The sequence below is a fragment of the Kineococcus gynurae genome (assembly GCF_042433995.1).
GTDB classification, from domain to species: Bacteria; Actinomycetota; Actinomycetes; order Actinomycetales; family Kineococcaceae; genus Kineococcus; species Kineococcus gynurae.
Genome location: NZ_JBHLUI010000003.1, coordinates 565195 through 678376 on the forward strand (window position 1 = coordinate 565195; position 113182 = coordinate 678376).

Genomic DNA, 113182 nt, shown 5'->3' on the forward strand with positions numbered 1-113182 from the left:
CGCCGCCCTGCAGTGGGACATGGCCGCGATCGGCGCCACCCCGGAAGGGTCCTACGCGACCCAGCGCGGGTCGAAGCAGGTGACGGTCGGCATCATCGACACCGGCGTCGACGGGACCCACCCCGACATCGCGCCGAACTTCGACGCCGAGAACAGCCGGAACTTCGTCACCGACGACCCGGTGGTCGACGGGGAGTGCGAGGCGGAGGACTGCGTCGACCCGGTCGACGCCGACGACAACGGTCACGGCACCCACGTGGCCAGCACCATCGGGTCCCCGGCCAACGACCTCGGGATCGCCGGCGTGGCCCCCGACGTGAACCTGGTGAACCTGCGGGCCGGGGCGGATTCCGGGTACTTCTTCCTGCAGCCCACCCTCGACGCGATCACCTACGCGGCCGACTCCGGCGTGGACGTGATCAACATGAGTTTCTACGTCGACCCGTGGATGTTCAACTGCGCCGCGAACCCGGCCGACAGTCCCGCCGAGCAGCAGCAGCAACGCCTCACCGTGGCCGCCGTGCAGCGCGCGATCGACTACGCCCGCAGCAAGGGCGTGCTCCCCGTGGCCGCGGCCGGGAACTCTGCCCTCGACCTCGCCGTCCCCGGGGTCGACACCGGCAGCCCGAACTTCCCGGTCGACGAGGAGGGGAACCCGACCGGGGCCCGCGAACGGACCCTGGACAACGCCACCTGCCTGACCATGCCGGCCGAGGCCGACGGGGTCGTGACGGTGACCTCGACCGGCCCGTCCGGTCGCAAGTCCTACTTCTCGAACTACGGCACCGAGCAGGCCGACGTCGCGGCTCCCGGGGGCGACACCTACGACACCCCGAACCAGCGGCTGAACCCCACGGGCGGCATCCTCGCGGCCTACCCCGAGGCCCTGGTCCGGGCCGAGGGCAGCCTCGACGAGGACGACGAGATCATCGACCCCTACGTCGTCCGCGACTGCGGTGACTCGGGTTCGACCGAGGACTGCGCCTACTTCCGCTACCTGCAGGGCACCTCGATGGCCGCCCCGCACGCCGCGGGGGTGGCGGCCCTGATCGTCGCCGAGCACGGCGTCGAGGACCCGTTGCGCCCGGGGACCCTGACCCTGGACCCGGCCGTCACCGAGTCGATCCTGCTGCGCGAGGCCACGGACACCCCGTGCCCGGTGCCGGCCGAGTTCACCTACCGGCGCTGGTCGGCCACGGCCGGGGAACTCCTCTCCACCGCCACCTGCACCGGTCCGGCGGACCGCAACGGGTTCTACGGCGACGGGCTGGTGGACGCGGCCGCGGTCGGGTCCTGACCGGAACGGTTCGAGCGGGGTTCCCGTGGGCGGGTCAGCCGATGGCTGACCGTCTCCAACGGGCCCCGCTCGAACCGGCGCACCCAGAGGGAAGCGCCGAGGAGCAGGACCACCCAGATGCCCAGCAGCAGGGCGAGGGTGAAAGGTGCCCGCTGGTCGACGGGGACCCGGGCGGCGAGGCCGAGACCCCAGCCGTAGCAGACCGCCCCGGCCAGCAGGTTCTGCACCAGGTAGCAGCTGAGGGCGGTCCGCCCGACGGCCGCGAGCCCGCGGCCCACGCGGCCCGGGGTGCGGATCCGGGCGCAGAACTCCACGATCGCCGCGAGCAGGCCGAGGGCGACGAACGGTGCGGTCCCGTAGCGGGCCAGGACGAGTCCGCCGGACCCGCCGAACAGGCCCAGCGTCAGGTCCAGCACGAGGGCCGGCCCGCCGAGCACCAGCAGACGGCGGCGCAGTCGGCGACCGCGGGCGTCGTCCGGGTCCAGCAGCCCGGCCCGCGCAAGCCGGGCTCCGATGAGGAACAGGGCGATGCCCAGGGCCAGGATGAAGACGGGTTCACCGCGGAAGATCACCGCGTTCTCCAGCCGGAACCGGGCCAGGTCCCAGAAACTGCCGTCCGCGTAGGGATTCGGGTCCAGCGGGGGGCCGGTGAGCTCGTCGGCCGGGAGCAGGGCGAGGACGAGGGCCATCACGCTCAGCAGGAACAGGTGCACGGTGACCGCGACGCCGATCCAGACCCGTTGCGCGCGGTCGGAGGTCGCGAGGATCGCCGCGACGATCACCGCGGTGACTGCGTACCCCATGAGCACGTCGAACTCGGCGACCAGGACGTAGTTGACGAGGCCGTCGACGAACAGGACCAGGGCGCGCACCCAGTACCGTCCGGGCCAGCGACGCCCGTGCCGGGCGGCGGAACGGCGTTGCAGTTCCAGACCGATCCCGAAGAGCAGGGTGAGGAGGGCGAGGAACTTGCCCTGCGCCAGCTGCTGGGCCAGGGCCTGCACCTTGGCCCACCCCCCGTCGTGGACGCCCGCGCTCCCGGCCACGTAACCGAGCAACCCCTCGGGGTCGGTGAAGATCCAGACGTTGGTCGCGAGCGTGCCCAGGATCGCGACACCCCGGGCGAGGTCCAGGGCGCGGAGACGGTCGGTCGGGGCCATGGACCGAATGAACCATACGACTGTATGGTTTGTCCATGACGACGACGGGACGGCCCCGGACCGTGCGCGAGACGGTCCTCGACGCCGTGGTCGAGCTGTTGCTGCGGGTGGGGTTCGACGGCATCTCGGTGCGGCAGGTGGCGGCGGCGGCCGGGGTGTCGGTGGGAGCCGTCCAGCACCATTTCCCGACCAAGGACGCGATGCTGGGCGCGGCCATGGAACGGACCGCCGAGGCCGTGACCGCGGACCTGCGGGCGGCCGTCGCGGTCCCGGAGCCCTCCGTTCGCCTGCACGCCGCGGCCCGCGCGCTGCTCGGGGCGCGTCCGGACCAGCGACCGGCCACCGTCCTGTGGATCGCCCGGTTGGCCCGGGCCGAGGTGCACCCCCCGACGGCCGCCGACCACGCCGAGCAGTGGGGGAGCGTCGAGGAACTGCTGAGACGTCTCCTGACCGAGGCGGCTCCCGGGTTCACGCCTGCCGAGGCCAGTGCCGAGGCCGGCGTCCTGCTGGCGCTGCTCGACGGCCTGGCCGTCGCGATCGCCCGGGAGCCGGAGCGGATGCCGCCCGAGCGCGGCGAGGCCCTCCTGGCGCAGCACCTCGACCGGCTGCTCAGCCCCGGTCGCGCAGGTCCAACCCCACGATGACCGGGTCGTGGTCGCTGGAACGGAAGGGGTCCGGCGCGTAGAGGGCCGGGTCGCCGTCGTACTGGTAGGCGGAGCTCTCCACCGCGTTGATGTTCCAGTGGGTGACCCCCGAGACCTTGCGGGTCAGTTCCCGGGTCGCGAGCGCGTGGTCCAGGGATCCCGAACGGGCCTGGAACACGTAGCTGTACCGCCCCTCGTCGAACCGGCTGCCGAGATCGACCAACCCGGCGGAGCGCAGGACCTCGACCGGGTCCTCGCGGGTGTAGGCATTGAGGTCGCCGAGGGCGATCACGTCGGCGTCACCGGTGGCGGTGCGCAGGTCGGTCACGAACCGGGCCAACGAGGCGGCCTGGCGGGTGCGGGCCGCGTTGTAGGCACCCTGCCCGTCACCCTGGTCCTCGTCGGCCCCCGTCGCCCCGGTCGCACTCTTGGACTTGAAGTGGTTGGCCACGACCGTGAACCGGTCGCCGGCGCGCTCGAACGTCTGGGCCTGGGGCTCGCGGGCGTTGGACCAGACGGTCTCGTCGACCAGACCCACCGGGGCCCCGACGGCCCGGACACGGTCGGTGCGGTAGACGATCGCGTTGCGGATGGCGTCGCGCTCGACCGCGTAGAGCTCGGCGGGCAGCGGGACGAAATCCCACACCTCGCGTCCCTCGGCCGCGTTCAGGCGACCGACGAGCTCGGCCAGGGCGGTGTCGGCGTTCCCCGGCGAGAATCCCGTGGCGTCGGTGTCCTCGATCTCCATGAGGGTCACCACGTCGGCCCGCAGCCCGCGGACGGCCGGCACGATCTTGTCGGCCTGGGCGTCGAGCTGCTCGGGGGTCTCGGCCCCGCGGCCCTCCCCGCCCAGGGTGACGAAGTAGTTCAGGACGTTGAACGCGGCGACCGTGGTGTTCCCGCCGGTCCGCTCCGGTCGGGCGGGACGGGTGTCGCGCGGGCGCAGCAGGCCCTCGGCGGTTCCGTCGGCCGGCTGCAACCGCCACGCGGAGAAACCGAAACCGAGCACGACGGGTTCGGCCAGCCGGGCCCGGTCCCCGACCCGGACCGGGTTCTGAGGGGCGAGGTAGGGCCGGTCGGTGAGCGAGGTGCGGGCGCTGCGGGCGTCGTCGAGGACGATCGCGCGGTCGCGGTTGCGGGCCTCGAGCCGTTCGGCCCGGGCGCCGGGGCGGGCGAGTTCGGTGCGCTGCACCAGCACCCCGTCGGCGGAGAGGGTGAGCTCCCCGAAACGGGTCAGCTCGAACACCTCGCTGACCGTCAGGTCCGCCGGGCGGACCAGCATGCCCTCCAGCGCCTCGCGCGCGGTGTCGTCGGCGGGCAGGTCCAGCCGGGCCGGGCGGGGCAGGTCGCCCGCGTCACCGTCGGCGCACACCTCGACCCCGGTCCGGGCGGAGATCTGGGTCTGGCCGCCGAACTCACCCGCGGTCCCGGTGACGCTCACGGTGTCGCCGAGGTCCACCGCCGCGGGGCTGAAGACGAACACGCCGTCGGAGGTCGCGGCCCGGCGGTCCCCGCCGTCCTGCAGGTAGAAACCCGACAGGCCGGGGGTGTCCCCGACGACGGTCCCGCGCACGGTGACCGTCGCCCCGTCGAGCGGCGTCGTGGCCCCGCCGCCCTGGACGTCCCCCACGCGGTGGGTGACCGCGCCCGCGCAGCCGGCGGCGGCCGCGGGGGTGGCGAGAACGGGGAGGCCGGCGACGGCGAGGGTCAGGGCGGCGGCCAGCGGTGCGGTCCGGATCACGGTGTCCTCCTCGGCAGGCGTGCATCGGTGATCGGAGCCTATGCCTGACCGGTGACCTCCCTGTGACCCGTCGATGAACGGCGGAGCCGCTTGCGGGCGTACATCTGGGTGTCGGCCCGGTCGAGGAGCACGTCGGGCGGGACCGGTCGCAGGGTGACCGCGGTGCCGACGCTGGCACCCACCTGCACCGTCGTCCCGTCCGGCAGGCGCACGGGCGACTCGACCGCCGCACCCACCCGCGAAGCGAACTCCTCGCACCGACGGGCGTGGGCGAGGCCCGGCAGGACCGCGACGAACTCGTCCCCGCCGATCCTCGCCACCTGCCCGTGGTGGCGGACGACCTGGCGCAACCGGTCGGCGACCTCGCGCAGGAGGGCGTCCCCGGCTGCGTGACCGTGCCGGTCGTTGACCGCCTTGAACCCGTCGAGGTCGAGGTAGACCAGACCCGTGGGATTCTCCGGGCGGGCCGTCGCCATGGCCTCCGACAGCGTCTCGGCCAGCCCGTTGCGGCACAGCAACCCGGTCAACGGGTCCCGCCGGACGGCCCGTTCCAGGGCGAGGATGTGCGCCTGGCGCTCCCGTTCCAGCGTCTCCGCGGCGCGGCGGACGTCGCGGGCGTTCCCCGCCGAGGTCAGCACGAGGGGCCCGGCGGTGAGCAGGAGCCCGAGCATGAGCAGGGCGGCCGCCCCGGGTGGGAGCAGACCGTCCACGAGGCCCGCGGCCTGGGCGGCCCAGGCGCCGGTGCCGACGAGGAGGGTCACGGCCAGGGACGTGACCGTCTGTCGGCGGGTCGGGAGCAGCTGCACCGCGTGGACGGCGTTGCCGACCGCGGTCACGGGGGCGAGCAGGTTGAGCCCGAGGCCGGTCACCACGACCCCGGCCAGGACCGTACCGAGGGCCAACCCGACCGTCCCGCGCCCGGCCGCCCGGCGACGTTCCAGGGGGCGCCGGACCGGTGGCGAGGCGAGGACTCCCAGCAGGACGGTGGCGACGAACGTGGGGACCGGTGCCACCTCGACCCCGACGGCGTCGGCCACGAGGGCGAGGACGGTGACGGCGAGGACCGCGCCGAGGGTCGTCGCGGCGACCAGGAGAGCGCTGCGCAGCTGAGCGCGAGCGGGAGTCATCCGTGGGCCACCTCACCGTGGGTCCGGTAGACCGCTGATCGTGGGGCAGGTCGTGGCGGGACGCCAGTCGTCAGCCCCGCGACCGGGGCCCGGTCACGGGCCGGAGGCCGCACCCGGCGCCGTCGGTCCCGCCCGCCCCGCGCCGACCGGCTCGACCCGGGCCGCCTCGCGCCTCCGGAACGCCTCCGCCGTGGCGAGCAGCGCGCCCGCGACGAGCAGCCACGGGGAGAGGTCGAGGCCGGGCGGGGGCAGGAACAGCCCCGTGAGTCCCAGGCGGTCGAGGACCATCCCGGCCGCCAGGGAACCGGGCAACGCGTGCAGCGTCGCGGCCAGGGCGACGACCCCGGCGAGGAGGGCGAGCCGGCGGGAACGACGGTGCGCGAACGCTTCGCCGCGGGCGACGGAGTCGAGGACGGGGAGCAGGAGCAGGGCGCCGACCCCGACGGCCAGGCCGACCAGGGCGGCGGACCCGCGGGCCAGGGCGTTCTCGACCCCCGTCGCGTCCCAGGCTCGCAGGTCCACCCGGACCGCCCCGTCCTCGGCTCCGGAGTTCCGCAATCGCGCGTCGGCCGCCGCGGGCAGGTCGACCGGGAGCCGGACGTCGGTCGTCCCCGGAGGGGCGAGGACCCCGACCGCGACGCCGGCGGGCGCCTGGGTCGCCCCGTTGACCGCGTACCCGACCCCACCCACGGCGGCCCCGAGCCCACCGAGGACCAGGGCCACCCGCGCCAGCTCGAACCACCCGGCCCCGAGGTACCGACGTCCCGTCACGGGGTCATCGGACCACGTCGGTGATCGGGGCGTCTACGGCCGGGGAGTCGTCAGCGGGCCGGCGCTCCAGAGGACCACCTCGCGCGGGGTGCGCAGCCGGACGACGGCCAGGTGGGGGTGCTCCGCGGCCGCCCGCTCGACCTTCCCGGCCAACCGGGGCTGGGTCCGCCAGGACCAGCGCACGATGTGGTCGCGGTCGGTGAGGAACGTCAGCAGCGACGGTTCCTGGTTGCCGTTCCACAGTTCCTGCCGGTCCAGGCGGCGGGCCAGGGTCCGCCGGACGACCCGCCGCACGACGAGCGCGCGCGGCAGGTCCAACCAGACCAGCAGGTCGGCCCGCTGCAGCAGCAGTTCCCGGACCACGGGGTACTGCCATTCGGTCACCCAGCGGGGTTCGGCCGTGAACCGGTCGACGTCCGCCGTGAAACTCGGGCGGGGGACCCATCCGGGGCCGTGGTACAGCCCGTCGAGCTCGGTGTGCGGGAGGTTCCGTGCGGCCCCGATCCGCCGCGCCAGGGTGGTCTTCCCCGCCCCGGGGGCGCCCGCCACCAGGACACGACGGACGTCGGCGGGCAGGGGGTCTCCCGGTCCCAGGAAACTCCCCGCCGCCGACCGGCGGGACGGCTCAGAGCACATGGCGCAGGTACCGCTCGGGGGCGTCCAGGAAGAACCGGTGGTCGTGGACGATGCGCAGGTCCTCCCAGCCGACCGGGGTCAGACCCTCGTCGTCCAGCTGCAGGATGGTGGCCCCCGGCAGTGCGGTCAGCACGGGGGAGTGGGTGGCGCACACGACCTGCTTGCCCTCCCGGGCCATGACGTGCAGCGCCCCCACCAGCGTGAGGCAGTTCGCGAACGACAGGGCCGCCTCGGGTTCGTCCAGGAGCAGGACGCCGGCCCGCCGCACCCACGGGCCGCTGAGCATCTCGACGAACGACTCGCCGTGGCTGATCCGGTGCAGCGCATGGGGTCCCACCTCTTCTGCAGCGGGGTCGGCGACGGTGCGCGCCAGGTAGGACACGAACGCGTGCATGGTCTCGGCCCGCAGGAAGAACACCTCCCGCGACCGTCCGCCCGGCCCGCGGACCACCCGGAGGCGGCGGGCCAGGTCGGAGACGTCGCCCGCGCGCTCCCGTTCCGCCCCCGCCCGGTGCGCGCCGGTCCCGCCGCCCTCGGGGGCGCCGAGGAGCTGTGCCAGGGCCTCGACGATCGTCGACTTCCCCGAACCGTTCTCCCCGACCAGGAACGTCACCCCGGCCGCGACGTCCCAGCCGTGGCGCAGCAGGTGGGCGACCGCGGGGATCGAGGCGGGCCAGTCGTCCCCGCCGTCGGACCCCACGTCGAGCCCACCGTCGTCGCGCGCCTCGACGCGCCGCAACGGGCGGGCGGGGCCGGTTCTCACGACCGGCTCACGCGGTCAGCGACCGCAACGCCTCGGTGTCGTCGCGCTTGAGGTCGGCGAACATCTGCAGGGCCTTCTCGGTGTCCCACTTCACGGCCAACCCGGCCCGGGTGCGGTAGTTCGGGTCACTGACCGGGACCGTCATGGAGATCCCGCCCTCGCCGGTCGCACTGCGCATCCCGCGGGCGAACGTCCAGAGTTCACCGGGGTCGGCCTGGTCGTCGAGGGTCACCGACCGCCCGCCGGCCCCGGCCAGCGGGTAGGCCCGGAACGGGTTCAGCAGCGTGGTCGGGCTCGTCGCCTTCGCCATGATGGCGCTCAGCAGCTGCCGCTGCCGGTTGGCCCGGCCGAGGTCGCCCAACGGGTCGGAGTACCGGTAGCGCGCGTAGCCGAGGGCGGTGAGCCCGTCCATGTCCTGGCAGCCGGCCTGGATGTCCAGCCCGGCGCGGACGTCCTGCACGGCGACGTCGGGGCACATCTCCACCCCGCCCAGGGCGTCCACGATGCCGGCGAAACCGGCGAAACCCGTCTCGACGTAGTGGTCCACGTGCAACCCGGAGACGTTCTCGACGGTCTCCACCAGCAACGGCGCGCCGCCGATCGAGAACGCGGCGTTGATCTTGTTGCTGCCGTGGCCGGGGATGGGGACGTAGGAGTCGCGGGGGACGCTGATCAGGGCGGCGGGACCGCCCCCGGAGGGCACGTGCAGCAGCATGATCGTGTCGGTCCGCTGACCGTGGATGTCGTCGCCGCCCGCGGAGTACTCCTGCTTCTCGGCCTCGGTCATCCCGTCGCGGGAGTCGCTGCCGACGATCAGGAAGGTGGTCCCGGGGGTGTCGGCCGGCGAGGCGGCGGCCGGGGTGGCGGAGACCTCGCTGACCTGCGACCAGGCCCGGGCGGCGAGGGTCGCGGGGTAGCCGACGACCAGGGCGAGGACCACCGCGGAGGCCAGCACGACGCGACGTCGGCGCCGGACCCGGCGGCTGCCGGACGCCGTGGGACCCCCGGGTCTCGCCGGACGGGGGGTCGGGTCGGCGGGAGGGTGCGCGCGCGCGCCCGAGCGGTCCCGACCCGGTCGGGGCGGACTCAGCGGGGCCAGCGGGGCCTCCTGGCCCGCGGCGCGCTCCCGGGCCGGACGGGCCCGACCGTAGGTCGTGGAGGAGTAGCCGGGGGGCGGGGGACCCGGTCGGCGGACCGCGGTGGGTCGTCCCGAGCCCGGTCGTCCCTCGCGGGGGTTCTCGTCTCGCGACGGCTTGTCCTCGGGCACCCCGCCACCTTAGGCCGCGCACCCCGCCCGGTATCCCTACTGCCGAGGACGGGTGCGACGTCTTCGCATCCGCTGCACAACCGCCCCCCGGCGGGGCCGGGGGGCGGTGACGGACGCGGGGTCGCGCGGGGGATCCTGCGCGGGATCCTGCCGTGCGGCTCAGGCGCGGGGGCGGCCCAGGGCGCGGTAGGTCCAGCCGGCGTTGCGCCAGCGGGCGGGGTCGAGGGCGTTGCGGCCGTCGAGGATGCGCTTCTCCCGGACGAGGCCGGAGAGGGTGGTGGGGTCGAGGTCGCGGTACTCGCGCCATTCGGTGAGGAGCAGGACGACGTGGGCGCCCTTGACGGCTTCCTCGACGGTGTCGGCGTAGGAGATGTCGGGGACGGCCCGGCGGGCGTTGTCCACGGCGGCGGGGTCGGTGAGGACGACGTCACCGCCCTGCAGGCGGATCTGGGCGGCGACGTTGAGGGCGGGGCTGTCGCGGATGTCGTCGGAGTCGGGCTTGAAGGCCGCGCCGAGGACGGCGACGCGCTTGCCGATGAGGGAACCGTCGCAGACCTCGCGGGCGAGGTCGACCATGCGGATGCGGCGGCGCATGTTGATGGAGTCGACCTCGCGCAGGAAGGTCAGGGTCTGGTCGGCGCCGAGCTCGCCGGCGCGGGCCATGAAGGCGCGGATGTCCTTGGGCAGGCAGCCGCCGCCGAAGCCGAGACCGGCGTTGAGGAACTTGCGCCCGATGCGGTCGTCGTGGCCGATGGCGTCGGCGAGCTGGGTGATGTCGGCGTTGACCTTCTCGCAGAGCTCGGCCATCGCGTTGATGAAGGAGATCTTGGTGGCGAGGAAGGAGTTGGCGGCGACCTTGACCAGTTCGGCGGTCTGGTAGTCGGTGACGATGAGGGGGGTGTTGCGCTGCAGCGGGGTGGCGTAGACCTCGTCGAGGAGGTTCTTGGCGCGCTGGCCCTCGGGGGTCTCGGGTCCGCCGGGGACGCCGTAGACGAGGCGGTCGGGGCGCAGGGTGTCCTCGACGGCGTGGCCCTCGCGGAGGAACTCGGGGTTCCAGGCCAGGCCCAGGGCGTCGGGGGCGGCCTGGGCGACGAGGGCGGCGAGGCGGGCCGCGGTGCCGACGGGGACGGTGGACTTGCCGACGACGAGTTCACCGGGCCCGACGTGGGGGAGCAGGGCTTCGGTGGCGGCGTCGACGAAGCGCATGTCGGCGGCGAACTCACCGCGCTTCTGGGGGGTGCCGACGCAGACGAAGTGGACCTGGGAGCCCTCGGCCTCGGCCATGTCGGTGGTGAACCGCAGCCGGCCGGTGGCCATGGTGCGTTCGAGGAGTTCGGGGAGTCCGGGTTCGAAGAAGGGGGCTTTCGCGGCCTGCAGGGCGGCGATCTTGTCCTGGTCGACGTCGATTCCGACGACCTCGTGGCCCAGCTCGGCCATGCAGGCGGCGTGCACCGCGCCGAGGTAGCCACATCCGATCACTGTCATCCGCATGTTGCGCACAGTAGTAGCTCGTGCCGACCACGTGTGCGCCTCGACCTGATCGGAGGCTCGGAGTGGCCCATGACACACCCGGTCGCCGGCCGGTCCCCACCCGGGCGCCCCGACCGTGACGGAAAGTTGCCACGGGATCGTCAAGAGTGGGCCGAACGTGTCGATGAGCAGGGCTGAACCGGGGATCTGCCCCCGTCGTCCGCTCGCGACGCTCCATGGAAGGCCTCCCATGACCGCCCGCCCCCGCCCCCGCCGCCGCGCCCGCCTGGCGCTGCTCGCCGCCGTGGTGGGCGGATGCACCCTCGGTGTGGCCGTCCCCGCCCAGGCCGCCGACCTGTTCCGGGTGGAGGGCGCCAACCGCGTCGCCACCGCGGTGGCCGCCGCCCAGTCCTTCGCCCACGGCGGGGCCGCCGCCGTCGTGCTGGCCCGCTCCGACAGCTACGCCGACTCCCTCGCCGCCGCCCCGCTGGCCTCCGACCGCGGGGGCCCGCTCCTGCTGAACCGCCCGGACGTGCTGGAGCCGCAGGTCCGCGACGCGATCCTCGACGTGCTCGCCCCCGGGGGGACCGTCTACCTGCTGGGCGGCGACAACGCCCTCTCGCCCGCCGTCGCCGACGCGGTGCGCTCGTTGCCGGGGGTCGGTGGGGTGGAACGGATCGCGGGGTCCAACCGCTACGCGACCGCGGTCGCGGTGGCCAGCAAGCTGCCCGCCTCGCGCAACGTCGCCCTGGTCACCGGGCTGAACTTCCCCGACGGCCTCGCCGCGGGTGCCCTGATGGGAGTCGTGGACTCCGAGACCCAGCACAGCCTGGGTGTCGTCCTTCTGACCCAGGGGCCGACCATGCCCGCGGAGACCCGCGACCTGCTGCGCAGCCGGTCCTGGAACATCGCGCTGGCCGTCGGCGGTCCCGCCGCCCAGGCCGCGCAGGGCACGATCAGCGCCCGCACGGTCAGCGGCAGCGGCCGGTTCGAGACCGGGGCCGCGGTCGCCGGGCTGTTCGCCTCGGACAAGTTCTTCAAGGACGGCACCACGCGGGTCGGGATCGCGACCGGGGAGAACTGGCCCGACGCGCTGTCCGGGTCGGCGCTGATGGCCTACGGCGGGGGGCCGCTCATCCTCACCGCCCGCGACACGCTGCCCTCGGCGAGTCGGCAGGCGCTCGTCGACCTGCAGAAGGACTCCCGCTCGGCCGGGTCCTCGATCGTGGAGGCCCACATGTTCGGCGGGACCACCGCGATCAGCCCGACCGTGGAGGCCCAGGTCGGCGACGCGCTGCGCTGAGCGCGCTCAGGGACGGGGCGGCCCGGCCTCGTCGAGGGCGAGTCGGCGGGTGAGCTCGGCGATGCGGGACTCGAGCTCCCGGCTGCGGCGGTAGGAGTTCACGATGAAGCCGAGGAAGGCCACGACCGTCCCGTAGAGCAGCAGGTCGGTGCCCCGGCCGACCCCGACCAGCTCGGCGAGCCAGGTCAGCCCGGTCGGCCACAGCACCGAGACGACGGCCAGGACGCCCAGCAGCCCGATCAGCAACCGGCGCACCGCCTGGTGACGGGCGTCCGCGGTGCTGCGGACGAGGGCGACGGTGATCGTCGCCAGGGCGGCGAGGAGGACGATCTGGATCAGGACCACCGGTTCACCCCAGGATCGTCTCGACGAGGATGTTGACGCTGTTCAGCAGCGACTGGCCCTTGGCCTTGGAGTAGTCGGTGTAGCGGATCTGCACGGGTTGCTCGACCCACGAGAGCCGGCGACCCCCGACCTGGGCCACGATCTCGCTGGCGTGCGCCATCCGGTGGTGGGTGATCCGGATCTCGCCCAGAGCCTTGCGGGACAACGCCCGCAACCCGTTGTGGGCGTCGGTGAGCTTCACCCCGGTGGTCGCGTTCGTGTACGACACCGCCGCGCGCAGCACCGCCCGACGGACCCGGGGCATCGCCGTGCGTTCGTCCAGGAACCGGGACCCGAACACGACATCGGCCTCCCCGTCGCGCAGCCGCTGGCGCATCGCGAGGGCGTCGGCGACGTCGTGCTGCCCGTCGGCGTCGAAGGTGACGACGAACCGCATCTCCGGGTCCGAGAGGGCGAAGTCGAACCCGGTCTGCAGCGCCGCCCCCTGGCCGAGGTTCACGCAGTGCCGCACGACCCGGGCGCCGGCCGCGGCCGCCACGGCGGCGGAGTCGTCCTGGCTGCCGTCGTCGACGCAGACCACCTGGGGGAAGTGCGGCAGCAGACCGGCGACGACCTCACCGACGACGGTGGCCTCCTGGAACAGCGGGACGACGACCCACGTGTCGTCGGCGTCGCAGCCCCCGCCCATGGCCCCGCCCATCCTCCCGGTCGTGCGCTCGTCCGCCCTGGCCGCGACCCCGCGTCGCGCCGGTCCATCATGAGCCCTGGCCGCGTCCATAGACTCCCCGACATGCCCGCCAACCCCGCCCCCGCCCCGGCCGAGCCCCGGGTGGAGGCCAGTGCCGACGTGGCCGCCGACGTCCGGATGGGCCCCGGCAGCCGGGTCTGGCACCTGGCGCAGGTGCGCGAGGGAGCCGTCCTCGGCGAGGGCTGCGTGGTGGGCCGGGGGGCCTACGTGGGCATCGGGGTGCAGGTCGGGGCCCGTTGCAAGATCCAGAACTACGCCCTCGTCTACGAGCCGGCGCGCCTGGCCGACGGGGTCTTCGTGGGGCCCGCCGCGGTCCTCACCAACGACCACCGGCCCCGGGCGGTGGCCCCGGACCTGAGCGCCAAGTCGGCGGCCGACTGGGAGCCGGTCGGGGTCGACCTGCGCGAGGGGGCCTCGGTCGGGGCCAACGCGACGTGCGTGGCCCCGGTCGTCGTCGGCCGCTGGGCGATGGTGGCCGCGGGTTCCGTCGTCACCCGCGACGTGCCGGACTTCGCCCTCGTCGCCGGCAACCCGGCCCGCCGGCTCGGCTGGGTGGGGCGTTCGGGGTCGCGACTGGTGGCGGCCGAGGACGGTTGGACGTGCCCGGACACCGGGGAGCGGTTCCACGAGGTCGACGGCGTCCTGGTCGAGGGGGTGCGCGCATGATCCCCGTGGCCGCACCCCAGCTGGGGGCCGAGGAGCAGGCGGCCGTCGCGGCCGTGCTCGCCGGGGGCAACCTCGTGCAGGGGCCGGAGGTCGCCGCGTTCGAGGCGGAGTTCTGCGCCGAGGTGGTCCCGGGGACCCGCGGGATCGCGGTGAACTCGGGGACCTCGGCCCTGCACGTTGCCCTGCTGGCGGCCGGGATCGGCACCGGTGACGAGGTGGTCGTCCCCTCGTTCACGTTCGCCGCCACGGCCAACGCCGTCCGGCTCTGCGGAGCCGTCCCGGTGTTCGCCGACATCGACCCGGTGAGTTTCTGCCTCGACCCCCGGGCCGCGGCCGAGGCCGTCACGGCGCGCACGCGGGCGGTCGTGCCCGTCCACCTGTTCGGCCACCCGGCCGACCTCGACGCGTTCGAGGCGCTGGCCGCCGAGCACGACCTGCGGATCGTCGAGGACGCCGCACAGGCCCACGGCGCCCACTGGCGGGGCCGGGCCGTCGGGGCGGTCGGGGACGCGTCCGCGTTCTCGTTCTACCCGACCAAGAACATGACCTCGGGCGAGGGTGGCATGGTCACCACCGCATCACCCGTGATCGAACGGACCTGCCGGTTGCTGCGCAACCAGGGCATGGAACAGCGCTACCGCAACGAGATCGTCGGCCTGAACTACCGGATGACCGACCTGCACGCCGCGATCGGCCGGGTCCAGCTGCGCCGGCTCGCGGGGTTCACCGCGGCCCGGCGCCGGACCGCGGAACGGCTGGGGGCGGCCATCACCGCGCGGGCCACCCCGGGCGTCGTCGTCCCCACCGCGGCGGCGGGGGCGGAACCGGTCTGGCACCAGTACACGGTCCGGTTGTCCGACGCGGGGGCGGAGGTCCGCGACGCGGTGCTCGAGGGGTTGGGTCGGCGCGGCGTGGGGGCCGGGGTCTACTACCCGGTCCCGGTCCACCGGTTGCCGGCCCACGCCGACCTGCCCGCCTCGGCCCTGCGGTCGGACTCGTTGCCGCACACCGATCTCGCGGCATCGCAGGTGCTCGCGCTGCCCGTCCATCCGGCGGTCACCGAGGCCGACGTCGAGGTGATCGCCGACGCGCTCGACGCGGCCGTCCGCGAGGTCGGGGGTTCGGCGTGACCGGGACCCCCGAGACCTCGGGGGGTGACGCCCTGCGCGTCGGGCTGGTCGGGCTCGGGGTCATGGGTCGCCACCACGCCCGGGTCCTCGCCTCCCTGCCCGGGGTGCGGTTCGTCGGGGTGGCCGACGCAGTCGCGCCGCCCCCCGGGGTGCTGGCACCGGGCGTCCCGGTGTTCTCCACGGTCGACGACCTCGCCGCCGAGGGGGTCGAGGCGTTCGTCCTCGCCGTCCCCACCGCCGAGCACGCCCCGGTCGCCGTGCCGCTGCTGCAGGCCGGCCGCCACGTGCTGGTGGAGAAACCCCTGGCCGAGTCCACGGCCTCAGCCCGCCGCATCCGGGCCGCCGCCGCCGAGGCCGGGGTGGTCGCCGCGGTCGGGCACATCGAACGGTGCAACCCCGCCCTGCGCGAACTGCGCCGCCGGGTCGCGGCGGGGGAACTCGGTCGGGTCCACCAGGTCCAGACCCGCCGGCAGGGACCGTTCCCGGCCCGGATCGGCGACGTGGGCGTGGTCAAGGATCTCGGCACCCACGACTTCGACGCCACGGCCTGGGTCACGGGTTCACCGTTCGTCTCGGTCTCGGCCCGCACCGCGCACCGCACCGGCCGCCCGCACGAGGACCTGGTCAGCGTGGTCGGAACCCTCGCCGACCAGACGATCACCAACCACGTCGTGAACTGGCTGTCGCCGGTCAAGGAACGGGTCACCATCGTGACGGGAGAGAACGGAACCCTGGTCGCCGACACCCTGACCGCCGATCTCACGTTGCACGCCAACGGATCCGTCGACGTCTCCTGGGACGCCATCGCGGGTTTCCGCGGGGTCAGCGAGGGCGACGTCACCCGGTTCGCCCTGGCCAAACCCGAACCCCTGCGCACCGAGCTCGAAGGGTTCCGTGACGCCGTCCTCGCCGTGCGCGCGGGCCGCCGGGCCGAGGAGGTGACCGAGGGCGTCGTGACCGCCGCCGAGGGGTTGCGCGTCGTGGAGGTGGCCGAGGCGGTCCTGGAGTCCGCGGCCACCGGTCGCACGGTCGACCTGTGACCGCCCGGACGGTCCGGGCATGATCGCCGAACCCCGGGTCCTGCACGTCAACGACTGCGCCTCGACGACCACGCACCTGCTCGCCGAGGCCCACCGCCAGGGGCTGCCCTGGCGCTACCTCCCGCTCGCCGACCGGTCCCGGGGTGGGACCGTGCTCGCCGGGGCCCGCTGGGCCGCGGAACTCGGGGTCGGGGCCGCCCGCAGCGACCTGCTCCACGTGCACTACGCGAGCGTGCCCCGGCACACCCGCTGGACCCGGAGACCCTGGGTCCTGCACGCGCACGGCACCGACGTCCGCTCCCAGCAGTACGAACCCCGCTGGACCGCCCCGATCCGCGACGCCCTGCGCGCCGCCGACCACGTCTACTACTCCACGCCCGACCTCGCCGAGCACGTCCTGCCGCACCGCCCCGACGCCGGGTACCTCCCGAACCCCCTCGACGTCGACGCCCTGCCCGTGCACGACCCGGCGACCGCCGCCGGGGTGTTCTTCGCCTCGCGGTGGGAACCGGTGAAGGGTCTCGCCGCCCAGCTCGACCTGGCCCGCGCCCTGCGGGCGGCCCTGCCCGCCGACGTGGAACTCCTCGGCCTCGACTGGGGCCCGGCGGCGGACGAGGCCCGGGCCGCGGGGGTCCGCCTCGTCCCCCGCAGCGCACGGGAGGAGTTCCTGCGCCGGCTCGCCGCGGCCCGCGTCGTCGTCGGGCAGCGCTCGGGGATGCTCGCCGCCAGCGAGCTCGAGGCGATCGGCACCGGGGTCCCGGTCGTCGCCGCGGTGAACCCCGCCTGGTACCCCGACGACGCCGTCGACGCCCACCCGCCCGTCCTCGGCGGTGCGGGGGCCGGGACCGACGACCTGGTCGAGGCGGTCCGGTCCGCCCTGACCGAGTCCGCGGCCCCGTCCGGCCGGGAATGGTTGCGGCGCACGCACGACGTGGGGGACAGCGTCCGGCGGCTGCGGACCGACTACCGCCGGGTGCTCGGGTCGTGAGAGGGCCCCGCGCGCTGCCGGTCCTCGCCGTCGCCGCGGCCTGGAGCGTGGTCGGGGTCGCGTTGTCGGGGCTGACCCGCACGCTCTACACGTTCCTCGTCGCCCGGGTCGAGGGCGAGGTCGTCACCGGTGTCGTCGGGGCCCAGCTCGCCCTCGCCGCGTTCGCGACGATGCTGTGGCCGGCCGCCACCGGCCAGGCGGCCTCGAAGTTCGTCGCCCGCGCCCAGGGGTTGCGCGACGAGGGCCTCGCGGCCTCGGTCACCCGGCACCTGCGCGGGCGGACCCTGCTCACCGGGTCGATCGCCGCGGTGCTCGCCGTCGCCGCCGCCGTCCTCGTCCTGCACGAACCGGTGTCGTCGGCGCTCGCGGTCGCCCCGCTCGTCCTCGGGTACGCGGCCTACCTGCTGACCCGGGGGGTCCTGCTCGGGTCCGGCCGGGTCGCCGAGGCGACCAGGCGGGAACTCGTCGCGCTCGTGCTGTCCCTCGGGGTGCTCGCGGTCCTGCTCGCGGTGGGGGCGACCCCGTGGCTGGTGCTGCCGCTGGCCCTCGGCTACGTCGTCTACGCGGTCCTCGGGGCCCGCCGCCGGCCGGGGACGCCACGCCCGGCACCCGTGGAACCCGCGCTGCGCAGGGAGATGGACGCCTTCGTCGCCTGGGGCGTGCTCGGCAACGTGGCCAGTGCCGGGCTCCTGCAGCTCAGCCTGGTCGTGGCCGGGGCCACCCAGCGCGACGCCGACGTCGGCCAGCTCACCGCCGCCGTCGCCCTCGCCACCCCGGCCTCGATGATCGCCCGCTCGCTGGTCCAGGTGCTGTTCCCGGCCATGGCCCGCAGCCTCGCCGCGGGCGACCGCGAGACCGTCCGGCGGCAGACCGACCTGGTCACCCGGGGCATCGTCGCCGCGTTCGTCCCCCTCTTCGGGGTGCTCGTGCTGGGGTCCGGCCTGCTCATCCGGGTCTACGGCGAGGACTTCCGCGACCCGACCGCGCTGCGCATCCTGCTCGTCGCGGTGCTGCTCACCACGCTGCCGGTCGCCGCGGTCGCGAGCATGACCAGCGGCGGGGCCGACGGGATCCGCCGCTCGGCCCTGATGAGCCTCGCCGGGTTCGTCCTGGGGCTGGTCGGCATGGCCGCGCTGACCTCCGGCGCCGGGATCGTCGGCATCGCCGTCGCCTACCTGGCCGGCGCGTTCCTCACCTCGCTGCTGCCCTGGGTGTGGGTGTGGCGAACCCAGGAGCAGCGGTGGGGCGGGCTGAGCCTGCGGGTCCTGCTCGCCGTCGCCGTCCTGGTGACCGTGCTCGTCGTCCAGGACGACCTGCCGGGTGGGCCGGTCCTCGCCCCGGTGCTGCTCGGCGTCGTGCTGCTGGGGGTCTGGGGCGCGGCCTCGGCCCGCGACCTGCGCGCGGTCCTGCGGAACCGGTCGGCCCCGGGCGACGTCCGAGCTCCGTGATCGCGCGTCGGAGCCGGAACGGGGTGCCGACGGTCGTCGTGCCGGCCGCCGCCGACCCGACGGCCCACCCGTCCGGGTCCGCTTCACCACCGCCGTCCCCGTCCCGGTAGCCGACTGAGAGGACCGCCGTGCGCACCCGTCGTCCGTTGCCCCTGACCGCAGCCGGGCTGCTGCTCGCCGGCTGCGCCGCCCCCGCCGGGCCTGCGACCCCGGCCGTCTCGCCCGCTCCCGACCCGGCGCTCGCCGCCGCCGTGGCCGAGGTCAGGGCCGATGCGGGCGGCTGCCCGCCTCCGACGGTCGCCACCTCGCCGGCTCCCGCAGAGATGGACGAGGGCTTCCTGGAGGCGATGGGGCTCTCGGCGGAGCAGGCGGCGCAGGAGACGTACGAGGAGAACCAGGCCCAGCTCGTCGGTTCCTGGGTCCGGTGCACCTACCCCGAGGCGTACGCCCAGTACCGGATCGAACGCACCCCGAGGATCGGGGTGGTGGTGACCCTGACCGCGGCCGCCGGGGACGACCCGCTGGCCGGCGCCCCGCTCGGGGTCCTCGACGGACGGACGACGCTGGAGACCGCCGAGTTCTCGCTGGCCCAGCTTCGGGTCCTCGGGGAGCGGGCGAGCGCCGTCCTGCAGGCCTGCGACGCCCCGCCCGCCTCCTCCAGCATCGAGGTCGACCGGATCCTGGTGACCGCGGCCGACGGTGACGCGGTCACCGCCTGCCTCGACGCCGCGGCCGACCGCCTCGGCCCGGCGCCGGGGCGGGCGCAGATCGTGGTCGAGAACACCGGCTCGGACGAGTCCGCGGTCGACGGACCGGTCATCGCCACGACCGGTGGTGAGGACAGCACCGCCGAAGGGTTGGTGGGCCAACTCCAGCTGGTGGACGGCTGCCTGCGGCTGGCCGACGGAGTGGCGGTCTGGCCCCGCGGGACCCGGTGGGACGCGTCGCGGACCGAGGTGGTGCTGCCCGACGGCACCCGGGTCGCCCCGGGCGCTCAGGTGCTCGCCGGGGCCGACCCGGTGAACGACCTGCGGCGCATCCTCGGCCCTGAGGGCGCGGCGGCCGCCGCGGCCTGCGGCGGGGTCGACCAGGCGGCGGTCGCGACGGGAGGGGCGCCGGTCTACCGGGTCGAAGGTCGGGGCTGACGCTCACTCCCGTCGCGGGCCGGGCCGGTCACCCCGGGGGACCTGCAGCGGGGTGAGGGGTTTGGTCGTGCCGAAGGCGAAGGTGGTGTCCATCGAGGTCAGGGCGGGGATGCGGCGCAGCCGGGTCTTCAGCAGCCGCTCGTACGCCTGGAACGACTCGACCGTGATCTTCAGCAGGTAGTCGTGGTCGCCGGCGAGGATGAAGGCCTCCGTCACCTCGGGGATCTCGCGGATCGCGGCCTCGGCGGACTCGATCGCGGTCTCGTTGTGCCGGTCCAGCCGGATCTGCACGAACGCGGTGATCGAGAGGCCCACCGCGGTCGGGTCGACCAGGGCCGTGTACCCGGTGATGACGCCCTCGGCCTCGAGCCGACGGACCCGTCGCAGGCAGGGCGAGGGGGAGAGCCCCACGGCGTCGGCCAGGTCCTGGTTGCTGAGCCGCCCGTCGCGCTGCAGTTCCCCGAGGATGGCCAGGTCGATGCTGTCGAGATCGCGCACGAGCAGATCCTGCCAAAGATCATGCCCTCAGGGGCAAACTACGCAATCGGCTGCCAACGCATCGGTCGTACATTGCCCTGGTGGACAACGACGCCCGCAGCCTGCACCTGTTCCTCCCCCCGGACTTCTCCCTTCCCACCCGCTCCCGGATCCTCGGCCTGGTCGAGCACGAGCAGCCGGGTGACGTGGTCGTGATCGCCTCCGACGTCACCGCCCGTTCCCGGGTACGGAGGGTCACGTCGGTGCTCACCTCCGCCGACCAGGCCCCACCGGGTTTCCCCGACCCGCACGACGTCGGCGACGGCGGTCCGGCCGCGACCTTCCGCCGGGTCCTCGACGGCTGCGTCCGGCACCTGCGGGAGGGCGGCGCGCACCTCGACCGGATCCGGGTGCGGGAGGCCTGCCCCTGGCCCGGCCCGTGCGCGACGACGGTGGTGCTGCCCCAGCTGCACCCGCTGCTCCAGGTGCGGGCCGACGGCACCGTGCGGGCCTCGGTGACGACCGTCCCCGACGGGTCCGCGGGCCTCGGCGGCGACGCCCGCGCCGATGCCGAGCGCACGATCCTCGTCGACACCCAGCGCAGCGTGCTGGCGCAGGTGTGCGCCTCCGTCCGCACCGAGCGCGAGGTGGGGTCCCGGGGCGAGGACCGGTCGACCACGGCGGGGATCGCCGTGGGACCGACCTCCCCGACGGCACTCTTCACGCGACTCGCGCCGCTGCTGGGGGGCGGTCTCCCGCTGCTGCTCCTGCGCGGTCCGGCCGGTGGGTACGAGGCGTTCGTCGCCCCCACCTGCCTGCGCGGGAGCGGCGGGACCTGGACCCGCGAGTCGTTCCTCACCGTCCTGGCCGACGACTCCGCCGAGGACCGCTGGCGCGCGCGGGGGGCGGCGGTCCCCGCGGCGTGGCTGGAGGGGGCGCGGTGAAGGCGCTGCTGATCGACGGCGGTGACCCTTTCGTCCACACCATCCGGGCCGAGGTCACGGCCCTGGGCATCTCCTCGGTGGTCTGCCCGCCGGCGGCGGCGGCCGAGCGCGTGCCGGCCGAGGTGCCCGACGCCGTCGTGCTCGGCCCGGGGCCGGGCCGACCGCGCGACGCCGCCCACCTGCGGGTGCTCGCGGCGCTGACCGGGTCCGTCCCGATCCTCGGGGTGTGCCTGGGGCACCAGGCCATCGGACTCGCCTTCGGTGCCCGGATCGCGCGGGCCCTGCGTCCCCTGCAGGGACGGTCCAGTCGGATCGAGCACGACGGCCGGGGCGTGTTCGTCCGGGCGCCCGCCGACCAGCTCGTCGCCCGCTACCACGCCTTCGTGGTGGACGAGGAGGGTCTGCCCCCCGAGCTGGAGGTCTCGGCCCGTTCGGTCGACGACGGGCACGTCATGGCCATGCGCCACCGCCGCCTCCCCATCGAGTCGGTGCAGTTCCATCCCGAGAGCATCGCCACGCAGGGCGGGACGTCGCTGCTGGCGTCCTTCTTCGACACGTACTGCTGAGCGGGCCCGGTGGGCGATCATCGGTAACACCCGTGTGGGAACCTCCCGGTCAGCAGGTCCGCGCAACCAGGAAGAGAGTGACTCCATGTCAGGTGAAAATCCGGGGGGCGGATCGGCTCCGCTCGCCCAGCGCGACTTCTCCCACGAGGACGGCGGGCTCCACAAGGGGCTGAAGAACCGTCAGCTCCAGATGATCGCCATCGGCGGGGCGATCGGTACCGGCCTCTTCCTCGGGGCGGGCGGCCGGTTGGCCAACGCCGGTCCCGGTCTGTTCATCGTCTACGGCATCTGCGGCTTCTTCGTCTTCCTGATCCTGCGCGCCCTGGGGGAACTCGTCCTCCACCGCCCCTCGTCCGGTTCTTTCGTCTCCTACGCCCGGGAGTTCTACGGGGAGAAGTTCGCCTTCGTCGCCGGGTGGATGTACTGGTTCAACTGGGCCATGACGGCCATCGTCGACATCACGGCGATCGCGCTCTACCTGCACTACTGGAGCGCGTTCAGCTCGGCCCCGCAGTGGCTGCTCGCGCTGATCGCCCTGGTCGTGGTGCTGGGTCTGAACCTCGTCTCGGTCAAGATCTTCGGCGAGATGGAGTTCTGGTTCGCGCTCATCAAGGTCGTCGCGCTCACCGCCTTCCTGGTCATCGGCATCGTGTTCCTCGCCGGGCGCTTCCCGGTCGACGGGCAGACGACGGGGCTGAGCGTCATCAGCAACAACGGCGGCTGGTTCCCGACCGGGGCCGTCCCGCTCGTGGTGGTCATCTCCGGGGTCGTCTTCGCCTACGCCGCCGTGGAACTCGTCGGTACCGCGGCGGGGGAGACCGAGAACCCCGAGAAGATCATGCCGCGCGCCATCAACACGGTGATCATCCGCATCGTCGTGTTCTACTGCGGCTCGCTGATCCTCCTCGCGCTGCTGCTGCCCTACACCGCCTACAGCAAGGACGAGAGCCCCTTCGTCACCTTCTTCAGCAAGCTCGGGGTCCCCGGGGCGGGTGACGTCATGAACTTCGTCGTCCTCACCTCGGCGCTGTCCAGCCTCAACGCCGGTCTGTACTCGACCGGCCGCATCGTCCGGTCGATGGCCATGAACGGGTCCGCCCCGAAGTTCACGGCCAAGCTGAACAAGGGCGGGGTCCCCTTCGGCGGCATCGCCATCACGGGGGTGGTCGCGGTCCTCGGGGTCGTGCTGAACTACGTCGCCCCGGGCCGCGCCTTCGAGATCGTGCTGAACGCGTCCGCGCTCGGCATCATCGCGAGCTGGGGCACGATCGTGCTCTGCCAGATGCGGCTGTACAAGTGGTCGAAGAAGGGGATCGTCGAGCGGCCGCACTACCGCTTGTTCGGCGCCCCGTTCACCGGTTACCTCGTCCTGGCCTTCCTCGCCGCGGTCCTCGTGATCATGGCCTACGACCCGGACAGCCGCCCGACCGTCATCGCCCTGGTCGTGATCATCCCGCTGCTCGTGCTCGGCTGGTTCTCGGTGCGCAAGCGGGTCATGGCCGCGGCCGAGGAACGGCAGGGCTACACCGGGGAGTTCCCGGTGAAGTACCAGACCCGTCCCCGTCAGGACTGAGCGTCACCCCCGCCCCCGGACCGTCACGGTCAGGGGGTGCGCGGGTGACGTCTCCTCAGGAACGCGAGGCTTGCACCCGCACCCGGACGTCCACCATCCCGGAGAAGTCCTCGAGGGTCGACCCAGGCTCCCGCCAGGTCACCGGGGCCGCGAACCATGCCTCGCCGGCGTCGGGGGACTCCAGGGTGAAGTACCACCCCTGCCAGCCCCCGCAGGACGCATTCTCCGGGCAGGGCAACAGGAAGGGGTCGTTCGGGTAGATGCGGCCGCGCCCGATCTGCAGGCGCTGTTCCTGAACCTCGACCGACGAGGGGACGAGCCTTGCTCCCGAGACGGTTCCGAGGTCCACGGCGACGCTCAGGGTGCCGCACGCGGACAGGACCGCGTCCAGCCGGGGACCCGGCGGACCGGGGTCGGGCGGGTCCAGGAACGGCCTCAGCAGTTCGATCCCCGGCAGCGGCCCCGCACCGGTCCCACCGGCCCACGTGGCGGTGACGGACACGTCCCAGGATCCACCGGCGTCGCAGTCCCCGAGCTCCACCCCCCGGGGCAGCGGCTCCCCCCAGGGGGCCCATACCACGACCACCACGACCAGGGCCAGTACGAGGCCCACCGGGGCGAGGCTGCGCCGGAGTCGGTCCTTCGTCCGAGAGTTCACGACCGACCTCCGCCTCTCGTCGGGTCCGCTGAGCGGTGCGTTCCTCCGGTGATGGGACGCGCCTCGGTGCCGCCCCGTTCCGCGCCTCGGCCTACAAGTGCCGAGGAGCGCCAGCAGGGGGAAACGTCACCAGCGCTGCGTTCATCTTTCGACACGCCTCAGGAAGGGTCTCCTCGGACGGCGTGTCGCAAGATGACGGCAGCACCCCTGACGTCGAGCCCGAGGAACGCGGGCGCACGACCCTGGCGCCCCGGCATTCCGGACGAGGTGTCGGGGTGTTCACTCGGCCTGTGACCATGCAGACGCGCGCGGCCGGGGCGGGCCTCGTCCTGCTCTCCCTCCTCCTGCCGGGGTGCGCCGCGGACGACCCGCCGCCGCCCCAGACGACCGTCGCCGTGTGCCTGGGGACCGCGCTCGGTGACCTGGGTGAGCGTGACGTCGTCTTCAGCTTCGAGCAGGACGGCGAGCAGGTCACCCGGGTCACCGGACCGGCGACCATGAGCTTCTCGGTCGGTGTCCCGGCGGGGAAGGTCACGACGGTCCGGGCCGACGGCGACGTGTTCGGTCAGGTCGGGGTGGACACCCCTGAGGGGCGTGACCTGGCCGAGGACGACGTCGGTCTGCCGGCGGACGGGTACGCCCTGTCGGGTCCGGGCTGTCCCGATCCGATCGGAGCGGCGGGCGAGGGCTGAGGAGGCGGTTCCGCCTCGGCCCGGCGCGGGGGAGAGGGCTCTCGGAGGCCGCGTGGAACACTGGCCCGCGGTCCAGGAGCAGGGGGAGTCGTGAAGCTTGTCGTCATCGGGCTCGGCTACGTCGGGTTGCCGCTCGCGCTGGAGGCGACCCGGGCGGGCCTGACGGTCACCGGGTTGGACACCTCCGAGGCGCGGGTGGCGGCGCTGGCCGCCGGTTCCTCGCACGTCGACGACATCTCCGACGCCGAGCTGGCCGCCGCCGTCGCCGACGGGTTCGCCGCGACGACCGACCCGACGGTCCTGGCCGGGGCCGACGTCGCCGTGATCTGCGTGCCCACCCCGTTGCGGGACGGGCAGCCCGACCTCTCGGCGGTCGAGGCGGCGACCGCGGCCGTGGCCGCGCACCTGCACGCCGGGATGCTCGTCGTGCTGGAGTCGACCACCTACCCGGGCACCACCGAGGACGTCGTGCGGCCGGCCCTGGAGGCCGGGGGGCTGCGGGCCGGGACCGACTTCTCGCTCGCCTTCTCCCCGGAGCGCATCGACCCGGGCAACGCCCACTTCACGCTGCGGAACACCCCGAAGGTCGTCGGGGGCGTCACCCCGGACTGCACCGAGAGGGCGGCCGCGTTCTACGGGCAGGTCGTCGACATCGTCGTGCGGGTCAAGTCCTCCCGCGAGGCGGAGATGGCCAAGCTCCTCGAGAACACCTACCGGCACATCAACATCGCCCTGGTCAACGAGATGGCGGTGTTCTGCCACGAACTGGGCGTGGACCTGTGGGAGTCCATCGACGCGGCCCGGACCAAACCCTTCGGTTTCCAGGCGTTCTCCCCGGGCCCGGGGGTGGGCGGGCACTGCATCCCCATCGACCCGAGCTACCTCTCCTACGCGGTGCGCAACACCGGGCGGGAGTTCCGGTTCGTGGAGCTGGCGCAGTCCATCAACGACGGGATGCCCCAGCACGTGGTGGACCGGACCGCGGAACTCCTCACCCGCCACGGGAAGGAGCTCGCCGGGGCGCGGGTCCTGCTGCTCGGGGTGACCTACAAGGCGGGGGTCGCCGACATGCGCGAGACGCCCGCGACCGACGTCGAGCGCCGCTTCACCCGGCAGGGGGCCCGGGTCTCCTACCACGACCCCCTGGTGCCGGCGTGGTCCGTGGACGGTGTCGCCGTCCCGCGGGTCGAGGACCTCGCCGAGGCGCTGGCCGGGTGCGACGTCGCGGTCCTGCTCACCGCGCACGCCGAGTACGACCCCGAGACGGTGGTCTCGCGGGCGCCGTTGCTGTTCGACTCCCGCGGGCACACCCGGGCGCTGGTCCGGGAGACCGTCGAACAACTCTGACGGGTCGACCCCGGGGGACGGGCCCCCGGTTCAGCGCGACGGTTCAGCGCGACGGGACGGCCCGGGCCCCCCGGGCCCACGACTCCAGCGCGTCCACGAACTCCGCGCCCTGCCGGTTCCAGTCGTGCCGGGCCAGGGCCGCGGTGTGGCCGGCGACCCGCATCGCCTGCCGGCGGTCGGGATCGTCGCGCAACTGCAGCAACGTGTCCAGGATCCCGTCGACGTCCCCGAAATCCACGACCACGCCGCACCCGGTCCCGCGCACGAGGTCGACCGAGGCGGGGTTGGGTGTGCTGACGACCGGGACCCCGTGGGCCATGTACTCCAACGCCTTGCTGGCCTGGGAGTGCTTGTAGTTGTCGTGGTCGTGCAGCAGGACCAGCCCGGCCAGCGACCCGTGCAGGCGGCTCAGGGCCTCGGCGTTGGGGACGAAACCGCGGTAGTCGAGGCGGGGGTCGGTGATGGCCCGCAGCTCGGCGTCCAGGTCGGGACGGGCGTTGCCGATGAGTTCCAGCACCATGCCGTCGGGCCCCTGGGGCAACCGGTCCACCAGGGCGACCATCTCGTCGAAGCCCCGGGCCCGGGTGATGGCACCGACGTAGATCACCCGCCACGGCTCCCCCGGGAGACGGGGTTCCTCGGGCGGCAGGTCGGCCGGGACGCGGGGGGAGTTCGGGACGACCGGGTGCCGGCGGCGGAACCGGTCGGCGTAGGCGTACTCGGCCAGGGTCAGGTGCAACCTCTTCTCGGTGAGGTGCTCGATCGCCGTCGCGACCCGCGCCGCGGGGACCTTCACCGGGCCGGGGACCCAGTCGACCATCTCGAACTGGGCCGGCACGTCCTCGTGCACGTCCCACACCACGGCGGGGGCGTTCCTCCCCGTCGCGATCGCGTGCAGCAGCGGCAGCAGTTCGGGGTCGTGGCCGATGACGACGTCGTGCTGCGGGGCGAGCCGGCGCACGATCCGGGCGGCCGCGGCGAGCGGGCCGACCCGGTGCCGGCCGACCGAGCGGGGGACGTCGACGGCGTGCACGTCGGCCGGGACCTGCGCGCCGAACGTCGACCAGGGCGCGACGTAGGTGACCTCGTGGCCGGCGTGCAGGATCGCCCGGATCTGCCGGTTGTGGATCCGCGCGTCGAGCGGGGGGTGGGCGACCGTCACGACCAGGACCTTCACACCGGCCACGGTAGAGGGCGGTAGCGTCGCGCCGTGCCTCCCGCCCGCCCTGCGCGTGTTGTCGTCGCGTCCCGGATCTTCGCCCCGGAACCGGCGGCCGCGGCCTACCGCCTCCGGGCGCTGGCCGACGGGCTGAGCCGGGTCGGGGCCCGGGTCCGCGTCCTGACCTCGCGGGTCCCGGGAGACCGCGCGACCACGGCCGGGGTGTCCCGCTGGCCCGTGCTGCGCGACGCCTCGGGCGCGGTGCGCGGGTACCTTCCGTACGCGAGTTTCGACCTGCCGCTGATCGGGCGGCTGCTGACCGGGCCCCGGCCCGACGTCGTCGTGGTCGAACCTCCCCCGACCACGGGCGTCGCGGTCGCCCTCGCCTGCGCCCTGCGCCGCCTGCCCTACGTCTACTACGCCGCCGACCTGCTCTCGGCCGCGGCCGAGGGTTCCGGGGTGAACCCGGCGGTGGTGCGCGCCCTGACGACCGTGGAGGGCGCGGTCCTGCGGCGGGCCGAGCACGTCCTCACCGTCTCGGCCGGTGTCGCCGACCGCATCCACGCGTTCGGGGTCGAGCCGGACCGGGTGACCGTGGTCGGCTCCGGGGTCGACACCGGCAGCTTCTCCCCGGGTCCGGCGCCGCAGGGCTCCGACCTGGTCTACGCCGGGACGATGAGCGAGGTCCACGGGGCCGGGGTCTTCGTGGAGGCCTTCGCCCGCATCGCGGCCGAGCACCCCGAGGCCCGGCTGGTCATGTTCGGGGGTGGGGTCGATCGAGAGCGGATGATCGCCCGCGCCGCCGAGCTCGTGCCGGGTCGTGTCGACTTCCCCGGGGTCGTGCCCGCCGCCCGGGTGGCCGAGGCGTTCCGTACCGCGCGGGCCGGACTGGCCTCGCTGCGGCCCGGGGGTGGCTACGAGTTCGCGTTCGTGACCAAGGTCTTCGCGGCCACCGCGTGCGGGGCGCCCGTCGTCTACGCCGGCCCCGGACCGTGCGCGGACCTGGTGCGCGACAACGACCTCGGCTGGGCCGTGCCCCACGACGTCGACGTGGTCGCGCAGGCCATGGGTGCGGCGCTCGGGGCCCGCGACACCGACGAGGACCGGGCCCGGCGGGCCGCGTGGACGCGCCGCGAGGCCTCCTTGGACGCGGTGGCCGCCCGGGCCACGGCTACCGTTCTGGACGTGGTGGAGAGCGCAGGCCGGTCGTGACCGTCGTCCCCGTGAACGTCGTCGTCGTCGGGCTCGGCAAGATCGGGCTGCCCCTGGCCGTCGAGTACGCCCGCAACGGCGCGAGCGTCGTGGGCGCCGACATCGACCCCCGGCTCGTCGCGACGATCAACGCCGGTCGCGCGCCGTGGGACGAGGAGGCGCACCTCGCGGAGCACCTGGCCGCGACCGTCGCCGACGGTCGGCTGCGGGCGTCCACCGACACGACCGCCGCGGTGGCCGGGGCCGACGTGGTGGTCGTCGTCGTCCCGTTGATCGTCGACGAGCAGGCCCGGCCCGAGTTCTCCGCGATCGACGCCGCCGCCCGCGCGGTCGCCGCGGGTCTGCGGCCCGGCACCTGCGTGATCTTCGAGACCACCCTGCCGATCGGGACGACCCGGGAACGGTTGCTGCCGCTGCTGACCGAGGGCAGCGGGCTCGCGCCGGGGGAGTTCGGGCTTGCGTTCAGCCCCGAGCGCGTCCTCACCGGTCGGGTGTTCGCCGACCTTCGGCGCTACCCGAAACTCGTCGGCGGGGTGGACGAGGCCAGCGCCGCCGCGGCCACGACGTTCTACGAGACCGTGCTCCGCTTCGACCCGCGCCCGGACCTGCCCCGGGAGAACGGGGTCTGGGACCTCGGTTCGGCCGACGCGGCCGAGTTCGCCAAGCTCGCCGAGACCACCTACCGCGACGTCAACATCGCGCTGGCCAACCAGTTCGCGCTGTTCGCCGACCGGCGCGGGATCGACTTCTCCGCCGTCGCCCAGGCCTGCAACTCCCAGCCCTACAGCCACCTGCACCGGCCCGGGGTCGCGGTCGGGGGGCACTGCATCCCGGTCTACCCGCAGCTGTACCTGCACTCCGACCCCGACGCCGACGTGGTCCGGACCGCCCGGGCGGCGAACCAGCGGATGCCCGCGGCCACGGTCGACCTGCTGGCCGCCGCGTTCGCCACCGCCGGGCGGGAGCTCTCCGGCGCGCGGGTGGTCGTGCTCGGTGCCGCCTACCGGGGCGGGGTGAAGGAGACCGCGTTCTCCGGGGTGTTCCCGCTGGTCCGGGACCTGGCCGCGCGCGGGGCCGTGCCCCTCGTGCACGACCCCCTCTACTCCGACGCCGAGCTCGCCGAGCGCGGGCTGGACCCGTTCCACCTCGGTGAACCCGCCGACGGGGCGATCGTCCAGGCCGACCACGCCGGCTACGCCGAGCTCGGGCCCGACGACCTGCCCGGTGCGCTGGCCGTCGTCGACGGTCGCGGGACCACCTCGGCGGAGCAGTTCCCCGGACTGCGTCACGTCGTCCTGGGCCGAGGGCGCCCGACCCCGTGACCTGGCCCGAGCTGCTCCCGCTGCTCGTCGCGACGACCGCACTCGTCACGGCGCCGGGACTGCTCGTCGGGTTCGCCCTGCGCCTGCGGGGGATCTGGCTGCTCGGATTCGCCCCGTTGCTCAGCGTCGCCGTCGTGGGGGGCGCCTCGGTGCTCGCCCCGCTCGCCGGGCTCCGCTGGGGGTGGACCACGCTGGCGCTGGCGACCGCCGTGGCCGCGCTGGTGGCGTTCGTGCCCGGTTGGCTGGTCGAGCTCGTCACCCGGCGCCGGGAACGCCGCACCCGGCCCGTCCTCGACCACGGCGGGGTCGCAGCGCTGCTGGCCGGGACGGGGATCGCGGCCGTCCTGGCGTTCGTGACCGTCCGGCTGGCCCTGGGCCGACCGGACATGGTCCCGCAGGGTTTCGACACGATCTTCCACCTGAACGCGGTGCGCTTCGTGCTCGACACCGGCGACGCCTCGCCCACCGCCGTCGCCCGGCTGAACTCCCCGGGCGGGACCAACTTCTACCCGGCCGCCTGGCACGCGCTGGCGGCGCTGCTGGCGGAGGTGCCGCTCCCGGTCGGACCGGCGAGCTCCCCGCTGCTGGCCGGCAACGCGCTGCTCGTGGTCGTCCCCGCGGTCGTCTGGTCGCTGTCGGCGGCGGTGCTGGTCCGGGCCGTGGTCGGGGCCCGTCCCCTCGCCGTCTTCGCGGCCGCCGTGCTGGGGCAGGGGTTCGTCGCCTTCCCCTGGTACGTGGACCGGGGCGGGCTCTGGCCGTTCGTCCTCGGCACCGCACTGATCCCGGCGACGGTGGCGGCGGTCGTCGTGACCACCGCCCGGGGCGTGGGGGTCGCCGACCGGGTCCGGGCCGGTCTGGTCGCGGTCGCCGGGGCGGGGGCGACCGCGACCGCCCACCCGAGCGCGTTCGTCGTCACCGTGCTGCTCGTCGTCCTGCTGCTCGTGGTGACCGTTCTGCCGCGGGCGCTGCTGCCGTGGCGCGGGGTCCGCGACCAGTGGGTGGTGCTCGGCCTCGCCGTCCTCGGCTCGGGCCTCGCGGTCGGGGTCGGGGTCGTCCTGTGGCCGAGCCTGGCCGGGGTGCGGGCCGGGCAGTGGCCGGTCGACCGCAGCGTCCCCGTCGCCGTGGGGGAGGCGTTGCTGGGCGCCCCCGCCGGAGCCGGGGCGAGCTGGGTCGTCGCGGGGCTCGTCCTGGTCGGTCTCGTCCGCGCGGCGCTGGTACCCGCCTGGCGCTGGGTGGCGGCAGGGCACCTCGTCCTGTGCACCCTCGACGTCCTCGCCGCCAGCGTCGACGCCCCGTGGAAACCGCTGGTCACGGGCGTCTGGTACAACGACCGCGGTCGGCTGGCGGCCAGCGAACCGGTCACCGGGGTGGTGCTCGCCGTCCTCGCGGTGCTCTGGATCGCGGCCGCGCTGCACCGCCGCCGGAGCGTTCGCGCCACCGCCGGGATCGTCGCGGTGGGCCTCGTCCTCACGACCGTCCCGCAGGTGCGCGGCAACGCCGAGCAGGTGGCCAAGACGTCGGTCGAGGCCGCCGAGGCGCCCGGGTACTCGCTGGTGAGCGAGGCCGAGCAGCGTTTCCTCACCGACCTCGACCGGTACGTGCCCGAGGGGGAGGTCGTCGCCGGCACGCCGTGGGACGGGTCGTCGCTGGCCTACGCCCTGAGCGGGGTCGAGGTGCTGTTCCCGCACCTGCGCGGGAACTGGACCCCCGACGCCGTCCTCCTCGCCGACCGCCTGCAGGACGCCGCGGCCGACCCCGAGGTGTGCGCGGCGCTGGAGCGCGAGCGGGTCCGCTACGTCATCGACGACGGCGAGCTGTGGGACCCGCCCGGCCTCGTGCCGGCCGGCTACACCGCGTTCCGGCTCTTCCAGGGGCGACCCGGGTTCACCGAGGTCGCCTCCGGGGGCGGGGTCACGTTGTACCGGATCACGGCCTGCTCGCTGGGCTAGGCTCGGCGACGCCATGACGCCCACCACCGCGCCCCTGCTGCCGCCGCAGAAGCCCTTCGACCCGCGGACCGCGACGATCGCGATCGTCACGTTCAACCGTTCGGGTCTGCTGTCGAAGCTGCTCGACAGCGTCCTGGAGATGGAGCCGCGCCCGGGGCACGTCCTGGTGGTCGACAACGCCTCCACCGACGACACCACCGAGGTCGTCGAGGGGTACCGCGAGCGGTTCGGCGACGAGCTGGTCTACCGCCGGATGGAGACCAACACGGGCGGGGCCGGCGGGTTCTCCGAGGGGATGCGCCTGGCCTACGAGCTGGGGTCGGAGTGGATCTGGCTCATGGACGACGACGTCGAGGTGATCCCCGACGGCCTGGCCCGGATGGGTCGCTGGGGCGAGCGGTTCGCCAGCGTCCAGGGCCGTCGCTACGACTTCGACGGTTCGGAGTTCTACTGGCAGTACCGGCTCTCGATCCCGCTGGGCATCCCGATCCCCTTCGCGCCCGCGGGTTTCGACGACTCCGGCTACCGCGAGATGAACTCGGGCTGCTTCGAGGGGATGTTCATCCACCGCAGCGTGGTCGAACGCATCGGGCTGCCCGACCCGCGGTTCTTCATCTACTGGGACGACTCCGTCTACGGCTGGCTGGCCTCGCGGCTGACCCGCTCGGTGATCGTGAACGAGTTCGTGCTCAAGCGGACCCGGGAGATCAAGCAGTGGGACATGGGCACCCGGCACCTCAACGCCAGTTCCGACCGGTACCGCTACTACATCATGCGCAACCGCGGGATCATGCAGCAGTACTTCCGGGCGCACGGCGCGTACCGGCCGGCCTTGTTCGCCGTCGGGACCGCGGCCACGTTCGCCAAGGAGATCATCCGGCTGACCGCCGTCGAGCGGACCGTGCGCGGCACCTCGCACCTGTTCCGGGGGTGGCGCGACGGGCTGAAGATCGCCCGCGACCGGTCCTTCCAGACGATGCCCCCCCTCGTCTGATGGCCATCCCGATCGGCATCAGCCACGGCGACAGCAGCCCGCTCGGGCACAGCTACGCCGCCGTGCTGGTCCGCGTCGAGGACGGCGCGCCCGACCGCGGCCCGGTCCTCGACCGGCTGCGGGCGCTGAGGTTCACCGGCTGGGTCACCGGACCGCACGAGGGGTGGCTCGTCGTCGTCTGCGGGAGCCCGGGCACCGTCGCGACCGGTCGGCGGGGGGTGCTCGGGGTCGGCGAGGCGCTCGCGGCCGGCACCGGGTCCTCGGCGCTGGCCCTGCTGGTCCGCAACGACCGTCAGCTCCTGCTCGTCGGGTGGGACCACGGCCGGGAGGTCGGCCGCTACCTCAGCGATCCTTCCTTCGGGCTCGGGCGGGACACCGACGTGCTCAGCGACTCGATCGGGGTCGAGCACGCCGAGGAGTTCGCCGCGCTGGCCGGCCGCCCCGGGGCCGCCGACGACCTCGCCGAGCTGCTGGCCGAGGAGATCGACGCGGACGAGACCATCGAGTCCGAACGCCTCGACGGCATCGCCGGGCTGCTCGGTCTGCCCCGGTGGTTGCCCTCGGTCTCGGCGTTGCCCCGGGAACTGCCGGTCGGCCCCGCCCGCGGGGAGTTCGTGCGCCTCGGCGGCGGCCGCACCGGACCGTTGGCCGGGCCGTGGGGAACGCTCCTCGACGTCGTCCGGAAGCGGCGGCACCCGCCCGCGGCCGTGACCGACCCGCCGCGCGGGTCGGGGCCGGGCGAGTTCGAGGCCTGGATGCTCTGATGGGGCTCCCGCGGCTGGTCAACACCGTTCTCGACGGCACCGACATCCGTCGGCTCGCCGAGTTCTACCGGGAACTCCTGGGGTTGACCTACCGCCCCGGGGACGAACCCCCGACGGACGGCGACGAACGACCCGAGTGGCTGGTCCTGTGCACCGGCGAGGGGGAGCGGTTGCTGGCCTTCCAACGGGTCGACGAACTGCCCCGGACCACCTGGCCCTCGGTCGAGGTGCCCATGCAGCTGCACCTGTGCTTCATCGTGGATGACGCCGACGACCTCGACGCCCAGTGCGACCGGGCCCGCGACCTCGGTGCGGAACTCCTGCTGTACCGGACCGACGACCCGGAGGAGATCCTCTACGTCCTGGCCGACCCGGCCGGGCACCCGTTCTGCCTGTACTCCCACCCTCGTGCGGCCATGACGGGCGGATGAGCCGCGTCGGCGACCCGGCGCCGGAGGCGCCCGGCCCCCGCCCGCTGACCGAGCGCGAGCGGGCGACGCTGGTCTGGATGATCGACAACGGGGTCGCCTTCTCCGACGAGGACGAGCCCGTCACGTCCGACGACCGTCGGCGCTGGCGGGCGCAGGTACCCGGGACGAGAGTGGGCCGGGGTTGCGGGTGCGGGGCGTGCCCGAGCATCGACCTCACCGACGCGGACGGCGTCATCCCGGGCTGGGAGGAAAGCCGGATCGTCCTCAGCGGGGAGACCGACGGCGCGATGCTGCTGCTGTTCGTCGACGACGACCGGTTGAGCTACCTCGAACTGGCCCCGCTCGACGACGACGCCCGGTTCGCGGAGTTCCCCCCGGAGGAGGAGCTGACGCGTCTCGACCCACCCCCGTCGACGCCCTCCTCCACCGGAGGTGAGGGACCCGCCGAGGCGTAGCAGGAGCCTGCAGCCACTCCCCGACCCGCCGCGGCGAGAACCTCGACCAACGGCGTGTCGCGGCCCGCCTGCAGGCTCCTGCTACGCCCTGAGGAGCGGCGCGGTGCGTCAGGGGCGGGCGGCGTCGGCGAAGCAGCGGAGCGCGCTGCGGCGGGCCCGGTCGAGCCCGGTGGCGAGGTCGAGGGCCCGGTGCTCGTCGGAGAGGATCTCGACGCCCCAGGGGCCGGTGTACCCCAGGTCGGTGAGGGTCCGGATGAAGCCGGTGACGTCCTGGACACCCTCACCGCAGTACCGGCGCCGGTCGCGGGTGTCCTCGAAGAGGGTGCCGACCGGGTCGGCGTCGGCGTCGTCCAGCTCCACCTGGGCGATCTGGTCGAGGGTGACGGAGGCGGCGAGCTCCTCGAGCGTGGTGCCGGCCCGGAACACGTGCCAGAAGTCGACGGCGAGACCGGCGGCGGGGTGGTCGACCCGGCGGAGCAGGTCGGCGGCGGCGGGGACCGACCCCACCATCGAGAACGGCAGCGGTTCCAAGGCCAGCCGCACCCCGTGGTCGGCGGCCTCGATCGCCAGTTGCCGCAACGGTTCCACCAGGGGAGTGAGGTCGGACCAGGGGGTCGCGAACGCGGTCCCGACCTTGAGGACCGGCGAGGCGAACGCGTCGGCGGCTTCCAGCAGCAGCGACCACCGGGGGCGCCAGTGTTCGTCGTCCCGCCACCAGTCGGAGATCAGCTCGACCTCGACGTGGCGGAGACCGCGGGCGCGGGCGTGCTCGGCGACCGGGGCGAAACCCGTCGTCGCCCGCATGGCGGCGAGGTCCGCGTGGGCGAACCCGAGCCCGGCCCACCCGCCGTCGGCGACCGCGTCGATCCGGGCGCCCGGGGTGTGCGGGGACACCTCGGAGGCGTCGAGCGGACGGACGGTCCCGGCCGTCGTCCAGCAGGTGGCGACGAGCTCGGGGGTCATCGCACCACGTCGTAGACGAGCTTGGTGATGCCGTTGCCGTAGGTCTCGGACTCCAGCACGCGCAGGGCCTGCTTGTCCTTGTCCGCGGCGGAGAACAGTCGCCTGCCCGCCCCGAGCAGGACGGGGAACAGCAGCAGGTGGTAGCGGTCGACCAGCCCGGCGTCGGCGAGCGCCGCGCCGAGGGTCGCGCTGCCGTGCACGATGATCGGGCCGCCCTCGGTCCGCTTGAGCTCGGCCACGTCCTCGACCGAGCGCAGGACGGTGGCGGGCCAGCGCTCGTCGTCGGACTCCAGCCTGGTCGAGACCACGTAGCGGGGCATCGCGTTGTACCGGGGGAAGACGTCGGTCATCGACGGCCACACCGGGGCGAACGCCTCGTAGCTGACCCGACCGAGCAGCAGGGCCCCCGCCTCCTCCTGCTCACGGCCCTTGAGCTCGTAGGCGGCCGGGTCGAACTCGATGTCCTGGAAGGTCCAGCCGCTGTTGCGGTAGCCGGGCTCCCCGCCGGGCGCCTCCATGACGCCGTCGAGGGACATGAACGCGGTGATGACGAGAGGGCGCACGGGGTACTCCAGCGGGTCGGTGGGCGGGTCTCGGAACGGCAGACCCCGGTCAGGGGCCGGACTCATCGGTGGCGGGCGGGAGTGACCATTCCGTGGCGAGCAGGGCGTAGCCGACCCCGTCGACCCAGCCGTGGTCCCGGTGCAACGACTCCGCGACGGTGTGCGACTCCAGGCGGAGCCCGAGCCGGTCCATGAGCCGCCGGGAGCGCAGGTTGTCGGCGAAGGCGTGGGCCACGATCCGGCGCAGCCCGAGCCGGGTGAAGCAGCACGTGATGACCGCGCGCAGGGCCTCCTCGGCGTAACCGTGCCCGGTGGCGGCCGGGTCGAGGACCCAGCCGAGCTCGGCCTGGGTGCCGCGGGCGTCGGCGACGACCTCGCGCTGACCCCAGCCGTCGCCGATCTTGAGCATGAGGTCGCCGACGAGGTCTCCGTCGCGCCGGACCACCAGGCCGGTGCCGAGGCGCGAGGAGAAGATCTCGTGGAAGTCGGCCCGGTCGACGGGGTGCAGGCCCAGCCACTCCCCGACGTCGTCGCGGCGGCGGTAGGCCCAGACCTCGTCCTCGTCGGCGGGGGTGGCCCGGGCGACCGTCAGGCGGGGGGTCCGCAGCGGCCAGGGCACCCGGTCCAGCGGGTCGGGGGGCGCGGCGGAGGGCACGGGGGGAGCCTGCCATGCGTGACGGGGGTCACGGGAGGGCGCCCGGACGGGGCCGCGGGGGTGTCCGCGCCGGGGGGCGCTCGTCGAGGACCGGTGAAGGTGGCGGGGGCCCGGGGCGGGGAAGCGTGGCGAGCGGCCTCGCGGCGGGTGGCTGCGGCTACCCTGACGGGCACCATGCCTATGCCTGAGCTGTCCCCGAGTGGAATGCCCCGACGCGAGACGCCGCGTCCGGGGCGCGGTGCCGAAGGAGGCGCGCGGTGAACGTCGACCTCGTCGTCGTGGGGTCCGGTTTCTTCGGCCTCACCGTCGCCCGGCAGTGCGCCGAGGACCTGGGCAAGAAGGTCCTGGTCATCGACCGGCGCCACCACATCGGGGGCAACGCCTACTCCGAGGCGGAGCCCGAGACCGGCATCGAGGTGCACCGCTACGGCGCGCACCTCTTCCACACCTCCAACGAGCGGGTGTGGGAGTACTGCAACCGGTACACGAAGTTCACCGACTACGTGCACCGGGTGTTCTCCATCTACCAGGGTGAAGTCTTCCCCCTGCCGGTGAGCCTGGCGACGATCAACCAGTACTTCCGCAAGGCCCTGTCGCCGACCGAGGCCCGGGCCCTGGTGGCCGAGCAGGCCGGCGAGATCGACACCGCGACCGCGGAGAACTTCGAGGACAAGGCGATCTCGCTGATCGGCCGCCCCCTCTACGAGGCGTTCTTCCGGGGGTACACGGCCAAGCAGTGGCAGACCGACCCGCGCGAGCTGCCCGGGGCGACGGTCACCCGGCTGCCCGTCCGCTACACCTACGACAACCGCTACTTCAACGACACCTACGAGGGTCTGCCTGTCGACGGGTACACCGCGTGGCTGGAGCGGTTGGCGGACCACCCGAACATCGAGGTCCGCCTCGAGACGGACTTCTTCGACGCCTCCCAGGAGGTCTCGAAGACGAACGTGCTCGGCAACGTGCCGGTCATCTACACCGGGCCGGTCGACACCTACTTCGACAACGCCGAGGGCGAACTGTCCTGGCGCACGCTCGACTTCGAGCAGGAGGTCCTGCCGGTCGGGGACTTCCAGGGCACCTCGGTCATGAACTACGCCGAGGAGGGGGTGCCCTACACCCGGATCCACGAGTTCCGGCACTTCCACCCCGAGCGGGACTACCCGAACGACAAGACCGTGATCATGCGCGAGTTCTCGCGCTTCGCGACGTCGGGCGACGAGCCGTACTACCCGGTCAACACCGCCGAGGACCGCCGCAAGCTGCTGGCCTACCGCGACCTGGCCAAGCAGGAGAAGGGCGTCCTGTTCGGCGGGCGGCTGGGGACGTACAAGTACCTCGACATGCACATGGCGATCGGGGCGGCGCTGTCGATGGTCGACAACAAGCTGACCCCGCACTTCCGCGACGGGGCCGCGTTCACCAGCGGGGGGGTGGAGGCGTGAGCACCGTGATGACCGAACTCCCCACGGCGACGTGGCGGACGGTCGCCCGGGTGGTCCTGCCCCTGGACTCCGGTTCCGACGACCTGCCGCTGTACGTCGACTACGACCACACCGTCAGCAGCGGGGGCGACTCCGCGGGCCGCGCCGGTCAGGACGCCGACAAGCAGGCCGAGGCCTCGGCGAGCGCGCAGCAGACCTTCTCGGTGCACCAGGAGGGTCGCGCCGAGAACATCGTCGGGCGCAGCGGGCTGAAGGTCGACGCGCACTCCCGGGTCTCCTTCGGGACCTACTTCAACGCGTTCCCGGCCAGCTACTGGCGGCGCTGGACCACGGCCACCGCGGTCCGCCTGCAGGTCGAGCTGGACGCCCCGGGCACCGTGACCGTCTACAAGTCCAACGCCCGCGGTCTGCGCCAGCGCGTGGTCTCCCGTCAGGTCACCCCCGGGCAGCCGTTCTCGGTCGAGCTGTCGCTGGCGAGCTTCGGCGACGGTGGCTGGTACTGGTTCGACCTGTCCGCGGGGGCCGAGGAGGCCTCGCTGCGCCAGGCGTTCTGGCAGGTCACCGACGGTGCGGGGGCGGACGCGGAGTCGCTCTCGGCGCCCGAACCCGCGACCCTCTCCATCGCGGTCACCACCTTCAACCGGCCGGACTACTGCCTGGCGCTGCTGAAGGCGTTGAGCGAGGCCGACGGGGTCCGCGCGGTCCTCGACGAGGTCCTGATCATGGACCAGGGCACCCAGCTCGTCGCCGACCAGCCCGGTTTCGACGAGGTCGCCCGCGCGCTCGGGCCGCAGCTGCGGATCGTCCGCCAGGGCAACCTGGGCGGCTCCGGCGGGTTCTCCCGCGGGATGCGCGAGACGCTGGCCGCGGGGCGCAGCGACTACGTGCTGCTCCTGGACGACGACATCATCGTCGAGCCCGAGGGGATCCTGCGGGCCCTGCAGTTCGCGCAGAGCTGCCGCCGCCCGACGATCGTCGGCGGGCACATGTTCGACATGTTCGACCGTTCGGTCCTGCACTCCTTCGGGGAGCGGATCGACAAGTACCGGTTCTTCTGGGGGTCGGTCTCCGGGGTGCGCGAGCGCCACGACCTGGCCGCGCAGAACCTGCGGGCGACGCCGTACATGCACAAGCGGGTGGACGTCGACTACAACGGCTGGTGGATGTGCCTCATCCCCATCGAGATCGTCCGCGAGATCGGGTTGTCGCTGCCGGTCTTCATCAAGTGGGATGACGCCGAGTACGGGTTGCGCGCCGCCGAGGCCGGCTACCCGACGGTGAGCCTGCCCGGCGCGGCCGTGTGGCACGTGTCCTGGCTGGACAAGGACGACGGCACCGACTGGCAGGCCTATTTCCACGAGCGCAACCGGCTCGTGGCGGCGTTGCTGCACTCGCCCTACGACAAGGGCGGGCGGATCTTCGCCGAGAGCGTCAGCACCGACCTCAAGCACCTCATCTCCATGCAGTACTCCACCGAGGAGCTGCGGTTGATGGCGCTGCGGGACGTGCTCTCCGGCCCGGAGCACCTGCTGCGGGTGCTGCCGACCCGGACCGCCGACGTGCGCGCGGCCCGCAAGGAGTTCCCCGACGCCCAGGTGTCCACCGACGTCGAGGCCTTCCCGACGCCCCGCCTGCGCAAGCCGCCCAAGCGGGGCAAGGAACCGTCGGCCCCCCGCTACGCGGTGCTGCCGCTGTGGGCCGCGGCCACCGTCCTTCGGCACCTGCGCGAACCCTCCCCGGAGTCGCGCGTGCGTCCCGAGCAGCACGTCGCGGCGATGGACTCCCGCTGGTGGCGGTTGGCGAACTACGACTCCGCGGTCGTCTCGACGGCCGACGGCACCGCGGCCAGCTGGTACCGGCGCGACCCGAAGGTGTTCCGGGACCTGGCCCGGCGCAGCGCCGCCGCCCACCGCGAACTGTTCGTGCGCTGGGACGACCTGGCCTACCGCTACCGGCAGGCGCTGACGGAGTTCACCTCGCCCGAGGCCTGGGACACGGTGTTCGCCGAGCAGACGCACTCGATCACCCGTCCGGGGGTCGAGCCGGCGACGGCGGGAACGGAGCGCTGAGCGTGAGCGCGTCCACCCCCGCCACCCCGACCGCCGGCGGAGCGGACCTCGACGGTTTCGTCGTGCCCGGCCGCGGCCGGGGGCTGCTCGACGTCCTGCACCGCCGATACCTGCTGAAGCTGCTGGTCCGCAAGGAGCTGCGGGTCCGCTACCAGGGCTCGTTCCTCGGGCTGCTGTGGAGCTACGTCAAACCGGCGGTCCAGTTCGCGGTCTTCTACTTCGCCCTCGGGGTCTTCCTCGGGCAGAACGACGCGATCCCGTTCTACGCGGTGTACCTGTTCAGCGGGATCGTGGTCATCAACTTCTTCTCGGAGACGTTCGGCAACGCCACCCGCTCGGTGGTCCACAACGCGCCGCTGGTGAAGAAGATCTACCTGCCGCGCGAGCTGTTCCCGGTGTCCAGCATGTGGGTCGCCATGGTCCACTTCGTGCCCCAGATGGTCATCCTGCTGATCGGGGCGATCGCGGTGGGCTGGGTGCCGACGGTCACGCAGCTCCTCGGCGGGGTCCTCGGCCTGCTGACCATTGCGGCGCTGTCCATCGGGCTGGGGCTGTTCTTCGGCTCGATCAACGTCCTGTTCCGGGACTTCGAGAACATCGTCGACCTGATGCTGCTGGTCGTGACCTGGACCTCGCCGGTGCTCTACACCTGGAACTTGGTCTACGAGAAGGTCCCCGGCTGGCTCTGGGAGATCTACCAGCTGAATCCCGTGACCGCGGCCGTCGAGCTGTTCCACTACGCGTTCTGGTTCGGTGCGACCGACGGTCGGGCCGACCGGTTGCCGCCGAACCTCCTCTTCCACGGTCTGCTCGCGCTGGTCGTCTCGCTGGTCATCCTGGCGATCGGCCAGTTCACCTTCCGGCGGCTCGAGGGCCGCTTCGCCCAGGAGCTCTGAGCCATGACCAGCAGCACCACCGGGACCCGCTCGACCATCCGGGTCGAGGGCGTGAGCAAGCAGTTCCACCTCCGCCACAACCGCTCCCTGAAGCAGCTCGCCATCGCCGCCTTCCGCGGCAAGGACCTGGGCAACACGTTCGACGCGCTCGACCACGTCGACCTCACCGTGCACGAGGGGGAGGCGGTCGCCCTGCTGGGACTGAACGGGTCGGGCAAGTCGACCCTGCTCAAGCTCATCAGCGGGGTGATGAGCCCGGACTCCGGTCAGGTGCTCGTCCGGGGGAGGATCGCCGGGCTGATCGAGGTCGGCGCGGGCTTCCACCCCGACCTGACCGGGCGGGAGAACGTCTTCCTCAACGGCGCGATCCTGGGGATGGACGAGGCCACGATCAAGCGGCGTTTCGACGAGATCGTCGCGTTCAGCGAGATCGAGCAGTTCATCGACACCGAGGTGAAGTTCTACTCCTCGGGGATGTTCCTGCGGCTGGCCTTCTCGGTCGCCGTGCACACCGACCCGGAGATCTTCCTCATCGACGAGATCCTCGCGGTCGGGGACGCCCCCTTCCAGCAGAAGTGCCTGGGCCGGATCCGGGAGCTGCGGGCCGAGGGCAAGACCCTCGTCATCGTCAGCCACGACCTGGACATGATCGAGAAGCTGTGCGACCGCGGGGTCGTGCTGGAACGCGGCAGGATGATCGCCGACGAGGACATCTCCTCGGCCGTGGGACGACTGAGGTGAGCGTGCAGAACCCGACGACCGGGACGACCGACGACCACGTGGTGGACGTGCCCGTCCTGACCAGTGAACTGAAGATCATGGTGGCGGTGCAGCAGAAGCTCTCCGCCCCCGCGGTCGTGCGCACGGCGCAGCTGATGAGCCACGCCGGCGAGCACGCCGCGGTGTGGATCGTCGGCGGGGCCGTGGGCGCGCTCGTCGACCGGCCGCGCCGGCGTGAGTGGATCGAGGCGACCGCCGCGGTCGTCGCGGCCCACGGTTCCTCGGTCGTGCTGAAGCGGTTCACCCGCCGCCGCCGCCCGAACCACCCCGACGTCCTCGTGCACGCCGGGACCCCGAGCAAGCTCAGCCTGCCGAGCTCCCACGCGACGTCGACGACGGCCGCCGTGGTCGCCTTCGGGCGGCTCGTGGGGCGCGGGAAGCTGGCCCCGCTGGTCCCGGCCATGGCGCTGTCGCGGATCGTCGTCGGCGTCCACTACCCGACCGACGTGCTCGCTGGTTCGGTGCTGGGCGCCACGGTCGCGGGGGTCGCGCCGCGCGTGCTGCGGAGGTCGGGCCGGTGAACGCGGTCACCGGCCTCGTCCGCACCGCGCGGCCGAGGCAGTGGGTCAAGAACGTCCTCGTCGTGGCCCCGCTGCTGCCGGCGGGTGCGGCCCAGCTCGACGCCGACGCCTTCCTCGGCACGGCGGTGGCGTTCGTCCTGTTCTGCGTCATCGCCTCGGCCGTCTACCTGGTCAACGACGCGAAGGACGTCGAGGCCGACCGGGCCCACCCGAAGAAGCGGTTCCGGCCGATCGCCTCCGGGGCGGTCTCGGCGACGACGGCCTACGCCGTCGCCGTCGTCCTGTTCGTCCTCGGCCTGGCCGGAGCGTTCTGGTGGTCGGTCGACCTCGGCGCGGTCATGGCCGTCTACGCGGTCATCCAGCTCGCCTACTGCTTCGGCATGAAGCACGAGCCGGTCATCGAACTGGCCAGCGTCGCCTCGGGGTTCCTGCTGCGCGCGCTGGCCGGGGGCATCGCCGCCGGCATCCCGCTGTCGCAGTGGTTCCTGCTGACCACCGCGTTCGGTTCGCTGTTCATGGCCTCCGGGAAGCGCTACGCCGAGGCCCGGCAGGGCGAGGAGACCGGGCGGGCGGTCCGCAAGGTGGTCACGAAGTACACCCAGACCTACCTGCGCTTCGTCTGGACCCTCTCGGCCACGGTCGTCGTCACCGCGTACTCGTTGTGGGCGTTCCTGCAGCTGTCCGAGGTGAGCTTCCGGTACTCGGTGCTCTCCGTCGTCCCGTTCGTGCTGGCGATCCTGCGCTACGCCGTCGACGTCGACAAGGGTCAGGCCGAGGAACCCGAGGAACTCGCCCTGCACGACAAGACCCTGCTCGCGCTGGCCCTGATCTGGGTCGTCGTGCTGCTGCTGGCGGTCTACGCGTGAGGGACCTGCTCGGCCACCACCGCGTCCGCGAGGTCGGTCGGTTCCTCGTCACCGGGGGCCTGGCCTACCTGGCCGACGTGGCCGTCTTCAACCTGCTGCTGCTGGTCTTCGACGTGCCCTCGCTGTGGGCCAAGGTCGTCTCCAGCATCATCGCGATCGCGGTGGCCTTCGTCGGGTCGCGCTACTACACGTGGGCCGACCGCCGTTCGGCGCACCCGGGGCGGGAGTACGCGATGTTCCTCCTGCTCAGCGTCATCGCGGCGCTGCTGCAGATCGGCTGCCTGTGGTTCTCCCGGCACGTGCTGGGCCTGACCTCGCCGCTGGCCGACAACATCTCCTCCAACATCGTGGGGATGGCGATCGCCACCATCTTCCGCTTCCTCACCTTCCGCTCGCTGGTCTTCCCCGCCCGGTGAACCCCGGGGTGCGGCGGCTGCTGCCGTGGCTGCCGCTGGCGCTCGCGCTCGTGTGGTCGGCAGTCGTCCTGGCCACCGGGGTCACCACCCAGTCCTGGCAGCCCGGCTACGACCTGAGCGTCTACCGGCACGGAGCCGAGGACCTGCTGGCCGGCCGCGACCTCTACGAGCGGGTCACCGACCGCGGGCACTACTTCGTCTACCCGCCGCTGGCCGCCGTCCTGTTCGTGCCGCTGCTGCTGCTGCCGACCGCGGGGCCGGGTGCGGTCGGGGTGGACCTCGTGGTGTGGGACGTCCTGCTGGTGGTGGCCCTGGTCCTGGGCGGGGGGCGGCTGCTGCGCGGGGCCGGGGTGCCCGCCCGGCTGGTCCCGACCGCGCTGGCCCTGGTCGTCGTGTCCGACCCGTTCCGGGAGGCGCTCGTCCTGGGGCAGGTGTCCCCGCTGGTCGTGCTCGCCCTGGTCGGCGGGGTCGTGCTGGCCGCCCGCTCGCCGTGGGGTGGGGCGGTCCTGGCCGGGCTCGCCGGAGCGGTCAAGGTCACCCCGGCCCTCGTCGTCGCCCTCGGGGTGCACCGTCGGTGGCGGCGGTTCGCCCTGCTCACCGTCGGCGTCGGACTCGTCCTGACCCTGCTGGGAGCGCTCGCCTCCCCGCCCGCGTGGTCGGCGTACTTCGGCGGGCTGCTGTGGGACTCCTCGCGCGTCGCGGCCCCGGGCACGACCTCGAACAACTCCCTGGCCGGCGGGTTCGCCCACCTCGGGGTGCCCGACGGCGCGGCCACCGCCCTCGGCGCGGTCGGGACGCTGGTGCTGCTGGTCTGGTTCCTGCGCCGGGCTGGTTCCGTCGGCGCGTTCGAGGCGGGGCTCGCGGTGAGCCTGCTGACCTGCCTGGGCAGCCCGGTCACCTGGTCCCACCACGCCCTCGCGGCGCCGCTGGCCGCGGTGTGGTGGCTCTCGACCCGGGAGGTCCGCGACGGTTCCCGGGGGGCGGTGGTCCTCGCGGCCGTCGTGCTGCTGGTCTGGATCCTGCCGGTGCTGCAGTGGGGGAGCGTCCTCGGTGGCACGGCCGGGGGGGTGCTGGCGGCGACGCGACCGCTGTCGGTGGTGTTCCTCGTGCTGCTGTGCGGGGGGCGCTCGGTCCGACGGTGAGAGCCAGGAGAGCAGCAGCGGTTGCTCGCAAGCCGAGTCAGGACCAGCCGCCGAGAACCACCCGCACCAACGGGGGCACCACCACGCGGCGGATGAACCTCGCCTGGACCTACCCCGACGCCAACGCGCCGTCGTCGGCGACCAACCCGAACAAGGACACCGCGCTGGTCACCTCGGTCACCTACAGCCACGACGGCGTCGATCGGCTCACCACCACCCCCACCGCCCCCACCGCTGGTGGAGCAGTGACCCGCTACGAGGGGTTCCGCCACGACGGCGCCGGCGGCCGCACCACGTACCTGAACGCCACCTCCACCACCTGCACGTGACATCGGCGTCGAGCCGCGACGCACCACCATCAGCAGCGCCGAGCTGCGCGAGGCCCGAGATGGCCGGAGCGCGGTGGTGGAGCCGCTCTGACATCAGCACTCAGCGTCCTAGCCCGCTTGACGCTCCGTGTTGTCGGAGTGACACTCGGTAATTGTGAGACTCCGTCGTGTCCTTTCCGCCGCCGTCGGGGCCGGTGCGGTGGCCGCGCTGCTCCTCCCGGCCACCGCCGCCCAGGCCGCCGAGACCTACCCGGCCCCGGTGTCGGGGGCGTGGACGCTCACCGGCCAGGGGTACGGGCACGGGTACGGCCTCTCGCAGTGGGGGGCGCAGTCCCGGGCGCTGGCCGGGCAGGACTACCGGCGCATCCTCGGCGACTACTACCCGGGCACGACCGTGGGCGACCGGGACGACCGGGGTCTGCGCGTCCAGATCACCCGGGTCTCGGGCTCCGAGGTCTACCTGCACAGCGCCGGGGCCGCGCCGCTGCGGGTGGGGGAGCGGACCGTCCCGCAGTCGCAGCGGGTGCAGGTGAAGTTCGAGAACGGTGCCCTGCAGCTCACCGCCTGGGAGCCGGGGTGGCGCCTCGTCTGGAGCGACCGCTGGACCAGCGTGCCCACGATCAGCGGGGACGACGGCATCTGGATCGAGCGGGCCGACGGGTCCGGCAACCGCTACCGGGGGACCGTCTCGATCCCGCTGACCGAACGCATCACCCCGGTCAACAACGTCTCGTTGGAGGAGTACCTGCTCGGGGTCGTGCCGCGGGAGTCCCCGTCGTGGTTCGCGGGCGAGGCGCTCAAGGCGCAGGCCGTCGCCGCGCGCAGCTACGCCCTCTCGACCCTGCGCCCGGCCAGTTCGCCCTACGACCTCTGCGACTCCGAGAGCTGCCAGGTCTACGGCGGGGTTCAGCAGCGCGCGTCGAACGGGGCGATCCAGGAGCTGCAGCCCGCCTCCACCACGGCGGCCGTCCGGGCCACCGCCGGGGAGATCCGCGAGTACGCGGGGGCGCCGGCCTTCACCCAGTTCTCCTCCTCCAACGGTGGGTTCATGGCCACCGGGTCCAAGCCCTACCTGCGGGCCGGGGAGGACTACTGGTCCTCGCCCGCGGGCAAGGTGTCCCAGGACACCGTCGCCGGGTGGACCGCGCAGCTGCCCGTCGCCACCGTCGCCCGCAACTGCCCGGCCGGCGGCGCCCTGCGCAGCATGACCGTGACCGCCCGGGACGGGTCCGGCCCGTGGGGCGGGCGGGTCACCGGACTCTTCCTGCGCTGCAGCACCGGCGACCGCGCCCTCAGCGGTCCCTCGGTGGCCCGCTTCGGCGGCGCGCTGCGTTCCTCGCTGTGGAACGTCGTCCCGGGTGGGTCGGCGCAGATCGCCTCGACCTGGCAGCGGCTCGGGGCCGCGGAGGGCGTCCTCGGCGCCCCCACCACCCCGATCTTCGCGCTGCCCCAGGTCGAGGGTTCCTACCAGCGCTTCGAGGAGGGCAACGTCTACTGGTCGCCCCGGTCGGGGGCCTCGGCCGTGCGTGGGGCCATCCTCGGCAAGTGGGCGGCCCTCGGGTACGAGAACTCCGTCCTCGGCTTCCCCACGACCAACGAGGGCCCCGTCACCAAGGGCGGGATCGGGCAGCAGTTCCTCAACGGCTCGATCTACTTCTCCCCGCGCACCGGAGCGCACGAGGTGCACGGCTCCATCCGGCAGAAGTGGATCTCCCTCGGCTGGGAGGCGGGCTACCTCGGCCTGCCCACCACCGACGAGATCCGGCTCCGGGCGGGTGCGTTCTCGGCCTTCGAGGGCGGGTCGATCTACTTCTCGCCCGCCTCGGGCACCCACGTCGTGCGCGGGGCCATCCGCGACGCCTGGGGCCGGGTCGGCTGGGAGAACGGCCGCCTCGGCTACCCCACCTCCGACGAGTACGACGTCCCCGGGGGCAAGCGCTCGGACTTCCAGGGCGGGGCGATCACCTGGACCCCCGGGGGCGGGGCGGTCGTGACCTACCGCTGACCACCCGCCCCGCGCTCTAGGCTCTCGGGGGCGACCGGTCCGGACCGGTCGCTTCCGAGGACCGGCGAGGCGTGGGGTGCAGAGGCGTGGTGGTGCACAGGTGAGTCAGGCAACCCGTGAGGACGAGGTGCTGCGCACCCCGGAGCGCCCGGTGGGCACGCGTGACGCGATCGTGCGGGGCGGGTTCGCCCGGCTGCTGGGGGCGCTGCTCGGCACCGCCGCCCTGGCCGGCGTGGTGTCGCTGCTCGCCCAGCTCGTCGTCGAGCGGGTCGTGGCCGGGTGGCTGCCCTACGCGAGCATCACCCCCACCTACGGGATCGTCGCGGTCGCGACCCTCCTCGTCCTGGTCGCCGTCGCCCTGACCTTGCTCGCCGTCGTCCGCCGGGCGTGGTGGCGGGGCACCGAGGCGCTCGCCGTCGTCGGCCTGAGCGGGTTCGCGACGCTGCTGCTGGCGATCCCGCTGGCCGGCGCCCGGTTCTACCTGGGCGGGAACTCCGTCGACCAGATGTTCCGCACCCAGCTGCTCGGTCGGCTCACCGACGACTGGCACCTGGCCGACATGAACTACGCCGAGACGGCCCCCTTCTACCCCTCCGGGTGGTTCTGGCTGGCCGGGCGGTTCGCGGCGCTCTCCGGTGAACCCGCCTGGGAGGCGTTCAAGTGGGCCGGGATCGCGACGTCGGCGATCGTGCCCTGCCTCGCCCTGGTGGCCTGGTCCCGTCTCGTCGGCCCGCGCCGCGGACTGCTGGCCGGGCTCGCCACCGCCGTCGTCGGCGTCTACCCCGCCCTGGCCGGCCCCTTTGTCGACGAGCCCTACTCGTGGTGCCTGGCCGCCTTCGTCCCGCTCGTCGCCGTCACCGCCTGGAAGGCGTTCGGGGACGTCCCGCCCACCGCCCGGCTCTCCGCCGGGGTCGCGATCGGGGTCGTCCTCGGTTTCGGGGCGATGTCGTACACGCTCTACGCCGGGTTCGCCGCCTTCGTCGTCGCGCTGGCCTGCCTCGCCCGCGTCATCGGCGCCTGGCGGGCGGGGGAGGGGCCCGCGGCGCTGCGGGGCCGGGTCCCCGCCCTCGTGCTGGCCGCCGTCGTCTCCGGGATCCTCGCCCTGGTCGTGTGGCTCCCCTACGTCATCGCGGTGGCCACCGGCGGGTCGGGCCGGGCCGCGGCCCAGCACTTCCTGCCGCTCATCTCCACGCAGGTCCCCACGCCCATGTTCCAGGCCACCCCGTGGGGGGCGTTCCTGCTGTTCGGCCTCGGCTGGGCCGTGCTGGCCGCGCGGCGCAGCGACCTCGCCCGCCCGCTGTTGCTCGTCCTCGCCCTGGCCTACCTCTGGTACCCGCTCTCGACGCTGGCGCTGGCCGGTCGGACCACGCTGCTCGCCTTCCGGATGGAGGCGATCATCGTCGAGACGCTGGCCGTCGCCGCCGTCCTCGGGGCCGCCGCGGTCTACCGGGCCCTGCCGGCCTGGCTGGCCGCCACCCCGTTCGCCGACCGGGCCCGCGACGTCCGGGCGCTCGCGGTCGTGCTCGCCGCCGCCGTGTTCGTGGTGCCGTTGCAGGCCACGCCGCAGAACCTCGCCGACCCCATCGCCAAGGCGTACACCGACTATCAGGCCGACGGCCGGACCGCGCTGGGCGTCTCGAACGAGGAGGACGCGGGTGCCTGGACCGACGACGTCCGCGCCGCGGTCGACGAGGTGGGTGGTGGTGTCCCGGCCGACCAGCTCGTCGTGCTCTCCGCGGTCTACGAGTGGTTCTCCTTCGCGCCCTGGTTCGGGTTCCAGCAGGTGACCCCGCACTACGCGAATCCGTTGTCGGACTACGACGCGCGTCGGGACGAGGTCCTCTCGTGGAGTCGCGCGACGAGCTCGGCCGAGCTGGTGCAGCGGCTGCGGGAGAGCCGGTTCGCCCGTCCCGACGTCTTCGTGCTCCGGACGACCGGCGACGGGTACCAGATCGGGCTGGCGCGCGACGTGTTCCCGCGCGAGCCCAACGTCGAGTGGGTCACCGCGACCTTCGACCCCGCCCTGTTCTCCGGCCCGGAGTTCACGGTGCGCGAGGTCGGGCCGTTCGCGGTGATCGGGTTCTCCGGGTAGGTCGTCGCGCCGTCGAGCACCGCGGGGCGCGGTCGCGGTCGTCCCGTCCCCTCCAGCGGCTGCGCCCGAACCTTTGGGCGGGCCGCACCCTCGCCGACCGTCGCAACGGCGGGAGGGGTGGGTGACCCCCCTCCGCCGGGGCCGAGGCGTAGCAGGAGCCTGCAGTCCCTTCGGGACCCGCCGCGCCAGCGCTCTCCATCTACGGCGTGTCGCGGTCCGTCTGCAGGCTCCTGCTACGCCCTGAGGACTGACGCCACGACCCGGGGCGGGTGGCGGTGTCCTGCCGGCCGGGATCTCGTCGTGGAGCGCTCAGGGCCGGAGCATCCGGTCCACCACGTCGGCCAGGCCGGTCGCCAGGTCGTCGGGGAGATCACCGCGTTCGGCGGCCCGGAGGACGAGACCCCCGCCCAGGGCGCCCAACCACCGGGCCAGGTGGTCGGCCGTCCGGTCCTGCCGGACCACGCCCTGCTGCTGCCCGGCGGCGAGCACCGTCACGAGCGTGTCGTGCAGCAGGGCGGCGTCCTCGCTCAGTGCGGCGTCGACCTCAGGGACGTCGGGTGCCCCGGCCAGGGCGGCGACGAACCCCGGGAGGTGCTCGTCCGCCGCCTCCGCCAGGACGTGCTCCCGCCAGCGGGCCAGCGCGGCCGGGGCGTCCGAGGCGGCGAGGACCCGCCATTCCTCGGCTCGAGCACGCGTCGAGGCCAACCCGTCCTCGAGGACGGCGACGAGCACGGCCGCCTTGGTCGGGAAGTAGTGGAAGAACGTCCCGGAGGAGACGCCGGCCGCCCGGCAGATCTGGGCGGTGCTCGCCCGGGCGTAGCCGTGCGCGGCGAAGCAGCGGTGGGCGGCGGCGACGATGTCGGCGCGACGACCGGACGATGCGGTGGGGGTCACCCGATCTCCTTCTCTAGAGTGAACGCTCTAGAGTAGCTACTCTAGCCTGCATGACCCCCGTTCCGGAGTCCTCGGTCGCGACCCGATCGCCGTCCCGGCGGCGGCTGCTGGTCAGCCTCGGACTGGGTGCGTTCCTCTGCGTGGCCGTCTACGGCGGGGCCCCGGTGGACTCGGTCGGCGGGGTCGACCTGCGCCTCGGGCTCGACGGTCCCTCGGCGGGAGACCCCTGGAAATGGCTGGGGGCGATCCTGGTCGTCCTGGTCGTGCTCGTGGTGGAACGCCGGGGACCGGACTCCCTGCTGCTGCGCCGGCCCAGCCGTCGTGACCTGGAGTGGGTCCTCTACGCGTTCGGGATCGTCATGGCCTGGTCCTGGGTGGCCGGCCTCGTCGTCGCGCCGACGGACGACACGGGGGTCTTGACGATCGTCGCGCTCGGGGTTCCCGGGGTGCTCGTGCTCGTCGTCACGGCCGCGGTGACCGAGGAGATCGTCTACCGGGGGTTCCTGGCCGAGCGCCTCGGGGCTCTGCTGGGGCCCGGGGCGGTGGCGCGCTGGGTCGGGGCGGGGGTCGTCCTGGCGGTCTTCACGGCCCCGCACGTCGCGTTCTTCGGCCCCTCGTGGCTGGTGCTCCACCTCCCCGGCGCGGCGGCGCTGACGCTCGTGGTCCTGCTGCGCCGCAACCTCTGTGCGGCGATGCTGCTGCACCTGCTGATCAACCTGCCGATCCTTGTCCCGGTCCTCGCTGCCGGGTGACACCGTCACCCGGGGGTGCCCCGGGGCGGCAGGAGTTCCGGGTCGCGGGCCAGTCGTTCGACGGCGGCCAGGGGCGGGAACGGAGTGAGCATCCTGACGCGGGTGCATCCGGTCCCGGGGTCGGGTCTCCAGGCGAGGTGCGTCCCGCCTTCGTCGACGTAGGTGAGCGCGACGAGGGTGCCGGCGACGTCCACGACCGTGCGGTCACCGTCCGGTCCGCCGCGGACCGTCTCCGCCGGCGGGTCCGGGAGGGGTGGGCCGAAGGCCCAGTCGACCCGGGTCAGACCCCCCTGCAGGATTCCCGGCTCCGGCACGTCGTCCAACTCCGCCCCGGGCGGGACGAGCAGCAGCGTCAGCGGCATGCGATGGCGCGACGGCGGCAGGTGCCGGGCGGCGACGTCGGCCGGGCTGGCCGCGGGGGTGGCGCGGTCGCGCCAGAACTGACGGTAGGGGCGGCCGTCCGGATCGTGCAGGTGGGCGGGACCGACACGGAGTTGCCGGCCGGGGGCCGCGGACCCCGGGGGAGTCTCCACCAGACGGGCCAGCCGCTCGAGAATGCTGCGCCGCTCGTCCGGGTGGCCTCCGCGGCGGGAGCGGTTGCGACTGACGCGCCGGGGTGGTGGCGGCGGTGGATCCAAGCCCGACAACAGCGCGGCCACGGCGGGCGGGACCCCCTCGGACGTCACCCGTCCGAGCAGACAGGCGCCGGGCTCGAACGCCTCATCCACGGGTGCCGCCACGAAGGTGTCGGAAAGGGGGAAGGGTGAGCGCGAGCCCGACCGCGGACCGCGGACCCAGGTGGGTCCGCAGGAGGACGTCGTGCAGCTCCCCGTGCTCGATCATGGTCCACCCGACGCTCGTGGCGCCACCGCGCCCGAGTTGAACGCCGACCCGGGTGGGGCCCAGGTCGAACTCCCCGTAGTCCGGCCCGGGTAGGTTCGACCCGTCGAGCAGCTGACGGGGGTCGGGAGGGCTGCGGCCACGGCAGAGACCCGTGGGGGAGGACCTGCAGGACGGTGACCGCGGCGAAGGAGACCCACGACGGGTCGAGGTCCTCCCAGCGCAGACGTTCGGGGTGGTAGACCGTGAGCCCGCACCCGCCTCCGGTCCCGCGGGGATCGGGGGTTCCCCCTGTCCCGAGGACCGCGAGCACCTCGGAGACGCCCGGCACCAGAAGGTCGGGGCACCGCAGAGGCGGGAAACCCAGGTGTTACCGGATTGCGGCCGGCCCCGTCGGCACCCATTCGGTGGCGAACCGGGCCGGGATGCCCGTTGCCGGCGAACAGGTCGTCGTCGGGCGCGAGGGCGTCGAGCATCGCCTCGACCTCCGGTGACGGACTCGCGACCATCCGGTCAGTGTGCGCCCTCGAACCTGGTGACGGACGGGACGACTGAGCACTCATTCCTTGATCACGGGGGAATGGGTGGGGGTGGGGGGCTGGGGGTGGGGGGCGGGTTTGGACCGGGGACGACGACGGCGGCCGACGACCGGGGTCGTCGGCCGCCGTCGGGCGAACCGTCCAGGAGGTGCGGGAAGGGCTCAGCGGTAGGTGACGACCGTCCCGGTGCCGGGCGACCAGAAGATCGACCCGCCCTGGAAGTCGGTGCGCTTGCCCCCGCGGGAGTCGTACTCGTCGCTGGTCGGGTAGCCGAGACGGCCCGTCTCCCAGCCCTGCTGCGCCCAGGCCGAGCGGATCGCGCCGCGGACGGCGTGGGTCCCGGTGGCCGGGGACCAGTAGACCGAGCCGCCCTGGAAGTGGCTGAACGCACCACCGGGGAGCTTGATCTCGTCGGTGGTCGGGTAGCCGAGGTAGCCGTTCTCCCAGCCCTGGGCGGCCCACTTGTCGCGGACCAGACCCTTGACGACGTGGGCACCGGTCGCGGGGGACCAGTAGATCGACCCGTCCTGGAACAGGCTGTACGCGCCGCTGCGCAGGCGGATCTCGTCGTTCAGCGGGAAACCGAGGCTGGAGTTCTCCCAGCCCCAGGCCGCCCACCGGTCGCGGATCAGACCCTTGACGACGTGCGCGCCGGTCACCGAGGAGAAGTAGACCGAACCACCCTGGAAGTGCTGGTAGCTGCCGGGACGCCGCGGGGTGTCCAGGACCGGGGTGGTCGGGTTGCCGAGGACGCCGCCGGCCCCGCCCAGGGAGTTCCACTTGGAGGCGATGGGGTTGGCCGCGGCCGGGGCCGCGCCGTCGACCCGCAGGCGCAGGTCGGCGGACTGCACCAGGGAGGCGATGGACATCCGGCGCGGGTGAGGGACCCAGCCGCCGACGTTCTCACCCAGCCGGAAGGTGGCGTAGGCCATCTTCAGGTTCCCGCCGGCGTCGACGAAACCGGAGGAACCACCGGGGCCCTGCGCGGAACCGGAGCTGGACAGCAACGGGGTGCTCTGCAACCGCTGGCACGGCGCGGTCGGGCCGTTCGGGCACCAGGCGTAACCGGAGGCGTAGTTGCTGCGGCCGGCGCCGTCCAGCGGGTCGGACAGGTTGCCCGAGTAGAAGAGGTAGGTCGTACCGCGGAAGTTCACCATCGAGGGGTTCTCGATGGTGTTGCCCTCCCAGGCCGAGTTCCGCTCGGTGGTGAGCAGCGTCGTGACGCGGGCCCCCGGCAGCGGGAACCCGTTGTTGCCCAGCTCGACCGACTTGATGGCGGAGGGGTGGGAGTTGATCTTGCCGGAGGCCTTCCACAGCAGGTAGTTCTTGCCGGTGGCCGGGTCGCGGTAGGGCATCGGGTCGATGGAGCCGCCCGGGTCGACGTTCGGGTCCTCGCACTGGATGGGACCGTTGCCGGAGATGTCGCGGAACGGACCCTGCGGGGAGGGGGCGGAGGCCACCGTGAGGCAGAACCGCGACGGGGCGACCCGGACGGGGGAGTAGGCGAACCAGGTGGAGCCGATGTTGAAGACACCGGGCGCCCAGTAGTCGCGGTTGATCCACCCACCCTGGTCGTTGCGCTGGCCCCAGGAGACGTGCCGGACCAGGGCGTCGTTGTTGTCGAACTTGGCCCAGTCGCTCTGCGGGCTGTTGAGGATCTCGGCCGGGATGCCCGCGGTCCAGTTCCCGCGGCCGGGGACCCCGCCGCCGGTGGAGTAGCGGCCGCGCACGGTCCAGTTCTTGAGGTCGGTGCTGCTCAGGACGGGCAGGACCCGCCCGCCGACGGGGGAGGCGTAGGCATAGTAGGTGCCGCCGACGCGCACGACGGTCGGGTCGCCGAAGTCGCCCGTCCACGTGGAGCCCGGCTGGAACCAGGCCTCCTGCGCCGCGGCGGGCGGCGCGGGGGCGAAGGTCGCGGCGACGACGGTCGCGCCGACGGCGGCGGCGACCCCCGCGGCCAACCGGCCCAGGACGCCGCGGGAGGCACCGCGGGTGAGGCGGTGCGCGGCGGGCCGGCGGTGACGGGACAACAGCACGAAGATCCTCCGAGGGGGGTCGGGCAGCGGCTCCCGACGCACATCGGCACGGCGCCCTGATTCCTTGAGGCGCCGCGCCGATCACGAGGGGACTCGTGGTGCAGCTGGACGTCCCGCACCGGCGCGGGACGGCAGGTCGTCAGCGGAGACGGACGTCGATCTTGCCGTCGGCCCAGGTGAAGGTCACCGAACCACCGACGAAGTCGCTGCGCTTGCCACCGGGCACGTCGTACTCGTCGCTGCTCGGGTAGCCGAGGCGACCGGTCTCCCAGCCCTGGCGGGCCCAGGCGTCGCGGATCGCGCCCTTGACCACGTGGGTACCGCCGCGCGGGGAGAAGTACACCGATCCGTACTCGAAGTGGTTGAAGGCGCCGCCGGGGAGGCGGATCTCGTCGGTGACCGGCAGGCCCAGCGAGGCGCTCAGGTTCTCGCGCAGGTACTTCTGCCCGATCGCTCCGTGCACCTCCTTGGTCCCGGCCGCGGAGGAGGAGAAGATCGCCCCGCCCTGGTAGTCGCGTCGCGTCGCGGTGCGGCCGAGGGTGCGGGCCCCGGAGACCGGGGCGCCCAGCACGGAACGGTCGCCCCCGAGGCGGATCCAGTGGCCCGTGATCGGGTCGGTCGTGCCGGTCCACCACGACGTCTCGGCGGCCGCACCCGAGCGGTTCAGCGAGATGTGGATGTGGTCGGTGTGCGGGTTCGGCCCGGTGTAGGGCTGCCACCCGGCATCCGCCTGGTAGGCCTTCCAGACCTTGCGGTCCCAGATCACGTACATGACCCCGAGCCGGCGGGCGTTGGTCGCGTTGGCGGCGTTGGCCGGGTCACCGATCAGCCAGCGCAGGAACTCCTGGGCCTGGGCCTGGTCGGCGGGGTCGGCCGCGTCCAGCATCCAGTCCAGCGCCCGCCCCTCCATGTGCTCGGAGTTGACCTTGCCGTTCGCGGGGCAGGCGCGCGCGGTGCCGATCGTCTGGCGGCCGTAGGTGGCCAGCAGCAGGTTGCGGAACGCGATCGTCCCGGCCTGCGGGGCGGCGCAGAAGGTCGCCCCCTCGTAGCGCGAGAGCGCGTCGACGTCACGGGGCAGGTTGCCCGGCTGCGCCGGGGCCGCGCCGGCCGTGGTGGCGGTGCCGACCAGGGCGGCCGCCGCCAGACCGAGGGCCAGGGCGGTGGTACGGGTACGTCTGCGCCGCATCAGTTTCCTCTCACGGTGGTCTTGCCGGACTGGAAGTCGTACGTCACGGTGCCGCCGACGAAGTCGGAACGGCGCCCGCCGGGGACGGCGTACTCGTCGCTGGTCGGGTAGCCGAGCGGGCCGTTCTCCCACCCTTGCGCGGCCCAGGCGTTACGGATCGCGCCGAGCACGGCGTGGGCGCCGTTGGCGGGGGAGAAGTAGATCGAGCCCTTGGTGAAGTGGTTGAACGCCCCGCCGCGCAGCCCGATCTCGTCGGTGGTCGGCCAGCCCAGGACCCCCGCCTCCCACCCCAGCGCCGCCCACCGGTCGCGGATCGCCCCGCGCACCACGTGGGCCCCGTTGCCGGGGGAGAAGTAGATCGACCCACCGGTGAAGTGGTTGAAGGCCCCGCCGCGCAGCGCGATCTCGTCGGTGGTCGGGAAGCCGAGGAACGAACCCTCCCAGCCGAGGGAGGCCCACTTGTCGCGGATCAGGCCGCGGACGACGTGGGCGCCGTTGCGGGGGGAGAAGTAGATCGAGCCGCCCTGGAAGTGGTTGAACGCCCCGCCGCGGATGCCGACCTCGTCGGTGGTCGGGTAGCCGAGGAAGGAGTTCTCCCAGCCCAGGGACTTGAACTTGTCCCGGATCAGGCCCTTGACGACGTGGGCGCCGGTCGAGGAGGTGTAGTAGATCGAGCCGATGCCGAAGTGGCGGTAGCGCCCCCCGGCCTTGGCGGCCCCCTCGGCGCCCGCGGCGGCACCGATCGCGGCGGCCCCGCCGATCGAGGTGTACTTGGCCGAGATGGGGGAGGCCTGGGTGGTCGAGGCGCCCGAGGACTTCAGGATCTCGGCGGTCCGCGCCCGGATCTGGTCCATCTTGGTGAAGCCCACGTTGCCCGGGCAGGCGGTGAACCCGACGTCGCGGTGGGCGTTGATGACCCGGAGCTTGACGGTCGTGCCCGCGGCGTAGCGGGCGGTGCCGCCGCCGGCGGAGGTCAGCGTCGTCGTGCCGTTGGCGGACAGGCCGTACAGGGAGAGCTTCCAGGCGATGACCTGGGCGACCGACTCCAGCATGGCCGCACTCGGGGCGACGGAGGTGAAGTCACCCATCATCGAGACGCCGAAGGTGTCCTTGTTGAAGCCCCCGGCGTGGGCCCCGGCCACGGCCCGGCTGATGCCACCGGCGCGACCCTCCCAGATGCCGCCGAAGCGGTCGACGACGAAGTTGTAGCCGAGGTCGGACCAGCCGAGGCTGACCGTGTGGTAGCGGTACATGCCGCGGATCACGGCCGGGACCTGGGACTCGGAGTAGGTGCCGCCGTCAGCGGTGTGGTGGACGACGCAGGCCTTGATGGTGTCGGAGTAGCCCGGGGTGCCCTTGCGGATGGACTCGTCGGCGCCCCACTCGGCGCGGCTGCGGATGCGGGGCTGCTTGATCGAGGCGTTGGTGACGGTGCCCTCGGTGTCCGTCTCGGTCCCGGAGTCCTCGGTGCCGGCGCCGCCCTCGGGGCCGGTGTCGGAGGTCGTGCCGAGGTCGGCCGTCGCGAGGCCGAAGAGCGAGGCGGCGACCGAGGCGCGCACGGTGGGGACCGTGGCCGCGCCCGGGTCGACGATCTCGAGGCGGGCCCGGCCGAGGTCGGCCGCGGAGAGCTGGATCTCGACGAGTGCCTGGCTGCCCAGCTCCCCGACCCACAGCGGGTCGGAACCGGTGACGTGGCCGGCCGCGTCGCGGCTGTTCGGGTCGGGTTCGGAGTCGTTCAACGGGAGGTCGGTCCAGGCGCCGGGGGCGCCGTCACGACTGACCCGGACCGCGACGGACTCGGCGCGGGTCCCCTCGGGGAAGACGACCCCGATCATGGAGCCGCCGGAGACGGTGACGGCGACGACGTGCAGTCCGCCGGAGGTCTCGCTCCGGGACTGCAGGCGGGCGCCGCCGGAGGCCGGGCGGGCCGCGTCGAGGGCGACCGAGCGGGTGGATCCGGCGGGGGCGCCGGTGGGGGCGGGAGCGGTGAGCTCCGCCGCGGCAGCGACCGGGGCGGTCGCGAGGGCGGTCAGGCCGAGGGCACCGAGAGCCCCGGCACCTCCGCCGACGACGAGGCTGCGGCGGGAGAGGTCCGGTCCGGGCATGCGGTCTGGCTCCGTTCGACGTCCGGGGTGCGGCCCACCCATGTGGGTGAACGCTCGCCCGTGACATCGGCCACGGAGCGCCTGAGCTTGAGACTGGAAGGGGGCTCAGTGACGCAAAGTAGGCGATGTGACCAAAGTTGTACAGGAGCGTGATGGTGTTGTGTCGAGAGACACGCCGTGTGTCGCTGATCACAGTCAGTGACATTTCCGGCATGTTTCGGCCGTTCGGAGGGCTCTCAGCGAGCCTCGGACGGGGCTGCGCGGGTCAGCGAGCCTCGTAGAGCCGGACGCTGAACACACGCAGTTCCTCGTCGGACACGAGGCGGTACTGGGTGGACAGGAGCCGGGCCTTGACCTCGTCGGTGGGCCCCGCGGTCACGAACGGAGAGTGACCGCCCACGACCCACACCCGCTGCACCCCGCGCATCGCGGCGGGCATCGCCGCCGGGGTGGTCTCGACCCCGACCAGGGTCGCCGAGGAGACCGGGTCGGCCGCCAGGGCGAGGTCCCGGACGTTGCGGAACGCCTCGGGGTAGACCTGCAGCACGACGCGGTAGCGGTAGTCGCCGTCGGGGAGGAAGAGGATCCCGTCGCCGGGTCGGGCGTTCTCGGCCACGTACTCGGCGGCGCCGCGCAGGTCCTCGCCGTGCCCGCGGGCCGGGTCCCGGAACACCCCCTGCAGGTGCAGCCCGCCGATGCCGACGGTCGCCACCGTGAGGACGGCGATGCCCGCCCGGGCCAGCCGACGGTGGATCGGGCGGCGGGTCGGAAGGATCAGGGTGACCAGGGCCGCGAGCAGCAGGCAGGTCCCCGGGGCCACGAACACCAGGTAACGGGTGGTCCAGAACGGGTGCAGCTGGGAGAGGGCCCACAGCAGCGGGACGGGCACCGCGCCCCAGAAGAGTCCGAGCAGCACCAGACCCCGCGAACGGAGCAACGGGCTCAGCAGGACCGCGGCGGCGGCGAGCGCCACGGCCACCCCCGACCCGAGCGCGAAGTCGATGTGTCCCGTGAGCAGCTCGGGACCGGGCGCCTGGAGGAAGGCGACCTGACCACGCTGCTGCATCTGCAGCCACAGCAGCGGCAGCCCGCTGAGCCCGCCGAGCGTCGCCGCCGCGAACGCGGGCTTCCACCGGTCGCGGTGCACCAGGAGCAGCCAGGTCACGTGGGCGAGGCCGACGAGGAGCGCGATCGTGTTCATGGAGATGACCAGCGGCATCGAGACGCCGAAGACCACCCACCATCCGCGCCCCGTTCCTGGGCGGGCCGAGGCGGCGCGCACCAGGGCGTAGGTCGAGGCCGTCACCAGGAGCGCGACGACGGCGTAGGGCCGCGCCTCCTGCGCGTACCGGCTGACGAACGGCGTGACGATCCACAGACCCGCCGCGGTGAGCCCGGTCAGCCGGGCCAGGTTCGGGGTCAGGTCGTCGCGCCCGGTCAGCAGGGCGTCGGCGGCCACCACCCGGCAGGTCAGCGCCGCCAGCAGGGGGGCGGTCAGCGCGGCCGCGACGACGGAGATCCAGCGGACGTCCGTCGTGCTGACGTCCGCGCCGAACAGCGCGTGGGCGAGGAAGTAGAACGGCGCGTGGACGAGGTCCACGTGCTGGATCAGCGCCCAGATGTCCGACGCGCTGCGCCGGGCCACCGCCACCGTGACCGCCTCGTCGCGCCAGGGGCTGGGCACGCCGAGGGAGGAGCTGAAGACGAACAGGGCCGCGCCGAAGACCGCGAGGGACAGCAGCAGGTCCAGCCGGCGGCCGTGGGGGTGCCGGGCGCTGCGCAGCGCGAGACGCGGCAGGCTCAGGGCGGGGCGGACTCCGGGGCTGGTGGCCGGGCGGGCCCGCGGGATCGTCCGGGGGACGGTGTCGCTCCCCGTCGGAGTCGACGGGGTCGAGGCGGACGGCGAGACGTCGCTGGTCGTCAGGGCCGGCTCAGATCGGCAACCGGCGGAACAGTGGCGCCGGGACGTGGCGGATCGCGGACATGACGAAGCGCATGGGCTCGGGGGCCCACACGGTCTCCTTGCCGGTACGGACCGCGTCGACGGCGACGTCGGCGACCTGCTCGGGGCTCACCGAGAGCGGGGCGGCCTTCATCCCGGCGGTCATCTTGGAGTGCACGAACCCGGGGCGGACGACGACGACGCGGACGCCCGAGGGCCGCAGCGCCTCGCGCAGCCCGGTGAAGAAGGCGTCGAAACCCGCCTTGGTCGATCCGTAGACGAAGTTCGAGCGGCGCGGACGCTCCCCGGCCACGGAGGACAGGGCCACGAGCACGCCGTGCCCCTGGGTGCTCAGCTTCTCGGCCAGTCGCACGCCCAGGGTGACCGGGGCGGTGTAGTTCACGGTGGCGATCTCGGCGGCCGCGGCCGGGTCCTGCCAGAGCAGCTCCGCGTCGCCCAGCAGGCCGAACGCGAGCACGACCACGTCGACGTCGCGCCCGGCGGGGAAGGCCTCGGCGACGAGACGCTCCTGGTCGGCCAGGTCGGTGGCCTCGAAGTCGAGGGTGCGCACGAGGTGGCCCCGCGAGGCGAGCCGCTTCACGGCCTCGTCGCGGCGGGTGCCCGGACGGGCGGCGAGGGTGACGTCGATGCCGCGCTCGGGGCTCAGCCGCTCGACCACGGCGAGCCCGATGTCGGACGTGCCGCCGAGGAGGAGGACGGAGGAGGGGTTGCCGAGCGCGTCGATCACAGCGACCGACCCTAGCAACGGGGCCGGACTGAGGCCCTCCGGAGGAGCGGGACCGCCGATAACGGTTCGGCGGCGAACATGTGTGCCTCGCGTGGGGGAGATCGGCCCCGGGGAGCGGGAAGGTTCGCCCGGGACATGGTGAGCCAGGCTAAGCTTTTGCCGTGACCTCCGCGGAGAACGCTTCGGCGAGCGCCCCCACCGACCGCCCGTCCCGGTGAGCGGGGTCCTGACCGGCTTCGCGGTCGTCGGCCTGATCGTCGCGGTGGGGTACGTGCTCGGACGCTCGGGGGTCCTCGGGGCGGGGGCCCAACCGATGCTCTCCCGGCTCGTGTTCTTCGTCGGGACCCCGGCGCTGATGCTGCACACGATCGCGGCCGCCGACGTCGGGGTGCTGCTCTCGGACCAGCTGGTCGTCACCCTGGCCGGGGTGGGCGTGTGCCTGCTGCTGTGGCTGCCCGCCGCCCGGTTCTGGCTGCGGCTGCGGCGGGAGGGCGTCGTCATCGGGGGTCTGGCCTCCTGCTACGTGAACGCGGGCAACATCGGTCTCCCGGTCGCGGCCTACGTCCTCGGGGACCTCACCGCGGTGCTGCCCACGTTGCTGCTGCAGCAGATCCTGCTGTCCCCGGTGGCCCTGGGGACCCTCGATCTCTCCCGCCCGCCCGCGCCGGGGACGCCGCGGTTCTCGCTGCGACGGTTGCTTGCGCCGTTGGCCAACCCCGTCCTGGTGCTGAGCATGCTCGGGCTGGTGCTGTCGCTGACCGGCGTCCCGTTGCCGCGCCCCGTCGAGCAACCCCTGGAACTCCTCGGGGGGTTGGCCGTCCCCGGCGCGCTCCTCGCGTTCGGCATGTCGCTGCACGGCCGCGACGCCGCCGGGTGGCGCCGCAAGGAGGTCGTGGTCGCGGCGACCATCAAGACCTTCGCGCAGCCCGCGGCCGCCTTCGTCGTCGCGCGGTACGTCCTCGGCCTCGACGACGCCGCGGTCTTCGCGGCCACCGTCATCGCCGCCCTGCCCACGGCGCAGAACATCTTCACCTACGCCGTGCGCTACCGGGCCGCGGAGGAACTGGCCCGGGACACGGTGCTGGTGACGACCGTGGCCGCCGGGCCGGTGATGATCGCGTTGAGCCTGCTGCTGCCGCACTGAGCCGCCCCGCTCCCCGGCCACCCCTCCAACTCCCGGCCGCCCACCCCCTCAGGCCGCCCCCATCCCCCCGTGATCAAGGAATTTCTCACTCCCGTCCCGTGCCTACGGGGGTGGTTGCGACAGGAGGGAGAAATTCCTTGATCACGGGGGGCGGGGGGTGCGCGGGCAGGGGTGGGGGAGGGCTAGGTCCGCGGGAGGAGGTCGGCGCGGCGGAGGGCGAGGAGGTCGGGGAGGGCGATGGACTCGCCGTCGCGCGCGCCGCGCCCGATCTGCAGGACCGGCTCGGCGGGGGCCAGGGGCAGGCCCCGCCGGCGGGCCCGGGCCGCCGACCACCACGGCAGGACCACGGTCAGCACGAGGAACTCGCCGTGTGTCCCGACCGCGAGGGTCTCGTCGCGGCGCAGGTACCAGCCCGAGCGGCCGGTCGGCAGCCGCCAGCCGCGGGCGTCGGTCGCGCGCAGATCGACGGGGGAGATTCCGCCGGCCCGGAGGTCGGTGACGAAACCGGCCAGCAGTCGCGCAGCCTCAGCCGCCTCGGCGGCGCGGGCCTGCTCCGCGCGGGCGGCCTGGGCCTGCGCGTTCGCGGCCCGCACCGCCCGCCAGCGGGCCTGCTCGTCGGCGGGCCCGGTGGAGTCGGGGGCGGGGACGGGGTTCACCCGGCCGCCGGGCTCCGCCGTGACCGTTTCGACGCGGCCCGTGCCTCGTTCTTCTCGCGGTTGTGCCGGATGGCCTCGCGGACCAGGTCCTGCAGGGCCCCGACCGGGACGGCGTCGCCCTCGACGAACTCGACGGAACGGCGTTGGTTGCCGCCCAGTTCCCCGTTGAAGATGCTCTGCGGGTCGGGCAGCGACGCGCCCCACAGGAACCCGAGCTTGACCTTGGTCGCGAAGATGTTGCCGACGATCAGGGTTCCCGAGGACGACCACACGGGCGCGCCCATGTACTTCCACTCCTCGACGATCGAGGGATCGACCTCGAGGATGGCCCGGCGGGCCTCGGCGAGGATCGCGCCGCGCCAGTCGTCGCTGCGGGCGACGAGCGCGTCGATGTTGTCCGAGGCGGTGCTCATCCGCGCGACCGCCACCCGCGCCAGGCCGAGGACACGATGTCGGACAACGACTTCTTGGCCGTCCACCCAAGTTCCTGCTCGATCCGGGAGACGTCGGCGACGAGTTTCGGCGGGTCACCCGGGCGACGCTCGCGCAGTTCCGGCTCGACCGTGGAACCGGTGGCCGTGCGGATCTCGGCGAGAACCTCCAGCACGCTGGAACCCGTCCCGGTCCCCACGTTGAAGACGTCGTGCTCGAGGCCGCGGTCCAGGCCGTCGAGGGCGGCCAGGTGGGCCTCGGCCAGGTCGAGGACGTGCACGTAGTCGCGGATGCAGGTCCCGTCCGGGGTGGGGTAGTCCGCCCCGAACACCACGGGCGCCCGGCCGGCGTCGAGCGCGGAGAACACGATGGGGACCAGGTTCAGGACGGCGGTGTCGGACAGGTCGTCCCACCCGGCCCCGGCCACGTTGAAGTAGCGCAGGTTCGCCGAGCGCAGCCCCCAGGCGCGGCCGGCGGCGCGGGCCATCCACTCGCCGACGAGCTTGGTCTCGCCGTAGGGGTTGATGGGGGAGTTCCCGCCGTCCTCCCGGACGAGGTCGACGTCGGGCGCGCCGTAGGTGGCCGCCGAGGAGGAGAACACCAGGCGTCCGACGCCGCAGTTCTCGGCCGCGGTGAGGACGTTGGCCAACCCCCCGACGTTCTGCTTCCAGTAGAAGGCCGGGCGCTGGACGGACTCGCCGACCTGCTTCTTGGCCGCGAAGTGGATGATCGAGTCGACCGCGTGCTCGCGCAGGGCCGATTCCAGGACCGGCAGGGTCTCGTCGGCGGCCACGTCGGCGGGGACCAGGACGGCGTCGCCGATCCGTTCCCGCACCCCGTTGGTGAGGTCGTCGACGACGACCACGTCGTCCCCCCGCTGCTGCAGCAGCCGCACCACGTGCGACCCGATGTACCCCGCCCCACCCGTCACGAGAACGCTCATGAGGTCGAGATTAGTCAGCCCGGGGGCCGTTAGGGTTCGGGGCGTGCAGCGACTGCAGAACCGCGTCCAGCCCTACGCCTGGGGCACCACCGACCGCATCGCCGAGCTCCTCGGCCGGGAGGCCGACGGGACCCCGGCGGCGGAGCTCTGGATCGGTGCGCACCCGGCCGCGCCCTCGCAGGTGCTCGACGCCGACGGGACCCCCGGCGCCACCCTGGAGGAGGTCGTCGCGGGCGACCCGGCGCAGACCCTCGGTCCGGACCGGGACGCCGACCGGCTGCCCTTCCTGCTCAAGGTCCTGAGCGCCGCGGCGCCGTTGTCGTTGCAGGTCCACCCGGACCGGGAGCGCGCGGGGCGCCGCTTCGCCGAGGAGGACGCGGCCGGGGTCCCGCTGGACGCTCCGCACCGTCTCTACCGCGACACCGAGCACAAGCCCGAGCTGCTCTTCGCGCTCGAGGAGTTCCACGCGATGGCGGGGTTCCGCTCCCCGGGGGCGGCCCGGGACCTCCTGGCCGACCTCCACCTCACCGACCTCCCCCCGGCGGCGACCGACCTGTTCGCGCAGCTGCTGGCCGACCTCTCCCTGGTCGAAGAGGGCGCGGCCCTCCGCGCGGCGACGCAGCGTGTGCTGACCGCCCCTGCGGAGGCCGTGGGCCCCCTCGTCGACGCGGTGGCGCGGGCCTGCGCCGAGCTGGAGGACGTCACCGTCGACGGGTCGGCCCGCATCCTGGCCGACCTCGCCCGGCACTACCCGGGGGATCCCGGCGTCCTGGTCTCGGCCTGGTTGAACAAGGTGCACCTGCAGGCGGGGGAGACCCTGTTCCTGCCCGCCGGGAACGTCCACGCCTACCTGTCCGGGACGGGCGTGGAACTGATGGCGTCCTCCGACAACGTGCTGCGCGGGGGGCTGACCCCCAAGCACGTCGACGTCGCCGAGCTGCTCGAGGTGGTCGACTTCCGGGTGCTCCCCGCGCCGTTGCTCCCCGCCCACCACGTCTCGGCCGACGAGGCCGTCTTCGACCCGGGGGTCGGCGACTTCGCGCTGACGGTGCTGCAGGTCCGCGACGGGTCCCTGACCACGTGGCAGAAACCCCGCCCCCGCACGCTGCTCTGCCTGCAGGGATCGGTCCGCATCGTGGCGGGCGAGCAGGAGCTGGTGCTGGGACGGGGTGAGACGGCGTTCGTCGGCGCCGGTGACCACCCGCTGGTGGTCACCGGCGCCGGAGTCCTGGCGGCCGCGGCCCCGGGACAGTCCTGGGGCCGCTGACCGCTGCTGCGCGGCCGGGGGCTCAGGCCACCCGGCGCGGGTTCGCGGCCCGGCGGGCCACCGACAGCTCCACCCGGGAGCGGGCGTCGTCGCGCCCGACGCAGGTGGCGAGGTCGGCGGTCACCGCCTCGACGCTGCGGGCCACCTCGGCGAGGTCGGCCGCCGGGTCGACCACCGCACGGAGCCGGTAGACCAGCTCGCCGCGGTCGGTGATGACGCTGCCGCGGGCGGAGCGGACGCCGGGCGTCTCGGCGAGGACCTCCGCGGCCACCTCGACCGGGGCGGCGGCGTCGAGGTGCAGCCGTCCCGCACCGGAAGCGTCCCCGGGCGTGCTCAGCGTGAGGGTGGAGACCCCGCGACGCGGCAGGTGGGCCAGCAGCCACCACAGGCCGAGGACGACGGCCACGACCGCGAACGCCGCGCTCGCGCCGAACCACCAACCGGCCGACGGGGCCTCGACCACGCCGCGGCCCAGGCTGATCCGGTCGGGCGCCTGCGCCCAGAGGGTGCGCGCCGCCCCGGCCCCGAAGACCGCCACGGCGGCACCGCCCGCGAGCAGGACCAGTCCCAGCAGCAGGGCGAGGACACGGTCGAGACCGATCACCGAGCGACTCATCGGGCACCTCCGGAACGGGTACGGACCTTCACCTGGACCTGCGGCTGCGCCGCGATCGCCGACAACCGCTGCTCGACGCGGGCCTGGACCTCTCGGCTCACGTCGGGGCTCAGGGCGTCGACGGTGGTGACCACGCGACGACGGGTGGCGGTGGTGCTCACGTCGAGCACACCGTCGACGTCGGCCGCCGCACCCGAGGCGAGGCGGGCCACGTCACGACCGCTGAGGCTGATCCGCTCGTCGACCGGGACGGCCGTGCGGGACCGGGGGCGCAGCGCCGTCACGACGAGCCACAGCCCGACGAGGGCGGCGACCACCCCGATCGCGACGACCAGCGGCGTGGGGGTGAGCCCGTCGACGGCGCCGAGGGCCGGCGCGGCCCAGGACGAACCGGCGACGTAGCCGTCGGCCACGAGGGCCTCGCGGCCGACGACGACCCCGAGGCCGACCAGGAGGACGGCGAGGACGGGCCCGACGACCCCGATGGGGCCGGCCCCGGTCGCCGGGCGGGCCGGGGGCATGGTCGTCTGGGCGTGCGCGCCCGGGTGGACGGTGGTGCTCATCGGATCCTCCGTTCGGCGCGGGGCGTTCCGCGGACGACCGCGGCGACGGTGACGTCGACGCCGTCGACCTGCAGGTCGGCCAGGTCGTGCAGGGCGGCGGCCACCCGGTCGCGCACGGCGGCGGCGACCTGGGCGGCGGGGCGGGGCCAGAGCGTCTCGATCTCGACGCTCGCCCGGGCCCGGTGCCCCGCGACGGTGACCGACACCCTCGGGTAGGGACGGGTCAGGACGGCCTTGGTGGCCGAGACCGCGCCGGCCAGGCTCTCCGTCGGCGGGCGGGTGGCGTCGCGCGGTGCGACGCCGTCGACCTGCAGGGCGGCCGCGGTGGCGATCTTCGCCACGGCCCGGTCGCTGACCTGGAGCCCCCCGCGGTCGGCGGGCTCCAGGTGCACGAGGGGGGCCGTGGCGGTCAGCTCAGCCACGGGTCCGGCCGGGCACGATGCCGGCGAGGTCGATACGACCCTCGAGGTGGGCGCCGACGGCGTAGCCGACCGCGGCGAACAGCAGGGCGAGCAGGAACCAGCCGAAGCCACCGACGGCTCCGACCAGGGCCAGCAGCAGTCCGACCAGGAGGCCGGTGGTGGAGGCGGGCACGAGGTTCTCCTTAGAACGGGTGACGGGTGTCAGGGGGTGTGGTCGTCCGCGGGGGCGGACGGGGTGGAGGTGGATCCCGGCGTGACGACGGCCGTGTGCTCGACCGGCTCGACCGGGGTCTCGTCGACGACGGTCTCGATGTCGGCGACGTGGACGGCGGTGGGACGTCCGGTGACCGCGGTGACGGTGGCGGCCACCTGCCCGGCCAGGGCGCGCAGCCCCGGTCCTTCGAGCGACTCGGGGGTGACGACGACGTGGACCTCGACGGGGCCGGTGCCGTCACCCAGGCGGACGCCGGTCACCCGGCGGCCCGGCAGGTACGTGGCCACCTCGCCGAAGGGGCCGCCGTGCAGCCGGGCCACCCCCGGGACGGTGAGGACCGCGGCCCCCACCGCCTCCGGGTCGACCTCCGGGACGTTTCCCGGCGAAACGGTCATGGTCGCGATCACTGGACCCGCGTGGTCTGGACCTCGTCGTCCTGGTCGTCCTCGGGGAGGTGGACGTCGGAGACGGTGATGTTGACCTCGGTCACCTCGAGCCCGGTCATGCGCTCCACCGAGGTGATGACGTTGCGGCGCACCGCGGAGGCGAGGTCGGCGATCGCGACGCCGTACTCGGCGATCAGCTCGATGTCGACGGCGGCCTGCTTCTCGCCGACCTCGACGGAAACCCCCTGCGAGTGGTTCACGCGCCCACCCGGGATGCGCTCGCGGATGGCGCCGACGGCGCGGGCCGCGTTGCCGCCCAGGGCGTGGACACCGGACAGGTCGCGGGTCGCGATGCCGGCGATCTTGGCGACCACGGTGTCCGCGATGGACGTCGCGCCGTGGGTGCTCGCGAGCCCACCCTGCGAGGCGACCGCCGACGAGGTGGTGGTGGCGGTGCGCTGAGTGTTCTCGGTCATGTCGTTCTCCTCCAACGGGATTCGGATGTCGTGGATGATCTGCGCTCCGTTCGCGCAGTCGTAGGTGTAGAGGGCGGAACCCGGGAATCCTCACGGTGTCGTTCGTGTGAGCTGGGTCACAGACGTGATAGACGGGGTGGGAGCCTCGAATCTCGGGCGGCTCCCGCGCGTCCGTGATCTTTAGCTCGCGCAGAGGGAAGGTGAGGTGTTCTCATGAGTGCCATGACGAGAACGGTCGCGGGACTCCCCGACGCGATGGGCGCGGACCTGCTGCGCGATCTCCTGGTGCGCGCGGTGAACGCGGGCCGGAACGCCGTGTGCCTCTCCGACGTGAGCCTGCCCGACCAGCCCGTCGTGTGGGTGAACGAGGCCTTCACCACGATCACGGGGTACACGTTCCAGCAGACGGTGGGCCGGAACTGCCGTTTCCTGCAGGACGGCCTGACGGAGCTCGGGTACGACGTGCGGGGCCCGGCCCGCCGCATTCGCGACCTGATCTCGTTGCGCGCCAGCGGGACCGTGCTCATCCCCAACCGTCGGGCCGACGGACGGATCTTCTGCAACGAACTCGCCCTCTCCCCGTTGGTGGAACGTTCCGGGGAGGTCCGCTACTACCTGGGCGTCCAGCAGGACGTGTCGGCCCGCATCGCCGCCGAGCGGGCGCGCGACCGTTCCTACGAGGAGGCGGCCCAGCTCGCCGACCAGTTGCAGAACCGGTTGGTCCCGCGGACGTTGCCGAGTTTCGACGACTGGGACGTGGCCGTGCGCTACCGGGCCGCGACCCGGCCCGACGGGAGCCGCGGCGAGGTCAGCGGGGACTTCTACGACCTGGTCGGATCTCCCGGGCAGCGACCCCTCGCGGTCATCGGCGACGTCTCGGGACGGGGTCCGCGGGCGGCGGCCACCACGGCCGCCCTGCGGTGGAGCGTCCGGGGCCTGGCCGGGGTCCTGGACTCCCCGGCCGAGGTCCTGCGCCACGTCGCCGGCTCCGTCCACGAGGCCCTCGACGACCGGTTCGCGACCCTGGTGGCCGCCCGGTTGCCCGGCTCGGCCGAGGACCCCGACGTGACGGTGTCCCTGGCCGGGCATCCCGCGCCCCTGCTGATCCCCCGGGACGGTCCCGTTCGCGCCGTGGGTCGGCCCGGGATGCTCATCGGTCCCTTCGCGGGGGTGGACGTGCACGACGCCGTCCTCCCCGTGCGGTCGGGGGAGTTCCTCGTCCTCTACACCGACGGCGTCACCGAGGCGGTGTCCCCGCGCCACGAGCTGCTGGGGGAGGACGGGCTGCTGGCCGCGCTGGAGGGGGCCCGTCCCTGGGCGCGCAAGGCCTCGGACGTGGTCGAGGCCGTCCTCACCGCGGTCGCGGAGCACGTGGCCGGCGGGCCCACCGACGACCTCACGCTGATGGTCCTGCGCCGGCGCTGAACGGCTCCGCCCGCCTCGGATGGCGGGGGGCGCAGCCCGGTGATCCACTTCCCTCACCATGACCGCCACCGACGAGATCCTCGCCCGCCGCGCCGGGCTGGGGGACGGCGACGCCTTCGCCGTCCTCGTCGACCGGCACGGCCCGGCCCTTCTCCGCTACGCGCGCCGGTTGCTGGACGTCCCGGCCGAGGCGGAGGACTGCGTGCAGGACGTCCTGGTCGACGCGTGGAAGGGGTTACCGGGTTTCCGCTACGAGGCCTCGGTCAAGACGTGGTTGTTCACGCTGCTGCGGCACCGGGTGTCCCAGCGGGCCCGCCGGGTACCCGCGTCGGGGAGCCTGCCGCACGTCGACGTGGACGAGGTCGCCGAACGATTGGCGGATCTCCGTGCTGATCCGGCACGCTCGAACGAGGGGCGGGCCCTGGTGGCCGCGCTCGACGAGGCCCTGCGACTGCTGCCGTCCCGGCAGCGGGCCGCGTGGATCCTGACGGAGGTGGAGCAGTTGAGCTACGCGGAGACGGCGCGCGTCCTGGCCACGAGCCCGACCGCCGTGCGCGGACTGCTCGAACGCGGACGGCGCACTCTCGCCACGGCCCTGGCGGACTGGCGATGAGCGGCGCGACCCCGCCGCCGGACGCGGTCGGACGGGCCGCGCGGGCGCTGCGGGAGGACCCGGAACCGGGCTGGGCCGAGGTCCGGGCGGCCGGACTGGTCCGGGCGCTGCGCTCGGTGCGCCCGTCGGTGCCGGTGCGGGCCGAGGCGCCGCCCGCGGTCGCGGCCCTCACCGTCTCCGACGACGTGCTGCAGCGTCTGCTGCGTCGCGCGGTGACCGACGCGGAGGTCGACGTCGAGGTGCAGTCGTTGCGCTGCACCGTCTCCGAGGACGGCGACCTCGCCCGGGTGGCCGCCGGCGTCGCCGGGGTCTGGGACGACGACCTGGAGGTGGTCGCGCGGCGCGTGCAGGAGCACCTCCGTCGTCGGGCGCGGGAGGTCCTGGGGACCGCCGCACGCGAGCTCGTCGTCGACGTGACGGTCGTCGACGTCGAGGCCCCCCGCGAGGTCACCCCCCGCTGACGCCCCGCCGCAGCAGACGGGCGACCAGGGGGGCGGCGGCGAGCATCAGCAGCAGCCGCAGCGTCTGCACCGCGACGACGAAGGTGGCGTCGGCCCCCGTCCCGACCGCTGCCGCGGCCACGGCCCACAACCCGCCCGGGGTGGTGGCCAGGTAGGCGTCCAGGCCGGCGATCCCGGTGGCGGCCGACAACCCCCAGGCCATCGCGGCGCAGCCCGCCATCCCCGCCAGGATCAGCCCGAGGGCCGCCGGCAGGATCCGGCCCAGGGCGCGAACCCGGGCCCGGGTGAACCGTGACCCGACGGCCAGACCGGCGAGGCCGAACCCGAGCGAGGTGAACCACCCCGGGACGGTCACGTCCAGCCGGTCCGGGCCCAGCAGCCCCGTCGCCGAGGCCACCCCGCTCAGCAGCAGCGGACCCAGCAGGGCGGCGGCCGGCAGCCGCAGCAGCCGCCCGAGCGGGATGCCGAGCCCCAGCGCCAGCAGCCCGAGGAGGACCCCGGTGACCCCGGAGCCGGCCAGCCCCGCCACGTCGAGCGGCTCGGCGCGGACCCCGAACCCCCACTGCAGGACCAGCGGCAGCGTCCCCACGACCAGCAGCACCCGCAGGTACTGCACGACGCCGACGACCCGGTCGTCGGCGCCGAGTTCGCGGGCCATGACGGTCAGCCCGGCCGCACCCCCGGCGATGAGGGCCATCGTGGCCGTCACCGGGTCCACCGCCGGGTGCCGGCCGAGCAGGCGTCCGGTCAGCAGGCTGAGGGCCAGGGTGCCCAGCACGACGAGGACCACCGAGAGCCAGTGGGCGCCGACCGCGGCGAACGTGGACAGCTGCACGAGGACACCGACGCTCACCCCCACCACGCCCTGCGCGGCCTGGGCCAGGGGACGGGGGACGGTCAGCGGGGCCGGGCGCAGCAGGGCGTCGACCAGGCCCACGAGCAGGCCGGCGAAGAGCGCGGGGGAGGCCACCCCGAGCCGGTCGAGGCCCACGGTCACCCCGACCACCGCGACGACGACCACCAGTGCCGACGGTCCCCGAGCGCGCAGGACCCGGCCCGCGCGCGAGGTCATGCGACGGCGGTGACGAGCTCCGCGCCGCGCGTCTCGTCGGTGACCGCGGCGAGGTCCGGGGTCAGGACGACCGAACCCATCCGCACCCAGGCCGCCACCGCCGTCGTCAGCAGGTCGGCCGGGCGGGCGGCGGTCAGCAGCCGCACCCCGTTCGGCCAGCCGGCCCCCGCCTCCGCGGCCCGCTGCAGCTCGGCGGCGTGCCCGGGCTCCTGGGCCGGGTCGTGCAGGTCGCCGTAACCGGTCACGACGCGGGCGTAGTCGAGGACCCCCTGGGGCAGGTCGCCGGAGAAACGGACGGCCAGCGGGGCGAGGTCCACGGCGACCGTGTCGACCCCGTCGTCGGCGCTGCGGCGCAGGACGTCCGGGTCCGCGGCGACCACGAGGTCGACGGCCTCGCCCTCGTCCCCGCCCTCGTCACCGCCCTCGGCCGGGTCGCCGTCGTGGACGACGTCCGCCCCCACCGACCAGACGGCGAGCAGCCACACGACCGTGCGCCAGTGGGTGGGCAGGTCGAGGCGGACCGTGGTGCCCGGGCCCAGGTCGAACTCCTCCTCGAGCAGGTTGGCGGTCTTGGCGACCCAGGTGCGCAGCACCCGGGCGGAGAGCTCGATCCGCTCACCCGTGCGGGCGTGGTCGGCCGCGTACCAGGTGAGCCGGGGTGCGGTCGGGTCGTCGGTCGCGAGCCGCCGCAGCAGCTCCGGGACGTCGTGGGGGGTGCTCACGCCGACACCGTAGGGTCCAGGCGTGCTCGACGCTTCCTCCCCGACCGGTGCGCCGACCCCGACCCGGGAGGAGCACCGCTGGGCCGGGTTGCTGCTCACGCGGGTGCCGGTGGTCCTGGCCGCCGTCGTCGCGGCGGTCACCGTGGTCGCGGTGCCCCTGGTCCTGCTGGACCTCTGGCGCCCGGTGGTCGCGCTGCCCGTCGTGCTGGTCGCCGCCGTCGCCGCGGGCCGCCTGGCCGTCGGGGTGCCCGACGTCGCCGCGCCCCGCTGGGCCGCGCTGACCTGCGTCGGGATCGCGGTCGCGGCCGCGGTGTGGGCCGGGCTCACCCACGCCGAGCACGTCGTGCTCCGCCGCGACGCCGGGTCGCTGGCGCTCTACGCGCACCACCTCGCGACCGTCGGGGGACTTCCGGTCGACCCCCGCCTGGGCGCGCTCGGCGGGGCGGCGGCGCTCGCCGACCCGGCGTTCACGCTGGCCAGCCCGGCCTACTACGAGGTCGGCGACGTCGTCGTCCCCCAGTTCCTGATGGGGGCCCCGGCGCTGTTCAGCCTCGGGGCGTGGGCCGCCGGTTGGACCGGGCTGCTGCTCGTCCCGGCCCTGCTGGGCGGGGCGGCCGTGCTCGCCGTCGCCGGGGTCACCGCCCGCACGGTCGGTCCGCGCTGGGCGCCGCTCGCCGCGGCCACGCTGGCCCTCGCGCAGCCCGTCCTGCACGCCAACCGGTCCACCTACACCGAGCCCCCGGCGCTGCTGGTCTTCGCCGCCGCGTGCGCCGTGCTGGTCGAGGCGCTCCGACGGGTCGACCAGCCGCGTCTGGCGGCCCGGTTGGGCGGGGGCGCCGGGCTGCTGCTCGGCGCGGGCGGTTTCCTGCGGATCGACTTCCTGCGCGAGGTGGCGCTGGTCCTGCCGGTGGTCGCCGTCCTGCTCGCGCTGCGGCACCCGGCCGCGCGCGCCCTGCTGGCCGGGACCGCCCTGCCGACCGTGCTCGCCGCCCTCGCCGCCGTCGCCTACTCCCGGCCCTACCTGGCGACGATCAGCGCGTCGCTGCTGCCGCTCGTGGCGGCGCTGGTGGGCCTGGCCGTCCTGTCGGCGCTCGGGGTGCGCCTGGCCCGGGCCGGGGTCCTCGCGCGGACGTCGGTCCTCACCTCGGCACGCCTGGCGCCGGTGCTCACGGGCCTGTTCGCGGTGGTGCTGCTCGTCGTCGCGTCCCGCCCGCTCTGGATGGTCACGCGGCAGGACCCGGAGGACTCCGGCGCCAAGCTCGTGGCCGGGCTGCAGCAGAACCTGGGCCTGCCGATCGACGGCGGACGGACCTACGCCGAGCACTCCCTGGACTGGATGGCCTGGTACCTCGGCTGGCCCGCGGTGGGGCTGGCCGGGGTGGCGGCCTGCGTCCTGCTGCACCGGTTGGTGCCGGCCCTGCAGGGTCGTGCCGCGCTGCCCGCCTGGACCGCGCCCTTCGTCGTCGGGGTCGGCTCGACGCTGCTGACCCTCTACCGCCCGGGCATCACCCCGGACCACCCGTGGGCCGACCGTCGGTTCGTGCCCCTGGTCCTGCCGTTCCTGGTCGTGCTGGCCACGGCCGCCGTGGCCCGCCTGGCGGCCCGGGCCCCCGAGCTGCTGGCCCGGGTGATGCCGGTGACCTCGCGGGGCCTGGTGAGCTCGGGGGTGAGCGCGTTCGGCGTGGTGCTGCTGGTCCTGCCCGCGCTGCTCGCGACCTGGCCGGTGGCCGGGCAGCGTACCGAGCGGGGGGAGGTCGCCGCCGTCGCGCAGGCCTGCCGGGCCTTCACCGAGGGCGACGTGGCCCTGGCCGTGGACCCGCGCTCGCGCAACGAGTGGCCCCAGGTGCTGCGCGGGACGTGCGACGTCCCCTCCGCGTCGCTGGTGATCCGGAGCAGCGTCGGCGCGGTCGGTTCCGAGGCGTACGACCAGGCCCTGCGTGAGGCCGTCGACCGCGCGGCCGCCCGGATCCGCGCGGCCGGGGGCCGCCCGGTGCTGGTCGCCGCCGGGGGGGTGCTGGCGCCGGAGGAGACGCTGGCCCGGCTCGGGGGGACCGAGCCGCGGCAGGTCACCGACCTGCGGACCCCCGAGGACCAGCGGGTGCTCATCACCCGCCCCGACGGTGAGCAGTGGATCTCGGTCGACCTCTGGACCGCCGTCGCCCCCCTCCCGGCGACCTGACCGACCAGCCCCCCCCATCCCGCGCCCCGCCCGACTCCCCGTGATCAAGGAATCCGCCGCGCCCCATTCCTTGATCACGAAGAGGTGGGGGTGGGGTGGGGGGTGGGGTGGCGGCGGGAGCGGACGAGGAAGGTGAACAGGGCGACGAGGCCGATCACCGCGACCAGGACGTGGACGAGCTGGCTGGAGGAGCCGTCCCAGGTGGCGTGCAGGGCGACCGCCAGGAGGTAGGTGAGCAGGAAGGTCATCACCGCGCGTCCCTTGCGCCGGGCCGAGGGGATGCGCCAGAGCATCGCCACCGTCATCCCCGTCCAGGCGATGTGGCAGGCGGGGGAGAGCAGTCCGCGCAGCAGCAGCTCGTCGTCGACCGCGGCGATGCTGCGGGCCCGTAGCAGTTCCTGGAACCCGTAGCCCATCGTCTCCAGGGTCGCGAAACCCATTCCCGCGGCGATCCCCACGACGACGCCCCCACGGGGGTCACGGGGACGCAGGACCAGCACCAGGACCAGGGGGACGAGCAGCTTGGCGAACTCCTCGATGATCCCGACGAACAGCATCGGCACGGTGCCCAGGGCGCGCAGGGTGTCGTACTCCAGGGTTCCCGCGGTGACCGTCCCGACCACGCCGCCGGTGATGGCGACCAGGGCCACCAGCCATCCGCTCACCGCGGGCCCGTGCCGGCCGTTCTCCGCGAAGGCCAGCACCGTGACCGGGATCGTGATCGAGCCGATGAGCAGCAGCGAGGGGAAGAAGTTGAGGTTCTCCGTGCCGACCATGACGCGCAGCACGACGACGTAGGCGGCGACCCCGGCGACGAGGACGCCCAGCCAGGCGAAGCGGGCGGCCCGGCGGGCGGCGGGGGAGGGGGCGGGTGCCACCGACGAGTGATCCATGACGGCAGCTTCGGGGACCGTGCCCGCCGCTGTCATCCCGGGACGGGTCAGTGCGCGGTCCCGGCGAACAACCACCGTCGGATCCGGACCCGGAGCAGGACGCGGGCCCCGCCGCCGTCCCAGGACGCGGTCGGGTCCCAGCCGTCGTACTTGGCGGCGAAGGCGTCGAGCACCCCGACCGGGAACTCCGCGGGCAGGATGTCCGCGGTCCCCTCGACGACCACCGGGGCGTCCGCGTCGGGCAGGGCCAGGCTCACCCGGGGGTCGCGGCCGACGTTGCCGACCTTGACGCTCGTGGCGTCGGTGCCGATCCACCAGTCCACGGCGACCACGACGAACCAGACCGGGACCAGATGCGGTGGACCGTCGGCCAGCAGGGTGGCCAACCAAACGTCGCGCTCGGCGGCCACGCGCTCGCGGAGATCGGGTGAGGGTGCCGGGGTCACGGGGCTCAGTCGACCACGACCCCCGTGGTGCGCCCGTTAAGCTCAGCGCGCCATGTCTCCAGAACCCCCCGCCGCGCGCCCGAGCACGCCCGCCTCCAGCAGCGCCCTGGAACCCGCGCCGGGCCCTGCGGTCTGCGCCACGATCGTGCTGCCCTGCTACAACGAGGAGGCGCACGTCCTCGCCGAGATCGAGCGGATCAGCCGGGCCATGGACGCCGACGGCATGACCTACGAGCTGCTGGCCATCGACGACGCCTCCACCGACGACACGCTGAAGGTGCTGCGCCAGGCCGAGGCCGACTACCCGCACCTGCGTGTCGTCGGGTTCCGCCGCAACGGGGGTTCGGGGACGGTCCGCCGGATCGGCACCCAGATCGCGCGCGGGGAGATCGTCGTCTGGACCGACGCCGACATGTCCTACGAGAACGAGCGCATCCCCGAACTGGTGCGGGTGCTCCTCGAGGACGACTCCTACGACCAGGTCGTCGGCGCGCGGACCACCGAGGAGGGCACGCACAAGGCGCTGCGGGTGCCGGCGAAGTTCGTCATCCGCAAGGTCGCCGAGGTGCTGGCCAAGCAGAAGATCCCCGACCTCAACTCCGGGTTGCGCGCGTTCCGCCGCGAGGTGTCGTTGCCCTACCTGCGACTGCTGCCGCCCGGGTTCAGCTGCGTCACCACCATCACGCTGTCGTTCCTGTGCAACCAGCACGACGTGAAGTACGTGCCGACCGCCTACGCGAAACGCGCCGGGACGTCGAAGTTCCACTTCACCAAGGACGCCTACCGCTACATCCTCCAGGTGCTGCGGATGGTCATGTACTTCGAACCCCTGCGCGTGCTCATGCCGCTCGCGCTGACCCTCTTCGGCCTGGGTTTCCTCAAGGCGGTCGTCGACATGGTCCGCCACGCGTTCTACTTCCCGGCCAACACCGTGCTGCTGCTGGTGTCGGGGTTGCTCGTCGGTTCGGTCGCGCTGCTCGCCGACCTCGTGGTGCGTTCGCGGGACTCGACGTGAGCGCGTTCACCGGCAAGGCCGTCGTCGTCGGACCGGCGCACCCGGCCAAGGGCGGCACCGTCGCCCACACCACCGAGCTGGCCCACCGCCTCGCCGCGGCCGGCGCCGAGACCGCGCTGGTCAGCTGGTCGCGGCAGTACCCGTCGGTGCTCTACCCCGGCCAGGCCGAGGTGCCCGGCGGGGTGCCCGAGGTCGAGGAGTTCGTCCCGACGACCCGACCGCTGAGCTGGAACGACCCGGGCAGCTGGCTGCGGACCGGCCGCCGGATCGCGCCGGCCCGCCTCGTCGTGCTCGTCCACGTCGTGCCCTTCCAGGTGCCCGCGCTGCTCGCGGTCCTGGCCGGGCTGCGCTCGGCCGGCTCGGCCGCCCGGACGGTCGTCGTGGCCCACAACGTCCTGCCGCACGAACCCCGGCCCGGGGACGCGCTCCTGGTCCGACGGCTGCTCGCCGCGGTCGACGGCGTCGTCGTGCACTCCGCCGAGCAGGCCGACCTGGCCCGGGAGCTCGGCGCGCACCACGTCGAGGTGGCGACCCTGCCCCCGCACCTGCCCTCCCGTCCGGCTTCCGCCGCCGCCTCCGACTCCGCCGGGCCGACCCGTGCGGACGGGCCGCTGCGCCTGCTCTCCCTCGGGGTCGTCCGGCACTACAAGGGGCTGGACCTGCTGGTCGACGCCCTCGACGGCGTCGAGGGCGTCCGGCTGACCATCGCCGGGGAGCTGTGGGGCGCGGCGGGCCAACGGGTCCGGGAACGGGCCGCGGCCCGCCCCGACCGGGTCGACCTGCGTCCTGGGTACGTCCCGGCCGAGGCGTTGCCCGCGTTGTTCGCCGAGCACGACGCCCTGGTCCTGCCCTACCGCTCGGCCACCGCCTCGCAGAACGCCCTCCTCGCCTTCGCCCACGGGCTGCCCGTCCTCGCCACCCGCACCGGGTCCTTCCCCGAGCAGGTCCGCGACGGCGTCGACGGCGTGCTGGTCGAACCCCAGGACACCGCCGCGCTCGGGGCCGGGCTGCGTCGGCTCGTCGCCGAGCTGCCCGCGTTGCGCGACGGGGTCCGCCCGCCCGACGTCGACGGTCCGTGGACGGCGTACCTGCGCGCCGTGGCCGCCGCCGCCTCCGGCATCGCGGTCGCCGCCCCGCCCGGGGGGGCGCTGCTCGGGGTGGCCAAGCGGGGCGCCGAACTCGCGCTCTGGACCCGGGTGGGGGTGCAGCGGCGGGTCGCCGAGGCGCTCGCCGCCCGCGAGGTCACCGCGCCGCCCTCGGCCCGCCCGGTCCCCAGCGGGGTGCCGCGCACCGGGGTCCTGCAGGGGCAGGAGGAGGTCGCGGCCGCCCTGGCCCAGGCCCGCCGGCTGCACCTGCCCGCCCACCCGGACACCCCCAAGAACTGGGACGCGCTCGGCGCGGTCGCGGCCGTCCTCACCCTGGCCGACGACGGGTCGCGCCGGGCCCGGGTCCTCGACGCCGGGTCGGCGCGCTACTCGCCGGTCCTGCCCTGGCTGCGCCTCTACGGTCTGGGCGGGGAGCCCGGGGCCCTCGCCGGCATCAACCTCGAGTTCGGCGACCCGGTCCACCGCGACGGGGTCGAGTTCCGCCGCGGCGACGTCACCGCGACGGGTCTGCCCGACGGCTCGCTGGACGCCATCACCTGCATGTCGGTGATCGAGCACGGGGTCCCGCTGGTCCCCTTCCTCACCGAGAGCGCGCGCGTCCTGCGGCCCGGCGGGGTCCTCGTCGTCTCCACCGACTACGACGCCGACCCGCCGGACACCACGGGGGTCACCGCCTACGGCGCGCCGGTGCACATCTTCTCGCCCGCGGAGATCCGCGGGTTCGTGGCCGACGCGGCCGCGGTCGGGCTCGAGCTCGTGGGCGACCTGACCGACGACGTGCTCGCCCACCCGGAACGGCCCGTGCACTGGAAGCGGACCGGACTGGACTACACCTTCGTGCTGCTCACGTTCCGGCGGGCGTAGGTGCTGCGGCGGGTCCTCGGCCTGCTGCGCAGCCCCGTGGTCCGGGTCGGCTTCCTCGTCCTGGCCCTCGGGCTGGCCGTCTGGTACGTCGTCTCCGAGCGCGCGCAGATCGCCGCCGCCTGGGAGCGGGTGTCGGCCGGGGCGGTGGCCCTCGCGCTCGTTCTGTCCCTGCTGAACGTGGCCCTCGCCGGGGCCTCCTGGCGGGCGGTGATGGCCGACCTCGGCTCCCGGTTGCGGGTGCGCGACGCGGCCAAGGTCTTCTTCGTCGGCCAGCTCGGGCGCTACATCCCGGGCACGGTGTTCCAGTTCGTCGCGCAGGCCGAGCTGGCCCGCGACCTCGGCGTCCCCCGGCGACGGACCGGTTCGGCGCTCGCGGTGGCGCTGCTGGTGTCGATGACGACGTGCGCGCTGCTGCTGAGCGCGCTGCTGCCGTTCGGGCTGCGCGGGGTCGACCTGCAGGGGGCGGCCTGGACCCGCCACCTGGTCTGGGCGACCCCGGTCTTCCTGCTGCTGCTCGTACCCGCGGTGCTCAACCCGTTGCTGGCCCGGCTGCTGCGCCTGGCCCGGCAGGAACCGCTGGAGCATCCGGTCACCGCGCGCGGGCTGCTGGCCGCGGCCGGGTGGGCGCTGGGCTCGTGGGTCGCGGTCGGGCTGCAGGTGTTCGTCCTGAGCGCGTCGCTGGGGTCGGGGCTGAGCCGGGCGCACCTGCTCGCGCTCTGCCTCGGCGGGTACGCCCTGGCCTGGCTGGTCGGGTTCCTGGTCGTGGTCGCCCCGGCCGGGGCGGGTGCGCGCGAGGTCGTCCTGGGCGCGGTCGTCGCGGTCGCGGTCGGTGGCGGGGGAGCCGCGCTCGTGGTCCTCGGCTCGCGCGTGCTGCTGACGGTGGCCGACCTGGTGCTGGCCCTGGTGTCGTTGCGGGCGGCCCGGGTCAGGCGCTGAGCGGGTCGGCCTTCTCCGCGTCCGGGCAGTGGCACGGCTCCGGTTCCGGCTCCGCGCGCATCCACAGACGGACGAGCAGGAAGGCGCCGAGCAGCATGGCCGCGAGCGGCAGACGCCCCGCGGCGGCCAGTCGGCCCACGTGCGGAACATCGATCCAGGCGCGGTCCAGGCCGGAGCTCGTCGCGGGGACCAGCCAGGGGTCGACGAGCCCGTTGGCGTCCCCCTTGGTCCGGAAGGCGGTTCCGGAGGCGGTGTCCTCGATCGCCACGACCCGGTGCATCACCGGGCGGGCGTCGGGCAGCCGGTAGGGGTCCGGGGGCTGGAAGGCCACCACGTCGCCGACCTGCACGTCCGTCCCGTCCAGCGGGGTGGTCAGGACCAGCGACCCGGCGGGGACGGCCGGGGTCATCGACCCGGTCAGGATCGGCACCAGACGCACCCCGGACAGGGTCGCGGCCAGGGCGCCCAGGCCGAGGAGGGCGAGGACGACGGGCAGGATGATCGCGGTGCGTCGGGGCGCTGGCCTCACGGTGGCTCCAGGAGGGGTGATCAGGCGAGGGTGCGGTCGCGAGGGGCGCGCGCCGGGGTCTCGACGCAGGTCAGGGAGGCTCCGGCCAGCAGCACCCCGGTGAACGCGAGCCGGAGGTACAGCGACTGCCCGGGGGCGAGCGGGGTCCCGGCGGTGAAGTCGACCGTCCGCGTGGTCCCGACGAGCGGGAGGTTCCCGCTGGACACGCCCCGCAGGCTCGCGCCGGTCGGGCAGCGGTCGGCGACCCAGGCGACCGAGCAGGCCTCCAGCACGTACCCGACGTTGACGACGGCCCCCGAGGCCAACTGGCCCGACAGCAGGACCGGCACGTTGCCCCGGTTCTTGAGGTCGAGGATGGCCGTCGCCCCGAGGGCGATGCTCCCGGTGGCGTAGGCGTCACCGCCCTGCGCGCCGGAGAGCAAAGAGCTGGACACGGGGATGAAGACGCCGTCCCAGACCGCGACCGTCACCGCACCGGAGGACCGGGCCCGGTTGCCGAGCCAGGCCGCGCCGGCCGGGACCGCGCCCAGCAGCCCGATGAGCAGGGCCAGGACGGCGGCGAGCCCGGTCCGGGCGCGCATCAGCCGGCGGTGCGGTCGCGACCACCGGTCAGGGTGCCGCTGGCGCCGATGGTGAGGGTGCTGCTCGTGCCCATGAGGGACTGGGGGGCGGAGTCGGACAGCTTGAAGCGGTAGCGGAGGTGGGCCGAGTTGGCCGCGCCGGGGGTGATGGTCCCGAGGCTGACGGTCGTCCCCCCGGTGGGGATCGTCTGCTCCGCGGCGAGCGAGGTCGTCGTTCCCGAGCAGGTGCTCGTCCCGCCCGTGGTGGTCCAGGCCACGCTGCACCGGTCGGCCTGCACGAGCAGGTTGCCGAGCAGGGCCCCGGTCGTCCCCACCGACCCGGCGAAGGCGTTGGCGTTCGGGGAGGTGTTGACCACGTCGGCGTAGCGGTAGAAGTAGTCGCCGGGCAGCAGGTCGGAGACCGCGGCGGTGAAGGACGACCCCGAGGCGTCGAGCACGTCGACCCCGGAGGTGGCCGCCGTCACCGCGCCCGAGGTGAGGGCCGAGGAGGTCTGCCAGGCCGCGAACGCGCCGCCGCCGAGGAGGCTGCCGCCGCCCACGAGGAAGAGGGCGAGCCCGAACCGGCGACGCCGCGCCGCCCGGCGGTGCGGGCAGTCGGTGCCGGGGGTGGACCGGCGCAGCGGCCGATCCCCGTCGATGGTCGTGGCCATGGTCGCCTCCTTCGTCACGGGGGCCCGGTGGCCCCGATGGTAGAAGGATCGGCAAGATCGTCTAGAAGATAAGCGATGCGGCTACTAGAAGAACGTTCAACCGTTCCGGGGCCCGGCGGAGGCGGTCCCGAGCAGGCGCCGTCGGACCCGCTCGCGCAGGTCCAGGGGCAGCAGATCCACCAGGTCCAGCGCGCCGTCCCGGACCGGGCCCCGGCCGGGGGAGCGGGCGTCGCGGTCGTCCGGGGGCGATGAGCCGGCCCGGTGCAGCAACGTCACGAGAACGGTCAGGCTGAGCTGATCGCCCTGCACCACAAGGTCTCCCTCGCGCCCGGCCTGGTCGTCGACGGCGATCGCGTCGGCCAGGACGTCGCGGACCGGATCGGCGGTCGGGGGCAGTTCGTCCCCCCACAACGCCTCGAGCGCGGCCTTCGTCACCCGCGCCCGTTCACGCGGCCCCGTCTGTTTCGAGGTCTCCGCCATCCTCCTACCCACCCCCACGCAACGACGCGGACGGGGAGGGCGGTGGTCTCCACCCGGACCGGACGCGTGCTGTGCTCCGATGGCCGATGATTCTAGAGCGAATATCCGGAACCGCGCCGACCCGCCGCGCCCCGTCCGAACCCTCCGGGAGCGGGAGGGTCTAATGGACGGGCGCCCCGGGGAGCCGGGTCGGCGCCGCCGGGTTACGGTGATCATGATCAGCTCCGCTGCGGGACGTAGGGAGGAAGCTCAGGTGTCCGAGGGTCCGAGACCGACGACGACGCACGACGCGGCGCAGGTGTGGACCGCGCTGCTGGCGGACGTGGCCGACGGGGAACGGCGCGTCGTCCTCGAGACCGGGGACGGACGCCGGGTCGTGCTCGTCTCCGAGGCCGAGCTGGACCGCCTCGAGCTCGCGGCACGGACCCGTTCCACGGTCGACGTCGAGCTGACCCCCCGCGAACGCGAGATCCTCTCCCGGGTCGCCTCGGGCTGCTCGGGGGTGGCCGTGGCCGCCCAGCTCGGGGTGGCGACCAACACCGTGGCGCAGCACCTGGTCGCCATCCGCCGCAAGCTCGGCGTCCGCAGCAGCGCCGAGGCGGTCGTGGCCGCACGAGCGGCGGGTCTGATCTCCCCGACCGCGGCACCGGGACCGCCGGCGACCTGACCGGTCGGGCGGGCGCACGGGTGTCGTTCCCCGCCCCGGGTTCAGGTCCGACGCCGGGCGGCCGATGGGCGAGGTGATTGAGCCCTACAGGTCCGCACCGAGCATCAGAGGTCAGCCGATGACGACGTACTCCAGCCCCCGTTCGCTCGACCTCGACCCCGACGACGAGCTGCTGGCCGCCGAACGGGCCGTGATGGCGCGTCGCGGGCTGCTGACGGTCACCCCGACCGGGACCGTGCTGGCCGCCAACCCGGTCGCCGAGCAGATCTTCGGTCGGCCGTTGCTCGACCTGTGCGGTCGCGAGCTGGTCGACCTCCTGCTGACGGGTGAGGAGGGGCTGGCCGAGCTCCTGCTGGACCGGGCGGTCGACGACACCGAGATCCAGGTCGACGCCGGCGTCGAGGGTCGCCGCTGGCTGCGCTGCACCGTGCAGCCCCTCGACGGGGCCCACCTGCTCGTCCTGAGCGACATCACCCGGGAGCGCGAGGAGCTCGTCGAGCTGCGGGGTCACTCTCGCGCGATCGAGCGCGCGCAGGCCGTCATCGAGTTCCAGCCGGACGGCACGATCGTGCGGGCCAACGACAACATGCTCGACCTGCTCGGTTACGAGTCGGCCGACCTCGTCGGTCAGCACCACCGGTTGCTGTGCGACCCGACCTACGCCGCCTCGGCGGAGTACGTACGGTTCTGGCGGCGCCTGCGCTCCGGCAGCACCGAGGCCGGCGAGTTCTCGCGTTTCGGGGCCGACGGTCGCGAGGTGCGCATCCGGGCCACCTACAACCCGGTGTTCAGCGCCGACGGCAAGGTGCGCCGCATCGTCAAGTTCGCCTACGACGTGACCGACAGCGCCCGCCGGCACGTCGAGCTGGAGGGCCGGGTCGCCGCCATCGACCGGTCCCAGGCGGTCATCGAGTTCGACCTGCAGGGTCACGTGCTGGATGCCAACCGCAACTTCCTCGACCTGCTCGGTTACTCCATCGAGGAGGTGCGCGGCCGCCACCACCGGATGTTCGTCGACGCGGAGGAGGCCGAGACCACCGAGTACCACCGGTTCTGGGAGAAGCTCGGCCAGGGGCGTTTCGACGAGGGCACCTACCGCCGGGTGACCAAGGACGGTGCGGACGTCTTCATCCACGCCACCTACAACCCCATCCTCGACGCCGACGGGCGACCGCTCAAGGTCGTCAAGTACGCCTCGGACGTCACCGCCGCCACCGTCGCCAACGCGGAGTTCAAGAGCCGGGTCTCGGCCATCGACCGTGGCCAGGCCGTCATCGAGTTCGACCTCGAGGGGCACGTCCTCACCGCCAACGAGAACTTCCTGCGCACGATGGGCTACTCCCTCAAGGAGATCACCGGGCAGCACCACAGCCTGTTCTGCACGCAGGAGTACCGGATCTCCGCGGAGTACCGCGACTTCTGGCTGCGGCTGAACAAGGGCGACGTCATCGCTGGACGGTTCCACCGGGTCGGGAAGTTCGATCGACCGGTGTGGATCCAGGCCACCTACAACCCGGTGTTCGACCTGCGCGGGCGCCCCGTGAAGATCGTCAAGTACGCCTACGACGTGACCGCGCAGGCGGAGCTGGAGCAGCTCATCCTGGCCAAGAGCGGGGAGATGAACGAGACCATCACCGAGCTGTCGCAGTCGGTGGACCAGGTCGCCGGCAACGCCCACCAGGCCTCCAACCTGGCGAGCCGGACCCACACCAGCGCCGAGACGGGGTTCACCTCGTTGAAGAGCTCGCTGGAGGCGATCGAACTCATCCGGAAGTCCTCGGCGGCGATCGCCGACATCGTCCGGGTCATCGGCGACATCGCGGGGCAGACCAACCTGCTCGCCTTCAACGCCTCGATCGAGGCGGCGCGGGCCGGGGAGCACGGGGTCGGGTTCTCGGTCGTCGCGGGCGAGGTCCGCAAGCTGGCCGAGCGATCCTCGGCGGCCGCCGATCAGATCGCGGAACTCATCGGGGAGTCCGAGACCCGCGTCGTGCAGGGGGCGGAGGTCTCGCGTCAGGCGCAGACCGCGTTCGAGCACATCGTGGAGGCGGTGGCGGCCACGTCGGAGGCCATCGCGGCGATCGCGGAGTCCACCCGGCAGCAGCAGGACACCTCCGCCGTCGTCCGGACCCTCATCCGCGACCTGGCCGTCCGCACCAGCGCCATCTCGGCGACGCCGAGCCGCTCGTGAATCCCGACCGCTCGATCCGGGTCGGGTTGCTGCGGATCGACGGTGCGCTGGTGGGGCTCGCGATCGACTGCCTGCGCGAGGTCGTGCCCCGCCCACCCCGGTGGGACGCGCTGGCCGCGTCCGGCCCGGGGGTCGTGGGCGCGATGTCGCTGCGGGGGGACGTCCTGCCGGTGCTCGACCCGGCCGGTCTGGACGGCCGACCGACGCGCGGGGAGGCCGACGTCGTGGTGGTCCTCGCCCACGAGGGTCTCGCCGTGGGACTGCTCGTCGAGGGTGTGCACGACGTGACCCTCGTGGAACCCGTGCCCACCCGCGTCGTGGTGGGCGCGGGGGGGCTCGCCGCGCTGACCACCGCGACCTTCGTCTGCCCGGAGTCCGGTCGGGTCGGCAGCCTGCTCGACCCGGCCGCCGTGCTCGCCCGACCGGGCGTGGTGGCGGTCGCCCTGGCCGACCCGGGACCCGGCACGCCCGAGGGGGACCCGCGGTCGACGGGTCGGCCCCCGGGCTCCGGCCCGGCGCTGCTCCTGGTGCGCTGCCGCCCCGTCCACGGAGAGCCGGTGCTGCTGGCGGTGGACGTGGCCGACGTGCACACGACGCTGCCGGGGCTCAGCCCGCAGCCCTCCCAGCTCAGCGGCGGGGCCTGCGTCGGCGTGACCGACTACGGCGACGTCCGGGTGGCCGTCGTCGACCCCTTGCCCCTGCTGGGACTGCCCGGCACCGACCCGGGCGAGGACACGCAGGCGCTGCTGGTGCGGGCCGAGACCGGGTTGCTGGCGCTCAAGTTCGCCCAGGTGCTGGAGATCGTCCGGCTCGGGACGGAGGACCTGGTCCCCTTCCCCCGCTCGGGGTCGGGCGGCCTCGTCGCCGCCGTGGCCCGCACGGACCTCGGAGACGCCCTGGTCCTGGACGTGGCCGCCGTGCTCGCCGACCCCGACCTGACCGCGCTGGCGGCCCTCAACACCGACAGCGGGGCCCCGCCGTTGACCGCGACGGACCCGACCGCCCGCATCACCGGCGGCGGGGTGGGTGGGGAACCGTTGGTCGTCCTGCGGGCCGGTACCCGGATGGTGGTGCCGCTCACCGACATCGACCAGGTCATGCCCTGCCCCGCGACCACCCTGGCCTGGCCGCACCACCCCGCGGGTCGCGGGGTGCTGCTGGTCGGGCACGAGGTGGTCCCGCTCGTCGACCTCGCGGTCCTGCTCGGGCGGGGCGAGGTGCCGGCCGGGACGGGCGTCGTCGTCCTGGTCCGCGAGGCCGGTGGCGGCAGCCGGACCGGTTTCGTGGTGGACAGCCTGGACGACATCGCCCGGGCCTCCTGGGTCGAGTCCGACGCGGACGCGGCCGCCGAGGGGCGTGACCGGTTGGTGCAGCTCGGCCCGTCGGGCGCACCCCTGCTCCGGCTGCTGGACCTGCCCGGGCTGGCCGCCTCGATCGCTCCGGTGGCGGCCGGCTGACGTCTCGCGAGGACGTCCGGACGACCCGGCGGCGGGTGTCGATCCGATCACGAAACCGGGTCGGACGGCGTTCCCGATTGGTGCCGGGCGCCGATTCTCGGCAGGGTCGGGCGCGACCCCCTCCCGGGCAACCGGCCCGGGACCGCCGTTGCCACGGCTGGCCGACACGACGGGGCCGGGCTCGTCCCGGCCCCGGGACGGAGTGGCTCATGCGCCGCCGCACGATCCTCACGGGCCTCGGAGCCTCGCCCCTCGCCCTCGCCGCCTGCAGCACGGGGGAGGGGGTGGACACCGGGAACGGATCGGGCGGGGCGGCCGCGTTCGTCGCGGCGATCTCGGCCCAGCCCGACCAGTACGACCCGCACAAGTCGACGGCGTACCCGACCTTCCAGGTGCTGGAGAACGTCTACGACACCCTCGTGGTCCCCTCCGCCGACGATCTGACGATGGAACCCTCGCTGGCCACGGAGTGGACCACCAGCGACGACCAGCTCACCTGGACCTTCACCCTGCGCGACGGGGTGACGTTCCACAGCGGGGCCGAGTTCGGCGCCGAGGACGTGGTGTTCTCCTACAAGCGGATCATCGACCAGCAGCTGGCCAACGCCTTCCGCTTCGAGACCGTCGCCGACGTCACCGCCCCCGACCCGCGGACCGTCGTCCTCACGCTGAGCAGCCCGACGCCGTCGCTGCTGTCGCAGCTCGGCGGGTTCAAGGGCATGGCGATCCTGCCGCGCGGGGTCGACGAGGCGACGCTCACGACGCAGGCCGACGGGACCGGTCCGTTCCGGTTGACCGCCACCTCGGCGAGCGAGGTGAACCTGGAACGGTTCGACGACTACTGGGGCGACGCGCCGACCCTGACCGGGGTCACGTTCCGGTTCATCACCGAACCCTCGGCCGCGCTCACCGCGGTGCAGACCGACCAGGTGCAGTGGACCGACAACGTCCCGCCGCAGCAGGTCGAGGCGCTGGGTTCCGACGACCGCGTCGAACTGGGCCGGGTCGCGAGCGTCGACTACTGGTACTTCGCCATGAATTGCCGCAAGGCTCCCTTCGACCGCGTCGAGGTCCGTCGGGCGGTCGCCGAGGCGGTCGACCGCGCCGCCGTCACCGAGGCGGCCCGGTTCGACGCCGCCCGCGCCAACCAGACGGCGATCCCCGAGGACTCGTTCTGGTACGAGGACTACGCGCCCTGGACCGGCGACGTGGACAAGGCCAAGGGACTCCTGGAGGGGGCGGGCGTGAGCCTGCCGCTGACGATGGGACTGATGGTCACCTCGGAGTACCCCGAGACCGTGACGGCCGCCCAGGTGCTGGCCGCGCAGCTGGAGCCGCTGGGGGTCCGCGTCGAGATCCAGACCGAGGACTTCGCCGCGTGGCTGGACCGGCAGGGCCGCGGCGACTTCGACGCGTTCATGCTGGGGTGGCTGGGCAACATCGACCCCTACGACTTCTACCACTCCCAGCACCGCACGGACGGGTCGAACAACTACCAGGGGTACTCCAACCCGGTGACCGACGACCTGCTCGACCGGGCCGCCACCGAGACCGACCAGGGCACGCGCAAGGACCTGTACGGTCAGGCGGCCCGGCAGATCGTGGACGACGCCTCCTACGTGTACCTCTACAACCCCGACGTGGTGCAGGCCTGGAAACCCGGGATCGAGGGGTACGAGGTCCGGGCCGACAAGGCGGTGAACCTCGAGACCGTGACCCTGCCGTCGTGACCGGGTACGCGTTGCGGCGCACCGCGCAGGCGGTCGTCGTGCTGCTCGGGGTCTCCGTGGCCGTGTTCTCCCTCGTCCACCTGGTGGACGGCGACCCCATCCGGCTCGCGCTGGGGACGCGGTTCGACCAGGCGACCTACGACGCGCTGCGGGAGCGGTCGGGGTTGGACGACCCGTTGGTCGTGCAGTACCTCAGCTGGATCACCTCGGCGGTGACCGGGGACCTCGGGGTGAGTTTCCGCTCCGGGGAGCCGGTCACCCTGCTGATCCTGGAACGCCTGCCCGCGACGCTGTCGCTGGCCGGGGCGGCCCTCGTCGTGGCCCTGCTCATCGCGGTCCCGCTCGGCACGCTCTCGGCCCTGCGGCCGCGCTCGGTGGTGGACGGGGCGAGCACGGTCCTCTCCCAGATCGGGATCTCCGTCCCGGAGTTCTGGATGGGGATCATGTTCATCCTGCTCTTCGCCGGGACCCTCGGCTGGTTCCCGGCCGGTGGGTACGTCCCCTTCACCGACTCCCCGGCCGGGTGGGCGCACGCGCTGGTGCTGCCCGCGGTCACGACGGGTCTGGTGACCGGCAGCGTGCTCACCCGGTTCACCCGGTCCAGCGTGCTGGAGGCGCTCGGGGCCGAGCACGTGCGGACCGCGCGGGCCAAGGGCCTGCCGCCGCGCGCGGTGCTGAACTGGCACGTCCTGCGCAACGCGCTGCTGCCGCTGGTGACCGTCACCGGGGTGCAGCTCGCCTACCTGCTCTCCGGGGTCGTCGTGGTGGAGATCGTGTTCGCCTGGCCGGGGCTCGGCCAGCTCGCCCTGCAGGCCGTGCAGTCCCGCGACTACCCGTTGCTGCAGGGGGCGGTCCTGCTGTTCGCGGTGGTGTTCCTCGTGCTGAACCTCGTCGTGGACCTGCTCTACACCCGGCTCGACCCGAGGATCACCGTATGACCGCGACCACGAACCCCGACGCGGCCCCGGTCCGTCCGCCGCAGAACCGGTTCGGCTCCGGACTGCGGTTGCTGCTGTCGTCCCCGCCGACGCTGTTCGCGTCCGTCGTGCTCGTCGGGGTGGTGGTGCTCGCCCTGTTCGACGAGCAGCTCGCCCCGACCGGGTACAACGAGGTGGACATCGCGAACCGGTTGCTGCCGCCCGGTCCCGGGCACTGGTTCGGCACCGACGACCTCGGGCGCGACGTGCTCTCCCGGGTGATCCTCGGGGCCAAGGTCTCGCTGCAGGTCGGGGCCGTGGCGGTCGGGGTCTCCCTCGTCGCCGGAACGCTGGTCGGTCTGCTCGCCGGTTTCTACGGTCGCTGGGTCGACACCGTCCTGATGCGCTGCATGGACGTGCTGTTCGCGTTCCCGGCCCTGCTGCTGGCGATCGCCGTCATCGCGATCCTGGGTCCGGGGACCACGAACGCGATGATCGCCATCGGGATCACCTACACCCCCGTCTTCGCCCGGGTCACCCGGGCCGCCGTCCTCGGGGTCCGCGAGCAGGTGTTCGTCCGGGCCTCCCGCTCGGTCGGGGCCGGTGACGCCCGGCTGCTGTTCCGCCACGTGCTGCCCAACGCCGCACCGCCGATCATCGTGCAGACGTCGGTCAGCCTGGGTTTCGCGGTGCTGGCCGAGGCGGCGCTGTCGTTCGTGGGGCTCGGCACCCAGCCCCCGCAACCCTCGTGGGGGGTCCTGCTGTCCGAGGGGCGCGACTACATCGACCTGGCCTGGTGGATCGCGGTGTTCCCGGGCCTGGCCATCGTGGCGCTGGTGCTGGCCTTCAACCTGCTCGGCGACGGGTTGCGCGACGTCCTCGACCCGCAGCAGCGCAGCGCCCTGGAGGCCGCCCGGTTCCGGGGCCGGGGTTCGCGCCGGCGCCGCGCCCGGGGTGCCGGAACCGTCGCGGGGGAGGAACGCGCGTGAACGTCCTCGAGGTGGAGGACCTGCGGGTCCGCATCGACACCCCCCGGGGGGTCGCGTCGGTCGTGAACGGGCTGAGCTACTCCGTGGCCCCCGGTGAGACGGTCGCGGTGGTCGGGGAGTCGGGCAGCGGCAAGAGCGTCTCCGTGGCGGCCCTCCTCGGGCTGCTGCCGGGGACGGCGACGGTGACCGGGTCCGCCCGGTTCCACGACGGCGACCGGGTCCGGGACCTGTTGACCCTGACCGAACCCGAGCTGCGTTCGGTGCGCGGCAACGGGATCGGCATGGTGTTCCAGGACCCGATGACGTCGTTGAACCCGGTCCTCACCGTGGGGCGGCAGGTCGCCGAGGGGTTGCTGGCCCATCGCCGGGTCCCCTCGCGACGGCAGGCCCGGGAACGGGCGGCGGAACTGCTCGCCGAGGTCGGGTTGCCGGATCCCCGCGGGGTCCTGGACCGGTTCCCGCACGAACTGTCCGGCGGCATGCGGCAGCGCGTGGTCATCGCGATCGCGCTGGCCGGAGAACCCCGGTTGCTGGTGGCCGACGAGGCGACCACCGCGCTCGACGTGACCGTGCAGGCGCAGATCCTCGACCTCGTGGCCGGCCTGCAGTCCGAGCACGGGACGGGAGTCGTCTGGATCACGCACGACCTCGGGGTCGTGGCCGGGATCGCCGACCGCGTGCTGGTCATGTACGGCGGTCGGTGCATCGAGGACGGGGGCGTGGACGACGTGTTCGAGGCCTCGGCCCATCCCTACACGCGGGGGTTGCTCGGATCGTTGCCGGCCCGGACCGCGGCGGTGGGCCGGTCGGACCTGGTGGCGATCCCGGGAACCCCGCCGCCGCCGACCGACCTGCCCCCGGGCTGCGTGTTCTGGCCGCGCTGCCCGGTGCGGTCGGACCCGCGCTGCGAGCACGAGCAGCCTCCGCTGCAGGAGGTCGCCGGTCGGGGCGGGTCCCGGCCGGGACGACCGCACCGGGCCGCGACGTTCTGCTCGTCCGAAGGGAAGGTGTCCTGAATGGACGACGTCCTGGTCCGGGCCACGGACCTGCAGGTGCACTACCCGGTCCGCTCCTCGGGGTTGCGACGTCGGACCGTGGGCACGGTCCGGGCCGTCGACGGGGTCGACCTGGAGATCCGTCGCGGGGAGACCCTGGGCCTGGTCGGGGAGTCGGGGTGCGGCAAGTCGACCCTGGGCAACGCGTTGCTGCGGCTGGTGGAACCCACCGGTGGCCGGGTCGAGTTCGACGGCGAGGACCTGACCGCGGCCTCGACCCGCGCGCTGCGGGCCTTCCGGCGCCGGGCCGTCATGGTGTTCCAGGACCCCTACGCCAGCCTGGACCCGCGGATGACCGTGGGGCAGACGGTCGCCGAACCGCTCGTCGTGCACGGGTTGCACGGCCGCGACCGGGGGGGTCGGGTCGCTGAGCTGCTCGACCTCGTCGGGCTGCACCCCTCGGTGGCCTCCCGCTACCCGCACGAGTTCTCCGGCGGGCAGCGGCAGCGGGTCGGGATCGCCCGGGCGCTGGCGGGTAACCCGGAGTTCGTCGTCTGCGACGAGGCCATCGCCTCCCTCGACGTCTCGGTGCAGGCCCAGGTGCTGAACCTGCTCGCGCGGTTGCAGCAGGAGCTGGGGCTGACCTACCTGTTCGTCTCCCACGACCTGGCCGCGGTGCGGCACGTCTCCGACCGCATCGCCGTGATGTACCTGGGGCGGGTCGTCGAGGTCGGCCCGGCGGAGGAGGTGAGCACCGACCCGCAGCACCCGTACACCAAGGCCCTGCTCTCGGCCGTCCCCGTCCCGGTCCCCGCGCTGGAACGGACCCGCGAGCGGGTCGTGCTCAGCGGGGACGTCCCCTCGGCGGCCCGGGTCCCGAGCGGGTGCCGGTTCCGGACGCGCTGCCCGGAGGTGTTCGACGCCTGCGCCGAGGTGGACCCGGCCCGGCAGCCCGTCGGCCCCGGCCGCTCGGCGGCCTGCCTGCTGCACGGTCGGCAGGGAACCCCCGTCCCGCGGTGACGCCCCTCGTCATCCTTCCCGTGATCAAGGAATCCGGCCCCGGTCGCCCGGCGTGGCGCACGGGGCGGGAGGGAGAAATTCCTTGATCACGGGGGGACGGGGTGGGGGGGCGGGCGCCGGTGCGGGGTCGGGGTGCCGGGGAGGGCTGCCGTCAGCCGGAGACGTGCGGGGAGAAGGCGTCGGGGCGGTCGGCCGCGACCGCGCGCAGGGCGGTGAGCACGGCCGCGGTGGGGGAGTCGGTGGTCCGCCCGGCCCGGGTCGCGGCGTAGACCGAGCGCGCGGGTGGGGTCCCGGTGATCTCGAGGATCGCGAGATCGGTCTGGCGCAGCGGGAGGGCGAGGCGGGGGATCAGGCCCACGCCGGCCCCGGCCGCGACCAGGGCGGCCAGGGCGTCGTACTCGTGGGTGAAGTGCTGGATGTCGGGGGTGAAGCCCGCGGCCGCGCAGGCGCCGGTGAACACCTGCTCGCAGGCGTCGTCGTCGCGCCCGGCGATCCACACGTCGTCGCGGAGCTCGGCCAGGTCGACGGTGCGGCGGCCCGCGAGCGGGTGACCGGTGTCGACGATGACGTCCAGGACGTCGTGCAGCAGGTCGACCCGGTCGTAGCGCGCGTCGCCGCGGGTCGGCGAGCGGGGGTGGTCGACCGTGACGATGACGTCGACGGCTCCCGAGTCCAGCTCGGCCAGGGCGTCGATGGGCTGCTGCTCGCGCACCAGCAGCCGCAGCCCGGGGCGGTCGGCGCGCAACCGGCGCAGCGCCGGGGCCACGACCGCGTCGATGGACGTCGCCAGCGCACCGATCCGGACCTCGCCCACGAGGCCGTCGTCGAAGGCCGCGAGGTCGGCCCGCGCGCGCTCGAGCTGCTCGGCCACGGCGTCGGCGTGCCGCAGGAGGACCCGGGCCTGCCCGGTGAGGCGGACCCCGCGACCCTGCTTGGCCAGCAGGGGGACCCCGAGGTCGCGCGCGAGCCCGGCGAGCTGCTGGGACACGGCCGACGGCGTCAGGTGCATCGCCGCCGCGGTGGCGGCGACCGTCCCCCGCCGGTCGACCTCGCGCAGCAACCGGATGCGGCGGAGGTCGATAGTGAAGCCCTCGCTGTCGAATGACATGCACGGATTGTTGCTGGACTTAATGCTTGCTGGCAAGCACGATCGACGGGTGACCCGACGTGCCGCTCTGCTCTTCGCCCTCCTCAGCCTCGCCTGGGGGATCCCCTACCTGCTCATCAAGGTCGCGGGGGAAGAGCTGAGCCCGGCGCTGCTGGTGCTGGCCCGGACCGGGGTCGCGGCCCTCGTGCTGCTGCCGCTCGTGCTGCTCCGCCGCGCCGACCGGGCCGCGCTGCCCGCCGTGCTGCGGCGCTGGCCCGTCATCGCGCTCTACGCGGTCGTCGAGATCGTCGTGCCGTGGATCTTCCTGACCCGGGCCGAGCAGGACCTGCCCAGCTCCACCACGGCCATGCTGATCTCCGCCGTCCCGGTCGTGGGGGTCGCGATCGCCGCCCTCACCGGCCGCGCCGAGCAGCTCGGGGCTCCGGGCTGGATCGGTCTGGCCCTCGGCACCGCCGGGGTCGCCGCCCTGGTCGGTCTCGACGTCGCCGGGTCCAGCCTGGGGGCGGTGGCCGAGGTGGCCGTCGTCGTGGTGGGGTACGCGATCGGTCCGGCCATCCTGGCGCGCAAGCTCTCCGACCTGCCCGGCCTGCCGGTCATGACGGTCGCGCTGGGGACGGCCGCCCTGGGCTCCGTCCCGCTCGTCGCGCTGGGTGGCGGGCTGCCCGCGACCCTGCCCTCGACCGAGGTCCTGGTCTCCGTCGGCGTGCTCGCGGTCGTCTGCACGGCGTTCGCCTTCGTCGCGATGTTCGCGCTGGTCAACGAGATCGGCCCGGTCCGCGGCCTCGCCTTCGTCTACGTCAACCCCCTCGTCGCGGTGCTGGCCGGGGCGTTCCTGCTCGGCGAGCGGGTCACCGTCTGGACCGTGGCCGGGTTCGCGCTGGTCATCGCCGGGTCGTTCCTGGTGACCCGGCGGCCGGCGCCGGCCGCGGCGGCGACCGTGGTCCGGCAGCGGCGGCGGCGGCTTACCGTAGGCGTGTGAGTCCCGGGGGTCCGAGCGCGCCGACCCCGCCGACCCCGCCGACCCCGCCGGGCCCGTCGGCTACGGAGCCCCGGAGCCTGCGCTGGCGACCGGGGCGGCCGGTCCCCGTCCGCACGATCCTCTCCCCGCTGCGTCGCGGCGGGGGCGACCCGACGTGGCGGGCGGACGCCGACGGCTCCGTCTGGCGGGCCACCCGGACGCCTGCTGGTCCGGTGACCCTGCGGGTGCGGCCCGACCCGGCCGCGGGAGAGGTCCGGGCCGAGGCGTGGGGTCCCGGGGCGGAGTGGGCCCTCGACGGCGTGCCCGAGCTGCTGGGTGACGCCGACCGGGACGTCGCCGACTTCGTCCCCGCGCACCCCGCCCTCGTCGCCGCCTGGAAGGCCCACCCGCACTGGCGGGTGCCCCGGACCCGCGCGGTGTTCGAGGCCCTGTCCGCCTCGGCCCTGGAGCAGGTCGTCACCGGGCTGGAGGCCTTCGCGGCCTGGCGGTTCCTGCTGCGCAAGCACGGTGAGCCCGCTCCGGGCCCGGTGCCCCTGCTGCTGCCCCCCACCCCCGAGGGCTGGGGTCGCATCCCCAGCTGGGACTGGTTGGCGGCGGGCGTGGAGCTGCGCCGGCGCCGGGTGACGATCGTCGCCGCCCCGCGGGCGGCCGGGCTGGAACGCACCCTCGACCTGGCGCCCGACGACGCCGACCGCGCCCTGCGCTCGCTGCCCGGCGTCGGGGTCTGGACCTCGGCCGAGGTGCGCCAACGCGCGCACGGGCACGCCGACGCCTTCAGCTTCGGCGACTACCACGTGGCCAAGAACGTGTCCCACGCCCTCGTCGGGGAGGTCCTCGACGACGCCGGGTGCGCGGAGGTCATCGAGGTCTACCGGGGTCACCGTTACCGGGTGCAGCGGCTGCTCGAACTGGCCGGTCACCGTCGGCCGCGGCTGGCCCCGCGGATGACGCTGCCCACCCACACGCCCAACCGCGCCGTCCGGCGCTGAGCGGCCCCCGGCTCAGCCGACGGGTTCGGCCCGGACCACGACGTGCGCCGGGGAGCGGCGCTTGCCGCGCAGCCCACCGCGCGGGGTGTCGTGGTCGAGGCGACCGACGAGGTCCTCCGTCCACAGCGCCGCGAGCACCCGCTGGGCGAGCGCGCCCAGGGCGAACTGGTTCTCCGCGAGGAGGTGCAGCCGGTCCTCGCGGAGGACGCACTCCCCGCCCGCCGCGCCCGCGACCTGCGCCACGCGGCGCAACCGGTCGGGCAGCGGGTCGGCCCCCACACCCGGCGGCTCGGCGTCGGTGGAGCCCAGCGCGGCCCGGACCGCCTCGACGTGGCCCAGGCGGAACCAGTCGGCGCGCGCCTCGCGCAGCAGCAGGGCGGCCCCGGGACCGTCCTCGTCGGTGACGATCGCGGCCAGCCCGCGCAGGAGGGCGGCGGGGATGCCCGCGCTCTTGCCCTTGACCAGGTCGGCCGCGGCGGCCACCTCGTCGGCGAGCGCCCGTGCCGTCACGGCCAGGACGCGTCCGTCGGCGTCGGTGGTGCCGCGCAGGTCCTCGCAGACCACGAGCCCGGCGCAGCCCAGGGCGAAGTCGGTCTGGCCCTCGCGCCAGGGCCGGCCCGCGGTGTCGCTGACGACGATCGCCACCCGGACCCCGGTGAGCGCCCGCACCCGCGCCCGCAGCTCGCGGGCGGCGGCGTCGGGATCGGCCGGCAGCAGGAGCAGGGCCTCCTCGCCATCGGCCCCGGGAGGACCGACGTTGGAGGCGTCGACCCCGGCCGCCGCCATGACCGGGCCGGCGACGGCCTCGACGACGCGGGTGACCCCGGTCGGCCCGCGGCGGGCGGCGACGGTGCGCCGGCTCTGGGAGAGCACCACGCCGTCGCGGTCCCCGGGCGGGGCGAGCAGCCCCGCGGCCTTGGACACGGCCTTGCTCGAGACCACCAGCACGTCGCCGTCGGCCAGTCCGGCCCGCTGCGCGTGCAGGGACTCCACCAGCAGCGCGGCGAGGTCGGCCCCGCGCGGAACCTCGCCGATCCCGGTCAGACCGAGGACCTGCAGGGGGTGCGCGCGCCTCACGCCGCCGCCTCGGGGGCGCGCAGCTCCAGGGCCAGGTCGAGGGTTGCCGCCCCCAGCGCCCGGGTGGCCGCGGGGGAGGACATGAGCAGCGGGCGCCCCCGCACCGTCAGTCCGGGCCGCGCCTCGACGCCCCCGACGTCCTCGGGCGCGACCAGCCAGCCGTCGAGGAAGTCGGCGTAGAGCCCGGCCACGGCCCCGGCCGTCGTGGGCACCCCGATCGAGGCCAGGCAGGCGTCGGCCATGCCCCGCACCGGTGAGCCCCCGATGACCGGGGAGACGCCGACCACGGGGGCGGCCGTGGTGCGCAGGGCCTCCCGGATCCCGGGGACGGCCAGGATGGTGCCGATCGAGACCACCGGGTTGCTCGGGGGCAGGACGACGACGTCGGCGTCCCGGACGGCGGCCAGTACGCCGGGGGCGGGCCGGGCGTCCGCCGCCCCGACGGGCACGATCGCCCGGGCCGGGACGGCGGCGTGCAGCCGGACCCACCACTCCTGGAAGTGCACGCGGCGGTCGCCGGCCTCGCCGGCGTCCGCGGGACGGTCGGACGCGGCGACGGGAGCCAGGTCGACGTGGGTCTGGACCGGGTCGTCGGTCATCGGCAGCAGGTCGACCCCGGGCCGCCAGCGTTCGCAGAGGACCCGGGTGGCCTCGGACAGGGTGGCCCCCTCGGCGAGGAGCTGGGTGCGCACGACGTGGGTGGCGATGTCCTTGTCGCCGAGGGTGAACCAGTCCGGGGTCCGGCCGTAGGCGGCGAGCTCGTCGGCGACCCCGGAGGTCTCCGCCGACCGGCCCCAGCCGCGCACCTCGTCGATGCCACCGCCCAGCGTGTACATGACCGAGTCCAGGTCGGGGCTGATCCGCAGGCCGTGCAGGGTGATGTCGTCGGCCGTGTTGCCGATCACGGTGACCCGCGCCCGCTGCCGGGCCGGGTCCTCGGAGGTCCGCAGCGCCGCGAGCAGGCCCCGGAGGAAGCGGGCCCCCCCGACTCCGCCCGCGAGCGCCGTGACGGCGAGACCCGGGGGTTCGGCAGGGACGGTCGACGGGGTTCCGGCACTCACCCCCGCAGTCTCGCCCACCGGCGCTCCGGTGGGGGAACGGGCGGGGTGACGCGGCGGCGGCCCCGCCCAGAGCGGTCACGGAGGGTGAGAATGGCGTGACGCAGGGGGTCGATGGGGTGTTGGTGGCGCTCCTCGGAACGACACGCCGGTGAACGCCCCGCAACTAGCACGACCAGCTTGACTCCGAGGGACGACACGCGTGTAATTCCACCGGTAGGGTCATTCCGTGACCGAGACATCACAGCGGGTAGTCAAGTGTTGGCCGTGAGCGAGCAGCCAGTGGAGGATCACGTGCACGAGCACAACCAGCAGGACACCTGGGACGACGGGACCGTCGTCCGGCTGCACCCGGTCACCGACGCCGCCCTGGAGCGACCCGAGCTGGCATTGCTCGACGCGCCCCGCCCCGACCGGCTCGAACTCCTCCGCACCCCCGTCCTGCCCGCCCCGTCCGCGGACTCCCTCGACGACGAGGACGCCGACGACGGGGTCGAGGAGGACGAGTTCACGCTCTCCGGGTTCACCGGTCTGACCGGGCTGACCCCGGAGGACCCGGGCTGGCAGGAGCTCGCCCTCTGCGCCCAGACCGACCCCGAGGCGTTCTTCCCCGAGAAGGGCGGCTCCACCCGCGAGGCCAAGCGGGTCTGCATGTCCTGCGACGTCCGGCAGGAGTGCCTGGAGTACGCCCTCGCCAACGACGAGCGCTTCGGCATCTGGGGCGGGCTCTCCGAGCGCGAGCGTCGCCGCCTCAAGCGCCAGATCTCCTGACGGGGCGGGCCGGCGGCGCCGGCCGGGACCCCGTTCAGTCCCCGTAGCGGGGATCGACGTCCTCCACGTCCAGCTGCAGCAGGTGGGCCACCTGCTGCACGACGACGTCGGCCACCAGGTCGTCCAGGTCGTCGTCCTCGGCCCGGGTCTCCACCGGTCGCCGGTAGACGACCACGCGGGCCGGGTGCCGGCCGTCGGAGGGGAACAGCCGACCGAGAGGGACGGCGTCGTCCTCCCAGGGTGCCGGGTCGGACGGCGGGACGTCCTCCACCGCGAACTCGACCCCGGCCAGCTCGGCGGCCCAGCGGCGTTCGAGCAGCTCGACCGCGTCCAGGACCAGGTCGTCGAAGCGTTCGGCGCGGGTGCGTGCGGCGGGCAGCGCCGGCGGGATCAACGATCCCCGCAGCCCCCGCCCGTGCCGGTCGCGCCGCAGCCGCCGACGACCACCCGCGCTGGTCGCGGGCGAGGCGGGCGCGTGGCGTCGACGCGGTCCTCCGCGCCCACCGACCCCTCGTCCAGCTCCCATCCGGGCAGGATACGGGCGCGGGCGGGTCGTCCGGGGGCGCCGCGGGGTGGCCCCGGGTCGGGTGTGTCCTCGCTGAGCGGTCGCGGGCGGCAGGGGTAACGTGCGCTGCGTGAGCACTCCCGGTTCCAGCCCGTCGAGGTCAGGATCGACGACGGGCCAGGGTGGGCGCACCGGGACCGGTCGGCAGGCACCGGAGCGACGCTGCTCCCGGACCGCCTGCGGCAGCGCCGCGGTGGCGACCCTCACCTACGTCTACTCCGACTCCACGGCCGTCCTCGGACCGTTGGCCACCTACGCCGAACCGCACTGCTACGACCTGTGCGCGACGCACGCCCAGCGGCTCACGGCCCCGCGCGGCTGGGAGGTGGTCCGGTTGAACCCCGAGATGATCGACGCCGCGACCGCGGCCGACGACATCCTGGCCGTCGCCGAGGCGGTCCGGGACCGGCCCGCGGTCGCACCGACCAGCCGACCCCTGGACGCGGCCGGCGGTCCCGGTGGGTCGGGCGAGGCGCGCCGGGCGCACCTGCGGGTGCTGCCCCGCCAGTAGGCGTCGGGTTCCCGGTGCGACTGTGACGCCCGGGGTGGGAGCCGACTCAGGTGGCGGGTCGGGCGGCCGATGGGAAGAGGTCCGCCCCTGCTCCCCCGGAGGTTCACCCGTGGCCGTCGCGTCCAACCCGTCCGCCGCCGTCCCCGCGCCCCGGCGGACCCGGCGCAGCCGCACCGCCCCGGTCGAGATGCCCCTGGGGTCGCTGACCCAGGCCGAGCACCGCGGCGAGCGGTCCACCTGCACCGGCTGCGGCAGCGAGCGGATCACCCAGCTGCTCATGTCGCTCACCGACGGCACCCCCGTCACCTTCGTCTCCTGCCACGTCTGCGAGCTGCGCACCTGGGAGTCCGCCGCCGGCCCCATCACCGTCGACGCCGTGCTGGAGCGCAGCCGGAAGAAGTGAGGCCGTCCTCCCGGGGGTGGTGAACCGGATCACGCCGCCCCGGGCGGCCGACGGTTGTCCCACCCCGTGTCGGAGTCCTCATCTAGGGTTTCGAGCGTGACCCTGGACCTGAGCACCGTCATCAAGGCCTACGACGTGCGCGGCCTCGTGCCCGAGCAGATCGACGAGGGCGTGGTGCGGGCCCTGGGGGCCGCCTTCGCCGAGGTCGTCGTGGTCCCCGAGGCGGCCGGGGGGCCCGCGCGTGCGGTCGTCGGCCACGACATGCGCCCGTCCTCGCCCGCGCTGTCCGCCGCCTTCGCCGACGGACTGGCCTCCCGCGGTGTCGACGTCGAGGTCATCGGGCTGTGCTCGACCGACGGCCTCTACTACGCGAGCGGCGCCCGCGGGGTGCCCGGCGCGATGTTCACCGCCAGCCACAACCCGGCCGAGTACAACGGCATCAAGCTCTGCCGGGCCGGTGCCCGTCCCGTCGGTCAGGACACGGGGCTCGTCGCCGTGCGCGAGCGGGCCCAGACCTGGCTCGACGCCGGTGCCGTGCCCGCGGGCGAGGGGCGGCGCGGCACGGTCGGGGAGTCGGACCTGCTGCGCGACTACGCCGCCCACCTGCGCTCGCTCGTCGACCTGTCCGGCGCCCGCCCGTTGCGCGTGGTCGTCGACGCCGGCAACGGCATGGCCGGTCACACCGTCCCGGCGGTGCTGGGCGACGCGGCCGGTCTGCCCGCCCTGCCGCTGGACGTCACCGCGCTCTACTTCGAGCTCGACGGGACCTTCCCCAACCACGAGGCCAACCCCCTCGACCCGGCCAACCTGGTCGACCTGCAGGCGGCCGTGCCGCGGGCCGGGGCCGACCTCGGCCTGGCCTTCGACGGCGACGCCGACCGTTGCTTCGTCGTCGACGAGAAGGGCGAGCCGGTCAGCCCCAGCGCGGTGACGGCCCTGGTGGCGCGGCGGGAGATCGCCAAGGAGCTGGCCGCGGGCCGCGAGCCGGTGATCATCCACAACCTGATCACGTCCCTGGCCGTGCCCGAGATCGTCACCGAGGACGGCGGGCGTCCGGTCCGGACCCGGGTGGGGCACTCCTTCATCAAGCAGCGCATGGCCGACGAGGACGCCGTCTTCGGCGGCGAGCACTCCGCCCACTACTACTTCCGGGACTTCTGGTCGGCCGACACCGGGATGCTGGCCGCCATGCACGTCCTGGCCGCCCTGGCCGAGTCCGACCGGCCCCTCTCGGAGCTGGCCGCCGAGTACGAGCGCTACACCGCCAGCGGAGAGATCAACTCCCGCGTCGCCGACGCCTCGGCGGTCACCGAGTCCGTGGTCGCCACCATCTCCGCCGAGGAGGAGGCGGCCGGACGCCCCGTCGAGATCGACCGCCTGGACGGCGTCACCGTCACCGGCTCCGACGAGCCGGGCGGGCGGTGGTGGTTCAACCTGCGGGCCTCCAACACCGAGCCGTTGCTGCGGTTGAACGCCGAGGGGGCCGACCCGGCCGCCATGGAACGCATCCGGGACCGCGTGCTCGCCCTGATCGGGGCCGCGGCGTGAGCGGCGGCCCTGACGGTCCCGGGCTGCGCCTGGAGGACTGGGTGCTCCCGCTGCTGCGCTGCCCGGTGACGGGTGCCCCCCTCAGCGGCCCGGTCGAGGTCGACGGGGAGGTCGTCCTCACCACCGGGGCCGGCGTGCGCTACCCGGTGGTGGACGGTGTGCCCGTCCTGCTCGCCGACGAGGCCCGCGGGCTGGCCGCGGACGGGGGCGGGGCGTGACCGCCCTCGACGAGGCGCTGCTCGCCGACGCGGACGCGCTGGCCCGGGCCGACACCTCGCAGATGCTGCGCGGACTCGCCTCGGCCGGGGCGCAGGTGCGCGAGTCGGTCGGGCTCACGGAGGAGGCGGGGCTGGCCCGCTTCGCCGCCGACGGACGGCCGCGGGCGCTGCTCATCGCCAGCCTCGGGGGCAGCTCCGTGGTGACCGACGTGCTGACCTCGCTGGCCGGGGGCACCTGCCCGGTCCCCGTGGTCGCCCGGCGCGGGGGGCGCCTGCCGAGCTGGATCGGGGCCCTCGACGTCGTGGTGGCGGTCTCGATGTCGGGTCGCGCGCCCGGTCCGCTCGAGCTGGCCGCCGAGGCCTCCCGGCGGGGGGCCCGCGTGCTCACCGTCGGGGCCGCGCGGTCCCCGCTGGCCGAGATCGGCGGCCGGGTCGGCAACCTGCACGTCTCCCCGGCCGAGGGGGTGCGCGCCGCCGGTGGTTCGCGTTCGTCCCGGGTCGCGCTCTGGTCCCTGCTGACCCCGGTGCTGATGGCCGCGGACGCCCTGGACCTGGTCAAGGTGCCGACCGGGGTGCTGGCCGAGGTCGCCGACCGCCTCGACGCGGTCGCCGAGACCTGCAAGCCGGCCACCGAACCGTTCGTGAACCCGGCCAAGACCCTGGCCCTGGAGCTGGGCGGGACCGCTCCGGTCGTGCTGGCCGACTCCGACCTGACCGCGGCCGCGGCCCGTCGGTGCGCCTCCATGCTGGCCCGCACGGCACGGGTCCCGGCCGTCGGGGGCGCCCTGCCCGACGACGCGAGCGAGATCGTGGCCACGTTCGGGGGACCCTTCGCCGCCCGGCCCGACGACGTCTTCGCCGACCCCTTCCTCGACGACCCGGTGGGGACCCGGCTGCAGCTGCTGGTGCTGCGCGACGCCCCGGTGGCCCTGACCGATGCGGAGCGCCACCTCGTGCACGCCGTCACCACGACCGCGGCCGACGCCGGCGTGCGGGTCAGCGAGGTCGTGGCCGAACCGGGACCGGCACTGGTCCGCCTCGCCGAGCTGATCGCCCGGACCGACTTCGCCGCGACCTACCTGGCCCTGGCGGCCGGGATCGACCCGGCGACCTCCCCCCACGTCGCCGACCTGCGCGACCGTCTCGACTGACGGTTACCCTGGTGGGAGCTTCCGACGTCCGGTGATGCCGCCTGCGACGACAGCTCGATGGAGGCCCGGAGGGGCCGCGCCGGGAGACCCACGTCAACCTGTCCAGGACGACCCGAGGATCTTCATGCCCACGAACACCCCCACCGACCAGCCGTTCGAGTTCCAGGTCCGTGACCTGGCCCTGGCCGAGGCCGGCCGTCACGAGCTCCGGCTCGCCGAGCACGAGATGCCGGGCCTGATGGCCCTGCGCGCCGAGTTCGCCGAGTCCCAGCCGCTGGCCGGGGCCCGCATCGCCGGCTCGCTGCACATGACCGTGCAGACCGCGGTGCTGATCGAGACCCTCGTGGCGCTCGGCGCCGAGGTCCGCTGGGCCAGCTGCAACATCTTCTCCACGCAGGACGCGGCCGCGTCCGCCGTCGTCGTCGGGACGGGCACGCCCGAGGCGCCGGCCGGGGTCCCGGTCTTCGCCTGGAAGGGGGAGACCCTCCCCGAGTACTGGGCGCTGGCCGACCGCATCTTCGACTGGGGCACCGACGCCGAGGGGCACCGCATCGGTCCGAACATGATCCTGGACGACGGTGGCGACGCGACCATGCTGGTCCTGGAGGGCAAGCGTTTCGAGGCCGCCGGGGCCGTGCCCGCCGCGACCGAGGACGACTCCGAGGAGTACCAGGTCGTGCTGGAGCTGCTGCGCACGAGCCTCACCGAGGACCCGCAGCGCTGGACCCGGATCGCCGAGGGCATCCAGGGCGTGACCGAGGAGACGACCACGGGGGTGCACCGGCTGGTCGAGTACCACCGCAACGGCGTCCTGCCCTTCCCGGCCATCAACGTCAACGACTCGGTGACCAAGTCGAAGTTCGACAACACCTACGGCACCCGGCACTCCCTCATCGACGGCATCAACCGCGGCACCGACGTCCTCATCGGCGGCAAGGTGGCCCTGGTCTGCGGTTACGGCGACGTCGGCAAGGGCAGCGCGGAGTCGCTGCGCGGCCAGGGTGCGCGCGTCATCGTCACCGAGATCGACCCGATCAACGCGCTGCAGGCGGCCATGGACGGGTTCCAGGTCGCGCGGCTCGAGGACGTCGTCGGCAGCGTGGACATCTTCATCACCGCCACGGGCAACCGCGACGTCATCATGGCCGCCGACATCCTGCGGATGAAGCACCAGGCGATCGTCGGCAACATCGGGCACTTCGACAACGAGATCGACATGGCCGGTCTGGCCCGCATCCCGGGGGTGGAGCGCGTCGAGATCAAGCCGCAGGTGCACGAGTGGCGGATCCCGGCCTCCGACGGGGTCGCGGCCCACTCCGTGATCGTGCTGTCCGAGGGGCGTCTGCTGAACCTGGGCAACGCGACCGGGCACCCGAGCTTCGTGATGTCGAACTCCTTCGCCAACCAGGTGCTCGCCCAGATCGAGCTCTGGACCCGCGAGGGCGGTTCCTACCCGATCGGCGTCTACACGCTGCCCAAGGTGCTGGACGAGAAGGTGGCGCGGTTGCACCTGGACTCCCTCGGGGTCCGGCTCACCGAGCTCACCAAGACCCAGGCCGAGTACCTCGGCATCGACCCGGCCGGCCCCTACAAGACCGAGGGCTACCGCTACTGACCCGGCCCCGCTGAATCGGCTCAGCCGGTCGCGCACCGCCGTCCCCGGGTTGCCCGGGGGCGGCGGTGCCGTCGTCTCAGTCCCGCCGCAGCGAGCGGGCCAGCTCGTCGGTCCGCCGCTGCTGGCGCTGCAGCCGGTGCAGCTCGCGGTCGCGCCGCTCGACGAGGACGGCGAGCAGGAACGACTCCGGGTCGCAGCCGGCCGGGGGCGCCGGGGCGACCCGGGTGAGCAGGAGGTCGGCCAGGGCGCGTCCGAGCTGCACCCGCGAGGCCGGGTGCAGCGTCGCGGCCCGGGTCAGGAACTGCCGGACCGCGACCGCGGTGCCGTCCGGGAGCCGCCCGATGTCGGCGTTGCGGGCCCACCCGGCCAGCTCCGGCGGCATCGGCGGCAACGGCAGCGTGGGGCGCCCGGTGCGGACGCGGATGACGTAGGTCCCTGCCAGCAGGTCCCCGAACCGCTTGCCCCGGGCGTTGATGAGCGAGCAGATGATGGCCGGCGAGCCGAGCAGGGCCCACAGCTCGAAGAACCCCAGCAGTCCCCGGACCACGCAGTGCCGGAACCGGACCGGCCCCCCGTCGTCGCGCACCACCCGGGTCCCCAGGGCGAGCTTGCCCAGGCTGCGACCCCGGGTGAGCGTCTCGACCAGGACGGGGATCCCGACCAGGCAGCCGATGGTCGTGGTCAGCCACACGGCCTGCAGGCCCGCGGTGTCCAGTCCGCCGTCCAGCGCGTCGACCCCGAGGACCACCCCCAGCAGCACCAGCAGGACGGCGACCGCGTCGATCAGTGCGGCCAGCAACCGCGAGGCGAAGGACGCCGAGCGCAGTCCCAGCACGACCGCCTCGCCGGTCACCACGTCGCCGTGCAGCGGGGGCAGACCGCCCTCGGCCAGGAGCCGGACCGCGTCGGGACCGAACAGCGGGTCGCGGCCGTCGGCGGTCGGGGGGGCGCTCACCTCCGTCACGCTAACCGGCCGCGGTCCTCCTCAGGGCTGCGCGGGTGCGACGATCGAGCCGTGCCGACCGACGAGACCGCCGCCGGAGCACCGACCGACCCCTCGCCCCCGGGTCCCGCGCCCACCGGACCCGTGCCCGGCGGACCCGTGCCCGGCGGACCCGCGTCCACCGGCAGCGACGCGTCCGGCCCGGGCACCCGGGAGCCGTGGCCCGCCTGGCGGTCGTGGCTGCTGCGCTGGTGGTGGCGGTTGCTGATCGGCGTCGCGACCCTGGTGGCCCTGGTCGTGGTCGTCCGCAGCCTCGGCGCCGCCGACGTCGGGCACCGCCTGCGCGAAGCGGACCCCCGCTGGGTGCTCGCCGCGCTGGCCGTCTCGTTCCTGCCCATCGTCGGCAACGTCGTCTCCCTCGTGGCGCTCTCCCCGGTGCACCTGCGCTTCTGGCGGACCTGCGCTGCCCAGCTGGCCACGACGTTCACCAACCTGCTCACCCCGGCCAGCACCGGCGGGTTGGCCCTGATGGCCCGCTACGTCGTCTGCCAGGGGGTGACGCTGCCGCAGGCGGTCACCACCATCGCCGCCGTCCAGTCGACCTCGGCGGTGGCGAGCGCCGTGCTGGTCACCGGCCTGCTGCTGGCCTCGGGCCGCGACGACGCGCTCGGCGAGATCCTGCCGGTGCGGACCGCGGGCCTGGTCCTGCTGGCGCTGCTGCTGGTCGGCGGGGCCCTGCTGGCCGTCCCCGGTCTGCGGCGGCGGCTGGTCGAGCGGGTCCTGCAGCCCCTGCGGGCGGCCTGGCCCCCGCTGCGCGCCACCCTCACCCACCCGGGTCGGCTCTCCGTCGCCGCGCTCGGGCACGTGCTCGTCCCGGGCAGCTTCGCGGCCACGCTGGGGTGCTGCCTGCTCGCCTTCGGGGAGTCCCCGCCCTGGCTGCTGCTGCCGCTGGTGATCGTCGCCAGCTCGGCGCTGGCCGGTGCGGTCCCCGTTCCCGGGGGGATCGGCGCGGCCGAGGCGGCGATCTTCGCGGCCCTGGTCACCGTCGGTACCCCGACCGGGGCGGCCCTGTCGGCCGCCGTCCTGCACCGGCTGCTGACCTTCTGGGGCCGGGTGCCGCTGGCCTGGGTCACCCTGATCTGGCTGCGGCGGCGCCGTCACGTCTGAGTGGAGCCGCGGCGCGCTCCCGCCGACCCCGCGGGGGCTGCGTAGATTGACCGCGTGGACGTCGATGCGTACCGGGTGGTGCACGCGCACGAGTGGGAGCGCCTGCGGTCCCTGGTCCGGCGACGGCGGCTGACCGGCGGCGAGACCGACGAACTCGTCGTGCTGTACCAGCGCACCGCGACGCACCTGTCGCAGCTGCGCTCCGGGTCCTCCGACGCGGTCCTGGTCGAGGAACTGTCCACGCTGCTGGCCCGGGCCCGTTCCCGGCTGACCGGGACCTCCGCGCCCGGCTGGCGCCTCGTCGGGCAGTTCTTCACCCGTGGCTTCCCGGCCGCGCTCTGGCGGGTGCGGTGGTGGTCGACGGGCGCCGCGGCGTTCACCGTCCTGGTCGCGGTCGCCGCCGGGATCTGGATCACCGGCAACGGCCCGGCCCAGGCCTCGGTGTTCGGCAGCAACGAGGACATCCGCCAGCTCGTCCAGAACGACTTCGCCGACTACTACTCCGAGAACGCCGCCGCGGCCTTCGCCGGTCGGGTCTGGACCAACAACGCCTGGGTCGCCGCGACCTGCATCGCCCTCGGGATCACCGGGGTCTTCGTCCCGTTCGCGTTGCTGCAGAACGCCCTCAACGTGGGCCTGCAGGGCGGGCTGATGATCGACAACGAGCGCGGGGCGTTGTTCTTCGGGCTGATCCTCCCGCACGGCCTGCTGGAGCTGACGGCGGTCTTCGTGGCCGCCGGGGCCGGGATGAAACTGTTCTGGGCCTGGGTCGCACCCGGTCCCCGGCCCCGGGCGGAATCCCTCGCGGTCGAGGGACGCGCCATGGTGGGGATCGCGCTCGGCCTGGTCGTGGTCCTCTTCGTGTCCGGCCTCGTCGAGGGTTTCGTCACCCCCTCCGGACTGCCGACCTGGGCCCGCATCGGGATCGGCGCGATCGTCTGGGTCGCCTTCGGGGCCTACACCCTCGTCCTCGGTCGGCCCGCGGCCCTGGCCGGGGAGACCGGTGACGTCGAGCGCAGCATCGCGGGGGACCGGGCGCCCGCGGCCGGATGATCCGGCCCCTGCGACCGGCCCGGTTGGCGGTCCTGGACTCCGGGATCTGGCTGCTCGACCACGCCCGACCGGTGGCCGCGATTCTCGACCCGACGACGTCGCAGCTGCGACACCTCGTCTCCTGGGCCGAGCAGCCCCCTCCGCCCCCGCCCCGCACCGAACCCACCGTGGCGGCCGGTCCCGACGTCCTCTGGATCCAGCACGGTGACGGGTCGGCGCTGCTGCGGGTCGGGCCGACGGGTGTCGAGGACGCGGTGTGGACCGACGGGCTGGGGCTCCGAGGTGCGGCCGGGGCCGCCGCCTGGTGCGCGTCGGCGCCGCCGGCGCAGGAATTCGTCGAGTCCGACCGGGTGCCGGTCGGTCCCGTCGTCCGGTGGGGCGCGGTCGCCCGGGTCGACCGGGACGGGTCGGTCCACCGCTGCGTCGTGGACGCCCCGGTGGCCGAGGTCGTCGCGACGGACGAGGGCGCCTGGGTCGGGCTGGACACCGCCCCGGGGACGCTGCGCCCGCTCGGCGCGGGGTCCTCGGAGGTGCTCTGGTCGCGCCGGTGGCTGTTCCTGCCCGCGGCGGGGGCCTGGCCCGCAGCGCTCCAGGTTGCCGAGGGGCGGGCGGTGGCACCCGTCCGGGCTTCGCAGGCGCTGCAGGCCCTGCGCTGGAGCTCCCGGTTCCTCGACGAGCAGCCGGAGGCGGGGGACCTGCTCCCCACGGTCCCGCTGGGCGGTCGGGACTGGACCCTGGGCCGGGACCCGGTCGACGACCGGGTGCGGGCGCGACGTCTCGGACCGGACCGGGTGGACGTGCTCTTCCCCTCCGGGTGCAGCGACGTGCTGGCGGTGGCGCTGCTGGCGGACGACGTGCTGGTCGCCACCCTCGGGGACCCGGTGGGGGACGGGGAGACGGGCCTCGCCCCGCACCGGCTGCGCGCGGACGCAACGCTGCGCGCCCTGCCCGCCCCGCCGGCGGTGGACGTCGCCGATCACGGCTGGCCGCTCGGCCCGCGCCCGCTCGCCGCGGCGTCCTACGTGCGGCAGACCCTCGCCGCGCTCCGCCTCGACCTCGGGGCCGATCCCGGGGTCGACAACGCGGTCGGCTCCGTCGTCCGGGTCGAGCTCCGGGGGGACTGGCCCACCACCGTGGTCGAGTGCACCTTCGCGCTGCGCAGCCACCCGGGCGTCCGGCTGCGCCGCTCGTGGTCGTTGTTCGACGAGCAGGGGCAGATCAGCCCGCCCCTGTGGCCGGGGGTCTTCCTGCGGGAGGACGTCGAGACGCGCCGGCTGCCCCCGCCGTCCGCGGCCCGGGACGGTGTCCTCGACGTCTGACCCCCCGCACACCCTCCCGTGATCAAGGAATCCGCGATCGGGTGCTGCGGCGAACGGCGCGGGGGACGCCGCGGATTCCTTGATCACGGGGGGTGGGGGGTCAGGCGCGCTGACCCGCTCCGGCGGACCAGGCCGACCACAGCCGCGCGTAACGTCCCTCTGCGGCCAGCAGCTCCGCGTGGGTCCCGAGCTCCACGACGGTGCCGGCCTCCAGCACCGCGATCCGGTCGCAGGCGGCGGCCTGGGTCAGCCGGTGGGCCACGACGACGGCGGTCCGGCCCCGCACCACGGCGGCCGCGGCGCGCTCCAGGTCCCGGGCCCCGGCCGATCCGGCCTCGGCGGTCGCCTCGTCCAGCACCACCACCGCGGGGTCGCGCAGCTCGACGCGCGCCAGGGCCAGCTGCTGCTCCTGGGCCCCGGTCAGCCGGTGCTCACCGGGACCCAGGCGGGTGTCCAGCCCTGCGGGGAGGGCCCGCACCCAGTCCGCGGCGTGCACGGCGGCGAGCGCCGCGAGCAGATCGTCGTCGTCCGCCGTCGGCGCGGCCAGGGTCAGGTGCTCGCGGACCGAACCGCGGCCCACGTGGTTCTCCTGGGCGACGACGGCGACCCGCTCGCGCAACTGCTCCGGGTCCAGGTCGGTCGACGGCACCGCCGGCCCGTCGGACGGCAGCAGCTCCACCGACCCGGCGGTGGGCTCGAACACACCCCCGAGGATCGCGGCCAGCGTCGTCTTGCCCGCGCCGCTGCCCCCGACGACGGCCAGCGACGTCCCCGGCGGGACGTCGACGTCGACCCCGCTCAGCACGTCGTGCCGCGTCCCCGGGTAGACGTGGTGGACCCCGCGGGCCCGCAGCCCCAGGGGCCGGTCGGGCGCGCGGTCGGCCCCCGTCGCGGGACGGGGCAGGTCGGCCACCCCGACCAGTCGGGTCAGGGCCGCCCCGGCCCGCTGCACGTCGTCGAAGGACATCAGCAACGAGCCCAGCGGGCCGAACAACCGGTGGAAGAGCAGCGCGGCCGCGGTCACCGACCCCACGCCGACCACGTCGGCGCGCACCAGGAAGAACCCGGTGCTCAGCAGGGTCGCCAACCCCACCGCCTCGGCCGAGTTCATCGACACCGACAGGCGCACGACCGGCCGCAACGTGGCCCGGGCGGCCGCGGCGGCGCGACGGGAGGCCTGCCGGACGCGCTCCGTCTGCGCCTCGCCCATCCCGTAGGCGTGCACCGTCGCCTGCGCGTGCAACGACTCCAGGACCACGCGCGAGCGTTCCCCGGCCCGGAGGCGCTCGGCCGCGTACAAGGGCCCGGCGACCGGCAGGTAGGCCCGCAGCGTGACGACGTAGAGCGGGAAGACGACCGCGAAGGCCAGGGCCAGCCGCCAGTCCAGGGCCGCGAAACCGATGGTCGAGAACACGACCACCACCAGCGACGTCGTCACCGTGGACAGCAGCGGCACCTGCGAGGTCACCAGGTCGACGTCCTCGGTGACCCGGGTCGCGACGTCACCGCTGCCCGCCGCCTCCAGGGTCGCGGGTCGCATCCGCAGCGCGGAGTCGACCACGTCCTCGCGCAGGTCGGCCATGACGGTGGCCCCCAGCCGCTCGCTGAGGCGCTGGGCGCTCGCCGTGGCCACCGCGGCCAGCACCGCGAGCACCGCGAGCCCGACGACCAGCGGGGGCAGACCGGCACGGTCACCGGCGGCCACCACGTCGACCACCCGCCCCACCAGCAGGGGGGCGGCCACGGTGCCGGCGCTCGCGGCGAGCACGGCCACGACGGTCGCCGCGGTCAGGCGTCGGTGCCCGGCGGCGGTCCGCGCCAGCACCCGCAGCGCGCGACGACCGGGGGCGACGGGCAGCACCGCGCTCACCGCAGCACCGCCGCGGCGTAGGCCGCCCCCAGCCCGGGGTCGGCGAGCAGGCTCTGATGGGTCCCGCTGCGGCTCGTGCCGTCGGCGGTCACGAACACCACGCGGTCGCAGCGGGCGAGCAGCGGTGGCGAGGTGCTCACGACGACCGTGGCCCGGCCCGCGCGGGCGGTCCGCAAGCCGGCGGCGACCGCGTCCTCGGTGACCGCGTCGACCGCCGTGGTCGGGTCGCGCAGCAGCAGGACGGGGCGGTCGGCGGCCAGCGCCCGGGCCAGGGCCAGGCGCTGCCGTTGCCCGCCGGACAGGTTGCGCCCGTCCTCGAGCAGGTCCGCCGCGAGCGGGTCGGCCCCGTCGGACGCGTGCGCGTCGAGGACGTCGAGGGCCGCGGCGGACCGGACGGCGCCGAGGACGTCCTCCCGGTCGAGGGGTCGGCCGGTGTCGAGGGCCTCACCCACGGTCGCTCCCAGCAGGTGGACCTGGTGCGGTTCGGCCAGCAGGGACGCGGTCCGGGTGGCCGGGGCCAGGCCGGCCAGGTCGTGGCCGCCGAGGTGCACACGACCGTGCTCGGGAGCCGCAGCGCCGGAGAGGACGGCCGTGACCGCGTCGGCGACCGCGACGTCGGCCGTGGCGACCCCCAGCAGCTCCCCGGGCCCCACCGCGAGGTCGAGCCGCCGCAGCGGACCGCAGCCGGCGCTGTCGCTGACCAACCGGGCGGCGGGGTCGGCGGGGGCTCCGACCGGGGGCGCGTCCGCCCCGAGCAGACCGGCCACCCGCCCGGCGCTGCCCCGGGCGACGGCGAGCTGCTGGACGCAGGTGGTGACCGTGCGGACGGGGTCGGCCAGGAACGAGGCCATCCCGACGACCGTGACGAGTTCGCCGACGCTCAGCCGTCCCGACAACGTCCACCACCCCGCGACCGCGGTGGTGAGCACCAGGATGGCCCCGACCCCGAGCGCACCCGCCCCGGCGAGCGCGGCGTTGGCGCCGGCGGCGTGCACCGAGGCGTCGAGCGAGGTGCGGCTGGCCCGGCGGTAGCGACGGGAGGCCTCCCCGACCGCGCCGATCCCGCGCAGCGGTCGCAACCCGGCCAGCAGGTCGGCGGCGACGGCCGCGGCCAACCCGGTGGCCTGCTGCCGGTCGGCGACGCGCCGCTCCAACCGGGGGGCCAGCCGTTGCAGCCCCAGCACCAGGGCGGGGACGGCCAGCAGGATCCCCGCACCCAGGCCGGGGTCGACCCGCAGCAGCACGATCGCGGAGACGACCAGTCCGGCCGAGGCGGCGACGGCCCAGCTCAGCAGCGGCACGACCGCGGCGGTGGCCCGGGTGTCGGCCGTGGTGATGGAGAGCAGCTCCCCGCTCTGCCGTCCCCGTTCGGCCCCGGGGTCGGTGAGCACGCGGTGCAGCACCGCGACCCGGAGGTGGTGCTCCTCGCGGATCTCGGCGACGTCGGCGATCCAGAACGCCAGCGTCCCCGCCGTGGTGAGGACCGCGAAGAGCAGCAGGATGCCGAGCGCCGCCAGCAGTGCGGTCGACCCGTCCCCGGTGCTCACGGCCCGGTCGATGGTCAACCCGATGGCGACCGGGACGAGCGCCTCGCAGGTCTGGTGGGTGACGGCCGCCGCGGCCGAACCGAGGCTCGCGCGCCGCCGCCGACGCAGGACCTGACCGAGCAGGTGGCGGGCCGGGTCGCGGGGGGTGCGGGCGGGCACGCGGGAACTCCTCGGGACGGCGGTCGGTCAGGGGAGCCTAACCCACCCCCGACGAGGCCTCCTCGGTCGCGGGTCCGGCGAACTGGGCGGCGTACAGGCGGGCGTAGGCGCCCTCCGCCGCGAGCAACCCGTCGTGGTCGCCCTGCTCCACGACCCGACCGTCCTCCATCACCAGGATCAGGTCGGCGTCGCGGATGGTGGAGAGGCGGTGGGCGATGACGATGCTGGTGCGGTCCCGGCGCAACCGGGACATCGCCTGCTGCACGAGACGCTCGGTCCGGGTGTCGACCGAACTGGTCGCCTCGTCCAGGACGAGGATCTGCACTCCCGCGAGGTAGGCCCGGGCGATGGTGACCAGCTGCTTCTCGCCCGCCGACAGCCGACCGGAGTCCTCGTCGACGACGGTGTCGTACCCCTCGGGCAGCGAGCGGATCAGGGGGTCGACCGAGGCGGCCCGGGCCGCCGCCACGACCTCCTCGCGGCTCGCCCCGGGACGGCCGTAGGCGATGTTGTCGGCGATCGTCCCGGAGAACAGCCAGGTGTCCTGCAGCACGATCGCCGCCCGGGACCGCAGGTCGGCGCGCGTGGACCGGCGCACGTCCACGCCGTCGAGCAGGATCCGTCCCGAGTCGACCTCGTAGAAGCGCAGCAGCAGGTTGACCAGGGTGGTCTTCCCGGCCCCGGTCGGCCCGACCACCGCGACGGTGTGCCCGGGCTCGGCCCGGAACGACAGGTCGCGGATGAGCGGTTCCCCGGGGGAGTAGGAGAACGAGACGTCCTCGAACTCGATCCGCCCCGGCCCGACCAGGGCGAGTGGTTCCTCGGGGTCGGGTTCCTGGGCCGGTGCGTCCAGCAGGCCGAACACCCGCTCGGCCGAGGCGACCCCGGACTGCAGCAGGTTGGCCATGGAACCGAGCTGGGCCAGGGGCTGGGAGAACTGCCGCGAGTACTGGATGAACGCCTGCACGCCGCCGATGGTGAGCGAACCCGCCGTCACCATGGTCGCGCCGACCACGGCGATGGCCACGTAGACGAGGTTCCCGATGAGCATGGTCGCGGGCATGATCGTCCCGGACAGGAACTGCGCTCCGGTCCCCGCCTCGCGCAGCGCGGCGTTGCGCTCGTGGAACCGTTGCCGCACCTCGCGTCGGCGCCCGTAGGTGGTGACGACGTCGTGACCGGTGAAACTCTCCTCGATCTGGGCGTTGAGCTGACCGATCTCGCGCCACATGTCCACGAAGAGGGGTTGCGACCGTCGGGCGATGACCGTCACCACCGCCAGGGTCAGCGGGACCGAGACCAGGGCGACCAGCGCGAGCGGGACCGACAGCGAGAACATCATGACCAGCACACCGACGACCGTGAGGACGTTCACCAGGGCCTGGCCGACGGTCTGCTGCAGGCTCTGCGAGATGTTGTCGATGTCGTTGGTCACCCGCGAGAGGAGTTCACCGCGCGGGGTGGAGTCGACGTGCGAGAGCGGCAGCCGGTGCAGCGTCGCCTCGACGTCGGCGCGCAGGGTGAGCACGGTGTTCTGCACCACCCGGTTCAGCAGGACGCCCTGCGCGTAGGCGAACGCCGCGCTGGCCACGTAGACCGCGACGGTCTGCCCGGCGACGTCGGCGAGGGCCGCCCGGTCCAGCGGAGCCCCCGCGAACGCGGTCGCCACGACGAAGTCGGTGGCCCGGGCCAGCAGCAACGGCCCGGTGACGGAGGCGGCGACCGAGGCGATCGCGAGCACCAGCACGACGCCGAGCCGGGTCCGGTCCGGGGCCATCCGCCGGAGCAACCGGACGGCCGAGGGGCCGAAGTTCACCGAGCGTTGCGGCGGCCCCGCCGGACGCATGTGCCCGGCCATCAGCGGGCCCCCGCGAGCTGCGACTCGACGATCTCGGCGTACACCGGGCAGGTGGTCAGGAGCTCCTCGTGCCGGCCCCGCCCGACGACGCGGCCCGCGTCGAGGACGACGATCTCGTCGGCCGCGACGATCGTCGAGACCCGTTGCGCCACCACGAGGACGCCCGTGCTGCCGGTGCTCCGGCGCTCGTCCAGCGCCGC

At 74.2% G+C, this 113182-nt stretch carries 111 protein-coding genes (2 of these 111 running past the window's edge); 62 read left to right on the forward strand and 49 right to left on the reverse strand.

Translation table 11 applies throughout. The annotated features are described in order from the left end of the window. Window positions 1-1297, forward strand: partial view of a S8 family serine peptidase gene (locus ACFFKU_RS04070; RefSeq protein WP_380135888.1) — the 3' portion only. 464 nt of this gene lie to the left of the window's left edge; only the last 1297 of its 1761 coding nucleotides appear in the window; its start codon lies beyond the left edge, outside the window; it ends in the stop codon at window positions 1295-1297. Here ACFFKU_RS04070 and ACFFKU_RS04075 read toward each other — a convergent pair. Continuing rightward, window positions 1255-2457: a DUF418 domain-containing protein gene (locus tag ACFFKU_RS04075; RefSeq protein WP_380135890.1), complete on the reverse strand. Its 1203-nt coding sequence runs from the start codon at window positions 2455-2457 to the stop codon at window positions 1255-1257. The two genes, ACFFKU_RS04070 and ACFFKU_RS04075, sit on opposite strands and share 43 nt — an antisense overlap. A gap of 35 nt (window positions 2458-2492) precedes the next feature. Between ACFFKU_RS04075 and ACFFKU_RS04080 the strand changes: the two genes are divergently transcribed. After that, on the forward strand, window positions 2493-3101 hold the full coding sequence (locus tag ACFFKU_RS04080; protein ID WP_380135891.1) for a TetR/AcrR family transcriptional regulator: 609 nt from the start codon (window positions 2493-2495) through the stop codon (window positions 3099-3101). Here the strand turns inward: ACFFKU_RS04080 and ACFFKU_RS04085 are convergent. The 7 genes from ACFFKU_RS04085 to ACFFKU_RS04115 all read right to left on the reverse strand — a co-directional run bounded on the left by ACFFKU_RS04085 (window position 3067) and on the right by ACFFKU_RS04115 (window position 10897). Next, a complete protein-coding gene (locus ACFFKU_RS04085) occupies window positions 3067-4842 on the reverse strand; it encodes an ExeM/NucH family extracellular endonuclease (RefSeq protein WP_380135893.1) in 1776 nt (591 codons plus the stop codon). The genes ACFFKU_RS04080 and ACFFKU_RS04085 overlap by 35 nt on opposite strands. Window positions 4843-4880: 38 nt before the next feature. After that, entirely contained in the window at window positions 4881-5969 is a 1089-nt protein-coding gene (locus ACFFKU_RS04090; RefSeq protein ID WP_380135894.1) for a diguanylate cyclase domain-containing protein, read from the reverse strand. A 93-nt stretch (window positions 5970-6062) separates the two neighbouring features. After that, complete coding sequence (locus ACFFKU_RS04095) at window positions 6063-6740, reverse strand: hypothetical protein (protein WP_380135896.1); 678 nt, start codon at window positions 6738-6740, stop codon at window positions 6063-6065. A 33-nt stretch (window positions 6741-6773) separates the two neighbouring features. After that, the gene (locus tag ACFFKU_RS04100; RefSeq protein ID WP_380135898.1) at window positions 6774-7376 is read right to left on the reverse strand and encodes a P-loop NTPase family protein; all 603 of its coding nucleotides are present in this window, start codon (window positions 7374-7376) and stop codon (window positions 6774-6776) included. Further along, on the reverse strand, window positions 7366-8139 hold the full coding sequence (locus ACFFKU_RS04105) for an AAA family ATPase (RefSeq protein WP_380135899.1): 774 nt from the start codon (window positions 8137-8139) through the stop codon (window positions 7366-7368). Before ACFFKU_RS04105 ends, ACFFKU_RS04100 begins: the two co-directional genes overlap by 11 nt. 7 nt (window positions 8140-8146) lie before the next feature. Beyond that, window positions 8147-9094 carry an LCP family protein gene (locus tag ACFFKU_RS04110; protein WP_380135900.1) on the reverse strand — a complete coding sequence of 316 codons (948 nt, stop codon included), beginning with the start codon at window positions 9092-9094 and terminating at the stop codon, window positions 8147-8149. A 471-nt stretch (window positions 9095-9565) separates the two neighbouring features. Further along, window positions 9566-10897 (reverse strand): UDP-glucose dehydrogenase family protein, encoded by a 1332-nt coding sequence (locus ACFFKU_RS04115; protein ID WP_380135902.1) that lies wholly within the window; start codon window positions 10895-10897, stop codon window positions 9566-9568. A 229-nt stretch (window positions 10898-11126) separates the two neighbouring features. On the opposite strand from ACFFKU_RS04115, the gene ACFFKU_RS04120 reads away from it, so the two are divergent. Next, the gene (locus tag ACFFKU_RS04120) at window positions 11127-12179 is read left to right on the forward strand and encodes a cell wall-binding repeat-containing protein (protein WP_380135904.1); all 1053 of its coding nucleotides are present in this window, start codon (window positions 11127-11129) and stop codon (window positions 12177-12179) included. 6 nt (window positions 12180-12185) lie between these two features. Here the strand turns inward: ACFFKU_RS04120 and ACFFKU_RS04125 are convergent, their stop codons facing one another. Together ACFFKU_RS04125 and ACFFKU_RS04130 are read right to left on the reverse strand one after the other, a co-directional pair. Continuing rightward, window positions 12186-12524, reverse strand: a complete 339-nt coding sequence (locus tag ACFFKU_RS04125; RefSeq protein ID WP_380135906.1) for a DUF2304 domain-containing protein — start codon at window positions 12522-12524, stop codon at window positions 12186-12188. A 4-nt stretch (window positions 12525-12528) separates the two neighbouring features. Next, the gene (locus tag ACFFKU_RS04130) at window positions 12529-13224 is read right to left on the reverse strand and encodes a glycosyltransferase family 2 protein (RefSeq protein WP_380135908.1); all 696 of its coding nucleotides are present in this window, start codon (window positions 13222-13224) and stop codon (window positions 12529-12531) included. Window positions 13225-13314: 90 nt separating this feature from the next. On the opposite strand from ACFFKU_RS04130, the gene ACFFKU_RS04135 reads away from it, so the two are divergent. The 6 genes from ACFFKU_RS04135 (at window position 13315) to ACFFKU_RS04160 (ending at window position 19689) form a co-directional block, all read left to right on the forward strand. Beyond that, entirely contained in the window at window positions 13315-13938 is a 624-nt protein-coding gene (locus ACFFKU_RS04135; protein ID WP_380135909.1) for an acyltransferase, read from the forward strand. Then, window positions 13935-15068, forward strand: coding sequence for a DegT/DnrJ/EryC1/StrS family aminotransferase (locus ACFFKU_RS04140; protein ID WP_380135911.1), 1134 nt, complete (start codon window positions 13935-13937; stop codon window positions 15066-15068). The genes ACFFKU_RS04135 and ACFFKU_RS04140 overlap by 4 nt, the downstream gene beginning before the upstream one ends. Beyond that, window positions 15065-16108: a Gfo/Idh/MocA family protein gene (locus tag ACFFKU_RS04145; protein ID WP_380135912.1), complete on the forward strand. Its 1044-nt coding sequence runs from the start codon at window positions 15065-15067 to the stop codon at window positions 16106-16108. Before ACFFKU_RS04140 ends, ACFFKU_RS04145 begins: the two co-directional genes overlap by 4 nt. Before the next feature lie 19 nt (window positions 16109-16127). Continuing rightward, window positions 16128-17096, forward strand: a complete 969-nt coding sequence (locus ACFFKU_RS04150; protein WP_380135914.1) for a glycosyltransferase family protein — start codon at window positions 16128-16130, stop codon at window positions 17094-17096. Next, a complete protein-coding gene (locus ACFFKU_RS04155) occupies window positions 17093-18544 on the forward strand; it encodes a lipopolysaccharide biosynthesis protein (protein WP_380135915.1) in 1452 nt (483 codons plus the stop codon). Before ACFFKU_RS04150 ends, ACFFKU_RS04155 begins: the two co-directional genes overlap by 4 nt. A 128-nt stretch (window positions 18545-18672) precedes the next feature. Beyond that, window positions 18673-19689, forward strand: a complete 1017-nt coding sequence (locus ACFFKU_RS04160; protein WP_380135916.1) for a hypothetical protein — start codon at window positions 18673-18675, stop codon at window positions 19687-19689. A 3-nt stretch (window positions 19690-19692) separates the two neighbouring features. Here the strand turns inward: ACFFKU_RS04160 and ACFFKU_RS04165 are convergent, their stop codons facing one another. After that, a complete protein-coding gene (locus ACFFKU_RS04165; RefSeq protein ID WP_380135917.1) occupies window positions 19693-20187 on the reverse strand; it encodes an Lrp/AsnC family transcriptional regulator in 495 nt (164 codons plus the stop codon). Between the two features lie 80 nt (window positions 20188-20267). On the opposite strand from ACFFKU_RS04165, the gene ACFFKU_RS04170 reads away from it, so the two are divergent. From ACFFKU_RS04170 to ACFFKU_RS04180, 3 genes are all read left to right on the forward strand, one after another. Then, window positions 20268-21110: a hypothetical protein gene (locus tag ACFFKU_RS04170; protein ID WP_380135918.1), complete on the forward strand. Its 843-nt coding sequence runs from the start codon at window positions 20268-20270 to the stop codon at window positions 21108-21110. Continuing rightward, the gene (locus tag ACFFKU_RS04175; RefSeq protein ID WP_380135920.1) at window positions 21107-21676 is read left to right on the forward strand and encodes an anthranilate synthase component II; all 570 of its coding nucleotides are present in this window, start codon (window positions 21107-21109) and stop codon (window positions 21674-21676) included. The genes ACFFKU_RS04170 and ACFFKU_RS04175 overlap by 4 nt, the downstream gene beginning before the upstream one ends. 85 nt (window positions 21677-21761) lie before the next feature. Next, window positions 21762-23249: an amino acid permease gene (locus ACFFKU_RS04180; RefSeq protein WP_380135922.1), complete on the forward strand. Its 1488-nt coding sequence runs from the start codon at window positions 21762-21764 to the stop codon at window positions 23247-23249. A gap of 55 nt (window positions 23250-23304) precedes the next feature. On the opposite strand, the gene ACFFKU_RS04185 is transcribed toward ACFFKU_RS04180, so the two are convergent. Continuing rightward, entirely contained in the window at window positions 23305-23907 is a 603-nt protein-coding gene (locus tag ACFFKU_RS04185; RefSeq protein ID WP_380135923.1) for a hypothetical protein, read from the reverse strand. A 275-nt stretch (window positions 23908-24182) separates the two neighbouring features. Here ACFFKU_RS04185 and ACFFKU_RS04190 point away from each other — a divergent pair, with 275 nt between their 5' ends. Both ACFFKU_RS04190 and ACFFKU_RS04195 read left to right on the forward strand, forming a co-directional pair. Further along, a complete protein-coding gene (locus tag ACFFKU_RS04190; RefSeq protein ID WP_380135925.1) occupies window positions 24183-24599 on the forward strand; it encodes a hypothetical protein in 417 nt (138 codons plus the stop codon). A gap of 90 nt (window positions 24600-24689) precedes the next feature. Then, entirely contained in the window at window positions 24690-25946 is a 1257-nt protein-coding gene (locus ACFFKU_RS04195; RefSeq protein WP_380135926.1) for a nucleotide sugar dehydrogenase, read from the forward strand. Between the two features lie 43 nt (window positions 25947-25989). On the opposite strand, the gene ACFFKU_RS04200 is transcribed toward ACFFKU_RS04195, so the two are convergent. After that, complete coding sequence (locus ACFFKU_RS04200) at window positions 25990-27123, reverse strand: glycosyltransferase (protein WP_380135927.1); 1134 nt, start codon at window positions 27121-27123, stop codon at window positions 25990-25992. Between the two features lie 33 nt (window positions 27124-27156). On the opposite strand from ACFFKU_RS04200, the gene ACFFKU_RS04205 reads away from it, so the two are divergent. From ACFFKU_RS04205 to ACFFKU_RS04235, 7 genes are read left to right on the forward strand one after another with little or no spacing between them, the layout of a single operon-like run. Then, window positions 27157-28317 carry a glycosyltransferase gene (locus ACFFKU_RS04205; protein WP_380135929.1) on the forward strand — a complete coding sequence of 387 codons (1161 nt, stop codon included), beginning with the start codon at window positions 27157-27159 and terminating at the stop codon, window positions 28315-28317. Window positions 28318-28328: 11 nt separating this feature from the next. Continuing rightward, window positions 28329-29639 carry a nucleotide sugar dehydrogenase gene (locus ACFFKU_RS04210; protein WP_380136121.1) on the forward strand — a complete coding sequence of 437 codons (1311 nt, stop codon included), beginning with the start codon at window positions 28329-28331 and terminating at the stop codon, window positions 29637-29639. Continuing rightward, the gene (locus ACFFKU_RS04215) at window positions 29636-31588 is read left to right on the forward strand and encodes a DUF6541 family protein (protein ID WP_380135931.1); all 1953 of its coding nucleotides are present in this window, start codon (window positions 29636-29638) and stop codon (window positions 31586-31588) included. Before ACFFKU_RS04210 ends, ACFFKU_RS04215 begins: the two co-directional genes overlap by 4 nt. Window positions 31589-31601: 13 nt before the next feature. Further along, window positions 31602-32582 (forward strand): glycosyltransferase family 2 protein, encoded by a 981-nt coding sequence (locus ACFFKU_RS04220; protein ID WP_380135933.1) that lies wholly within the window; start codon window positions 31602-31604, stop codon window positions 32580-32582. Beyond that, complete coding sequence (locus tag ACFFKU_RS04225) at window positions 32582-33346, forward strand: hypothetical protein (RefSeq protein ID WP_380135935.1); 765 nt, start codon at window positions 32582-32584, stop codon at window positions 33344-33346. Before ACFFKU_RS04220 ends, ACFFKU_RS04225 begins: the two co-directional genes overlap by 1 nt. Further along, on the forward strand, window positions 33346-33777 hold the full coding sequence (locus ACFFKU_RS04230; RefSeq protein WP_380135937.1) for a VOC family protein: 432 nt from the start codon (window positions 33346-33348) through the stop codon (window positions 33775-33777). The genes ACFFKU_RS04225 and ACFFKU_RS04230 overlap by 1 nt, the downstream gene beginning before the upstream one ends. Then, window positions 33774-34232, forward strand: a complete 459-nt coding sequence (locus ACFFKU_RS04235; protein ID WP_380135939.1) for a hypothetical protein — start codon at window positions 33774-33776, stop codon at window positions 34230-34232. Before ACFFKU_RS04230 ends, ACFFKU_RS04235 begins: the two co-directional genes overlap by 4 nt. Window positions 34233-34340: 108 nt before the next feature. On the opposite strand, the gene ACFFKU_RS04240 is transcribed toward ACFFKU_RS04235, so the two are convergent. From ACFFKU_RS04240 to ACFFKU_RS04250, 3 genes are read right to left on the reverse strand one after another with little or no spacing between them, the layout of a single operon-like run. Then, the gene (locus ACFFKU_RS04240) at window positions 34341-35195 is read right to left on the reverse strand and encodes a sugar phosphate isomerase/epimerase family protein (protein WP_380135941.1); all 855 of its coding nucleotides are present in this window, start codon (window positions 35193-35195) and stop codon (window positions 34341-34343) included. Next, a complete protein-coding gene (locus tag ACFFKU_RS04245; RefSeq protein WP_380135943.1) occupies window positions 35192-35758 on the reverse strand; it encodes a dihydrofolate reductase family protein in 567 nt (188 codons plus the stop codon). Before ACFFKU_RS04245 ends, ACFFKU_RS04240 begins: the two co-directional genes overlap by 4 nt. Before the next feature lie 49 nt (window positions 35759-35807). Next, the gene (locus tag ACFFKU_RS04250) at window positions 35808-36413 is read right to left on the reverse strand and encodes a GNAT family N-acetyltransferase (RefSeq protein WP_380135944.1); all 606 of its coding nucleotides are present in this window, start codon (window positions 36411-36413) and stop codon (window positions 35808-35810) included. A gap of 257 nt (window positions 36414-36670) precedes the next feature. Between ACFFKU_RS04250 and glf the strand changes: the two genes are divergently transcribed. The 11 genes from glf (at window position 36671) to ACFFKU_RS04305 (ending at window position 48974) form a co-directional block, all read left to right on the forward strand. Further along, window positions 36671-37858 (forward strand): UDP-galactopyranose mutase, encoded by a 1188-nt coding sequence (gene glf, locus ACFFKU_RS04255; RefSeq protein WP_380135945.1) that lies wholly within the window; start codon window positions 36671-36673, stop codon window positions 37856-37858. After that, the gene (locus ACFFKU_RS04260; protein ID WP_380135947.1) at window positions 37855-39927 is read left to right on the forward strand and encodes a glycosyltransferase; all 2073 of its coding nucleotides are present in this window, start codon (window positions 37855-37857) and stop codon (window positions 39925-39927) included. The genes glf and ACFFKU_RS04260 overlap by 4 nt, the downstream gene beginning before the upstream one ends. Before the next feature lie 2 nt (window positions 39928-39929). Beyond that, the gene (locus tag ACFFKU_RS04265) at window positions 39930-40823 is read left to right on the forward strand and encodes an ABC transporter permease (RefSeq protein ID WP_380135948.1); all 894 of its coding nucleotides are present in this window, start codon (window positions 39930-39932) and stop codon (window positions 40821-40823) included. 3 nt (window positions 40824-40826) lie between these two features. Beyond that, on the forward strand, window positions 40827-41564 hold the full coding sequence (locus tag ACFFKU_RS04270; RefSeq protein WP_380135949.1) for an ABC transporter ATP-binding protein: 738 nt from the start codon (window positions 40827-40829) through the stop codon (window positions 41562-41564). Between the two features lie 2 nt (window positions 41565-41566). Next, the gene (locus ACFFKU_RS04275) at window positions 41567-42124 is read left to right on the forward strand and encodes a phosphatase PAP2 family protein (RefSeq protein WP_380135950.1); all 558 of its coding nucleotides are present in this window, start codon (window positions 41567-41569) and stop codon (window positions 42122-42124) included. Continuing rightward, window positions 42121-42990, forward strand: a complete 870-nt coding sequence (locus tag ACFFKU_RS04280) for a decaprenyl-phosphate phosphoribosyltransferase (protein ID WP_380135952.1) — start codon at window positions 42121-42123, stop codon at window positions 42988-42990. The genes ACFFKU_RS04275 and ACFFKU_RS04280 overlap by 4 nt, the downstream gene beginning before the upstream one ends. After that, window positions 42987-43406: a GtrA family protein gene (locus tag ACFFKU_RS04285; RefSeq protein WP_380135953.1), complete on the forward strand. Its 420-nt coding sequence runs from the start codon at window positions 42987-42989 to the stop codon at window positions 43404-43406. Before ACFFKU_RS04280 ends, ACFFKU_RS04285 begins: the two co-directional genes overlap by 4 nt. After that, a complete protein-coding gene (locus ACFFKU_RS04290; RefSeq protein WP_380135955.1) occupies window positions 43403-44548 on the forward strand; it encodes a glycosyltransferase family 87 protein in 1146 nt (381 codons plus the stop codon). Before ACFFKU_RS04285 ends, ACFFKU_RS04290 begins: the two co-directional genes overlap by 4 nt. 92 nt (window positions 44549-44640) lie before the next feature. Continuing rightward, entirely contained in the window at window positions 44641-44877 is a 237-nt protein-coding gene (locus tag ACFFKU_RS04295) for a hypothetical protein (protein WP_380135957.1), read from the forward strand. 154 nt (window positions 44878-45031) lie between these two features. Then, complete coding sequence (locus tag ACFFKU_RS04300) at window positions 45032-46882, forward strand: SpoIID/LytB domain-containing protein (protein WP_380135958.1); 1851 nt, start codon at window positions 45032-45034, stop codon at window positions 46880-46882. A gap of 100 nt (window positions 46883-46982) precedes the next feature. Further along, complete coding sequence (locus tag ACFFKU_RS04305; RefSeq protein ID WP_380135960.1) at window positions 46983-48974, forward strand: arabinofuranosyltransferase; 1992 nt, start codon at window positions 46983-46985, stop codon at window positions 48972-48974. Between the two features lie 309 nt (window positions 48975-49283). Here ACFFKU_RS04305 and ACFFKU_RS04310 read toward each other — a convergent pair whose 3' ends face one another. After that, window positions 49284-49868, reverse strand: coding sequence for a TetR/AcrR family transcriptional regulator (locus ACFFKU_RS04310; protein WP_380135962.1), 585 nt, complete (start codon window positions 49866-49868; stop codon window positions 49284-49286). 50 nt (window positions 49869-49918) lie between these two features. Here ACFFKU_RS04310 and ACFFKU_RS04315 point away from each other — a divergent pair, with 50 nt between their 5' ends. Next, window positions 49919-50620 (forward strand): CPBP family intramembrane glutamic endopeptidase, encoded by a 702-nt coding sequence (locus ACFFKU_RS04315; protein WP_380135964.1) that lies wholly within the window; start codon window positions 49919-49921, stop codon window positions 50618-50620. Between the two features lie 5 nt (window positions 50621-50625). Here ACFFKU_RS04315 and ACFFKU_RS04320 read toward each other — a convergent pair whose 3' ends face one another. The 6 genes from ACFFKU_RS04320 to dprE2 all read right to left on the reverse strand — a co-directional run bounded on the left by ACFFKU_RS04320 (window position 50626) and on the right by dprE2 (window position 60016). Further along, the gene (locus ACFFKU_RS04320; RefSeq protein ID WP_380135965.1) at window positions 50626-51153 is read right to left on the reverse strand and encodes a hypothetical protein; all 528 of its coding nucleotides are present in this window, start codon (window positions 51151-51153) and stop codon (window positions 50626-50628) included. Window positions 51154-52160: 1007 nt separating this feature from the next. Further along, window positions 52161-54035, reverse strand: coding sequence for a family 43 glycosylhydrolase (locus ACFFKU_RS04325; RefSeq protein WP_380135967.1), 1875 nt, complete (start codon window positions 54033-54035; stop codon window positions 52161-52163). Window positions 54036-54174: 139 nt separating this feature from the next. Next, a complete protein-coding gene (locus tag ACFFKU_RS04330; protein WP_380135969.1) occupies window positions 54175-55221 on the reverse strand; it encodes an LGFP repeat-containing protein in 1047 nt (348 codons plus the stop codon). Further along, a complete protein-coding gene (locus ACFFKU_RS04335) occupies window positions 55221-57326 on the reverse strand; it encodes an N-acetylmuramoyl-L-alanine amidase (RefSeq protein ID WP_380135971.1) in 2106 nt (701 codons plus the stop codon). The genes ACFFKU_RS04330 and ACFFKU_RS04335 overlap by 1 nt, the downstream gene beginning before the upstream one ends. Window positions 57327-57591: 265 nt before the next feature. Then, window positions 57592-59010, reverse strand: coding sequence for a hypothetical protein (locus tag ACFFKU_RS04340; RefSeq protein WP_380135973.1), 1419 nt, complete (start codon window positions 59008-59010; stop codon window positions 57592-57594). A gap of 247 nt (window positions 59011-59257) precedes the next feature. Beyond that, window positions 59258-60016: a decaprenylphospho-beta-D-erythro-pentofuranosid-2-ulose 2-reductase gene (gene dprE2, locus ACFFKU_RS04345; protein WP_380135974.1), complete on the reverse strand. Its 759-nt coding sequence runs from the start codon at window positions 60014-60016 to the stop codon at window positions 59258-59260. A 214-nt stretch (window positions 60017-60230) separates the two neighbouring features. Here dprE2 and ACFFKU_RS04350 point away from each other — a divergent pair, with 214 nt between their 5' ends. Then, complete coding sequence (locus tag ACFFKU_RS04350; protein ID WP_380135975.1) at window positions 60231-61160, forward strand: AEC family transporter; 930 nt, start codon at window positions 60231-60233, stop codon at window positions 61158-61160. 182 nt (window positions 61161-61342) lie between these two features. On the opposite strand, the gene ACFFKU_RS04355 is transcribed toward ACFFKU_RS04350, so the two are convergent. Genes ACFFKU_RS04355 through galE form a run of 3 tightly spaced genes read right to left on the reverse strand, consistent with a single transcriptional unit; the run spans window position 61343 to window position 63191 of the window. Further along, window positions 61343-61816, reverse strand: a complete 474-nt coding sequence (locus ACFFKU_RS04355; RefSeq protein ID WP_380135977.1) for a hypothetical protein — start codon at window positions 61814-61816, stop codon at window positions 61343-61345. Beyond that, window positions 61813-62229, reverse strand: coding sequence for a DUF1801 domain-containing protein (locus tag ACFFKU_RS04360; protein ID WP_380135979.1), 417 nt, complete (start codon window positions 62227-62229; stop codon window positions 61813-61815). Before ACFFKU_RS04360 ends, ACFFKU_RS04355 begins: the two co-directional genes overlap by 4 nt. Further along, the gene (gene galE, locus ACFFKU_RS04365) at window positions 62226-63191 is read right to left on the reverse strand and encodes a UDP-glucose 4-epimerase GalE (protein WP_380135981.1); all 966 of its coding nucleotides are present in this window, start codon (window positions 63189-63191) and stop codon (window positions 62226-62228) included. Before galE ends, ACFFKU_RS04360 begins: the two co-directional genes overlap by 4 nt. A 43-nt stretch (window positions 63192-63234) precedes the next feature. On the opposite strand from galE, the gene manA reads away from it, so the two are divergent. After that, window positions 63235-64458, forward strand: coding sequence for a mannose-6-phosphate isomerase, class I (gene manA / locus ACFFKU_RS04370; RefSeq protein WP_380135983.1), 1224 nt, complete (start codon window positions 63235-63237; stop codon window positions 64456-64458). A gap of 22 nt (window positions 64459-64480) precedes the next feature. On the opposite strand, the gene ACFFKU_RS04375 is transcribed toward manA, so the two are convergent. The 6 genes from ACFFKU_RS04375 to ACFFKU_RS04400 are packed head-to-tail and all read right to left on the reverse strand — an operon-like array spanning window position 64481 to window position 67135. Beyond that, entirely contained in the window at window positions 64481-65074 is a 594-nt protein-coding gene (locus tag ACFFKU_RS04375) for an Asp23/Gls24 family envelope stress response protein (RefSeq protein ID WP_380135985.1), read from the reverse strand. Further along, window positions 65071-65637 carry a DUF6286 domain-containing protein gene (locus tag ACFFKU_RS04380; protein WP_380135987.1) on the reverse strand — a complete coding sequence of 189 codons (567 nt, stop codon included), beginning with the start codon at window positions 65635-65637 and terminating at the stop codon, window positions 65071-65073. Before ACFFKU_RS04380 ends, ACFFKU_RS04375 begins: the two co-directional genes overlap by 4 nt. Beyond that, entirely contained in the window at window positions 65634-66059 is a 426-nt protein-coding gene (locus ACFFKU_RS04385; RefSeq protein ID WP_380135989.1) for an Asp23/Gls24 family envelope stress response protein, read from the reverse strand. The genes ACFFKU_RS04380 and ACFFKU_RS04385 overlap by 4 nt, the downstream gene beginning before the upstream one ends. After that, window positions 66052-66231: a DUF2273 domain-containing protein gene (locus ACFFKU_RS04390; RefSeq protein ID WP_380135990.1), complete on the reverse strand. Its 180-nt coding sequence runs from the start codon at window positions 66229-66231 to the stop codon at window positions 66052-66054. Before ACFFKU_RS04390 ends, ACFFKU_RS04385 begins: the two co-directional genes overlap by 8 nt. Window positions 66232-66260: 29 nt before the next feature. After that, entirely contained in the window at window positions 66261-66668 is a 408-nt protein-coding gene (locus ACFFKU_RS04395) for a hypothetical protein (RefSeq protein WP_380135992.1), read from the reverse strand. An 8-nt stretch (window positions 66669-66676) separates the two neighbouring features. Then, window positions 66677-67135, reverse strand: coding sequence for an Asp23/Gls24 family envelope stress response protein (locus ACFFKU_RS04400; protein ID WP_380135993.1), 459 nt, complete (start codon window positions 67133-67135; stop codon window positions 66677-66679). A 213-nt stretch (window positions 67136-67348) separates the two neighbouring features. On the opposite strand from ACFFKU_RS04400, the gene ACFFKU_RS04405 reads away from it, so the two are divergent. Genes ACFFKU_RS04405 through ACFFKU_RS04415 form a run of 3 tightly spaced genes read left to right on the forward strand, consistent with a single transcriptional unit; the run spans window position 67349 to window position 69634 of the window. Then, the gene (locus ACFFKU_RS04405) at window positions 67349-68560 is read left to right on the forward strand and encodes a PP2C family protein-serine/threonine phosphatase (RefSeq protein ID WP_380135995.1); all 1212 of its coding nucleotides are present in this window, start codon (window positions 67349-67351) and stop codon (window positions 68558-68560) included. 58 nt (window positions 68561-68618) lie between these two features. Next, window positions 68619-69173, forward strand: coding sequence for an RNA polymerase sigma factor (locus ACFFKU_RS04410; protein ID WP_380135996.1), 555 nt, complete (start codon window positions 68619-68621; stop codon window positions 69171-69173). Next, complete coding sequence (locus ACFFKU_RS04415) at window positions 69170-69634, forward strand: hypothetical protein (protein WP_380135998.1); 465 nt, start codon at window positions 69170-69172, stop codon at window positions 69632-69634. Before ACFFKU_RS04410 ends, ACFFKU_RS04415 begins: the two co-directional genes overlap by 4 nt. On the opposite strand, the gene ACFFKU_RS04420 is transcribed toward ACFFKU_RS04415, so the two are convergent. Together ACFFKU_RS04420 and ACFFKU_RS04425 are read right to left on the reverse strand one after the other, a co-directional pair. Continuing rightward, entirely contained in the window at window positions 69621-70706 is a 1086-nt protein-coding gene (locus tag ACFFKU_RS04420) for an AbrB family transcriptional regulator (protein WP_380135999.1), read from the reverse strand. The genes ACFFKU_RS04415 and ACFFKU_RS04420 overlap by 14 nt on opposite strands. Beyond that, a complete protein-coding gene (locus ACFFKU_RS04425) occupies window positions 70703-71428 on the reverse strand; it encodes a TIGR03089 family protein (protein ID WP_380136001.1) in 726 nt (241 codons plus the stop codon). Before ACFFKU_RS04425 ends, ACFFKU_RS04420 begins: the two co-directional genes overlap by 4 nt. A 22-nt stretch (window positions 71429-71450) precedes the next feature. On the opposite strand from ACFFKU_RS04425, the gene ACFFKU_RS04430 reads away from it, so the two are divergent. Continuing rightward, on the forward strand, window positions 71451-73607 hold the full coding sequence (locus tag ACFFKU_RS04430; protein WP_380136002.1) for a hypothetical protein: 2157 nt from the start codon (window positions 71451-71453) through the stop codon (window positions 73605-73607). Window positions 73608-73681: 74 nt separating this feature from the next. Here the strand turns inward: ACFFKU_RS04430 and ACFFKU_RS04435 are convergent, their stop codons facing one another. Next, entirely contained in the window at window positions 73682-74500 is an 819-nt protein-coding gene (locus ACFFKU_RS04435; protein ID WP_380136003.1) for a PrsW family intramembrane metalloprotease, read from the reverse strand. 47 nt (window positions 74501-74547) lie between these two features. Continuing rightward, entirely contained in the window at window positions 74548-74946 is a 399-nt protein-coding gene (locus ACFFKU_RS04440; protein ID WP_380136005.1) for a pyridoxamine 5'-phosphate oxidase family protein, read from the reverse strand. Window positions 74947-74998: 52 nt separating this feature from the next. Here ACFFKU_RS04440 and ACFFKU_RS04445 point away from each other — a divergent pair, with 52 nt between their 5' ends. The 3 genes from ACFFKU_RS04445 to ACFFKU_RS04455 are packed head-to-tail and all read left to right on the forward strand — an operon-like array spanning window position 74999 to window position 78867. Then, window positions 74999-75961, forward strand: a complete 963-nt coding sequence (locus ACFFKU_RS04445) for a glycosyltransferase family 2 protein (RefSeq protein ID WP_380136007.1) — start codon at window positions 74999-75001, stop codon at window positions 75959-75961. After that, window positions 75958-77931: a glycosyltransferase gene (locus ACFFKU_RS04450; RefSeq protein WP_380136008.1), complete on the forward strand. Its 1974-nt coding sequence runs from the start codon at window positions 75958-75960 to the stop codon at window positions 77929-77931. The genes ACFFKU_RS04445 and ACFFKU_RS04450 overlap by 4 nt, the downstream gene beginning before the upstream one ends. After that, a complete protein-coding gene (locus tag ACFFKU_RS04455; RefSeq protein WP_380136010.1) occupies window positions 77932-78867 on the forward strand; it encodes a lysylphosphatidylglycerol synthase domain-containing protein in 936 nt (311 codons plus the stop codon). It begins immediately after the preceding gene. Here ACFFKU_RS04455 and ACFFKU_RS04460 read toward each other — a convergent pair. From ACFFKU_RS04460 to ACFFKU_RS04475, 4 genes are all read right to left on the reverse strand, one after another. Further along, a complete protein-coding gene (locus ACFFKU_RS04460) occupies window positions 78857-79396 on the reverse strand; it encodes a signal peptidase I (RefSeq protein WP_380136012.1) in 540 nt (179 codons plus the stop codon). The two genes, ACFFKU_RS04455 and ACFFKU_RS04460, sit on opposite strands and share 11 nt — an antisense overlap. A 20-nt stretch (window positions 79397-79416) precedes the next feature. Next, complete coding sequence (locus ACFFKU_RS04465; protein ID WP_380136014.1) at window positions 79417-79977, reverse strand: hypothetical protein; 561 nt, start codon at window positions 79975-79977, stop codon at window positions 79417-79419. Continuing rightward, window positions 79977-80627 carry a hypothetical protein gene (locus tag ACFFKU_RS04470; RefSeq protein ID WP_380136016.1) on the reverse strand — a complete coding sequence of 217 codons (651 nt, stop codon included), beginning with the start codon at window positions 80625-80627 and terminating at the stop codon, window positions 79977-79979. Before ACFFKU_RS04470 ends, ACFFKU_RS04465 begins: the two co-directional genes overlap by 1 nt. Before the next feature lie 96 nt (window positions 80628-80723). Continuing rightward, on the reverse strand, window positions 80724-81062 hold the full coding sequence (locus ACFFKU_RS04475) for a hypothetical protein (protein ID WP_380136017.1): 339 nt from the start codon (window positions 81060-81062) through the stop codon (window positions 80724-80726). Between the two features lie 298 nt (window positions 81063-81360). On the opposite strand from ACFFKU_RS04475, the gene ACFFKU_RS04480 reads away from it, so the two are divergent. From ACFFKU_RS04480 to ACFFKU_RS04515, 8 genes are all read left to right on the forward strand, one after another. Further along, complete coding sequence (locus tag ACFFKU_RS04480; protein ID WP_380136018.1) at window positions 81361-81774, forward strand: response regulator transcription factor; 414 nt, start codon at window positions 81361-81363, stop codon at window positions 81772-81774. A 118-nt stretch (window positions 81775-81892) separates the two neighbouring features. Then, complete coding sequence (locus tag ACFFKU_RS04485; protein ID WP_380136019.1) at window positions 81893-83965, forward strand: PAS domain S-box protein; 2073 nt, start codon at window positions 81893-81895, stop codon at window positions 83963-83965. Further along, window positions 83962-85422 (forward strand): chemotaxis protein CheW, encoded by a 1461-nt coding sequence (locus tag ACFFKU_RS04490; RefSeq protein ID WP_380136021.1) that lies wholly within the window; start codon window positions 83962-83964, stop codon window positions 85420-85422. Before ACFFKU_RS04485 ends, ACFFKU_RS04490 begins: the two co-directional genes overlap by 4 nt. A gap of 209 nt (window positions 85423-85631) precedes the next feature. Beyond that, complete coding sequence (locus ACFFKU_RS04495) at window positions 85632-87152, forward strand: ABC transporter substrate-binding protein (protein WP_380136023.1); 1521 nt, start codon at window positions 85632-85634, stop codon at window positions 87150-87152. Continuing rightward, complete coding sequence (locus ACFFKU_RS04500) at window positions 87149-88090, forward strand: ABC transporter permease (protein ID WP_380136025.1); 942 nt, start codon at window positions 87149-87151, stop codon at window positions 88088-88090. Before ACFFKU_RS04495 ends, ACFFKU_RS04500 begins: the two co-directional genes overlap by 4 nt. Further along, window positions 88087-89058: an ABC transporter permease gene (locus ACFFKU_RS04505; protein WP_380136027.1), complete on the forward strand. Its 972-nt coding sequence runs from the start codon at window positions 88087-88089 to the stop codon at window positions 89056-89058. Before ACFFKU_RS04500 ends, ACFFKU_RS04505 begins: the two co-directional genes overlap by 4 nt. Next, entirely contained in the window at window positions 89055-90074 is a 1020-nt protein-coding gene (locus tag ACFFKU_RS04510; protein WP_380136029.1) for an ABC transporter ATP-binding protein, read from the forward strand. The genes ACFFKU_RS04505 and ACFFKU_RS04510 overlap by 4 nt, the downstream gene beginning before the upstream one ends. Further along, window positions 90075-91073 carry an ABC transporter ATP-binding protein gene (locus ACFFKU_RS04515; RefSeq protein WP_380136031.1) on the forward strand — a complete coding sequence of 333 codons (999 nt, stop codon included), beginning with the start codon at window positions 90075-90077 and terminating at the stop codon, window positions 91071-91073. It abuts the gene before it with no gap. 151 nt (window positions 91074-91224) lie between these two features. On the opposite strand, the gene ACFFKU_RS04520 is transcribed toward ACFFKU_RS04515, so the two are convergent. Then, on the reverse strand, window positions 91225-92181 hold the full coding sequence (locus ACFFKU_RS04520) for a LysR family transcriptional regulator (protein ID WP_380136033.1): 957 nt from the start codon (window positions 92179-92181) through the stop codon (window positions 91225-91227). 49 nt (window positions 92182-92230) lie between these two features. Here ACFFKU_RS04520 and ACFFKU_RS04525 point away from each other — a divergent pair, with 49 nt between their 5' ends. Together ACFFKU_RS04525 and ACFFKU_RS04530 are read left to right on the forward strand one after the other, a co-directional pair. Then, a complete protein-coding gene (locus tag ACFFKU_RS04525; protein WP_380136034.1) occupies window positions 92231-93160 on the forward strand; it encodes a DMT family transporter in 930 nt (309 codons plus the stop codon). After that, window positions 93157-94149: a DNA-3-methyladenine glycosylase family protein gene (locus tag ACFFKU_RS04530; protein WP_380136036.1), complete on the forward strand. Its 993-nt coding sequence runs from the start codon at window positions 93157-93159 to the stop codon at window positions 94147-94149. The genes ACFFKU_RS04525 and ACFFKU_RS04530 overlap by 4 nt, the downstream gene beginning before the upstream one ends. 12 nt (window positions 94150-94161) lie before the next feature. On the opposite strand, the gene ACFFKU_RS04535 is transcribed toward ACFFKU_RS04530, so the two are convergent. Both ACFFKU_RS04535 and cofD read right to left on the reverse strand, forming a co-directional pair. Continuing rightward, the gene (locus tag ACFFKU_RS04535; protein WP_380136038.1) at window positions 94162-95226 is read right to left on the reverse strand and encodes a coenzyme F420-0:L-glutamate ligase; all 1065 of its coding nucleotides are present in this window, start codon (window positions 95224-95226) and stop codon (window positions 94162-94164) included. Then, window positions 95223-96287, reverse strand: coding sequence for a 2-phospho-L-lactate transferase (gene cofD / locus ACFFKU_RS04540; RefSeq protein ID WP_380136040.1), 1065 nt, complete (start codon window positions 96285-96287; stop codon window positions 95223-95225). The genes ACFFKU_RS04535 and cofD overlap by 4 nt, the downstream gene beginning before the upstream one ends. A gap of 528 nt (window positions 96288-96815) precedes the next feature. On the opposite strand from cofD, the gene ACFFKU_RS04545 reads away from it, so the two are divergent. Further along, entirely contained in the window at window positions 96816-97055 is a 240-nt protein-coding gene (locus ACFFKU_RS04545) for a WhiB family transcriptional regulator (RefSeq protein WP_380136122.1), read from the forward strand. A 34-nt stretch (window positions 97056-97089) separates the two neighbouring features. Here ACFFKU_RS04545 and ACFFKU_RS04550 read toward each other — a convergent pair whose 3' ends face one another. Then, window positions 97090-97581 (reverse strand): metallopeptidase family protein, encoded by a 492-nt coding sequence (locus ACFFKU_RS04550; RefSeq protein ID WP_380136041.1) that lies wholly within the window; start codon window positions 97579-97581, stop codon window positions 97090-97092. Between the two features lie 109 nt (window positions 97582-97690). Between ACFFKU_RS04550 and ACFFKU_RS04555 the strand changes: the two genes are divergently transcribed. The 6 genes from ACFFKU_RS04555 (at window position 97691) to ahcY (ending at window position 103066) form a co-directional block, all read left to right on the forward strand. Next, window positions 97691-98131, forward strand: a complete 441-nt coding sequence (locus ACFFKU_RS04555; RefSeq protein ID WP_380136042.1) for a DUF3499 domain-containing protein — start codon at window positions 97691-97693, stop codon at window positions 98129-98131. Window positions 98132-98240: 109 nt separating this feature from the next. After that, window positions 98241-98534 carry a hypothetical protein gene (locus tag ACFFKU_RS04560; RefSeq protein WP_380136043.1) on the forward strand — a complete coding sequence of 98 codons (294 nt, stop codon included), beginning with the start codon at window positions 98241-98243 and terminating at the stop codon, window positions 98532-98534. 96 nt (window positions 98535-98630) lie between these two features. Further along, entirely contained in the window at window positions 98631-100082 is a 1452-nt protein-coding gene (locus ACFFKU_RS04565) for a phosphomannomutase/phosphoglucomutase (protein ID WP_380136044.1), read from the forward strand. Further along, complete coding sequence (locus ACFFKU_RS04570; protein WP_380136046.1) at window positions 100079-100300, forward strand: Trm112 family protein; 222 nt, start codon at window positions 100079-100081, stop codon at window positions 100298-100300. Before ACFFKU_RS04565 ends, ACFFKU_RS04570 begins: the two co-directional genes overlap by 4 nt. Beyond that, window positions 100297-101451, forward strand: coding sequence for an SIS domain-containing protein (locus ACFFKU_RS04575; RefSeq protein ID WP_380136047.1), 1155 nt, complete (start codon window positions 100297-100299; stop codon window positions 101449-101451). Before ACFFKU_RS04570 ends, ACFFKU_RS04575 begins: the two co-directional genes overlap by 4 nt. Window positions 101452-101575: 124 nt before the next feature. Then, a complete protein-coding gene (gene ahcY, locus ACFFKU_RS04580) occupies window positions 101576-103066 on the forward strand; it encodes an adenosylhomocysteinase (protein ID WP_380136049.1) in 1491 nt (496 codons plus the stop codon). A 76-nt stretch (window positions 103067-103142) separates the two neighbouring features. Here the strand turns inward: ahcY and ACFFKU_RS04585 are convergent, their stop codons facing one another. Then, a complete protein-coding gene (locus tag ACFFKU_RS04585; protein ID WP_380136050.1) occupies window positions 103143-104021 on the reverse strand; it encodes an RDD family protein in 879 nt (292 codons plus the stop codon). 60 nt (window positions 104022-104081) lie between these two features. Here ACFFKU_RS04585 and ACFFKU_RS04590 point away from each other — a divergent pair, with 60 nt between their 5' ends. From ACFFKU_RS04590 to ACFFKU_RS04600, 3 genes are read left to right on the forward strand one after another with little or no spacing between them, the layout of a single operon-like run. After that, window positions 104082-105176, forward strand: a complete 1095-nt coding sequence (locus ACFFKU_RS04590; protein ID WP_380136051.1) for a lysylphosphatidylglycerol synthase transmembrane domain-containing protein — start codon at window positions 104082-104084, stop codon at window positions 105174-105176. Window positions 105177-105230: 54 nt separating this feature from the next. Continuing rightward, entirely contained in the window at window positions 105231-106229 is a 999-nt protein-coding gene (locus ACFFKU_RS04595; RefSeq protein ID WP_380136053.1) for a stage II sporulation protein M, read from the forward strand. Then, window positions 106226-107548 (forward strand): hypothetical protein, encoded by a 1323-nt coding sequence (locus ACFFKU_RS04600; RefSeq protein ID WP_380136055.1) that lies wholly within the window; start codon window positions 106226-106228, stop codon window positions 107546-107548. The genes ACFFKU_RS04595 and ACFFKU_RS04600 overlap by 4 nt, the downstream gene beginning before the upstream one ends. Window positions 107549-107648: 100 nt before the next feature. Here ACFFKU_RS04600 and ACFFKU_RS04605 read toward each other — a convergent pair whose 3' ends face one another. The 4 genes in view from ACFFKU_RS04605 to ACFFKU_RS04620 are tightly spaced (at most 37 nt apart) and all read right to left on the reverse strand, a layout consistent with a single transcriptional unit that may run on beyond the window. Beyond that, complete coding sequence (locus tag ACFFKU_RS04605; RefSeq protein ID WP_380136056.1) at window positions 107649-109418, reverse strand: ABC transporter ATP-binding protein; 1770 nt, start codon at window positions 109416-109418, stop codon at window positions 107649-107651. Further along, window positions 109415-111124, reverse strand: a complete 1710-nt coding sequence (locus ACFFKU_RS04610; protein ID WP_380136057.1) for an ABC transporter transmembrane domain-containing protein — start codon at window positions 111122-111124, stop codon at window positions 109415-109417. The genes ACFFKU_RS04605 and ACFFKU_RS04610 overlap by 4 nt, the downstream gene beginning before the upstream one ends. A 37-nt stretch (window positions 111125-111161) precedes the next feature. Next, window positions 111162-112982 (reverse strand): ABC transporter ATP-binding protein, encoded by a 1821-nt coding sequence (locus tag ACFFKU_RS04615; protein WP_380136058.1) that lies wholly within the window; start codon window positions 112980-112982, stop codon window positions 111162-111164. Continuing rightward, window positions 112982-113182, reverse strand: the 3' end of a protein-coding gene (locus ACFFKU_RS04620) for an ABC transporter ATP-binding protein (RefSeq protein ID WP_380136059.1). Its footprint extends 1533 nt past the window's final position; the window shows 201 of its 1734 coding nt (coding positions 1534-1734); its start codon lies beyond the right edge, outside the window; it ends in the stop codon at window positions 112982-112984. The genes ACFFKU_RS04615 and ACFFKU_RS04620 overlap by 1 nt, the downstream gene beginning before the upstream one ends.

Excerpts from the sequence above, each read along its gene's own strand:
- ACFFKU_RS04075 (WP_380135890.1), bottom strand. The coding sequence starts at position 2,457 with ATGGCCCCGACCGACCGTCTCCGCGCCCTGGACCTCGCCCGGGGTGTC.
- ACFFKU_RS04080 (WP_380135891.1), top strand. The coding sequence starts at position 2,493 with ATGACGACGACGGGACGGCCCCGGACCGTGCGCGAGACGGTCCTCGAC.
- ACFFKU_RS04090 (WP_380135894.1), bottom strand. The coding sequence starts at position 5,969 with ATGACTCCCGCTCGCGCTCAGCTGCGCAGCGCTCTCCTGGTCGCCGCG.
- ACFFKU_RS04100 (WP_380135898.1), bottom strand. The coding sequence starts at position 7,376 with ATGTGCTCTGAGCCGTCCCGCCGGTCGGCGGCGGGGAGTTTCCTGGGA.
- ACFFKU_RS04115 (WP_380135902.1), bottom strand. The coding sequence starts at position 10,897 with ATGCGGATGACAGTGATCGGATGTGGCTACCTCGGCGCGGTGCACGCC.
- ACFFKU_RS04120 (WP_380135904.1), top strand. The coding sequence starts at position 11,127 with ATGACCGCCCGCCCCCGCCCCCGCCGCCGCGCCCGCCTGGCGCTGCTC.
- ACFFKU_RS04130 (WP_380135908.1), bottom strand. The coding sequence starts at position 13,224 with ATGGGCGGGGCCATGGGCGGGGGCTGCGACGCCGACGACACGTGGGTC.
- ACFFKU_RS04135 (WP_380135909.1), top strand. The coding sequence starts at position 13,315 with ATGCCCGCCAACCCCGCCCCCGCCCCGGCCGAGCCCCGGGTGGAGGCC.
- ACFFKU_RS04140 (WP_380135911.1), top strand. The coding sequence starts at position 13,935 with ATGATCCCCGTGGCCGCACCCCAGCTGGGGGCCGAGGAGCAGGCGGCC.
- ACFFKU_RS04150 (WP_380135914.1), top strand. The coding sequence starts at position 16,128 with ATGATCGCCGAACCCCGGGTCCTGCACGTCAACGACTGCGCCTCGACG.
- ACFFKU_RS04180 (WP_380135922.1), top strand. The coding sequence starts at position 21,762 with ATGTCAGGTGAAAATCCGGGGGGCGGATCGGCTCCGCTCGCCCAGCGC.
- ACFFKU_RS04220 (WP_380135933.1), top strand. The coding sequence starts at position 31,602 with ATGACGCCCACCACCGCGCCCCTGCTGCCGCCGCAGAAGCCCTTCGAC.
- ACFFKU_RS04225 (WP_380135935.1), top strand. The coding sequence starts at position 32,582 with ATGGCCATCCCGATCGGCATCAGCCACGGCGACAGCAGCCCGCTCGGG.
- ACFFKU_RS04230 (WP_380135937.1), top strand. The coding sequence starts at position 33,346 with ATGGGGCTCCCGCGGCTGGTCAACACCGTTCTCGACGGCACCGACATC.
- ACFFKU_RS04235 (WP_380135939.1), top strand. The coding sequence starts at position 33,774 with ATGAGCCGCGTCGGCGACCCGGCGCCGGAGGCGCCCGGCCCCCGCCCG.
- ACFFKU_RS04240 (WP_380135941.1), bottom strand. The coding sequence starts at position 35,195 with ATGACCCCCGAGCTCGTCGCCACCTGCTGGACGACGGCCGGGACCGTC.
- ACFFKU_RS04270 (WP_380135949.1), top strand. The coding sequence starts at position 40,827 with ATGACCAGCAGCACCACCGGGACCCGCTCGACCATCCGGGTCGAGGGC.
- ACFFKU_RS04295 (WP_380135957.1), top strand. The coding sequence starts at position 44,641 with ATGAACCTCGCCTGGACCTACCCCGACGCCAACGCGCCGTCGTCGGCG.
- ACFFKU_RS04315 (WP_380135964.1), top strand. The coding sequence starts at position 49,919 with ATGACCCCCGTTCCGGAGTCCTCGGTCGCGACCCGATCGCCGTCCCGG.
- ACFFKU_RS04330 (WP_380135969.1), bottom strand. The coding sequence starts at position 55,221 with ATGCGGCGCAGACGTACCCGTACCACCGCCCTGGCCCTCGGTCTGGCG.
- ACFFKU_RS04335 (WP_380135971.1), bottom strand. The coding sequence starts at position 57,326 with ATGCCCGGACCGGACCTCTCCCGCCGCAGCCTCGTCGTCGGCGGAGGT.
- ACFFKU_RS04360 (WP_380135979.1), bottom strand. The coding sequence starts at position 62,229 with ATGAGCACCGCCTCGGACAACATCGACGCGCTCGTCGCCCGCAGCGAC.
- galE (WP_380135981.1), bottom strand. The coding sequence starts at position 63,191 with ATGAGCGTTCTCGTGACGGGTGGGGCGGGGTACATCGGGTCGCACGTG.
- ACFFKU_RS04375 (WP_380135985.1), bottom strand. The coding sequence starts at position 65,074 with ATGAGTCGCTCGGTGATCGGTCTCGACCGTGTCCTCGCCCTGCTGCTG.
- ACFFKU_RS04380 (WP_380135987.1), bottom strand. The coding sequence starts at position 65,637 with ATGAGCACCACCGTCCACCCGGGCGCGCACGCCCAGACGACCATGCCC.
- ACFFKU_RS04395 (WP_380135992.1), bottom strand. The coding sequence starts at position 66,668 with ATGACCGTTTCGCCGGGAAACGTCCCGGAGGTCGACCCGGAGGCGGTG.
- ACFFKU_RS04400 (WP_380135993.1), bottom strand. The coding sequence starts at position 67,135 with ATGACCGAGAACACTCAGCGCACCGCCACCACCACCTCGTCGGCGGTC.
- ACFFKU_RS04405 (WP_380135995.1), top strand. The coding sequence starts at position 67,349 with ATGAGTGCCATGACGAGAACGGTCGCGGGACTCCCCGACGCGATGGGC.
- ACFFKU_RS04410 (WP_380135996.1), top strand. The coding sequence starts at position 68,619 with ATGACCGCCACCGACGAGATCCTCGCCCGCCGCGCCGGGCTGGGGGAC.
- ACFFKU_RS04415 (WP_380135998.1), top strand. The coding sequence starts at position 69,170 with ATGAGCGGCGCGACCCCGCCGCCGGACGCGGTCGGACGGGCCGCGCGG.
- ACFFKU_RS04420 (WP_380135999.1), bottom strand. The coding sequence starts at position 70,706 with ATGACCTCGCGCGCGGGCCGGGTCCTGCGCGCTCGGGGACCGTCGGCA.
- ACFFKU_RS04435 (WP_380136003.1), bottom strand. The coding sequence starts at position 74,500 with ATGGATCACTCGTCGGTGGCACCCGCCCCCTCCCCCGCCGCCCGCCGG.
- ACFFKU_RS04445 (WP_380136007.1), top strand. The coding sequence starts at position 74,999 with ATGTCTCCAGAACCCCCCGCCGCGCGCCCGAGCACGCCCGCCTCCAGC.
- ACFFKU_RS04465 (WP_380136014.1), bottom strand. The coding sequence starts at position 79,977 with ATGCGCGCCCGGACCGGGCTCGCCGCCGTCCTGGCCCTGCTCATCGGG.
- ACFFKU_RS04470 (WP_380136016.1), bottom strand. The coding sequence starts at position 80,627 with ATGGCCACGACCATCGACGGGGATCGGCCGCTGCGCCGGTCCACCCCC.
- ACFFKU_RS04485 (WP_380136019.1), top strand. The coding sequence starts at position 81,893 with ATGACGACGTACTCCAGCCCCCGTTCGCTCGACCTCGACCCCGACGAC.
- ACFFKU_RS04495 (WP_380136023.1), top strand. The coding sequence starts at position 85,632 with ATGCGCCGCCGCACGATCCTCACGGGCCTCGGAGCCTCGCCCCTCGCC.
- ACFFKU_RS04505 (WP_380136027.1), top strand. The coding sequence starts at position 88,087 with ATGACCGCGACCACGAACCCCGACGCGGCCCCGGTCCGTCCGCCGCAG.
- ACFFKU_RS04515 (WP_380136031.1), top strand. The coding sequence starts at position 90,075 with ATGGACGACGTCCTGGTCCGGGCCACGGACCTGCAGGTGCACTACCCG.
- ACFFKU_RS04520 (WP_380136033.1), bottom strand. The coding sequence starts at position 92,181 with ATGTCATTCGACAGCGAGGGCTTCACTATCGACCTCCGCCGCATCCGG.
- ACFFKU_RS04550 (WP_380136041.1), bottom strand. The coding sequence starts at position 97,581 with ATGGGAGCTGGACGAGGGGTCGGTGGGCGCGGAGGACCGCGTCGACGC.
- ahcY (WP_380136049.1), top strand. The coding sequence starts at position 101,576 with ATGCCCACGAACACCCCCACCGACCAGCCGTTCGAGTTCCAGGTCCGT.
- ACFFKU_RS04600 (WP_380136055.1), top strand. The coding sequence starts at position 106,226 with ATGATCCGGCCCCTGCGACCGGCCCGGTTGGCGGTCCTGGACTCCGGG.
- ACFFKU_RS04615 (WP_380136058.1), bottom strand. The coding sequence starts at position 112,982 with ATGGCCGGGCACATGCGTCCGGCGGGGCCGCCGCAACGCTCGGTGAAC.